Source organism: Curtobacterium sp. MCSS17_011 (genome assembly GCF_003224275.1).
GTDB lineage: Bacteria > Actinomycetota > Actinomycetes > Actinomycetales > Microbacteriaceae > Curtobacterium.
The window spans coordinates 1-85,645 of the sequence record NZ_QKLE01000013.1; the positions used below are offsets into that span (position 1 = coordinate 1).

Sequence of the window (85,645 nt, forward strand, 5' to 3'; positions counted from 1 at the left end):
AGATGTGTATAAGAGACAGGCCGACCCCCCTACGGCCGAGCGTCGCCGGTCTGGGGGAGGGGTGATGGGGGTCGGATTAGGTCGGATCAGGCCGGATCAGGCCGGATCAGGCCGTGAAGGTCCAGGTCATCGGGACCGAGGCGGCGAGGCCCTGGTAGGTGTTGCCGGCCGAGGAGTCGAGGGTCACCGCGAAGTTGAAGGGGACGCTCGCGCCGGCGGCCGGAGCCTGCGGCATCGTGAAGGCCGACGCCGCCGCACCCTTGAAGCTGGCGAGGGTGCCGCTGAACACGGTGGTCGAGCCGGAGGTGATGACGAGGTTCATCTTGGCGCACAGGTCGGTCGCGGTGCCGTTGGCCGAACCGTTCGCCGACTGGGTGCAGGTGGCGCCCGGGTTGAGCGTGAAGGTGCTGGCGTTCGCGGTGCCCGTGTTCTTGATCGAGATCGCGGTGTTGACCGTGTTGCCCGGGGTCATCGTCGTGCTGCCGCCGAACTTGTTGATCGTCGAGCAGGTCGCCGAGTTCGTCGAGACCGATCCGCCGTCCGTGCTGAGGCAGGTGACGGTCGCGCCGGCGTTCTGCTCCTGCATGATCAGCGTGCCGCTGGCGGCGGTGTTGCTGCTGTTGGTGATGCTCGCCGCGAACCCGGAGAGGGTGCCGGTGAGCGAGAGGGAGAGCAGGACAGCGGCGAAGATACCCGCGAGGAGCGCCACGGGGGCGAAGCGGACCCGCTTCAGTGCGGAGGTGCGGAGCTTGGTGGACACGGGGTACCTCTTCGTTCGGTGGTGGTTTCAGGAAGTTGGGGGAAGCAAGACCTTCGGGCTGTTTTGCTTCAATGGTTAAGATAGTCACTGGTTCACCAAGCTGACCACTCGTATACTTACCCCAGTGCGGGGGACGGCTCTTGTCCCCCCGGTACCCGACACGGAAGCAGGCCCTCGTGGCAGCAGTACGAAGCGACGACGAAGCGGCTGACCTCATGGCCGCGTTCACCGCCGTCGTGCGCGCGAACGCGAGTCTGGTGAGTCAGCTGAGCGCTCGTGCCGGCGTGCACGAGAACGCCCTCCGCGCCCTGGTGCTCATCAGCGACACCGGGTACTCCACGCCGACCGAGGTCGCCGGGTATCTGGGGCTGACCTCGGGCGCGGTGACGAACATGATCGACCGGATGAGCACCGCCGGCCTGCTCGAGCGCGCGCCGAACCCGGCCGATCGCCGAGGCTCACTGCTCCGCCTGCTGCCCCCGGGCGATGTCGTCGTGTCGGACTACCGGGAGCGGTACGCCGCGATGCTCCGGGCCGTCGACGGGGCGCACAACGGGGAGCTGCACGAGGTGCTCAACGACCTGGCGACGAGTCTGTACGAGCAGGCTGCCGCTGCGTCCTGATCTCGCTCGTGGGGACCGTGCGTCTACCTGGTGTGGATCGCCCGTTCCTCCGTCGAGGTGAGGCCGGCACGGCGTTGGCGATCCGTCCCGCGGGCACGCTCGTCCTCGAGCACCCGCACGACGGTCTCCCGGAGGGGTCGGGTCACCCCGCCGGCGTCCGTGAACGCCACCGCGGAGCGCTGCGCGAACCCGGCCTCCGACACCGGGATCCACAGGGGGAGCGATCGCGGTCCAGCCCAGTAGGCCACGTCGTGCGCGAGCAGGACGTCGTCGTCGACCACGACCAGCTCGTCGTCGAACCCGGTGACCTCCGCCACGCACCGGAAGAAGTCCTGCATCGGCACCGGAGCACCGACGGCGTTGACCGTGCCGACGAACCCGTCGCGCCCGGCCCGGACGAGCCAGACGGCGAGGTCCACGACGTCGATCACCTGGACGAACCGCTCCGCCGTCGTCGGCACCAGCACCGGCCCACCGCGATCGAAGCGTGCCGGCCAGTACCCGAACCGGTCACTCGGGTCGCAGGGCCCGACGATCAACCCCGGGCGTGCGATGAGCAGCCGTGACCCGAGCCGGAGCCGCGTCATGCGCTCGGCGAGGACCTTCGCGTCGGCGTACGCGGACGGGTCCTTCGGCTCCACCAGCCGGGCGGACTCGTCGGCGCTCGGTTCGTCGTTGTCCGCGTACACCGAGACCGTCGACACCAGGGTCCAGTGCGCGGCCCGGTCGGCGAGGGCGTCGAGCGCCGGGGCGACGAGTTCGGGGGCATGGGCGAGCTCGATGACCTCGTCCCAGTCGCCGGCGGCCTGTTCGTAGGCGCCGGGCAGAGTCCGATCCGCCTGCACGAGGCGTGCTCCCTCGGGGACATTGCCGGTGGTGCCCCGGGCGAGGCAGGTGACGTCGGCGCCCTCGGCCAACAGCTCGTCGACGATCGTCCGTCCGAGCCAGCCGGTTCCACCGAGTACCAGGACGCGTCGCACGGGCTGCGTCATCAGACGGGCTGGAGCGGTCGTCGTTCGCCGTCGGGGAGCTCGACCCGGATGCGATCGCCCGGCCGGACCGTGCCACCGGTGAGCACGACGCTCATCACGCCGCCCTTGCGTTCGACCGTGCCGTCCTCGGCGCGCCCCAGCACGGCTCGCAGGAGTCCCGGCTCGAAGCCGTTGATCTGCTGGCACGGGTTGCGCAACCCGGTGACCCGGACGGAGGCATCATCACCGAGGTGCAGCACCGTTCCCTCCGGCAACCCGAGCAGGTCGATGCCGCTGGTTGTGACGTTCTCGCCCATCTGGCCGGGCGCGACCGTGAAACCGGCCTCGGCGACCTCGTCGAACAGCTCGGCGTGCAGCAGGTGGACCTGGCGCAGGTTCGGCTGCGAGGGGTCACGGGCGACCCGGGAGCGGTGCTGCACGGTCGTGCCGGCGTGGGCATCACCCTCGATGCCCCACCCCGCCACGAGCGTCACCGCGTCGACCAGCGGCTTGCTGAACCGGTGCTCGCCGTCCTTGCTCACCGCGGTCACGCGCGGCTGGTCCATGTCGTCCCCACTCATGGGGCCGATTCTGCCCCATGGTCGCGGCGGCGCGAGTGCGGCCTCGTTCAGAGGCGGTTGCGCGGCGTTGCTCAGCGGCGCTTGCGCAGTGCGTTGGTCGCCCACAGGGAGACGGCGATGAGCACGGGCTGGAACAGCAGGCGGACGAAGCGCTTGGTGTCGGTGTCCAGGCCGAACCCGTCGCGGTGGTGCATCCACTGCGCGATGTTGCCGGGGAAGACCGCCAGGAAGAACACCGCGACGACCCACCCGACGGTCACCTGACGCCGTGCCAGGAGCATCAGCGCAGCGCCGAGCGAGATCTCCACCACGCCGGAGGCGATCACCGTGACGTCCGTCGGCAGCGGCACGAACTTCGGCACCTGCGCCTGGAACTCCTCGCGCGCAACCGTCAGGTGACTGATGCCTGCCCAGGTGAGCATCGCGCCGAACAGGATGCGGACGACGGTCCGGGGGCGGGTGGAGCGGACTGCGGGGGTGCGGGTTGCCATCGGGTGGTGCCTTTCACGGTCGGCGTGGGGTTCGGTGGAGTGGGGAGCCGAGGTCAGTGGCTGCGGCTGCAGAGGACTCGGCGGCGGCGGGCGGCCTCGAACGTGATCGCGGCAGCGGCGGCACCGAGCGCGAGCACCCGGGCGACCGGACGACCGCGGGTCGACGTGAGCAGCCGCAGCACGCCGGCGAGTGTGAGTGCGGCAGCACCGCCGGTCGTGTTCGTCACCGAGCCGTCTTCGAGATCGATCACGAGCCGCGTTCCACCGAGCGCCGTCGCCGCGATGGCGGAGCCGATGCCGATCAGGTTGCTCCCGTGTGCACGGCGGACCGCTGCAGTGGCGAGTCCGAGTCCGGACACGACTTGCAGGGCAGGGATGCCGAGTGCGTGCGGGACGCCCGGCTCGAAGCCCCGGCGCTGCATCTGCTGGGCTCGTGCGCGCAGCGGGGTGCGGCGAACCGTGGTGATGCCGTGCCCGGCGAGCAGGCCACCGGTGACGAGGTCGATCCAGCTGAGCAGGTTCACGTTGCGCTCCATTAGGTTGTGCACAACTTAACACGCCGAAGTGTCCCGCGGCCGAGAGGCGAGAGCCCTACCGCCGACGACGACGCCGCAGGACGATCACGACGAAGACCACGAGCACCGCGACGATGACGGCCGATGCGAGCCCCGCCGCCGACAGCAGGTCAGTGGATGCGCTCATCGTGTCGTTGCATTCCGGAACTGACTCGACACACGACGCTGTTGCTTCGACGAGACCCATGAGCGCAGTGAACCCGAGAAGCCGGACGACGACAAGACTGGTGTGGTGATTCCTCAGTTCCTGACCGCACCCGCGGTCCTCACTCTGGCCGCAGTCGCGCTCGTCGGTTGTGCCCAGCACGATCGGGACGACGACTTCCTGACGCTCTCCGCGGGGGAAGCCACGTTGTCGCCGTGCGCCACTGCAGTGCCGGTCTCGGTCGAGCAGTTGGACACGACGCGCCTGCCGACTTGTGACCCGGTGGGTCAGGTGCTGGTCTTCCCCGACGGTGAGCAGCTGCAGCTTCCGGAGCAGCAAGGTGGCGGCGGCGCATCCTCGAGCTCGAATTCCGACGCCTGGTACGCGTGGCAGAGCGTCGGCAACTGGGGCCTCGTGGCCGCGCGGTCGTCGGCCGACTGCTCAGAGGTCGACGAGTGGGGGAACCCCGAAGCACTCCGGCGAGTGCACGAAGCCTTCGGAACCGATTGGGCGTGCCGCTGACCAGCAGCGCCACGACACAGCTGCTCATGCGCCGGCACCGCTGCCGAACAACGCGTCCATGTCGGTATTTCAGACCCGTTGAGTGTCAGTCGGACAAGTCAGCTGGCGGACGACAGCAAGAACGCCTACTGCGGCATGTCAACGAACCGCGAGAACATCCCGTGGAACGCCACGGTGATGGTGTCCGTCGGTCCGTTACGGTGCTTCGCCACGATCAGGTCCGCCTCACCCTGACGCGGGTTGTCCTTCTCGTACGCCGACTCGCGGTGCAGCAGGATGACCATGTCGGCGTCCTGCTCGATGGAGCCGGACTCACGCAGGTCGGAGATCGCCGGCTTCTTGTCGGCACGCTGCTCGGGCCCACGGTTGAGCTGCGACAGTGCGATGACGGGGACCTGGAGCTCCTTGGCCATCAGCTTCAGGGCACGCGAGAACTCGGAGACCTCTTGCTGGCGGCTCTCGACCTTCTTGCCCGAGGTCATCAGCTGCAGGTAGTCGATGACCACGAGCTTCAGGTTGTGCTGCTGCTTGAGCCGACGGCACTTGGCGCGGATCTCGACGAGCGTCATGTTGGGGGAGTCGTCGATGAAGAACGGGGCGTCGTTGATGCGGCCGCGGGTCTGCGCGATGGTGGTCCAGTCGCGGGAGTCCACGGTGCCCTTGCGCATGTTCTGCAGCGGCACGCTGGTCTCGGCGGAGAGCAGACGCATCGCGATCTCGGCGCGACCCATCTCGAGCGAGAAGAAGGCGGCGGTCTGGTCGTGCTTGATGGCGGCGGCGCGACACAGGTCGAGCGCCAGCGTCGACTTGCCCAGGGCGGGGCGGGCGGCGACGATGATGAGCTGTCCGGGGTGGAACCCGTTCGTCAGGCCGTCGAGCTGCGCGAACCCGGTCGGCACGCCGGTCATCTGGCCGTCGCGGCCCTTGGCGGCCTCGATCTCGTCGAGCGCGGCGGAGATGGCGTCGGTCAGCGGGACGTAGTCCTCGGTCTGCACACCACCGGCGACGTTGTAGACCTCGGCCTGCGCGCTGTTGACGAGGTCGGTGACCTCACCCTCTGACGCGTAACCCATCTGCACGATGCGGGTGCCGGCGTCGACCAGGCGCCGCAGCACGGCCTTCTCGGCGACGATGCCGGCGTAGTAGCCGGCGTTCGCGGCGGTCGGCACCATGCTCGTGACGCTGTGCAGGTACTCGGCGCCGCCGGCGCGGGACAGCAGACCGGTCTTGGTCAGCTCGTCGGTGACGGCGATGACGTCGGTGGGTTCACCGTGCGAGTAGAGCGACAGGATCGCGTCGAAGATGACCTCGTGCTTGGGGACGTAGAAGTCCACACCGCGGGCGGTCTCGATGACGTCGGCGACGGCGTCCTTCGACAGGAGCATGCCACCGATGGTCGACTGCTCCGCGAGCATGTCGTGCGGCGGGGTGCGTTCCATGCCGCGCTCCGCGTAGTCCTGCGGTGCGGGCTCAAGATGTGCGATCGACACACGCTCTCCTCTGTTGACGACACGGACCTGAACCGGCGGGACAGCACCCACCGGCGGGAACCCGCACCCCTGTTTCTACCCCCGGCGACCGACATCCCCGAGTCGCTGGGCCAACGTATGGCCCCAGAGTTATCCCCAACAAACGGCCCTGTGGATAACTCTGTGGAGAGCCTGCGGAACACGCCGGAGTGCTGTGTGGAGAACTGTGGAGGGGCCTGTGGAAAAAAAGGTGTACGAACACACTTTCGATCACTTGACCTGGGCTTTTCTGTTGCACACTGTGTGTGGAAAAGTGGGGTTCAAGTACCCCTTGAAGGTTCCGATTTGACACGTTTCCACTGTGTAAAACGACTTGACAAGCACCCCTCCTGTGGGAAGAGTTCTCGGCCTGTTCCCAGCCAGCGCGACCCCGTCTGAACCGTAACCAGCCAGCACGAGTCGAGCTGCGCCTCCAGGCCCGTGACCATGTCGGCGACAGCCGTAGGACAAGCCTCGCGACCGCCCCCGGAACGCAACGACGGGCGGGCCTCCCGGAGGAGACCCGCCCGTCGTGGAGCGGAACGTCAGTGCTACTTGGCAGCGACGACCTTGAGCGAGATCACGGCAGTGATGTCCTCGCGCAGGCGCACGGTGGCCTCGTGGTCACCGACGGTCTTGATGGTCGCGGGGACCTCGACCTTGCGCTTGTCGAGCGAGCCGACGCCCTGCGCCTGGACGGCGTCAGCGACGTCGCCCGGACGGACGGAACCGAACAGACGACCGTCCTTGCCGGCCTTGACCGACAGGGTGATGGTTGCGTTCTCGAGCTTCATCTTGAGGTCCTGTGCCTCTTCGATGGTGGCGAGCTCGCGCGCGGTACGCGCGGCACGGATCGACTCGACCTGCTTCTCGCCGCCCTTGGACCACGCGACAGCGAAGCCCTGGGGGATGAGGTAGTTGCGGGCGTAGCCGTTCTTGACGTCGACGACGTCACCAGCGGAACCGAGGCCGGAGACCTCGTGGGTGAGGATGAGCTTCGACATGTGTCGACCTCCGATCAGCGGCCGGAGCCGGCGTAGGGGAGGAGCGCCATCTCACGGGCGTTCTTCACGGCACGGGCGATGAGGCGCTGCTCCTGGACGGAGACGCCGGTGATGCGACGGGCGCGGATCTTTCCACGCTCCGAGATGAACTTGCGAAGGGTCGCAACGTCCTTGTAGTCGATGACGCCGACCTTGATCGACTTCGCGGGAGCAGCGTTCTTGCCGCCCTTGCCGCGAGGCTTCCGGCGGTCGCCGGTGCTCTTTCCAGCCATAGTGATTTGTCCTTAGAAGAAAAGTTGTGTGTCCGTCGGAACCGGGAGGATCAGTCCGGAACCCGCAGTTGCCGCTGTCAGGCGGCGCTGCGTGCTCCGATCAGAACGGGGTCTCGTCGTCGAAGTTGCCGCCGGGGGTGCTCCACACGTCGTTCGACTGTGCGTTGCCGCCACCCTGCTGGCCGCCCTGGGGAGACCAGGGCGCGTCCGACTGACCGCCGCCGTTGTTGTTCCAGTTGCCGCCGCCGTTGCCCGCGGGGGCGTTGCCGCCGCCGCCGACCTGGCCACGACCGCCGCCACTGCCACCCGCTGCGCGGGTGATCTGTGCGGTCGCGTAGCGGAGCGACGGGCCGATCTCGTCGACCTCGAGCTCGATGCTCGTGCGCTGCTGGCCCTCACGGTCCTGGTAGGAACGCTGACGCAGACGACCCTGCGCGATGACGCGCGAGCCCTTCGTCAGCGACCCCGCCACGTGCTCGGCGAACTCGCGCCACACACTCGCGCGGAGGAACAGCGCATCGCCGTCCTTCCACTCGTTCGCCTGACGGTCGAACGTGCGAGGGGTCGACGCGATGGTGAAGTTCGCCACGGCGAGCCCGTTCTGCGTGTAACGCAGCTCGGGGTCCGCGGTGAGGTTGCCCACCACCGTGATGACGGTTTCGCCGGCCACGGGTTACTCGGCGCTCGCGGTCGCGGTTGCGGAGGCGTTGGCGGCCTTGCGGGCCGCGCGGGCCTCGTCACGCTGCTTCTGGGCGGCGACCTGCGCGATGCCCTCTTCAGCGCGGAGGACCTTCGTGCGGAGCACGGCCTCGGAGAGACCGAGCTGACGGTCGAGCTCCTTGGCGGCCTCGGGCGACGACGTGAAGTCGACGACGGCGTAGATGCCCTCGGACTTCTTCGCGATCTCGTAAGCGAGCCGGCGACGGCCCCAGACGTCCACGTTGTCGACGGTGCCACCCGCGTTGCGGATCACGGCCAGGAACTTGTCCAGGCTGGGAGCGACGGTGCGCTCATCGATCTCGGGGTCGAGGATCGCCATCAGTTCGTACTGGTGCATGCGGAACCCACCTCCTCTGGTCTCAGCGGCCCCGGGCGGTTCCCGGGGCAGGAGGGTTGATGCATGTGCCCCAGACCACGCAGGTGCGCGAGGGGCAACCTGGGTAGCCTACCGGACTGCCTGGAGGCGCGCCACCGGCCTGTGGACAGCGGTCCCGCCCGTCAGGCGGTCGCGTCTCAGGCGCCGGTGCCTCAGGCGCCGGTGTCGCCTCGGGCGCCCCACCACTCGCGCAGGCGCTCCTCGGCCGTCTCGGGCCCGAGGGGTCCTTCGTCCATCCGGGCCTCGAGCAGGAACCGGTAGGCCTCGCCCACGGCACGCCCCGGCGGGATGTCGAGGATCCGCATGATGTCGTCGCCGGTCAGGTCAGGACGGATCGACTCGAGCTCCTCCTGCTTGGACAGGACCTCGATGCGGTCCTCGAGGTCGTCGTAGGCGAACGCCAGCCGGTCGGCCTTGCGGCGGTTGCGGGTGGTGACGTCCGACCGGGTGAGCTCGTGCAGCCGTTCGAGCTGGGGTCCGGCGTCACGGACGTAGCGACGGACGGCGGAGTCGGTCCAGGCGCCCTCGGTGTACCCGAAGAAGCGCAGGTGCAGCTCGATCAGGCGGGACACCGCGGCGATGGTGTCGTTGTCGAAGCGGAGCGCACGGAGTCGCTTCTTCGCCATCTTCGACCCGACCAGGTCGTGGTGGTGGAAGCTCACGGCGCCGCCGGGCTCGAGCTTGCGCGTGGCGGGCTTGCCGATGTCGTGCAACAGCGCCGCGAGCCGGAGCACGGTGTCCGGGGGGTCTCCGGCGTGCCGCTCGGCCTCGTACCCGATGGCCTGCTCGAGCACGGTGAGCGAGTGCTCGTAGACGTCCTTGTGGTGGTGGTGCTCGTCGACCTCGAGCCGCATCTCGGGCAGCTCCGGCAGGAACCGCTCGGCGAGGCCGGTGTCGACGAGCAGCCGGAGGCCGGGGACCGGGTCGTCCGTGTTGAGCAGCTTGACGAGCTCGTCGCGGACCCGCTCGGCGGACACGATGTCGATCGACGCGACGAGTTCCTGCATCGCGGCCCGCACGTCGTCGTCGACGGTGAAGCCGAGCTGCGATGTGAACCGCGCCGCACGCATCATCCGCAGGGGGTCGTCGCGGAACGAGACGACCGCGGTCTGGGGCGTCCGGAGCCGTGCGGCGAGCAGGTCCTCGACGCCGCCGTGCACGTCGACGAGCTCGCGGTCCGGCAGCCGCAGGGCCATCGCGTTGACGGTGAAGTCGCGACGGAGCAGGTCGTCCTCGATGGTGTCGCCGAACGCGACCTCGGGCTTGCGGGTCTCGCCGTCGTAGACGTCGCTGCGGTACGTGGTGATCTCGACCTGCTCGCCGGCGACCCGTGCGGCGATGGTGCCGAACTGGCGACCGACGTCCCAGGTGGCGCTCGCGATGGGCTCCACGATGCGCAGGATGTCGTCCGGCCGGGCGTCGGTGGTGAAGTCGAGATCGGTCACCGGACGGCCGAGGAACGCGTCGCGGACGGGCCCGCCGACGAGGGCGAGTTCGTGGCCGGCGTCGGCGAAGGCCCGAGCGAGGAGGTCGACGGGCTCGGTGGTGGCGAGTGCGTCGAGTCGTTCGACGGCCTGGGCAACGGACTGCATGACGGTGCTCATCCTCCCAGATCGAGGCCCCGAGTTCTCCACAAGCCGCGCGCGCACGGGACCTGTTCATGGTCGCGCCTCATACACTCGTGCTCGGCCCGAACCGACCCCGTGGCCCGCTCCCCGTATGCAGATGCTCCGCACCACGCTCGCCGCAGTCGCGTCGACCCTCGTCGCGCTCGGCCTGGTCGTCGCGCCCGTCACCACCGATCACGCCTCGGCCGCGACGATGTCCGCGGCCAAGAGCCACGTCGCCGACCCGGCAACGGCCGACGCAGGGAAGGCGACCATCTCGATCGCCCCCGCGAACCGCGGGATCGTCCAGCGCGACCAGGACCTCACCCTCTCGGTGACCGTCACGAACGACACCGACGCGGCCCTGCCAGCCGGCACCGCCGAGTTCGACATCTTCCGCTCGGTGAGCACGCGCGACGTCCTGGCGAGCTGGCTCGATGACACCACCACGACCGGTTACCTCGGCGCGCCGATGGACTCCGTGGACATCCCGGCGATCCCGGCGCACCGTTCGGTCACCATCGACTCGGTTCACATCGTCTCCGGCAACGTGGCGCTCGGCGGGTACTCCTCATTCGGTGCTCGGCGCATCGCGGCCGAGTACACCGCGGGTGACGCCTTCGCCGTCGACCGCTCCGCGATCACCTGGTACCCGGACTTCGAACAGGCCCCGGTCAGCGTCTCCGTCGCGATGCCGGTCACCGTGCCGAAGTCGACCGACGGCATCCTCACCGCACCCGTGCTGGCCGCCGCGACCTCGGTGGACGGCACGCTCACGCAGCAGCTCGACGCGGCCGAGGACCACAACGTCGCCGTGGCCGTCGACCCGCGGATCATCGCCTCGATCCGGATCCTCGGCGACAACGCGCCGTCGAGCGCGGTCACCTGGCTGCAGCGTCTCCAGTCACTGCGCAACGAGACCTTCGCACTGCCCTACGCCGACGCCGACGTCACCGGCCTGCGCCAGGCCGGGTCCGACGGCATCCTGTCGCCGATCTCCCTCGACCAGTCCGTCAAGTCCGAGAACTTCCCCGGCGCCGAGACCCCGGCACCGACACCGACGGCCACGCCGGGGCAGACCTCGTCGCCGGCCCCCACCGAGGCCTCGAGCGACAGCGCGACGACCGGCGACGGTACCGACCAGGCGCAGCAGACCCTGCCGACCACGGAGTCCCTGCTCGACTTCCCGTACTCGATGGACTCGATCGCATGGCCGACCGAGGGAACGGTGTCCTCCGCCGACCTGCCCGCCCTCGAGCGTGCCGGAACGAAGACCACCATCGTCTCGAGCGGCAACACCTCGGCTGGCGCGGACACCACCATCACCGCGTCCGAGAAGATCGGCGACGACCACGTGCTCGTCTCCGACCAGTCGATGTCGTCGATGCTCCGCCGAGCCGCCACCGCCACCGACCGGCAGAGCTGGTCGTCGACGATGTCCGAGCTCACCGCGACGCTGGCCACCTCGGCCCGTGCCGCCACCGCCACGGGGCCGATCCTGCTGACCCTCGGGCGCGAGTGGCCGTCCGACTCCGCCCGGCTCAGCCAGGCGCTCGACGCCCTCGAGAGCACCGCCTGGGTCGCTCCGGCCGACCTCTCCACCGCCTCGAAGGCCGTCGCCGGGTCGCTCACGCTCGCCAGCGCGTCCACCGGCGAGGCCCGCATCGACCAGCTCCGGCGACTCGTGCGCGGAGAACAGGGGCTCTCCGCGTTCGCGACGATCCTCGGAGACCCGAACCAGCTGACCGCCCCGGCTCGGCTCCGTCTGCTCGCACTCGCCTCGAACGCGTGGCGTGACGACGACCAGGGGCTCGCCGCCGCGGTCGACGCGCGCACGGCAGCCTGGGCGAAGAGCACCACCGAGGTCGGGATCGTCGACTCGAGCAGCCTCACCCTGCTCGGCGACCGGTCATCGCTGCCGGTGTCCATCCGCAACAGCTCGGACTACCCGGTCACGGTGCACCTGTCCGTGCAGCCGTCCAACTCCGCGCTGCGCGTCGTCCGCAACGACATCGTCGTCGAGATCCAGCCCGACTCGTCCACGCGCGCCACCGTCCCCGTGCAGTCGGTCGCGAACGGCAGGGTCGAGCTGACGATGTCGCTCTCGAGCCCGACGGGCGTCGCCGTGGCCCAGCCCGCGACCGTCGAGCTGAACGTGCAGGCCCAGTGGGAGACGGTCATCACCGCGGTCGCCGCGATCGCCCTGATCGGCATCTTCGGCTTCGGCATCTTCCGCAGCATCCGCAAGCGCATCCGCCGCCGCAACGGCGAGCTCGACGATGAGGACGACGACGACCCGAACCGCCCCCTGGCGGTCCAGCCGACGGTCGGGGGCGCGCAGGCACCCGTGACGCGGCCTGGAGGCACGGATCACCGCTCCGGAGCGGCTCCCGCACCCAGCGGGGCCGCGTCCACCGCCGGGGCGGCGACCGCAGCGCCGGGTGCAGCGGCGAACGCGGCGGTGGACCACGGCCCCCTGCACGACGCCATCGCGCGCGCCGGAGCCGAACCGGGCCTCCCGTCCGACGCCGCACGCAGCACCGTCGCCGACGACCGCGACCCCGAGGAGCCGACCATCAGCGCCAGCCAGCCCCAGCCCGACGTCGACGCCGAGCCGGTCGCTGAGCGCAGCCTCGGCCGGGCGAGCGCCATGCTCGCCGCGGGGACGATGCTGTCGCGCATCCTCGGCTTCGCGAAGACCTTCGTGCTGGCGTACGCGATCGGTCAGACGCAATCGCCGGCGGCGGATGCATTCGCGGTCTCCAACCAGCTCCCGAACAACATCTACGCGCTGATCGCGGGTGGCCTGTTGTCCGCCGTCCTCATCCCGCAGATCGTGCGTGCGATGAAGCAGCACACCGACGGTGGCACGGCCTACGTCAACAAGATCGTGACGCTCGGCGGTTCCCTGTTCATCGTCATCGCCATCGTCGCGACCCTCATCGCCCCGCTGCTCGTGCAGGTGTACGCGCAGACCGCGTCGGACGACGGCAAGGGGTTCACGCCCGGTCAGATCGACCTCGCGGTGGCGTTCGCGTTCTGGTGCCTGCCGCAGATCCTCTTCTACGCGATGTACTCCCTGCTCGGCGAAGTCCTCAACGCGAAACAGGTGTTCGGCCCGTTCACGTGGGCGCCGCTCATCAACAACGTCATCTCGATCGCCGGGCTCGTCGTCTTCATCGCCATGTTCGGCGGCAGGGCCGCGAACTCCGGCGTCGACGACTGGACTCCGCTCAAGATCGCCGTCCTCGCCGGTAGTGCGACCCTGGGCGTGCTCGCTCAGGCCGCCTTCCTGCCGTTCTTCTGGCGCCGGGCGGGCCTGAGCTTCCGCCCTGACTTCCGCTGGCGTGGCGTCGGCCTGAAGTCGACGGGCACGGCGGCCGGGTGGCTCTTCGCCATGATCCTCGTCACCCAGCTGGCGGGCATCGTGCAGTCGCGCGTCGCATCGCTGGGTTCCGGTGCCGCGGGCAATGCGGTGCTGCAGAACGCCTGGCTGCTCTTCATGCTGCCGCACTCGATCATCACGGTCTCCATCGCGACGGCGTACTTCACACGGATGAGCCACGACGCGGAACGAGGCGACCTCGGCGCCGTACGGAAGAACCTGTCGCTCTCGCTGCGGATCGTGGGACTGTTCACGGTCTTCGCAGCGATCGCGCTGATGGTCGTCGCCGTTCCGTTCGGGCGCATGTTCTCCAACACCTTCGACGGGGCACTGTCGATCGGCGCGGTCCTGCTGGCCTACATGCCGGGGCTCGTGCTCTTCAGCATGTTGTTCATCATCCAGCGCGTCTTCTGGGCGATGCACGACCACCGGACGCCGTTCCTCATGCAGTGCGTCCAGTCGGTGCTGTTCGTGATCGGCGCCCTCGCGGTCACCACGCTCCCGAACGAGGCGATCGGTGTCGCGATCGCAGCGTGCACCACACTCGCGGGCACCGCGCAGACGATCGTCGCCCTGGTGCTCGTCCGCAAGCGGCTCGGTGGCATCGAAGGACCGGTGGTCACCCGTTCGCACGTGCAGTTCGTCATCGCCGCGCTCATCGCGGGCGTCGCGGGACTCCTCGTCGTGAACTTCTTCGGGGCGTTCTCGGCGAGCGGCTTCGCGATGGCCGACTTCACCGGAGCGCTCATCACCCTCGTCCTCGCCGGCGCGGTGATGGCGGCCGTGTACTTCGGAGCCCTCGTCGTCGCGAAGAACGGTGAGATCGGCAACGCCGTCCGGATGCTCCGCAGCAAGCTCGGCCGCTGATCCCTGCCGAGCACCACACGCTCACGGGCCGTGTGGAATGCCTCGCCGGTACGATGGGTTGACCCCGTCAGACGCAACGGAAGGGCAATCAGGCATGCGCCAGCTCATCATCATCGGTTCCGGCCCGGCCGGGTTCACCGCCGGCATCTACGCAGCGCGCGCAGAGCTCAAGCCGCTCATCGTCGCCTCCAGTGTCGAGACGGGCGGTGAACTCACCAAGACGACCGAGGTCGAGAACTTCCCCGGCTTCCCCGAGGGCATCCAGGGCCCGGACCTCATGATCAAGATGCAGGAACAGGCCGAGAAGTTCGGCGCCGAGGTCCTGTACGACGACGCCGTCTCCGTCGACCTCACCGGCAAGGTCAAGAAGGTCACGGTCGGCTCCGGCGAGACGTACGAGGCCCTCGCCGTCATCTACGCCACCGGCTCCGCGTACCGTCACCTCGGTCTCGCCGACGAAGAGCGTCTCTCCGGCCACGGAGTCTCGTGGTGCGCGACCTGCGACGGCTTCTTCTTCCGCCAGAAGAACATCGCCGTCGTCGGCGGTGGCGACTCCGCCATGGAAGAGGCGACGTTCCTCACCCGCTTCGCCGACAAGGTGACGGTCATCCACCGCAAGGACTCCCTGCGTGCGTCGAAGATCATGCAGGACCGCGCGATGAACGACCCGAAGATCGAGTTCGCCTGGAACAAGGAGGTCACCGGCATCACGGGTGACTCCGCGGTCGAGGGCGTCACGCTCAAGGACACCGTGACGGGCGAGGAGTCCGAGCTCGCGCTGGACGGCCTGTTCATCGCGATCGGCAACGACCCGCGCACGCACCTGATCCACGGCCAGATCGACATCGCGCCCGAGGGCACGATCGCCGTCCAGGGCCGCTCGTCGAAGACCAACCTGCCGGGTGTCTTCGCCGCCGGTGACGTCATCGACCCGACCTACCGCCAGGCCATCACGGCTGCGGGTTCCGGCACGGTCGCCGCGCTCGACGCCGAGAACTACCTCGCCGAGCTCGACGACGCACTGACGGACGAGGCCGAGGGCGTCGGTCCGACCGAGCCCGCCATGGTCGACGTCATCGCCGCACGGGCCTGACCCGCCTCGGAATACCACGACGGCATCGCCGTTGTACCCCCTGAACGACTTCTCGAAGGAGCACACATGTCCAACGCCAAGGCTGTCACCGACGCCACCTTCTCGGACGAAGTCCTGAAGTCCGACAAGACGATCCTCGTCGACTTCTGGGCCGAGTGGTGTGGGCCGTGTCGCGCGGTCTCGCCGATCCTCGACCAGATCGCCGAAGAGCACGCCGGCAAGATCGAGATCGTGAAGCTCAACGTGGACGACAACCCCCAGTCGGCCATGAACTACCAGATCACGTCGATCCCGGCGATGAAGGTCTTCAAGGGTGGCGAGGTCGTCAAGACCGTCATCGGCGCCAAGCCGAAGCCCGCACTCGAGGCCGACCTCGCCGAGTTCCTCGCGTAGGTCGCCCCACACGAACGGCCCCGCTCTCCCCGGAGAGCGGGGCCGTTCTCGTCCGGAGCCACGGGATGACGATCGGCCCCGACCCGGAACCCGGGTTCCCCGGGCCGATGTCGTAGTGTGGCGGGAATGTCCTACTGAACGGAGCACTCGATGACGAACGGCAACAGCCTCGACCCCTGGTACGACTCCTACGCCCAGCGCACCGCCGGGCTGAGCGCCTCCGAGGTCCGAGCACTGTTCGCCGTCGCCTCGCGCCCCGAAGTGGTCTCGCTGGCCGGCGGAATGCCGTTCGTCTCCGCGCTCCCCAGAGAGCTCGTCACGGGCTCCCTGGACCGTGTCATGAACGAGGACGCCGCCATGGCGCTCCAGTACGGCGGGGGTCAGGGCCTGCGGTCCCTCCGTGAGCACATCGTGGACGTCATGAGCCTCGAGGGCATCCGTGCCAGCGCCGAGGACGTCGTGGTCACCACCGGCTCGCAGCACGCCCTCGACCTCGTCACACGGCTGTTCATCGATCCGGGCGACGTCGTGCTCGCCGAGTCGCCGTCCTACGTCGGCGCGATCGGTGTCTTCCGGTCGTACCAGGCCGAGACGGTGCACGTGACGACGGACGAGCTCGGTCTCGTCCCCGAAGCGCTGCGCGAGGCGATCGCGAACCTCCGCACCCGGGGCAAGCGGATCAAGTTCCTCTACACGATCCCGAACTTCCACAACCCGGCCGGCGTCACGATGAGCCGCGAGCGCCGCATCGAGGTGCTCGACATCTGCCGGTCGAACAACATCCTGGTGCTCGAGGACAACCCGTACGGGCTCCTGTGGTTCGACGAGCCGGCACCACAGGCGATCCGGTCGATCGACGAAGAGGGCGTGGTGTACCTCGGCTCCTTCTCGAAGACCCTCGCACCAGGGTTCCGCGTCGGCTGGGCACTCGCGCCGCACGCCATCCGCGAGAAGCTCGTGCTCGCCAACGAATCAGCCGTCCTCGCGCCGAACTCCTTCGGGCAGTACGTCGTCAACGCGTACCTCGACGCCGCCGACTGGAAGGGTCAGGTCGACACCTTCCGGGGCATCTACGCCGAGCGTCGTGACGCCATGCTGTCCGCGCTGGGGGAGTTCCTGCCGGACCTGTCCTGGACGAAGCCGAACGGTGGCTTCTTCGTGTGGCTGACCCTGCCCGAGTCCCTCGACTCCAAGGGCATGCTGCCGCGCGCGGTCAAGGAGCTCGTGGCCTACACGCCCGGCACCGCGTTCTACGCCGACGGACGCGGGGGCGGACACATCCGTCTGTCGTTCTGCTACCCCACGCCGGAGCAGATCCGGGTGGGGGTCAAGCGTCTGGCCAACGTCGTCAACGACGAGCTCGAACTCATCGAGACGTTCGGCCCGACAACCCGCCCCAACAACGTGGTCCGTGAGACCTCGTCCGTCAGCGCACCGCCGCCGAACATCTCCTGATCAGCGCTTTTCCTCAGTGCTGATCGCACAGCACCGCAGTTCCACACCGGAGGACCCCGCATGGCCGAGCTCACCCGTCGTCACGTCGTCGTCGTAGCCGGAGGCATCTCGCACGAGCGCGACGTCTCCCTCCGCTCCGGTCGTCGGGTCGCCGACTCACTGACCGGCTACGGCTGGCAGGTCGACCTGCGCGACGCTGACGCAATGCTCCTGCCGGCTCTCACCGAATCACGCCCGGACGTCGTGTGGCCGGCACTGCACGGCGCCTCCGGAGAGGACGGGGCCCTGCGGGGCATCCTGGAGGCCGTGGACATCCCGTTCGTCGGCTCACGTTCGACGTCGGCCCGCTTGGCATGGGACAAACCGACTGCGTCAGCGCTGGTCGCCCGCGCCGGCGTCCGCACCCCTCGTTCGGTGACGCTCTCCCACGACGTCTTCCGCGAGCTCGGTGCCGTCGGAGTCCTCGAGGCCATCGCGACCGAGCACCCGGTGCCGCTCGCCGTGAAGCCGGCTCGAGGCGGGAGCGCACAGGGCGTGACCCTGGTCGACAACGTCACGGACCTGCCCCGGGCCATGGTCACGGCCTACACCTACTGCGACGACGTGGTCGTCGAGCAGCTCATCCGCGGGACCGAGGTGGCGGTGGGCATCATCGACACCGGGGACGGTCCGGTCGCCCTTTCCGCCGTGGAGATCGTGCCCCGCAACGGCATCTACGGCTTCGAGGCGCGCTACAACGCGGGGGAGACGACCTTCTACACGCCGGCGCGACTCTCCGAGGAGTTCGCCGCTGGGGCCGCACAGGCAGCAGTCGCCGCGCACGCAGCACTGGGACTCCGGCACCTGTCACGCGTCGACCTGATCATCGACGGGGCCGGGACGCCCTGGTTCCTCGAGGCCAACGTGCTCCCCGGGCTCACCGAGACGTCATTGCTCCCGCAGGCGCTGTCCGCGTCCGGTTTCGACCTCGGCTGGACCTACGCCGAGCTCGCCGAGCAGGCCATCCGGGACCACCGCGCCTGATCAGCCAGCGCCGATGTTCCACGTGGAACGCGGACGGGGAACCGGCCGCAGACCGGGCAACGACCACTGAGTCGACGCCCGGGGAGGCAGTGTGCCAGCCGGAGGAATTGTCGTGCCGGTCTCGCTAGGGCGAGCGAGATGTTCCACGTGGAACGTTGCGAACTCCTGAAGTACCGCTCTCCACGCGACGTACAGGCCGCGCTACTGGGCGACGAGCGGGGTTCGACGCGGACGACGATCGGCGCATCATCCACGTTCCACCGAAACAGCACCGAGGGCCAAACGTCCCCGCTGCATCGCGCGAGCGACGATGCCGGAGGAGCTGCCTCGAAGTGCTGGCGTGAAGGGCGAGCCGATGCATGTCACGACTTCACCCTCACCTGAGGGCGAGTGTGGCAACTGCTGTCGCACCTTGACCGACTCGGCCTGGATGATCGCAGGAGCCTCCGGAAGGTCCCACCGGTGTCTCCACCCCCGTGAACGCACCACAGGCGCTCACAGCCACGCTCAACGGCGCTGACGGGGTGTCTCAGTCGCCGATGTCCCGCACGCCGAGCTCGGCGAGGATCCGGTTGAGGTCGTCGCCGTTCGCGAAGTCGATCGTGACGGAACTCTTGCGAGCACCGACCGCGATCTTCACCCGCGTGTTCAGGCGGTCACCGAGCCGCTCAGCGAGGTCGTTGAAGTGCGCCTGACGCTTTGATGGCTCAGCCTTTGGCTTCGCCGGGGGCGTCTTCGCGGAAAGCTGCTGCGCGATCGCCTCAGCCGCACGCACTGACAGGTCCTCGTTCACGATCTTCTCGGCGAGGTACTCCATCGCCTCCGCGTCCGGTGCGGCGAGGATGGCCCGAGCGTGTCCAGCGGAGAGCACGCCTGCCGCAACACGCCGCTGCACGGGGGAGGGAAGCCGCAGCAGTCGGATGGTGTTCGTAATCTGCGGACGTGATCGACCGATGCGCTGGCCGAGCTGCTCCTGGGTGATCCCGAAGTCGGCGAGCAGCTGCTGGTACGCCGAAGCCTCTTCCAGGGGATTCAGCTGGGCCCGGTGGAGGTTCTCCAGCAGCGCGTCCCGCAGCATTGCGTCGTCGGGAGTGTCCTTCACGATCGCCGGGATCGTGCTCAGACCGAGTTCCTTCGTGGCACGGAGACGGCGCTCACCCATGATGAGCTCGTACTGGGGCTCGGTACCCGTCGCGCCGGGAATCGGCCGAACGACGATGGGCTGCAGAACACCGATCTCACGGATCGAGTGGACGAGCTCCTGGAGCTCCTCTTCGCGGAACTCCTTCCGCGGCTGCTGGGCGTTCGGGATGACGTCGAGCGGGTTCAGGTTCGCAAGTCGCGCTCCCGGCACGGCGACCAACTCGTCGGCCGTCGGGGCAGATGCGGGCGAGCCACCCGTCGGGAAGAACACGTCGACGGGTCGGTCCTGCTGATCGGTTGCCGTCGGGATCAGGGCGCCGATGCCTCGGCCGAGTCCGGTTCGCTTCGGTGCCATCAGTGCTTCGCTCCTCGTGCTGCGATCTCGGCGGCCGCTTCCAGGTAGGACAGCGACCCGGTGGAGTTCACGTCGTAGGCGACGACACTCTGGCCGTAGCTCGGTGCTTCGCTCACGCGGACCGATCGGGGGATCATCGCCTTGAGCACCTGATCGCCGAAGTGCTCACGGACGTCGTTCGCCACCTGGTTCGACAGGTTCGTACGGCTGTCGTACATCGTCAGCAGGATCGTGGAGACCCGGAGGTTCGGGTTGAGGTGCCGCTCGATCAGTTCGATGTTCCGAAGCAGCTGGCTCAGGCCCTCGAGTGCGTAGTACTCGCACTGGATCGGGATGAGGACCTCCTGTGCGGCAACGAACGCGTTGATCGTCAGCAGGCCCAACGACGGCGGGCAGTCGATGAACACGTAGTGGTACGGCTCATCGAGCGACTGCAGATACATGTCGAGCGCAGTCCGGAGACGCTGTTCGCGCGCCACCAGTGACACCAGCTCGATCTCCGCGCCGGCGAGGTGGATCGTCGCTGGCACGCACCAGAGCGTGTCGGACTCAGGGGAGGCCTGCACGGTGTCGGCCATCGGGGCCTCGTCGACGATCACGTCGTAGATGCTCGCGACCTCCGCCTGGTGGTCGACGCCGAGCGCCGTCGAGGCGTTGCCCTGCGGGTCCAGGTCGATGACCAGTACGCGAGCACCACCGTGCGCGAGCCCTGCAGCGAGGTTCACGGTCGTCGTCGTCTTGCCGACGCCGCCCTTCTGGTTCGACACGGTGATGATCCGCGTTTCAGAAGGAAGTGGGAACTGCTGTGTGGCGATCGCGCGCCGTCGACGGTTCAGGTCGGCGATCTCGCGAGCGAGCGGTGTCGACGCGTCGTAGTCGGTCGATGAACTCAACGAGTGCCTCTTCCCCGGTTCAATGTTTCACGTGGAACGCGGAGCCACTGGCGGCCGGATGACCCGGCCCGAGCCGCAGCGTCAGTCAACTGTAGCCCGGAAGACGCGGGTGGTCTCGTCGACCACACCCTCTCCGAGCTCGAGCACCTCGACGTCGGAGAGGTGATTCCGGAGGATCACCTTCCGGGCCTTCTCGATCTCTTCGTCGACGCGCGCACCCTTCATGAGGATGAGCTCGCCGCCGGAGCGGACCAGGGGCACGGTGAGGGGGATGAGCTTCGACAGTGCACTGACGGCCCGCGCGGTGACCTGATCGACGACCACGTCGTCAGCCACGTCCTCTGCACGACCGCGAAGCACCGTGACGTTCTGCAGCGCGAGCCGGTCGGACTCGCTGCGGAGCCAATCGGTCCGACGCTCCATCGGCTCGATGAGGACGAACTCGACGTCCGGACGGGCGATCGCGAGCACGAGACCCGGCAACCCTGCCCCCGAGCCGACGTCGGCAACGCGACCACGGGCCTCCAGGAGGGGCGCGAGCAGTGCGGAATTGAGGATGTGTCGCGTCCACAGGCGGGGAAGCTCGAGCGGGCCGATCAGGCCCAGCTCCTCACCCCGCCGCGCGAGCTCGTTCGTGAACGATCGCGCAACCTCAACCTGGTCACCGAAGAGTGCCGCAGCCGCGGCAGGCTCCGCCTCCAGCACCGGCGCATCCTCGGCCGGGACGGGTACGTCCGTCATCGGGTGACGACCGTGTGGCGGTCCCGACCCTCACCCTCAGACTCCGAGTGGAAGCCCTTCTCGGCGACCAGGTCGTGGACGAGCTTGCGCTCGTAGGACGACATCGGGGGGAGCGCGGCCGACGACGAACCTGCTTCGATGCGCTCGACCGCGGTGTCGACGAGTCGCTGCAGCTCGTCAGCACGGGCGTCCCGCGAACCACCGACGTCGAGGATGAGCCGGCTGAACTCGCCGGTCTCCGCTTGCACGGCGATTCGGGTCAGTTCCTGCAGCGCCGTCACGGTGTCGGGCTTCGACAGCACGCGGAGCGCCTCACCATCATCGGTGACGGACAAGTACACGCGACCCGCGCGTTCTTCGATCTCGATGTCGCCGTCGAGGTCGCAGATGTCGAGGAGTTCCTCGATGTAGTCCGCCGCGATGTCCGCTTCGTCGCGGGCGTCCTCGGTTTCGGTGTCCGTCGCCTGCACGGCGGCTGCGGTGTCCTGCTCGGTCACTTACTTCTTCCCGTTCTTCTTCTGGCGCTGCTTGCCGACCGGCTGCTGACGCTGGGTGGTGACGCGCACCGGCTCGATCTCCGTCGCGCCGGCGCCGGCACCCGCCTCGGCGAGGACCGGGCTGGCCGCACCGCGACGCTGTGCCTTCTTGGCCAGGCGGGCTTCACGAGCAAGTGCGGCTTCGGAGCCGGGGGTCGGCATGCTGCGGATGACGAAGTACTGCTGCGCCATCGTCCAGAGGTTCGAGGCGAGCCAGTAGAACATGACGCCGAGGGGGAAGCTGAGGCCCGAGATCACGAAGACCAGCGGGAGGATGTACAGCATCATCTTCTGCTGGCGGTACATCGGAGACTCCTTGGTCTCCGGGGACATGTTCTTGGCGACGAGCTGCAGCTGGGTGATGAACTGCGACGCGGTCATCACGACGATCATGAAGCCGGCGATCGCACGCACCTCCCACCCGGAGGCGTTCGTGAACGTCTCGTGCAATGGAGCGCCGAACAGAGCTGCGTTGCCGAACGACGCCGCCAGGTCGTTCGTCAGCAGGCCGATGCCGGTCTTGTTGATCTGGGCCTCGTGCAGCACGGAGTACAGCGAGAAGAAGATCGGCATCTGCAGCAGCAGCGGCAGGCAGGAGCTGAGCGGGTTGGTCCCGGTCTCCTTGTAGAGCGCCATCGTCTCGCGGCTCATGGCCTCGCGCGAGAACTGGTCCTTCTTGCCCTTGTACTTGTCCTGGATCTTCTTCAGCTGCGGCGCGACCTCGAGCATGCGGCGCTGCGACTTGATCTGCCGGACGAAGATCGGGATCAACGCTGCGCGGACGACGAACGTCAGGAAGATGATCGAGAGCACCCACGTGATGCCCTCGTTCGGGTCCATGCCGATGCTCTCGAAGATCCAGTGGAAGCCGACGAGGATGGCCGAGACCACCCATTTGAGCGGCCAGAGGATCGTTCCGATGATGTCCATGGGGACGGCTACGCCTTTCGAGTGCGCTGGGGGAGCAGGACCGGCCGAACCGTTCCGACCGCGGGGTGCGGCTGCTGCGGGATCGGCGCGAGGACGAACCCGAACCGGTTGACGACGAACGGGTGACGACGTTCCTTGACGTCGTCGATACCGCCAGCAGCCCAGGGGTTGCAACGGGCGATGCGCCAGGCGCCCATGGCGGATCCGCGCACGACGCCGTACTGCTGGATCGCTTCGAGCGCGTACCGGGAGCACGACGGGTGGTAGCGGCAGACGTTGCCGTACAGCGGGGAGATCACCGCACGGTAGGCCCGGAGCACGACGACGCACGCGTTGCGTGGGAGCAACGCGATGACCCAGGCAAGCCGGGTCCACAGAGTGCGGTTCATGCTGCCTTCTCCACCCCGCGCGCGAAGGAGCGCGTGACGTCTTCGAGCAGGGTAGGCCATCCGGCCTGCGATGCGGCTGGCAGTACACGGACCACCACGTCGAAGCCCTGAGGGCACTCCCCGAGCAGGTCGTGCGCGATCGCCTTGAGCCGCCGCCTCATCAGGTTCCGGGTCACGGCGTTCCCCACCGTCTTCGCGACGATGAAACCGAACCGCGTCGGTCCGTTACGGTCGACCGGCTGACGGACCACGGACACGACGACGTGCGCCGTGGCGCTCTTGCGACCACGACGCACGACGTTCCGGTAGTCTTCCCCGCGCACGATGCGGTTGGCGCTGGCCAACACTGCGACGCCGGGGTCAGACCGAGGACCGGATCAGGCGATGAGCCTGATCAGGCCGAGAGCTCGGTACGGCCCTTGGCGCGACGCGCCGACAGGATGGCGCGGCCGGCACGCGTCCGCATGCGGAGACGGAAGCCGTGCTTCTTGGCGCGGCGGCGGTTGTTCGGCTGGAAGGTGCGCTTGCTCATGATGTTCTCCACACGGCTGCTCGCGGCGAGCCGTCACGTATGTGTAGCCGTCCGGGTGTCGAACGACGCAGATGGGCGCGACCAAAGGGCCGCAGTCAACTGGTTAACGGTACGTGACAGCGGCGAGCAGGTCAAACCCCGCCCGGACCGGTCGCGCCGCCGAGGTCGGGTCTGCCGTCGATCGAGCCCATTCTCCACATTGGGGACAACTTCCGTTCGGTGGGACTCGGTCCGGTCCTTTACAGTGGGGTGATCGATCCCCCCGATGGCCGGTACGACAGGGAAGTACTCCTGTCGGACAGCTCGAGGTGGTCGTGGACAACACTGTGGACAACCCTGTGGGAACCTCCGCGGCAACGAGGCGTCGACGAAGCCCCCGGAGCCACCGACGATCCGCCGGCGACGACCTGGTCCCGAGTGCGGTCGCCGAGGACGCCACGGCATGTCCGACCCCGCAGGACGCACCCTCGTCCGGCAGCGAACGCACGACACGACCCCTGGAGACGAGCGCGACATGACGATGCCGGCCGACCCCGTCGAGGACCTCTGGTCATCCGTACTCGGACTCCTCGCCGAGGACCCCCGCATCACGCCGCAGCTCCACGGGTTCCTGAACCTGGTCGAGCCGAAGGGCGTGCTCGCCGGCACCCTGTACCTCGAGGTGCCGAACGACCTGACCCGGGGCATGCTCGAACAGCGCATCCGCATCCCGATCACCGAGGCGGTCGCGCGCATCGGTGACGACTCGGTCGCGAACTTCGCGATCACGGTCAACCCCGATATGGCATCGGAGCCGCGGGTGGACCCAAACGTCCCCGAGTACGCCGAGCCCGTGCAGGAAGCCGTCGAGCAGAGTGCCGCGCCGCGCCAGTACATCGAGGCGCCGTTCGTGCCGAGCCAGATCGACTCGCCCGGCACCAGCGGGCGCCCGGAGTCGCGGCTCAACCCGAAGTACAACTTCGACAACTTCGTCATCGGATCGTCCAACCGGTTCGCCCACGCCGCAGCGGTCGCCGTCGCCGAGGCACCGGCCAAGGCCTACAACCCGCTTTTCATCTACGGGGACTCCGGGCTGGGGAAGACCCACCTGCTCCACGCCATCGGGCACTACGCCGAGAGCCTCTACCCGGGGATCCGCGTCCGCTACGTGTCGAGCGAGGAGTTCACCAACGACTTCATCAACTCGATCGCGAACAACCGCTCGAACCAGTTCCAGCAGCGGTACCGCGACATCGACATCCTGCTGATCGACGACATCCAGTTCCTGCAGGGGAAGGACTCCACGCAGGAGGCCTTCTTCCACACGTTCAACACGCTGCACGACCACAACAAGCAGGTCGTCATCACGTCGGACGTCGCGCCGAAGCACCTGACCGGGTTCGAGGACCGGATGCGATCGCGCTTCGAGTGGGGCCTGATCACCGACGTGCAGGCGCCCGAGCTCGAGACGCGCATCGCGATCCTCCGCAAGAAGGCACAGTCCGACCACCTCCAGGTGCCGGACGACATCCTCGAGTTCATGGCGTCGAAGGTGTCGAGCAACATCCGCGAGCTCGAGGGCACCCTGATCCGGGTCACCGCATTCGCGAGCCTGAACCGCACGGCCGTGGACATGGCCCTCGTGCAGACGGTCCTCAAGGACCTGATCACCCTCGACGAGGACAACGTCGTCGCGCCGACGGACATCATCAACCACACCGCGGAGTACTTCAAGCTCTCCGTCGACGACCTGTACGGGTCGTCCCGCTCCCAGGCGATCGCCACGGCACGACAGATCGCGATGTACCTGTGCCGTGAGCTGACGAGCCTGTCCCTGCCCAAGATCGGGCAGCTGTTCGGCAACCGTGACCACACCACGGTGATGTACGCGAACAAGAAGATCACCGAGCTGATGAAGGAGCGTCGGTCGATCTACAACCAGGTCACCGAGCTCACCAGCCGTATCAAGCAGGACCGCCGCTACCGCTGAGATCGGCCCATCTCCGGCCCCATCCACCATCTGAGACGGTTCCATGGGCCGGAGTTCTCACAGTGTGGATAGCCTGTGGATAACTGTGGAGGACACGCCGCCCGGTTGTACACAGGTGGGGGGTCGCCTGTGGAGACTGGGGATGGAAGTGGATAGATGAGATTCATTCATCCCGTTAACGCTCACACACCGCTCACAAGTCACAACTGTGTAGTTCCCTACTGCGGAGCGGGATGCACAGGGTTATCCACAGTGTGCACAGGCGTTAACACCATTACTCCTGGTTAACGATCAATCTCTGCGGGACAACCTTGTGGACGGCGGGATGACAAGAAATCCGGCCCCCGTCCGCCTGTGCCAGAATGGGGCGGCCGGACAGTCCAAGCCGATCGACAGGGGTTCCAGCTGTGAAGTTCGAGGTCAACCGGGACGTCTTCTCCGAAGCCGTCTCCTTCGCAGTGAAGCTCCTCCCGCAGCGCACGACCCTCCCGATCCTGTCGGGCGTCCTGATCCACGCCGACGGAGATCGTCTGACGCTCTCGTCGTTCGACTACGAGGTGTCAGCGCAGACGTCCATCTCGGCCCAGATCGACGAGCCGGGCACGGTCCTGGTCTCCGGTCGGCTGCTGAACGACATCGCGAGCCGGCTGCCGAACGCCCCCGTGTCGTTCACCACCGAGGACGCCAAGATCTCCGTCTCCTGCGGGTCGGCGCACTTCACGCTGCTGTCCATGCCGGTCGAGGAGTACCCGACGCTGCCGGAGATCGGTCCGCAGACCGGGGTGATCCCCGGCGACGCGTTCTCCGAAGCGGTGTCCCAGGTCGCCGTCGCCGCCAGTCGCGACGACGTCACCCCGGTGATCACCGGTGTCCAGCTCGAGGTCGGCGACAACGACCTCTCCCTCATCGCGACGGACCGCTACCGCGTCGCCGTCCGCACCATCGCGTGGGACTCCGGCCGAGTCGGCTCGGACCCCCTGCACGCGCTGGTCCCGGCCCGCACCCTGCAGGAGGTCGGCCGCACGTTCGGTTCGGCGTCCACGGTGTCGGTGTCGATCAGCGGCAACTCCGACCGCGAGCTCATCGCGTTCCACGCCGACGACAAGACCGTGACGTCGTTGCTCATCAAGGGCAACTACCCGCCGGTCCGCCGGCTCTTCCCCGAGACCGTCAACGACCACGCGGTGATCAACACCGCGGAGCTCGTCGAGGCGGTCCGACGGGTCTCCCTCGTCCTGGAGCGCGAAGCGGCGCTCCGGTTCTCCTTCACGGTCGACGGGCTCACGCTCGAGGCGATCGGATCCGAACAAGCGCAGGCGTCAGAGTCGATCAGTGCGTTGTTGACCGGCGAGGAAACGGTGGTCTCGTTGAAGCCCGCCTTCCTCCTGGACGGACTGAACGCGGTGCACTCCGAGTTCGTCCGCATCTCCTTCACCAAGACGGAGAACCCCAACAAGCCGGGCCCGGTGCTGATCACCGGCCAGACTTCGCAAGAGGCCGCAGCCACCGATGGATACCGGTACCTGCTGCAGCCGAACCTGCTGCTGCGATAGGCGCAACAGGCAACCTGCGCTGGCGCACACCACCGGCAGCATCAGCGCGACGACGAACAGAAGAGGAAATCATGCACATCGGTCTTGTCGGCCTTGGTCGCATGGGCAACAACATGCGTGCCCGTCTCCGCAACGCAGGTATCGAGGTCACCGGGTACGACGCGAACCCCGCCGTCTCGGACGTCGCCGACCTCGGCGCACTCGCCGCCGCCCTCCCCGAGGGCAAGCGTCTGGTCTGGGTGATGGTCCCGCACGGCAAGATCACCGACGACGTGATCACCGACCTGGCAGGCGTCCTCGGCGAGGGCGACCTGGTCATCGACGGTGGCAACTCCAAGTGGCTGGACGACACCAAGCACGCCGAGCAGCTCGGTGCGCGTGGCATCCGCTACATGGACGCCGGCGTCTCCGGTGGCGTCTGGGGCAAGGACAACGGCTACGGCCTGATGGTCGGCGGTGACGCCGCGGACGTCGAGTTCGCGATGCCGGTGTTCGACGCCCTGCGCCCCGAGGGTCCCCGCGAAGAGGGCTTCTCGCACGCCGGCCCGATCGGCGCCGGCCACTACGCGAAGATGGTCCACAACGGCATCGAGTACGCGATCATGCAGGCGTACGGCGAGGGCTACGAGCTCCTCGAGGCCAAGGACCTGATCACCGACGTCCCCGCCGTGTTCGCCGGGTGGCAGCGCGGAACGGTCGTCCGTTCCTGGCTGCTCGACCTGATGGTGCTCGCGCTGAACGAGGACCCGAAGCTCGACGAGCTCGAGGGCTACGTCGAGGACTCGGGCGAGGGACGCTGGACGCTCGAAGAGGGCATCGAGCTCGCCGTGCCGATGCCGGCGCTGTCGGCGTCGATCTTCGCGCGCTTCGTCTCGCGTCAGGGCAGCGCCTCGCCGACGATGAAGGCCGTCGCGGCACTCCGCAACCAGTTCGGCGGTCACGCCGTCAAGAAGTCCTAGGACTTCCCGGGGGAACCCGGCCTCGGCCCGCGTGCACGTCGACCATCTCCAACTGACCGACTTCCGGAACTACCGGGAGGCGGACGTCGTCCTCGCACGCGGGCCGAACCTGTTCGTCGGGCGCAACGGACAGGGCAAGACCAACCTGGTCGAGGCGATCGGGTACCTCTCGACCCTCGGCTCGCACCGCGTCCCCACCGATGCAGCCCTCGTCCGTCAGGGATGCGACGCCGCGATCGTCCGGGCACGGCTCGCGCACGAGGAACGCAGCATCCTCGCCGAGGTGCAGATCAACCGCACCGGTGCGAACCGTGCGCAGGTCAACCGCTCGGCGATCAAGCCGCGCGAGCTGCCGCGGTACTGCACGAGCGTGCTCTTCGCTCCGGAGGACCTCGCGCTCGTCCGCGGTGAGCCGGCCGGGCGGCGCCGGATGCTCGACGAGCTGCTCGGCCAGATCGCACCGCGGATGCAGGGCGTGCTCGCCGACTACGACCGCACGCTCCGGCAGCGGAACACCCTGCTGAAGTCGGCCCGGGCCACGGGTGCGAAGGCGAACGCGCTGTCGACGCTCGACGTCTGGGACGACCGGCTCATCGGGCTCGGCGCCGAGATCGTCGCGGCGCGTGACCACCTGACCCGGCGGCTCGCACCCTTCGTGGCCGAGGCCTACGCGACCGTCGCCGGCGAGCACCACGACGCCTCGATCACCGGCGTCCTGTCGATCCGCGGTGGCGACCCCGAGTCCGCGGCGGCCACCGATCCCGTCCTCGGGACCCCGGACGAGCCCGTCACGGTCGCGTCGGCTGCCGAAGCGTTCGCGGCTGCCCTCGAGCGTCGTCGCCGGGACGAACTCGACCGCGGGCTCACCCTCGTAGGGCCGCACCGGGACGACGTATTGTTCCGGCTCAACGGGTTACCAGCCCGTGGGTACGCGAGTCACGGCGAATCCTGGTCCTTCGCGCTGGCCATCCAGCTCGCGAGCGCCTCGATCCTGCGTGCGGAGTCGAACCTGGGCGACCCGATCATCATCCTCGACGACGTCTTCGCCGAGCTCGACGAATCGCGCCGGGAACGGCTGGCGAACGCGGTCGCCGACTACGAGCAGGTGCTCATCACCGCCGCGGTGTTCGGTGACGTCCCCCCGAAGCTGGCGGCGCACACCGTGCGGATCGAGGCGGGCACGATCGTGACCGACGAGGCGGACGCGATCCGGGCCTCCAGTCCGGCGACGGATGCCACGGACGTTGACGGCAAGGCGGACCCGACCGACGCCCCCGACCCCGCCCCCGCCGAAGCCGACGTCTGATGCCGAAGCCCCGCAAGCCCACCGAACCCTCGCAGGTGTACCGCCACCTCCGCGCGGTGTTCGGCGACCCGTCCAAGCGCGGCACCGATGCCCGCCGACGACGTGCTCGCGAGTTCGACGCCGACACCGTGCCGTACGGGCGCGGTCGTGAGCCGAAGGGGCTCGCCGACATCGTCGGTTCCCTCGCTCAGGAGCTCGGCTGGACGGAACCCCTCGCGCGCTCCGAGCTCTTCGTGGACTGGCCGAGCGTCGTCGGCGAGGAGCTCGCGAAGCACTCCCGACCGGTCACCATCGACGACGGTGCACTCGTCATCCGGTGCGACTCGACGGCTTGGGCGACCCAGCTCCGACTGATGCGCGCGACCGTCACGACGACCATCGCGGAACGGCACCCGGAAGCCGGGGTCGAGTCGATCAGGGTTTCCGGCCCTGACGCCCCCACGTGGAAACGCGGCCCCAGGACGGTCCAGGGGCGCGGTCCTCGCGACACCTACGGTTGAGGCGACGAAATCATCCTGGAGTGCCAGAAAAGCCCGTCTGTGGGGCAGATGAGCCCTCGAAAGAGGGGCCTCTGCGGTAGACTGGGAGGTGCAGTGCGCGGGCGTTCCGCGCGCAGGCAGGAGCACGCTCGACATGGCATCAGAATCTGACGACGACCGACAGAACCCGCTCGGTGCGGAGACCCCGCAGAGCGAACCGTCCTACGGCGCAGACCAGATTCAGGTGCTCGAGGGACTCGAAGCCGTCCGCAAGCGTCCCGGTATGTACATCGGTTCGACCGGCCCCCGCGGCCTGCACCACCTGGTCCAGGAGATCGTCGACAACTCCGTTGACGAAGCCCTCGCCGGGTACTGCGACACCATCGACGTGAGCATCCGTGAAGACGGCGGCGTCCGGGTGGTCGACAACGGCCGTGGCATCCCGGTCGACGTCCACGCGGCCGAAGGGGTCTCCACCCTGCAGGTCGTCCTCACCGTCCTGCACGCCGGCGGCAAGTTCGGCGGTGGCGGCTACGCCGTCTCCGGTGGTCTGCACGGCGTCGGTTCGTCCGTCGTGAACGCGCTGAGCTCCGAGCTCGACGTCGAGGTCCGTCGGCAGGGCCACGTCTGGCGCCAGAGCTACACCGACGGTGTCCCGGTCGCCCCCGTCTCCAAGGACGAACCGACCGACGAGACCGGCACGACGATCACGTTCTGGCCGAACGCCGAGATCTTCGAGTCCGTCGTCTTCGACTACGAGACCCTGCGCACGCGCTTCCAGCAGATGGCCTTCCTGAACAAGGGCCTGCGGATCAACCTGCGCGACGAGCGAGCCCCCGAAGAAGGGGAAGAGGCCCGCAACGACTCCTTCATGTACGAGCGCGGTCTCGCCGACTACGTCGAGTACATCAACGCGCAGAAGAAGGCCGACCTCGTCCACCCCGACGTCATCGGCTTCGAGTCCGAGGACCCGGAGCGCAAGATCGCGCTCGAGGTCGCGATGCAGTGGAACACCTCGTACCAGGAGAGCGTCCACACCTTCGCGAACACGATCAACACGCACGAGGGCGGGACCCACGAAGAGGGCTTCCGCGCCGCGCTCACGACGCTGGTCAACCGCTACGCGCGCGAGACGAAGATCATCAAGGAGAAGGACGACAACCTCACGGGCGACGACATCCGCGAAGGGCTCACCGCCGTCATCTCCGTCAAGCTCGGTGAGCCGCAGTTCGAGGGGCAGACGAAGACCAAGCTCGGCAACACCGAGGCGAAGTCGTTCGTGCAGCGCGTCGTCGGCACCGAGCTGACCCACTGGTTCGAGAGCAACCCGACGCAGGCGCGCGACGTCGTCCGCAAGGCGATCCAGGCGTCGCAGGCACGGCTCGCTGCCCGCAAGGCCCGTGAGACCACCCGCCGCAAGGGGCTGCTCGAGTCGGGCGGCATGCCCGGCAAGCTCAAGGACTGCCAGTCGAAGGACCCGACGGTGTCGGAGATCTTCATGGTCGAGGGTGACTCCGCCGGCGGTTCCGCCGTGCAGGGGCGCAACCCGATGACCCAGGCGATCCTGCCCCTGCGCGGCAAGATCCTGAACGTCGAGAAGGCCCGGCTCGACCGCGCCCTCGCCAACCAGGAGATCCAGTCGATGATCACGGCGTTCGGCGCCGGCATCGGCGAGGACTTCGACCCGGACAAGGCCCGGTACCACAAGATCGTGCTGATGGCCGATGCCGACGTCGACGGCCAGCACATCACGACGCTGCTGCTCACGCTGCTGTTCCGCTACATGCGTCCGCTCATCGAGCACGGCTACGTGTACCTCGCGCAGCCGCCGCTGTACCGCCTGAAGTGGTCGAACTCCGCGCACGAGTACGTGTTCAGCGACCGGGAGCGCGACGCCCTGATGCAGGCTGGCCTCGCGGCCGGCAAGCGCATCCCGAAGGACAACGGGATCCAGCGCTACAAGGGCCTCGGCGAGATGGACTACAAGGAGCTCTGGGACACCACGATGAACCCGGACACCCGCACGCTCCTGCAGGTCACGTTGGAGGACGCGGCCGCGGTGGACAGCACCTTCTCGACGCTGATGGGTGAGGACGTCGACGCACGTCGCCAGTTCATCCAGCAGAACGCCAAGGACGTCCGCTTCCTCGACATCTAACGGCCAGGAGGCGCGGCGTGAGCCGCGTCGACCAGTCCTGACCACCTGTGGTCGCGCCCGGCGCGACCAACGGAACCACAGCCTCCAGGCTGTCCAGAAAGGGAACGAAGCCACATGGCTGACGACAACGAGAACGGCGCCGACGAGCAGCCCGAGATCGTCCACGGCGACAGCGGGGACATCGTCGTCTCCGGTGATCGCATCTCGCAGGTCGACCTGCAGCTCGAGATGCAGCGCTCGTACCTCGACTACGCGATGTCGGTCATCGTCGGTCGTGCCCTGCCGGAGGTCCGCGACGGCCTCAAGCCGGTGCACCGCCGTGTGATCTACGCGATGTTCGACGGCGGCTACCGCCCGGACCGTGCGTTCTCGAAGTGCTCCCGCGTCGTCGGTGACGTCATGGGTCAGTTCCACCCGCACGGTGACTCGGCGATCTACGACGCTCTTGTCCGCCTGGTGCAGCCGTGGTCGCTCCGGTACCCGCTCGCGCTCGGCCAGGGCAACTTCGGTTCGCCGGGCAACGACGGTGCCGCCGCCCCGCGGTACACCGAGACGAAGATGGCGCCGCTCGCGCTCGAGATGGTCCGCGACATCGACGAGGACACCGTCGACTTCCAGGACAACTACGACGGCCGCACCCAGGAGCCGGCGATCCTGCCGGCCCGGTTCCCGAACCTGCTCGTCAACGGCTCGGTCGGCATCGCGGTCGGCATGGCCACGAACATCCCGCCGCACAACCTGCGCGAGGTCGCCGAGGGTGCCAAGTGGGCGCTCGACAACCCCGACGCCACCCGCGAAGAGCTGCTCGCCGCGCTCATGCAGCGCATCAAGGGCCCGGACTTCCCGACCGGTGCGCAGGTGCTCGGCACCAAGGGCATCCAGGACGCCTACCGCACCGGCCGTGGCTCGATCACGATGCGTGCCGTCGTCTCGGTCGAAGAGATCCAGGGCCGCACCTGCCTCGTCGTCACCGAGCTGCCGTACCAGGTCAACCCGGACAACCTGGCGATCAAGATCGCCGAGCTCGTCAAGGACGGCAAGCTCGCCGGTGTCGCCGACATCCGCGACGAGACCTCCGGCCGCACCGGGCAGCGCCTGGTCATCGTGCTGAAGCGTGACGCCGTCGCCAAGGTCGTGCTGAACAACCTGTACAAGCACACCCAGCTGCAGGAGAACTTCGGCGCGAACATGCTCGCGATCGTCGACGGGGTGCCCCGCACCCTGCCGCTCGACGGGTTCATCTCGGCGTGGGTCGCCCACCAGGTCGACGTCATCGTCCGCCGCACGCAGTTCCGTCTGCGCGAGGCCGAGAAGCGCGCCCACATCCTGCGCGGCTACCTGGCCGCGCTCGACGCCCTCGACGAGGTCATCGCGCTCATCCGTCGCTCGCCCGACGTCGAGGAAGCCCGCACCGGCCTGATGGACCTGCTGTCCGTCGACGAGATCCAGGCGCGCGCGATCCTCGAGCTGCAGCTCCGACGTCTCGCCGCCCTCGAGCGCCAGAAGATCCACGACGAGGCCGAAGAGCTCGAGCGCAAGATCGCCGACTTCCAGGACATCCTCGGGTCGGAGAGCCGCCAGCGGTCGATCATCCGCGACGAGCTGAGCGAGATCGTCGACCGCTTCGGTGACGACCGCCGTACCGAGATCATGTTTGGCTACGACGGCGACATGTCGATGGAAGACCTGATCCCCGAAGAGGAGATGGTCGTCACCATCACCCGCGGCGGCTACGTCAAGCGCACGCGCAGCGACCAGTACCGCTCGCAGCACCGTGGCGGCCGAGGTGTCCGCGGGGCCCAGCTCCGCGCTGACGACATCGTCGAGCACTTCTTCGTCACGACGACGCACCACTGGCTCCTGTTCCTCACCGACCAGGGCCGGGTCTACCGCGCCAAGGCGTACGAGCTGCAGGAGGCCGGCCGCGACGCCAAGGGCCAGCACGTCGCGAACCTGCTCGCGATGCAGCCCGACGAGCAGATCCAGCAGGTGCTCGACATCCGCGACTACGAGGTCGCGCAGTACCTCGTCCTCGCGACCGAGCACGGTCTGGTGAAGAAGACCGCGCTCACGGAGTACGACACGAACCGCACCGGCGGCATCATCGCGATCAACCTGCGCGACGGTGACAAGCTCCGTCAGGCGCTCCTCGTCGACGAGCACGACGACCTGCTCCTGGTGTCACGCCAGGGCATGTCACTCCGGTTCACCGCGACGAACGACACCCTGCGTCCGATGGGTCGGTCGACCTCGGGCGTGAAGGGCATGTCGTTCCGCGACGGCGACTCGCTGCTCGCAGCACGGGTCGTGTCCGACGACGGCTTCGTCTGGGTGATGACCGAGGGCGGCTACGCCAAGCGCACCGCGGTCGACCAGTACCGGGTGCAGGGCCGTGGTGGTCTGGGCATCAAGGTGGCCAAGTTGGCGGTCGACCGAGGCGATCTCGTGGGCGCTCTCATCGTCGGTGAGGACGACGAGGTGCTCGTCGTGCTGCAATCAGGCAAGGTGGTAAGGTCTGCCGTGGCCGAGGTCCCTGCCAAGGGCCGTGACACGATGGGCGTCGTCTTCGCGAGGTTCGCGGAGAACGACCGGATCATCGCGGTGGCCCGGAACACCGAGCGGAACCTGGACGACCAGGACGACGCCGAGATCGAGCCCGCGGGCCCGGTGGAGACGGTCAGCCCTGCCGAAGCGGCCCCGGATTCCACTGATCCCATCGACACCGAGCCCGTCGCAGACGAGGCCGGAGAGGACCAGTCAAGCAATGAGTAGTGTCGCCGAGAAGCTCCAGAAGAAGGCGAAGCGACCCGTCGGCACCCGCCAGGTGCGGTTGCGACTGGTCTACGTCGACTTCTGGTCGATGGTGAAGCTCAGCTTCCTCATCGCCCTGGCCGGCAGCATCGTGATCGTGGTCGCCACGGCACTGGTGTGGGTCATCCTGAACCAGACGGGTGTGTTCACCCAGGTCGACGCCCTGTTGAAGGACGTCACCGGCCAGAACAGTTACTCGATCATGGACCAGTTCTCGCTGGGCCAGGTCCTCGGGTTCTCCATCGTCGTGGGCATCCTCAACGTGGTCGTCGGCACCGTGCTCGGCGCCATCGTGAGCGTGCTCTACAACCTCAGTGTGCGGATCACGGGCGGTCTGCTCGTGGGCTTCACGAACAACTGACACACCCGGGCCGGATGGGCCCATCGCTCGATTTCGTTCCGACGGGATCGTACGGTAGGCTTTCATCCGGTCTGAGGGGCTATAGCTCAGGCGGTTAGAGCGCTTCGCTGATAACGAAGAGGTCCAAGGTTCAAGTCCTTGTAGCCCCACCAGTTCTTCGGAACACCACGACAATTCCATCCCGTCGCCGATCACCTCGGTGGCACTCGGGGCCTTAGCTCAGTTGGTAGAGCGCCTGCTTTGCAAGCAGGATGTCGGGAGTTCGATTCTCCCAGGCTCCACTCGCATCAGCCCCTGGTTGCCGACTCCGTCGTCTGCCCAGGGGCTTCGTTCTGTGCCCGTGCGCGCCGCCGCCCCTGCGGCGCGACCGTCGCGGGCGGCTCGGTCGTCGTGTCTGTCTGCGCGCCTTCGGCGACGCGCCGCTCCGCGATGGGCGGGTCCGCCATGCGGTGTCGTCTTCGTCGAGTGTCACGACATGCCGCATGCGCGATGGCCGGGTTCGCCATGCGCTGCCGTCTTCGTTGAGTGGTCACGACGTGCCGCGTGCGTGGTGGCGTGGTGGCACGAAGTGTCGTCTGCGGGCCGCCTGGGCGACAGGTTGCGACCGCACAGCGTTGCCTCCGCGCGTTGCGCGATCAGTACCGGACGGGAGGCGCGGGGCCAGGCCGGCGCGGGCCTCCAGACCGGTGGATGGGCGCGTTCAGGGCACGCGGCGCGGGTGTACGCATGCCATGCCCGGGAACGACGAAGGGCCCCGGCGACAGCCGGGGCCCTTCGTACGAACCGGGAGGTCAGGCGGCAGGCTTCTCCGCCGTGTCGGCGTCGTCGGCGACCCAGAGGTCGTCGTCGGCGCGGAGCGTCTGGTAGGCGGCGTACGCAGCACCGGCGACGGCCACGACGCCGACGATGATGAGTGCGACTCCGCCGAAGCCGAGACCCTTCTTCTGCTGCGACGGGACGTACTTCGCAGCAGCCTTCTTCGCGCTCTTGCTCTTCTTCTGCGCGTTCTTCACGATCTTCTTGACCCGGGGGTCCTTCGCGAGATCGGTCACGCTCAGCACCGAACCAGCGGTCGAGACGAGTCCGGGGACCACCTCGGACTGGAACTTGTGCGAAGCGCTCTGCGCTGCCGAGGTGGCAGCGTGCACGCCGGTGGCGAACGCAGGACGGATCCCGTTGTCGATCGCGTTCTGCACGCGGGGTGCGATGTCCTTGCGAGCTGCGTCCGCGGCGTTCGACCGGGCCTCGGCCAGGATCGCGTTCGCGTGCTCGAGGACCTTGCGCTGCTCGCCGAGGAGCGAGGCGGTCTGGCCCTTGAGCTTCTTGATCTGCTTCCGACGCTTTCGCGGGATCTCGATCGTCGTCATCTGGTACCTCCATCGGATCGGCGTCACCCCATCCTGCCACCACAGTGCCTGACAGGTCACGGAACCGCAGCTGTGGGATCCGTCCACGGTCAGGAGTACATGCGAGAATCGGAACATGTCTCTGCACACCGCTGTCGCAACGATCCACACCAACAAGGGCGACATCCGCGTCAACCTGTTCGGCAACCACGCACCGAAGACCGTCAAGAACTTCGTCGACCTCGCCACGGGCCAGCAGGAGTGGACCCACCCCGGCACGGGCAAGGTCTCGACCGACAAGCTCTACGACGGTGTGATCTTCCACCGCATCATCAAGGACTTCATGATCCAGGGCGGCGACCCGCTCGGCCAGGGCATCGGTGGCCCCGGGTACCGCTTCGACGACGAGATCTCCCCGGAGCTCACGTTCCAGAACCCCTACATCTTCGCCATGGCGAACGCCGGCATCCAGGGGGGCCGCGGCACCAACGGCTCGCAGTTCTTCATCACCACGGTGGCGACGCCGTGGCTGCAGGGCAAGCACACCATCTTCGGCGAGGTCGCCGACGACGAGTCCCGCGCGGTCGTCGACGCGATCGAGGGCGTGGCGACCGACGGTCGTGACAAGCCCGTCGAGGACGTCGTCATCCAGAGCATCGACGTCGAAGGCGTCTGACCCGCACGTGACCGACCAGGCGTACAACCCGAACAACACCTGCTACCGGCATCCGGACCGGCAGAGCTTCGTCCTCTGCCAGCGCTGTGGGCGGACGATCTGCCCGGAGTGCCAGACGCCGGCGGCGGTCGGGGTGCACTGCCCGGAGTGCGTGCGTGAACAGCGCGCACAGTTCGCAGCGAACCGTCGAGCGTCCGGAGCCCCCAGTGGATTCACGGTCGCTCGGCGGCGCTTCGCCATGCTCGACCAGAAGGCCACGGTCGTCATCGTGGCCGTCACGGTCGCCATCTGGTTGCTCGACCAGGTGAGCGGGGGGTTCTTCACGAGCCTGTTCGCCTACAACTCGCTGTTGCTCCCCACGCAGCCGTGGCGCGTGGTGACCGTACTGTTCGTGCACTCGGGCATCTTCCACATCCTGTTCAACATGTGGGCGCTGTGGATCTTCGGTCGGATGCTCGAGAACATGCTCGGCGCGTGGCGGTTCCTCGCGCTGTACTTCATCACCGGGATCTTCGGGTCGATGCTCGTGACCGTCCTCGCTCCGGGGACCTGGGTGGTCGGAGCGTCCGGCGCCATCTTCGGTCTCTTCGCCGCGTTCTTCGTCCTGCAGCGCAGTTTGGGGAACAACGCCGTGCAACTCCTCGTGATCATCGGGCTGAACCTGGTGATCGGGTTCCTGCCCGGGACCAACATCTCGTGGCAGGCGCACGTCGGCGGGATCATCGGCGGGTTCTTGATGGGCTTCGTCTTCGCGCAGACGCGGAACATCCGGAAGCGCCCACTGCAGATCGCGTTGATCATCGCGGCGGCGGTGCTCGGCGTCGCCCTCACCGCAGTCGGGTACGCCGTCACAGTCGGCTGAAGCAGCCGCAGCATCACCCTCGAACGCCCCGTCGCACTGCGGCGGGGCGTTCGTCGTTCCCGGGGTGCCCAGCTCGTCCGGATCTCCAGCGGTCCACGGCTGTCTGCAGCTGTCCACAGTGTCGCCAGGACTTATCCACAGGTGTGGAGAAGTCCGTGAGTTACACCAGTGTGATTATCCCCACTGTGGACTCAGCTGTGGATAACTCCGGGGCGGTGTTGTGGATTGTCGTGTGGAGAGTGGGGAAAAGTGTGGAGAACAGTCGGATCATCGAGGATGTGCGGTTCGGCGGTGCTCCGGCTTGTGGAGAACGACGAAGCCCGCCGCACCTTTCGGTGCGACGGGCGTCGGAAGAGCAGGGGGCCGGGGTCAGCGCCACCGAGTGGTCATGAGGAAGCCGACGAACATGATGCCGAAGCCGATCACGATGTTCCACGAGCCGAGGCTCGGAACCGGCAGCGTGGCGTTCGAGATGTAGAAGACGATCACCCACACCAGGCCGATGAGCATGAAGCCGAACATGACCGGCTTGAACCACACCGGGTTCGGGGCGTCCCCCGCGGTGTCGACCGAGTCGGCTCGGGTCGTCCGGGCGGGCTTGGTGCGGTCCTTGTCCTTGGCCATGGCCGGTATCCTACCGTGACCACGTGTGCACATCGGCCCGCGGACCGCCGCACACATCCCCCACGAGTACGGTGAACCGCCATGACCAGGATCCTCGTCGTCGACAACTACGACAGCTTCGTCTACACGCTCAACGGGTACGTACAGCAGCTCGGCGCCGAGACCGACGTCGTGCGCAACGATGCCTTCCCCGAGTCCGAGATCGCCGACCGCATCGCCGAGTACGACGGCGTGCTCCTGTCCCCGGGCCCGGGCACACCGGCGGCTGCGGGCGTCTCGATCCCCACCGTGCACGCGGCCATCGCTGCTGAGACCCCGCTGCTGGGCGTGTGCCTGGGCCACCAGGCCATCGCGGAGGCACTCGGTGCCACGGTCACGCACGCCGAGGAACTCATGCACGGCAAGACCTCCGAGGTCGACCATGACGACAGCCCGCTCTTCGCCGGCGTCCCGCACCCCTTCACGGCCACGCGGTACCACTCGCTCGCGATCGTCGACGGCACCGTCCCCGACGAGCTCACCGTGACCGCGCGCACCGGGGGCGGGGTCATCATGGGCGTCCAGCACCGTGAGCACCCGGTGTTCGGCGTCCAGTTCCACCCGGAGTCGGTCCTGACCGAGGGCGGTTACCGCATGGTCGGCAACTGGCTCGAGACCACCGGCCTGTCCGGAGCCGCGGAGCGCGCCGCCGACCTCGGCCCGCTCATCGCGACCCATCGCGCCTGACGAACGCGCCCGGCGGCAGACGCCGTCGTGTCATCGAGACGCCGCCGGATCCGGTGGCGTCTCGTGCGTTCCGGGGCGTCGTGCCGACAGGACGGCGTCTCCCGGGCACTGGGCCGGACCGCCTGCATGACGCGCGGGCGGTTGCGGTCGTGTGCCGGGCCTCCAGGCCGTCGCGACCAGCCTGAGGGCGGAGGCGACGAACAGACGTGCCTGTGGGCCCGGCGAACTGACTGGAGGCCCGTCACCCGTCCCTCGGGACGGTCACATCACGAGACGGTCGGCTCAGCGGCCGTCGTCGCCGTCGTCGCCACCGCGATCGTCGTTCCCGCTCTTGCCACCGTTGTCGTTGTTCGAGGTCGGGGCCTTCGGCGGCGCGGCGGAGCGTGCGCAGTAGGTGAGCGTGACCGCACTGCCCTGGGCGACGTCACCGGCAGGGGTGTCCTGCTGGGTGACGAGCCCGCCGGTGCACGAGTAGGACGGCGCCGGGTTCACGGTGAGCCCGAGCTGCTCGACGGTGGCCTTCGCCGCCGAGTACTGCTGCTGCGTGACGTCGGGCAGCTGAACCTTGCCGTTGGAGACCGTGAGGTTGATCACGATGCCCTTGGTGTGCAGGGAACCGGACTCGGGGTCGGAGTTCAGCACCGTGCCCTCGGGGACGTCAGCCGAGTAGTCGCTCGAGATCGCGCCGAGACGGAAGCCGGCGTCGTCGAGGGCCTGTTGCGCTGCCGCTTGCGACTGCCCGTTCAGCTCGGGTACGGGGACGCGTTCCGGGCCGAGCGAGACCACGACGTTGACGTTCTGGTTGCGCCCGACGTTCACCCCGGAGCCCGGGTCCGTCCGGATGACCGTGCCCTTGTCGACGCTGTCGGAGTTCTCCTCGACCTTGACGGGCGTGAGGTCCTTCTTGTCCAGGGCGCTGGCCGCTGCACTGTAGGTCGAGCCCGCGACGTTCGGCACGCTCACCGAGGACGACACCGGCGGCTTGCCCGGTTGCAGGTTCGCCACGAAGAACACGACGGCGACGATGACGGCGACGGTGAGGAGGATCCCGACCCAGATCCACGCGACCGGAGGGCGGTTCTGCTTGCGCTGCGGACGGTGCTCGGCGGTGTCGTCGTCGAGTTCGCGGAACGCCGAAGCCGCGTTGGTCGTCGTGCGGGGATCGACCCCGAACAGCACGGTCGAGGCGTCGTTCGCCGCGTTCTGCTGCTGCTTCTTGGTCGACGCGGGCACCCGGCCCGCCGCGGCCTGCTGCAGGTCCGAGCGGAACTCGGCCGCGTTCTGGAACCGGCGCGTGCGGTCCTTGACCAGGGCGTGGAGGGTCACGGCGTCGAGGGCCGGCGACACGTCGGGCGAGATGGTCGACGGTGCGACCGGCTGTTCGCTGACGTGCTGGTACGCGACTGCCACGGGGGTGTCCCCGAGGAACGGCGCGCGACCGGTGAGGAGCTCGAAGAGCACGACGCCGGTGGAGTAGAGGTCGGTGCGAGCGTCGACGGTCTCGCCGCGGGCCTGCTCCGGCGAGAAGTACGAGGCGGTGCCGAGGATCGACGTGGTCTGCGCGACCGTCGCCGAGGTGTCGGTGATCGCCCGCGCGATGCCGAAGTCCATGACCTTGACCTGGCCGCTGTGCGTGACCATGACGTTCGCGGGCTTGATGTCACGGTGGACGACGCCGGCGCGGTGCGAGTACTCGAGCGCGGTGAGGATGCCCTCGGTGATGCGGACGGCCTCATCCGGGGCGACGGCGCCCTCAGCGATGATGTCGGAGAGCGGACGACCCTCGACGTACTCCATCACGATGAAGGGGACCTGCACCTCGGCGCCCGACGGCTCGGACACCGTCTCTTCGCCGGCGTCGTAGACGCGGACGACGGTGGGGTGCGCCATGCGTGCAGCGGCCTGGGCTTCCTGCCGGAAGCGTGTGCGGAAGGCCGGGTCGTTGGCGAGGCTCGGCTTGAGGAGCTTCACCGCGACCTTGCGGCCGAGGCGGGTGTCGTTGCCGAGGTGCACGGTCGCCATGCCGCCCCGACCGATGACGTCACCGATCTCGTAGCGATTGGCGAGGAGCGTGATCCCCGCGGTCACACCTTCTGGCACGTACTCCTCCGTCTGTTCGTCCGGGCTAGTGTACGGCAGCACCACCTGGTGAGACGCTGGTCACGGAGGGGGCGACCGAACCGTTACCGAACGGTGTCGACAGTCCCCGTCCGGGGGGCGTTCACAGACCGTCCTGCGGGGTCTCGGTGGGGTTGATCCCCTCGTCCGGGTTGGTCGTCTCCTCGTCCGTGGGCTCGGTCCACTCGACCTGGGCGCCCGGCGAGGACGCGGAGACGACCGAGGCGTCGGACTGCGGCGACTTGCACGTCACCTTGTACGACAGCGTCACCTTGCCGTACTGGGCACCGGCGACGGTCACCGCCGTGCCCGAGGTGGAGCCGGAGCTGCTGCCGTTCGAGGTGACGGTGCCGTTGTCGATCGTGTACGTGTAGCTGACGTCCGAGTAGCCGGCGGGGCAGCTCGTGTAGGCCGGCCAGCTGAAGGTCACGCGACCGGACTCACTGACGGTCCCACCGGTGGCACGCTCGGGTGCCGGTGCGGTCAGCACGTCGCCGAACGCCTTGACGGTCACGAGGGTGCCGGGGGCCAGGCTGCCCTCGGGGCTGAGCGACTCGACGGTGCCGACCTGGTCGGACGACGTGGCGTTCGACCCGGCGACGACCTCGGCCTGCAGACCCTGGGCGCGGAGCTGGTTCGCGACCTGCTCGGCGTTCTGCCCCTGGAAGTCGGCCGCCGACACCGTGACGCGGGTCTCGGTCGGCTCGGGCGAAGGCGTCTGCGTGGGCGTGCGGCTGGGCTTCGGCGTGCTCGACGACTTCGTGGGCTCGGGCTCCGGAGCGTTGTTGGCGTTCAGCGCGTACGCGGTGCCGGCGGCGATCGCGAGCACGACGATGATGCCGACGACCCACCAGATCCAGGCGCGCTTCTTCTTCGGCTCCTCGGACTCGTCGGAGACGGGCGAGCGGGGGGTGCCCGGGCCACCGGCCACTGCGCCGGCCTGGGTGCCGAGCAGCGCGGTCGCGGCGTCGTTCCCCTGGCCCTGCGGCGGGTTGAACGCAACGGTGCCGTTCTGCGCGATCGCGGGGACCGCCACGGTGGCCGCGGCGACGTCACCACGACGCAGCGCCTGTGCGGCACGGGCGAGGTTGGCGGCCGTCGCGGGACGGTCGGCGGGCTTCTTCGCGATGCACGAGATGACCAGCGCCGAGACGGGCTCCGGGATGTCCCCGGGAAGCGCCGGCGGCTGCTCGTTGATGTGCGCCATCGCGATCGCGACCTGCGACTCACCGGTGAACGGACGACGACCCGCCAGGGCCTCGTACGCGACGATGCCGAGCGAGTAGATGTCGGTCGACGGCGAGGCGGGATGACCGCTCGCCTGCTCGGGCGACAGGTACTGCACCGTGCCCATCACCTGACCGGTCGCGGTGAGCGGGACCTGGTCGGCGATGCGGGCGATGCCGAAGTCGGTGATCTTGACGCGACCATCGGGCGTGATGAGCAGGTTGCCGGGCTTGATGTCGCGGTGCACCAGGCCGACCGCGTGGGCGGCCTGCAGGGCGTTCGCGGTCTGCGCGACGATGTCGAGCACCTTGTCGACCGGGAGCGTGTGCTCGCGCTCGATCATGGTCGACAGGGCCTCGCCGGGGACGAGCTCCATCACGAGGTAGGCGCTGCCGTCCTCTTCGCCGTAGTCGAAGACGTTGGCGATGCCCTCGTGGTTGACGAGGGCAGCGTGCCGGGCCTCGGCGCGGAAGCGCTCGAGGAAGCCGGGGTCACCGAGGTACTCGTCCTTGAGGATCTTGAGTGCGACGGTTCGGCCGATGACGAGGTCGGTCGCCTGCCACACCTCGCCCATGCCGCCGATGGCGACCCGGGAGGAGAGCTGGTACCGCCCACCGAAGGTGAGTCCGCTGGTGGGTCTCATTTGTTCAGCACCGCCTCCATGACTTTCTTCGCGACCGGGGCCGCGACCGTGTTGCCGACTCCGGACTGCCCGAGCCCGCCGCCGTTGCCGACGACGACCGCCACGGCGACCTCCGGGTCCTTGGCAGGGGCGAACCCCGTGAACCAGAGCGTGTAGGGATCGCCGGTGCCGCCTTCGGCCGTACCGGTCTTGCCGGCGACGTCGACACCGTCGATCTTGGCATTGGTCCCGGTCCCCGCGCTCACGACGCTCTGCATGGCCTCGGTGAGGTCAGCGGACTCGGAGGACGACAGCGGATCACTGTACTGCCTCGGGGAGAAGGACTCGACCGTCTTCAGGTCGCTCGTGGTGATCGAGTCGACGAGCGAGGGCTGCATGACCTTGCCGCCGTTCGCGATGCCGGCCGACACCATCGCCATCTGCAGCGGAGAGACCCGGACGCTGGCCTGGCCGAAGGCGCTCAGCATGAGCTGGGCCGTCGAGTCGACGTCGGGGTACTGGCTGGCGGTCGCCGCCATCGGGATCTCGATCGCGTCGCCGAAGCCGTACTTGTCGGCCATGCTCTTGATCGCGTCGTACCCGAGCTTCTGGCCGAGTTCGGCGAAGGGGATGTTGCACGAGTACTGGATGGCCGTGCGCAGCTTGACCTTGTCGCCGCCGCCGCAGGTCCCGCCCTCGGCGTTGTTGATGTACGAGCTCGTCCCGGGCAGCTGCAGTCGGGACGGGTTCGGGAACGTGGAGTCGAGGTTGTACTTGCCACCCTCGAGTGCCGCCGACGCCACCACGAGCTTGAACACCGATCCGGGGGTGTACAGATCCCCGCCGATGGCACGGTTCTGCAGCGGGGCGGTGTCGGCCCCGAGCAGCGCGTCGTACTGCCGCTTGACCTCGGCCGTGTCGTGCGAGGTGAGCGAGTTCGGGTCGTAGCTGGGCTTCGACACCATCGCGAGGATCTTGCCGGTCTTCGGCTGGATCGCGACGACGGCACCGCTGTTGGTGCCGAGCGCGTCGTACGCGGCCTGCTGCACGTCCGGGTCGATGGTCAGGTTGACGTTGTCGCCCTGGACGTCCTGGCCGGTGAGGATCGAGTTGAGGTTCTGGAAGAACGAGGCGTCCGAGTTGCCCGAGAGCACGGTGTTCTCTGCGCTCTCGATGCCGGTGTTGCCCTGTCCGATCGTGAAGTACCCAGTCACCGCCGAGTACAGGTCGCCGTTCGTGTACTTCCGCTGGTACTGGTACTGGTCGTCCACCGGGGTCGACTCGGCGATGGGGCTGCCGTCGACGAGGATCGCGCCACGCTTGGTCGAGTAACTGTCCAAGATGGTTCGGGAGTTCCGGGAGTCGGCGCGCAACGAGTCGGCCGCGAAGAACTGGATCGACGTCGTCGACACGAAGAGTGCGACGAACATGAGCACGATGACGGTCGAGACACCGCGGAGCTGTCGGTTCATCGACGACGCTCCTTCCTGGTCCGCCCGCTCGCGGCGGGGAGCGCGCCCTGCTGGACACGCTGTTCGGCGGGGATCGAGTCGGTCAGGCGCAGCAGCATCGCGGCGATGATCCAGTTGGCGATGAGCGAGGAACCACCGGCTGCCATGAACGGCGTGGTCAGGCCCGTCACCGGGATGATCCGGGTGATGCCGCCGACGACCACGAACACCTGCAGGGCGATGATGAAGCCGAAGCCGACACCGAGCAGCTTGCCGAAGTCGTCCTGCGCCATGAAGCCCACACGGATGCCGCGCGATGCGAACACGATGAAGAGGGCGAGGATCGCGAAGACGCCGATCAGGCCGAGCTCTTCGCCGAGCGACGCGACGATGTAGTCGGCGTTGGCGACCGGCGTGATGTACGGCCGGCCCTGCCCGAGCCCCGTGCCGGTGATACCGCCGTTCGCGAAGCCGAACAGGCCCTGCACGAGCTGGTAGCTCGCCTGGGTGTCGCGGCTGAAGACCTCTTGGTTGAACGGGTCGAGCCACTGTTCAAAGCGGCCGCGCACGTACTCCAGGACACTCTGTGCGACGAGGGCGCCACCGACGAACATCGTGAGACCGATCGCCACCCAGCTGATCCGTGCCGTCGCCACGTAGATCATCACGAGGAACAGGCCGAAGTAGAGCAGGGCGGTGCCGAGGTCGCGCTGGAACACGAGCACGGCCATCGCAGCGCCCCACATCACCAGGATCGGGCCGAGGTCGCGGGCGCGCGGGAACGTCATGCCGAGGAACTTCTTGCCGACGATCGACAGCGAGTCGCGGGCGGTGACCAGGTACCCGGCGAAGAACAGCGCCATGGTGATCTTCGCGAGTTCACCGGGCTGGAACGAGAACGGGCCAATCTTGATCCAGACCCGTGCACCGCCGATGTTCGTGCCGATGCCGGGCAGCATCGGCAGGAGCAGCAGGACGATCGTCAGCGCCATGAAGATGTACCGGTACCGCTGCAGGAACCGGTGGTTCCGGACGGCGACGAGCGTGATGATCGCCAGGACCATCGCGAGCATCGTCCAGACGATCTGCTTCACGCCGATGGCGTCCCAGCCGGACAGGCCGTTGTGGACGTCGATGCGGTAGATCTCGGCGATGCCGATGCCGTTCAGGACGAGCGCGATCGGCAGGATGAAAGGGTCGGCGTTCTTGGCCACGACCCGCAGCACCACGTGCATGACCAGCGCGAGGCCGAGGATGCCGCCGCCGACCCAGAGCACCGACTGGTCGAACAGCCGGCCCTTGGTGCCCAGCTGCACGAGCACCATCGCTCCCGCGCAGATGCCGCACGCGATGACGAGCAGGAACAGCTCGAGGTTCCGCGCGCGAGCGGGCTCCCGGAGCTTGATCGTGATCGCCTGCGTGAAGGACTGGGCGGCCGTGGCGTTGCTCATCGCGGGCTCCGCGTCGGGCTCGGTGACGGCGAACGGGTGGGCGAGGGCGACGGTGACGAGCTCGCGTCGCCGTCCCCACCGGTACCGGCCTGGTCCTCGCCGGTCGCCGCGGCCTTGCGCAGGCGGTCGACGATGTCACGGGCGTCGGTGAGCGACTGCGCGTTGATCGTCGAGCGGACGTTCTCGCGGGTGTAGTCCGGCAGGGACGAGACCGTGATGTCGGTGTCCTCGTAGACGTCGGACAGCGCCAACGGCCCGATCGACTGCTGCACGCCCTTGTAGATCGCGACGGTGCCGCGGTCGGTGCCGACGTAGTAGTGGTCCTGGGTGATCCGCCAGCCGACGAACACCGCGCCGACGAGCACGGCGACGGCGACCACGAGCGCCACGGTCCAGGACACTCGACGACGGATGCGGCGTCGGCGGTCCTCGGCGATGAGCTCGGCGAAGAACTGGTCGGACTCGGGTTCGAAGTGCGAGTCCTCGGGCGCCGTGGTGACCTTGAGCGGGTGCAGCAGGATCGTGGGGAGGCGGATCGGCTTGCGGCCGGTCGACGCCTCGAACGTGAGCGGTGCCGCGGCGGAGCCGACGGTGGTGGCCGCGTCGTCGTCGTCTTCGGGTTCGGTGTCCGTGACGTCCATCACCACGACGGTGACGTTGTCGGGGGCGCCGTGGTCGAGCGTCTCCTTCACCAGGCGCTGCGTGACCTGGTTGGCGTCCATGTTCGACGCCAGGGCGTGACGGATGCGCTCTTCGGCCAGGTACGACGACAGGCCGTCGGAGCAGAGCAGCCAGCGGTCGCCCGGCTGGATGTCCATGATCGCCGTGTCGACCTCGGGTGCGGCGTCGACGTCGCCGAGCACGCGCATGAGCACGGAGCGACGCGGGTGGACCGCGGCTTCCTCCGGCGTGATCCGGCCGCTGTCGACGAGCCGCTGGACGAAGGTGTGGTCCGACGTGATCTGCTGCAACTCGCCGTCACGGTGACGGTAGATGCGGGAGTCCCCGATGTGCGCGATCGCGATCTGCTCGCCGACGCGGATCATCGCGGACACCGTGGTGCCCATGCCGGTGAGCTCCTGGTGCTCGAACACGGTCTCGGTGATCAGCTGGTTCGCCGCGATGAGTGCCGACTGCAGCGCGAACTCGGCGTCGTGCGCCGAGGGGAACTCACGGTCGACCTCGCGGATGCGCCGGATCGCGATCGCCGAGGCGACGTCACCGCCGGCGTGGCCGCCCATGCCGTCCGCCACCGCGAACAGGTGGGCTCCGGCGTAGCCGGAGTCCTGGTTGTTCGCGCGGATGCGCCCCACGTGGGACACAGCAGCGCTCAGCGTGCGAGCGGTCATGCCGGGTTACCGCCGCAGCTCGAACGTCGTCGTCCCGATCGTGATCGGCGTGCCCTCTGCCACGAGGACGGGAGCGCTCACCTTCTGACCGTTGACGAAGGTGCCGTTCGTGGACTCGAGGTCGGTGAGGAGCCAGCCGTCAGCGCGCAGGTCGAGGCGGGCGTGGTTGGTCGAGGTGTAGTCGTCACGGATCACGACGTTCGACTCGCTCGAACGCCCGATCGTGATCGGGCCGCCGCCGAGGGGCATCTCCATGCCCTCGCGCGCGCCCTCGGTGATGACGAGGCGGGCCGCGACCGGCGAGGCGGACTGCTGCGAGCCTCCGGGCCGTTCGATGAGGTCGGTGAACGCGCCGCTCGAGACGGGGCCGGGGGCCGCTGCCGCAGGGACGGCGGGGGTGCTCGGCCCCGACGGGGCCGACTTCGGATCGGTCGGGATCGTCCGGACGCGCTGACCGAAGAGGTCGCTGCGCAGCGCGAACACGATCACGAAGACGAACAGCCAGAGCACCGCGAGGAACGCGAAGCGCAGGACGAGCAGGGTCAGCCCTGTGGTCATCGAGCACCTCCTTCGTTCTCCGGGATCACCCGGAACACCATACGGGTACGACCGATCTCGATGGTGGAGTCCGGCTCGACGATCGCCTGCTGGAAGTGCTGACCGTTCAACTTCGAGCCGTTCGTGGAGCCGAGATCGGTGGCCTGGGCGTGCTTGCCGTCCCACAGCACCTCGACGTGCTTCCGGCTCGTCCCGGTGTCCGCGATGGTGATGTCGGCGTCGCTGCCGCGCCCGACCACCGTGCGCCCGCGGTGCAGTCGGTGTCGCTGCGAGCCGATGTCGAGCACCGGGATCCAGGCGACGTCGCGCTGCACGGTGGTGGAGTCGACCTGCAGGATGCCCGTCGAGAGCGTGCCGTCCTGCTGGAGCCGGATGGTGACCGGGCCGGAGAACGAGTAGTTCTGCGCGACGGCGTGTTGGTGCACCATCTGGGTCAGTTCGTCGATGAGCGGGCGACCGACGTCGTTCATGCGCGTGAAGTCCGGCGGCGCCAGGCGCACGGTGAACTCGTTCGGCACGAGGATGCGTTCACGGGAGACCACTGCGGCCTTCGTGTCGAGCTCGCGCCGCAGGGCGCTCGAGATCTCGACGGGCTGCACCCCGGAGCGGAAGGTCTTCGCGAACGCGCCGTTGACGGCGCGTTCCAACCCTCGCTCGAAGTTGTCCAGCAGGCCCATGCGTCTCCCGTGTCGTCGGTCGTCAACCACTGCATGGTAGTGGTTGGCGTTGACACCCGTCTGTGCGTGGTAGTGTTTCGGGGCTGGCGCGAGTGGCGGAATTGGTAGACGCGCACGGTTCAGGTCCGTGTGCTGGAAACGGCGTGGGGGTTCAAGTCCCCCCTCGCGCACCAGGCGAGAACAGGAAAGGCCCCGGAGGAATCCGGGGCCTTTCCTGTTTCTCCGGAGTCTTTTCTCGGAGTCGTCCGCGGTTCCCGGCTGTCAGGCCCGGTCGGCGTCCGTCGTGTGGTCGGCATCCGGCCTGGAGGCACGGCTCGGCCCCGACACGCCGGTTCCGTCGAACCCGTGGTCGGCTCTCCGGGCCTGCTGCGAGGCGAAGAACGGGCGCGCGCCGGGCAGGAAGAGCAGGACGGCGGCGACGACCGACAGTGCGATCGTCAGGACCGCGAGTTCGCCGCCGGTGAGGCTCAGGAGCGCGCGGAAGGCCGCGACGACGACGAGCACGATGCGCGCGACGCGGGACCCCGCGGCCATCCGGAACACCGCCCACGTCACCAGCGCCCAGAGCACCAGGGCGACGATCCCGGCGAGGACCGGCTCCTGGCCGACCGCCGCGTCCGTCGCGAAGAACTGGAGCACGGTGGCGGCGACGCAGGCTGCCACCCACACCAACCACAGCACGAAGGACACGGTGACCACCTGCGGTCGGTCCGGTCGTCGGAGGATGAACGTCCTGGTCATGCTGCACCGTCCTCTGCCGCTCCCTGGTGCGGCACGTCGAGCGTACCGAGCGGACGGAGTCCTGCCGAGGTGCCCCGCTACGGTGACCGGGTGACCGACGAACGCACGACCGTCCCCCGTCCCGGTGTCGACGTCCCCGACGACCGTGGTCGCACGGGCCTCGATGCCGTGGGCCGTGCTCTCGACCGCAACCCCGACGTCGTCGTGCGGGACGTCGAGGTGGTGTCGAACGGTTGGCACGTGCTCCGCCGCACGACCCTCGACGTCCGGCGCCGCGACGGTCGGTGGGACCGGCAGCAGCGCGAGACCTACGACCGCGGCAACGGCGCGACGGTGCTGCCGTACGACGCCGAGCGCGGCACCGTTCTGCTCACGCGGCAGTTCCGGTGGCCGGCGTACGTCAACGGGCACCCGGACGGCATGCTGATCGAGGCCGCGGCGGGACTGCTCGACGAGGACGACCCCGAGACCGCCGTCCGGCGCGAAGCCGCCGAGGAGCTCGGCATCCGGCTCGGTGTGCTCGAGCACCTGGGTGACGTGTTCATGAGCCCCGGTTCGGTCACCGAGCGGGTCCACTTCTACGTCGGCGCCTACACCCCGGCTGACCGGGTCGAGGCCGGAGGCGGCGTGGAGGACGAGGGTGAGGACATCGAGGTGCTCGAGGTGCAGCTCGACGAGGCGCTCGCGATGGTGGCGGACGGTCGGATCGCCGACGGCAAGACGATCATGCTGCTGCAGTGGGTGGCGCTGCGGCGGATGTCACCCCGACAGGGCTGACCCGTCCAGGCCCACCGCACGCGCGATCGTCGTGCGGACCAGCCCCTCGCGGGTCGAGCGGTCGAGGTAGTCGACCAGGGCGTACCCGTTGGTGGCGTCGACGAGTGCGAAGAGCAGGCGTCCGACGCCGTCCGGGTCGTCGGTGCGCAGCACGCCCGCGCGCACGCCGTCGACGACGACCGTGGTCGCGAGGAGCTGCCAGTCGTCCATGACGTCCCGTGCGGCGGTCGCCAGTGCCGCGTTCGTGCGGCCGATGCTCCACGCGTCGGCCCACAGGGTGGCGACGTCGTCGCGCGCAGGGTCGGCGATGCAGCCGAGCAGGGTGCGGAGGCCGGAGACGGGGTCGGGCGCAGCGGCGACGATCGCGCGGACCTCGGCGACCTCGGCGTCCGCGACGGTGCGGAACGTCTCGCCGACCAGGTCCTCCATGCTCGGGCGGTAGTGGGCGACGAGCGAGGGCGCGACCCCGATCACGGCGGCGACCCCGCGGAGCGTCACCGCCGCGAGACCCTCGGCACGCGCCAGGTCGACGGCGGCCGCCGTGATCTGGGATCCGCGTTCGGCCGGACTCAGGCGCCGGCGGGCCGGTGTCGACGCCATCGCCCCACCGTAGCCGCGCGTCACGCGCCCTCGACCACGAACGCTGCCCAGAGGTCGGCCCGGGTCGAGAAGACGGAGAGGTCACGGTCGAGGAGCCTTCCGGCGTGCTCCACCCGGGCGCGGGCGGTGTGCCGGTGGATGCCGAGGACCCGTGCGGCGCGGTCGTACTCGCAGTTCTCCTGCAGCCAGGTCCGGACGGTGCCCGTGAGCTCGGTGCCGGCCGTGCGGTCGTGGTCGAGCAGCGGGGCGAGGAACGCGCGGGCGACGGCACCGGCGTCCACGTCGACGTGGGCGAGGTGGGCGAGGACGCCCTCTCGCGCGAGGTCGCCGAACTCGGTGGTGCCCGGGCGTCCTTCACGGCGTCGGTCGAGTGCCTGCACTGCCTCGGTGCGGGCGCGTCCGAACGACCGGTACGCAGTGCCGTCGGACAGGCCGGCGCGCAGGTCGAAGCGGTCGACGAGTTCAGCGACGATCCCGGTGTCGTCCGCGTTCACGCAGAGGAACAGGGCGTCGTCGACCGCGAAGAACAGGTGCCCCGGCCGGTCCTGCACCCACAGTTCGAGCAGGTCGACCACGGTGTCGAGGTCGTGGTCGGGGACGTCGACAGCGGCGATCCGGACGGGTTCGGCGGGCAGTGGCCCCCACACCTCGCGTGACGTGGCCTGCACCACCTCGGGTTCGCCGACGGACAGCATCGTGAGGAGTCCGGTGCGCAGGAGCCCCCGGGCGCGGGCGAGCTCGCGGTTCTGCTGCAGGGCGAGGCCGGCCAGGGCGATGACGGCCGTGACGACCTCGCGACCGGCGCGGTCGAGTGCACCGCCCTTCGCGATCGCGAGCACGCCGCTCAGGTGCCCGCCGCTGCCGAGCGTCTGCAGGGTGTACCCGACGCCCCGCTGCGTGGCGACCGGCAGGCTCGCCCGCTGCCCGGAGCGCAGCAGCCGCAGCGCCTCGGTCCGCAGGAGGTCGAGGTCGGCAGCGGGCAGACCGTCGGCGGGGTGTCCGCGGTCGAGCCGCCCGGAGACGTCGAACAGGCCGACCCACCCGTCGAGCTGCCGGGACAGCTCGGCGATGGTCGCGCCGAGTCCGTCCGGTCGCATCGCGGCGAGCGAGATGGCCCGCTGCGCGGCGAGGGCCCAGGCACCGCGTGCGTTGGCGTCCCGCGCGACCGCTTCGGCGTTGGCCTGCGCGACCGCGATGAAGGAGGTCTCGTAGGGCACCTCGAACAGCGGCAGTCCGTGTCGGGTGCAGGCGGCGACCAGGGCGTCGGGGGTGCCGGCGCGCACGACCTCGGTCCCGAAGCCGAGCGCCACGACACCACCGTCCACGAGCCGCCGGACGTAGGCCTCGGCGACCTCGTCGAGCACCTCGGCCTCGGCCCCGAACTGCGTGCCGGTCGTGAGCAGTCCCTGTCCCTCGGCGAGGAACGGGGTCGGGTCCTCGAGGTCCGAGCTGTGCAGCCAGGACAGCGGGGCGTCGAGGGCGTGCTCGCCCGCGTCGGTGAGCGGGCGCAGGTGGAGTTCACCACGGTGCAGCAGGGAGCGCAGCGTTGCGGGCATGCGGTCACCTTATCCACCGGGTCGGTCGACCACCGGCGCGATGTACACCGTGGACAGCGGGGATGGCCGACGGTGGCTCCTACCATCGCCGCATGTCCTCCACCGCAGCGCCCTCGACCAGTGCGACCACGGGCGGCCCGTCGCTGCCCCAGGAGCGGCGACTCGTCACCGCCGTCCCCGGCCCACGGTCGCAGGAGCTGCTCGCCCGGAAGGTCGGTGCCGTCGCTGCCGGGGTCGGAGTCGCCGTGCCCATCGCGGTCGTCGCGGCCGGTGGCGGCGTCGTGGTGGACGCCGACGGCAACTCGTTCGTCGACCTCGGTTCCGGGATCGCCGTGACGTCGGTCGGCAACGCCCACCCCGGGGTCGTGGCCGCGGTCACCGAGCAGGTCGCGGCCTTCACGCACACGTGCTTCACCATCGCCGCCTACGACGGGTACGTCGCCGTCGCCGAGGCGCTCAACCGCCTGACCCCCGGCGACCACGAGAAGCGGACGGCCCTGTTCAACTCCGGGGCCGAGGCTGTCGAGAACGCCGTCAAGATCGCCCGGAAGCACACCGGTCGACAGGCCGTCGTCGTGTTCGACCACGCCTACCACGGCCGTACGAACCTGACGATGGCGCTGACCGCGAAGAACCAGCCCTACAAGAACGGTTTCGGTCCGTTCGCCCCCGAGGTGTACCGGGTCCCGATGTCGTACCCGTTCCACGACGGTCTGTCGGGGCCCGAGGCGGCGAAGCGTGCGATCAGCCAGATCGAGAAGCAGGTCGGGGCCGAGAACACCGCCGCGGTCCTGATCGAACCGATCCAGGGCGAGGGTGGCTTCGTCGTCCCGGCGGCAGGCTTCCTCGGCGCCCTGTCCGAGTGGACCACCGCCAACGGCGTCGTGTTCATCGCCGACGAGGTGCAGACCGGCTTCGCCCGCACGGGCGCGATGTTCGCCAGCGAACACGAGGGGATCGTGCCCGACGTCGTCACCACGGCGAAGGGCATGGCCGGCGGGCTGCCGCTGTCCGGCGTGACCGGGCGAGCCGAGATCATGGACTCCGCCCACGTCGGCGGCCTCGGCGGGACGTACGGCGGCAACCCGATCGCCTGCGCCGCAGCCCTCGCCGCGATCGACGCCTTCGAGCACGACGGACTGGTCGAGCGGGCCCGTGGGATCGGGGACGTGCTGCTCGGACGGCTCCGATCCGCGCAGACGACCGACACGCGCATCGGCGACGTCCGCGGCCGAGGTGCGATGGTCGCGATGGAACTGGTGGACCCGGCCACGGGGGACCCGGATCCCGGGCTCACCGGCAGGGTGGTCCGGTACGCCTTCGAACAGGGCGTGATCGCGCTGACCGCCGGCACCTACGGCAACGTCGTCCGGTTCCTCCCCCCGCTGTCGATCGACGACGCGCTGCTCCACGACGGTCTCACCGTCGTCCTCGACGGGCTGGCCGCGTCGTGAGCGCGACGGTCCCCGCGACGGCTTGGCCCACCGTCCCCGACGCCACCGGACCAGCCGCCGAACAGGCGGTGCTCGACCGCGTCCCCACGGGCCTCCTGGTCGATGGCGTCTGGCAGCCGGCGGCCGACGGCAGGACCTTCGCCGTCGTCGACCCGGCCACCGGCGAGACGCTCCTGACCATCGCGGACGCCACCCCCGCCGACGGCCTCCGTGCCCTCGACGCGGCGGATGCCGCACGGCACGGCTGGGCGACCACGGCCCCGCGGCAGCGCGCCGAGGTGCTGCGCCGCGCGTTCGACCTGCTGCAGCAGCGCCGCGAGGAGTTCGCGCTCCTGATGACGCTGGAGATGGGCAAGCCCCTGGCCGAGGCCCGCGGCGAGGTCGCCTACGGCGGCGAGTTCCTGCGCTGGTTCTCCGAGGAGGCCGTGCGGATCGGCGGTTCGTACGGCACCAATCCCGAGGGGACCGGCCGCGCCACCGTTTCGCACAAGCCCGTCGGCCCCGCGTTCCTGATCACCCCGTGGAACTTCCCGCTGGCGATGGCGACCCGCAAGATCGCGCCGGCGCTCGCCGCCGGCTGCACCGTCGTCGTGAAGCCCGCCGAATTGACGCCGCTCACCACCCTGTTGTTCGCCGACCTGCTGGTCGAGGCCGGCCTGCCCGCCGGTGTCGTCAACGTGATCCCGACCACGAGCGCAGCCGACGTCTCCACGCCCGTCATCGCCGACCGCCGCCTGCGGAAGCTGTCGTTCACCGGTTCCACGCCGGTCGGACGCACCCTGCTCGGCCAGGCGGCGCAGAACGTGCTCCGGACGAGCATGGAGCTCGGCGGCAACGCCCCGTTCCTGGTGTTCGCCGATGCCGATCTCGACCTGGCCGTCGAGGGGGCGCTCGCCGCGAAGTTCCGGAACACCGGGCAGGCCTGCACCGCCGCGAACCGGTTCCTGGTGCACGCGGACGTCGTGGACGAGTTCACCCGGCGGATCACCGAGCGCGTCGAGGCCATGCGGGTCGGTCGGGGCACCGAGGACGGCGTCGCGATCGGACCGCTCATCGACGCCCGTGCCGTCGACAAGGCCCATCGACTGGTGACCGACGCGGTCGAGCGCGGGGCGACGCTCCGCACCGGCGGGCACGCCGTCGACGGACCCGGCACCTTCTACGAGCCCACCGTCCTGACCGACGTGCAGCCCGGCAGCGCGATCCTCGACGACGAGATCTTCGGACCGGTGCTCGCGATCCGCGCCTTCCGCACCGAGGACGAGGCCGTGGCCGCCGCGAACGACACCGAGTACGGTCTGGTCGGCTACGCGTTCACCGAGGACCCGGCCCGTGGGCAGCGCCTGATGGAGCGGCTCGAGACCGGCATGCTCGGGCTGAACACCGGGATCGTGTCGAACACCTCGGCACCGTTCGGCGGCGTGAAGCAGTCCGGCCTCGGTCGCGAGGGCGGCGGCGAGGGCATCGCCGAGTACCTCGAGACCATGTACACGCTGACCCCGGACCCGTTCCGGCACACCGACAGCACCACGACCGCACAAGGAGCAGCTCGATGATCGAGAAGGACGTCGTCGTGATCGGAGCCGGTGTCGCCGGTCTCACCGCCGCGAACCGCCTGCGGGCCGCCGGCCTGCGGGTCGCCGTGCTCGAGGCCCGCGACCGCGTGGGGGGCCGCACCTGGACGAACGACATCGACGGGGTCACCCTCGAGATCGGCGGGCAGTGGGTCTCGCCGGACCAGACCGCGCTGCTCGAGACCCTCGACGAGCTCGGGCTGCAGACGTACGACCGGTACCGCGAGGGCTCGAGCGTCTACATCGACGCCGACGGCACCCGGACCGAGTACACCGGCGACATCTTCCCCCTGCCCGAGGCCACTGCGAACGAGATCGAACGGCTCGTCGCCGTCGTCGACGAGTACGTCGCGAAGGTCGACCCGGCGCGCGCCTGGGAGACCCCGGACGCTGCCGCCCTCGACGAGGTCTCGTTCCGCGCCTGGTTGCACGGACTCAGCACCGACCTGGTCGCGACCGACAACGTCGAGCTGTTCATCGCCGGCGCGATGCTCACGAAGCCCGCGCACGCGTTCTCGGCACTGCAGGCCCTGCTGATGGCGGCGTCCGCCGGCAGCTTCACGAACCTGGTCGACGCCGACTTCATCCTGGACAAGCGGGTCGTCGGCGGCATGCAGCAGGTGTCGGAGCGGCTCGCCGAGCGCCTCGGCGACGACGTGCACCTGAACGCCCCGGTCCGGACGCTGCGATGGGGTGACGACGGTGTCGTCGCCCTCGCCGAGGGCGGCATCGAGGTCCGTGCCCGGCAGGCCCTGGTCGCCGTACCGCCACCCCTGTACTCGCGGATCTCGTACGAGCCGCCGCTGCCCCGTCGGCAGCACCAGCTGCACCAGCACCTGTCGATGGGCTTCGTCATCAAGGTGCACGCCGTGTACGACCGTCCCTTCTGGCGGGACGCCGGCCTGTCCGGCACGGCCTTCAGCCCGTACGAGGTCGTGCACGAGGCGTACGACAACACCTCGCACGGTTCCGAGCAAGGGACCCTGGTCGGGTTCGTCTCCGACCAGCACGCCGACGACCTGTTCGCGCTGTCGACCGAGGAACGCCGGGCCCGGGTGCTCGCCTCGCTGGCGCACTACTACGGCGACGAGGCCCTGCGACCGGTCGTCTACTACGAGAGCGACTGGGGCACCGAGGAGTGGACGCGCGGTGCCTACGCGGCGAGCTTCGACCTGGGCGGGCTCGTCCGCTACGGCGCAGACCAGCGTGCCGCGGTCGGTCCGATCCGGTTCGCTTCGAGCGACCTGGCCGGGCAGGGGTACCAGCACGTCGACGGCGCCGTGCGCATCGGTCGCGAGGTCGCCGAGGAGATCCTGGCGGTCGTTCCGCAGGCAGCTTCGACGCCGTGACCGTCTCGACAGGTCACGGATGCGTGCCGCGTCCAGCCGCTGAGGGGTCCAGGCGCTGACGTGTCCAGGCGCTGACGCGTACCGTCCGGGCCATGAGTGACGCAGCGAACGGGTCGAGCGACCCCACGAAGGACCAGGAGCAGTACACCGAGGACCTGCCGGACGGTTCGCCCACGGGCGACGCCACGAAGGACCCGCAGCAGGACAGCGACACGGACTCCGGCGGCGAGCCCGCCGACCCACAGCAGTAGCGGCGCCGCGGCGGCGTGAGACGCCGGCGTGTTCGCTCGACGCCTCCACGCCATCGAGACGCCGCCGGATCCGGCGGCGTCTCGCGCGTTCCGCGGCGTCGAAGCGTGACGACGGCGTCTTCCGGCGGCGAGGTGGGAGCGGCGACCGACGGACGGACGGGAGGCGCGGTGCCAGCTGGCACCGCGCCTCCCGTCCGTCGTGGGCCCGGCGGCAACACACCGGCGTCTTGGTCAGGCGCCGTCACGTCATCGAGACGCCGTCTGATTCGGCGGCGTCTCGCGAAGACGCCGGCGTCTTCGCGTCGGTCAGCCGATGCGGATCAGCTTCTTGTTGACGAACTCGTCGGCCCCCAGGGGGCCGAGCTCGCGGCCGAAGCCGCTGCCCTTGACGCCACCGAACGGCAGTTCGGGGCTGTCCGCGCCGACGATGTTCACGTAGACCATGCCGGCCTCGATCCGATCGGCGACCCGGAGTGCCTGGTCCGCGTCGGTGGTGAACAGGTACGAACCGAGGCCGTACGGGGTGTCGTTCGCCAGGGCGATCGCCTCGTCCTCGTCGGCGACGCGGTACACGGTGGCGACGGGGCCGAAGAACTCCTCGCGGTAGGCGTCGTTGTCCGGCGTGACGTCGGTCAGGATCGTCGGCGGGAAGGCGTTGCCCCGCCGGTCGCCGCCCGTGACGACGGTCGCACCCTGCTCGACGGCGGACGCGAGTTGCTCCTGCAGCCGGTCGGCCGCGGCCGGGGACGACAACGGACCGAGTTCGGCACCGGGCACGCTCGGGTCCGTCGGTTCGACCGCCGACATCGCCGCGGTGAACCGCGCCAGGAAGTCGTCGTACAGGCCGTCGACCACCAGGAACCGCTTCGGGGCGTTGCAGACCTGACCGTTGCCCTCGAGCCGGGTGGTGACGGCGGACTCGACCACGGCGTCCAGGTCGTCGGTGGACAGCACGATGAAGGGGTCGGAGCCACCGAGCTCGAGCACCACCTTCGTCAGGTTCCGGCCGGCGATCTCGGCGACCGCGGCACCGGCGCGCGCCGAACCGGTGAGCGAGACGCCCTGCACGCGCGCGTCGGCGATGACGTCGGCGACCTGGTCGTTCGTCGCGAACACGTTCGTGTAGGCACCGTCCGGGAAGCCGGCATCGTGGAAGATCCGCTCGATGGCCAGGGCGGACTCCGGGCACTGCGGTGCGTGCTTGAGCAGCACGGTGTTGCCGATGACCAGGTTCGGGCCGGCGAACCGGGCGATCTGGTAGGCGGGGAAGTTCCACGGCATGATGCCGAGCACGACGCCGATGGAGGCCTTGCGGATGAACGCGGACCCCTCGGACCCGTCCGCCAGGGTGATCGGCTGGTCGGCCAGGAACGCCTCGGCGTGGTCCGCGTAGTAGTCGTAGATGTCGGCGCAGAAGTCGACCTCGCCCTCGGCCTGGTCGATCGGCTTCGCCATCTCGCGCACGATCGTGGCGGCGAGCTCGGCGTGCCGCTCCCGGTACAGGTCCGCGACCCGGTGGAGCAGTGCCGCGCGGTCGGCGACCGTCGTCGTCCGCGACCACTCGGTGTGCGTGCGGTCGGCGGCTGCGACGGCGTCGTGCAGCTCGGCGTCCGTGATGGTCGGGTAGGTCTCGAGGGTCGTGCCCGTGGAGGGGTCGGTGACGGCGTACATGGCGTCCTCTCGTGGTGGCGGTCAGGCCTGGTCGGTCAGCTGCTTGTTCACACCGGTGACGGGCTGGTTCTCGTCGAAGCCCTTCGGTGCGACCCGGAAGCCCTTCGTGATGACGAGCAGGTAGACGAACCCGATCGCCGCCCACACTCCTCCTGCGATCAGTGCGTCGGCATGGAGCTGCGACCAGAGCACCCCGGTCAGGAGCATCGCGACCCCCGGCAGCACGATGTAGCGCCAGCGGTCGCCCGCCGTGTGACGGCGCCCGTTCCGGATCGCGAAGTGCACGATCACGGTGGCGTTGACGAAGGTGAACGCGATGAGTGCGCCGAAGTTGATGTAGGCCGCGATCGTGTCGAGCGAGAAGCTCATCGCGAGCAGGGTGACCGCACCGACGAAGACGACGTTGAACACCGGGGTGTGCGTGCGGGGGTGCACGTAGCCGAAGACCCGCTTCGGCAGCACGTTGTTCCGGCCCATCACCATGAGCATGCGGGCGACGCTGGCGTGCGAGGCGAGACCCGAGGCGAGCGCGGCGACGAAGCCGGCCGACACGAGGACCGCCTGGAAGACCGGGCCGCCGACGAGCAGGCCGATCTGGGGGAGCGGGTCGTCGGTGAACTCGCCGAAGGGTGCGTTGGTGGGGAAGCGGAGCTGGGCGAAGTAGGCGGAGACCAGGAAGATCGCGCCGCCGAGGAGGACGGTCAGCATGATCGCCTTCGGCATGATGCGGATCGACTTCGCCTCTTCCGTGTACATCGTCACGGCGTCGAAGCCGATGAACGAGAAGCACACCACCGTCGCCCCGGTGAGCAGCGCCGACATCGTCACGCCGTCGTGCACGAAGGGTTCGGCGCTGACGATCGTGCCCGCACCGGCGCCCTGGGAGAGCTCGATGACGGTGAAGACCACGAACGCGATCATCGCCAGGACCGCACCGACGAGCAGCACCATGTTGAGGTTCGACGTGCCGCGCATAGACAGGCAGATCACCGTCGTCACGAAGACCGAGTAGACGACGACGGTCACCCACGGCGGCAGCCCCGGGAACACCTGCTCCAGGTAGAGCCGGATGATCAGGGCGTTCACCATCGGCAGCAGCAGGTAGTCGAGCAGCGACGTCCAGCCGACCATGAAGCCGAGGTTCGGGTGCATCGACTCCCGGACGTACGTGTACGCCGAACCGGCGGCGGGGTAGACGCGCACCATCTTCCCGTAGCTGATCGCGGTGAGCGCCATGATGACCAGGGCGATGAGGTACGCACTCGGCACCGCACCGTCGGTCTGGTCCGAGACGATGCCGAAGGTGTCGAACACGACCGTCGGGGTCATGTAGCCGAGACCGAGTCCGACGATCGCCCAGAGCCCGAGGCTCCGCTTCAGCGACCCGCCGCGCACCGGTGCTGCCGGCGCGGTGACCGCGATCGGTGATGCCATGTGACTTCCCTGCTCTTCGGGGCCGGGCAGCGTCGCCCGATCAGTTCGGAGCACCATACCGACGGGTCGGCAGCGGGCGGACCGGCCGCGGTGTACAGGTCATCGGCACCCGCTGTACACCGCGGCAGTGGTTCGGGCCGCCGGTTGCTGCTGCGTGATGCAGTGCAGCCCACCACCCCGCGCGAACACCTGTCGCGCGTCGACCGAGCGGACCCGTCGGCCCGGGTACGCCTCGGCGAGGATGCCCCTGGCGCGGTCGTCAGCGACCGGATCGCCGAACGCGCAGGCGATCACGGCGTCGTTCACCACGACGTGGTTCACGTAGTTCCAGTCCACCGGTCCACCGTCGTCGGACAGCGTCGACGGGGCCGGCAGCTCGATGATCGTCGCGTCGGTCACCCGCTCGAGCGCTCGCCGGATCTGGGGCATGACCAGGTGGTCCGGGTGGCCGGCGTCCGGCTGGGCGTGCAGCAGGACCGTTCCCGGGTCGGCGAACGTCGCCACCATGTCGACGTGGCCCCGGGTGCCGAAGCCGTCGTAGTCGCGCGTCAGACCGCGGGGCAGCCAGATCACCCGTGTGGCGCCGATCGTGCGCGTCAGCTCGAGCTCGACTCGCTCGCGGTCGGCGTACGGGTTCCGTCGTGGGTCGAGCTGCACCGTCTCCGTCACGAGCACCGTGCCGGTGCCGTCGACGTGGATCGCCCCGCCCTCGTTCACGAGCAACGAGGGGATCCGCTGTGCACCGGCGGCGACCGCGACCATGGCGGCGACCGCGGCGTCACGGGTCCACGTCGACCAGGAGTTCGCGCCCCAGCCGTTGAAGACCCAGTCCACGGCGCCGAGCTCGCCGGTCACGTCGTCGACGACGAACGTCGGGCCGGTGTCGCGCATCCAGAAGTCGTCGAGCGGCGCCTCGAGCACGTCCACGCCGGACGACAGCAGGCGACGGGCATCGGACCGTGCGACCGGGTCCACGACGACGGTCACCGGCTGGTGCTCACTGATCGTGTTGGCCGTGGTCGCCCACGCCAGGCGCGCGGCCTCGGCGCTCGCCGCGTCGTCACCGAGCGTCAGGCCGGGGCGCGGGAACGCCATCCAGGTGCGTTCCTGCGGAGCCGTCTCGGGAGGCATCACCCACGTCATGCGCGCACCTCGCGCCCGGTGGTGGCCGGTTCCACGGCCAGGGCCGCGTCGATCGCGTCACGTGCGCCGTACGCGTGGCGTTCCTCGTCGACGGGTTCGACGAGTCGCGCGTACAGGTCGGGGCGCCGGGTCAGGTAGAAGGGGAACAGCCGGAGCCACTCCGTCCGGGCGTCGAGGTCGAGGTCGGCGACGAGCACCACGCTCGCGTCACGGGGAGCCTCGACGAGCACGCGGCCGAACGGGTCCGAGATGAACGACGAGCCGTAGAACGTGATGTCGCCCTCGTCGCCCCACCGGTTCGGCACGACCATGAACTGCCCGGCGGTGATGCCGTTCGCCACGATCACCCGCTGCCAGATCGACGCGGTGTCGAAGTCGGGGAACGTCGGTTCGGAGCCGATCGCCGTCGGGTACACGAGCACCTCGGACCCGGCGAGCCCGTAGGCGCGGGCGACCTCGGGGAACCACTCGTCCCAGCACGTCGGCAGCCCGAGGCGCGCGCCGAGGCCGGCCGGTTCGTACACCGGGAAGGCATCGTCGGCCGTCCCCGGGCGGAAGTACGTGTCCTCGTGGTAGCCGGCGCTGATCGGGATGTGGGTCTTCCGGGTCCGGCCGACCAGGGTGCCGTCGGGGACGACGAGGACGGCGGTGTTGTAGCCGCGCAGGTCGTCGGGCTGGTCGTCGTCGTCCGGCCGCTCGTACAGCGAAGCGTGCACGAACACCCCGTGCTCGATTGCCTGGGCACGCGCGAAGGTGACGGTCGGACCGTCCTGCAGCGACTCGGCGAGGTCCTTCGGGGTCCCGCTCGCCGGGGTGTCGCCCGGGTAGCGGCGCAGCGTCAGTTCGGGCAGGAACACCGCGGTGGCACCGTTCGCTGCGGCGGTCGCGATGCCGTCGGCGAGCTGGGCCAGGTGCTCGTCCGGGTCGGGGAGCCACCGCATCTGCACGAGGGCGACGCGGAGGGACCGTCGGGGTGCGCCGGTGTCGGCGTGCAGCGGCGACGGGAGCGAGGGGGCGATGACGAGGTCCATGTCGCCATTGTTGATCAGGCGATCAACTATCGCAAGATCTCTGCGGTTCGCCATCCGCCCGCGGGTCCTCCTTGATGAGCCGCCGTGACGGACTGCCGGCGGCCGCGAGCGGGGGGGCCAGATCGAGACCGGCACGCACCGGGATGGCGCTCAGGGCGTGGACAGCGGGTCGGCGAGGGAGAGCGGCTCGACCTCGGTGCCGAGCAACCGCCCGGCCGACCGCAGCCCGGACAGCAGCGCGCCGTGCACCGTCGCCGGGTCGTCGCTCCAGGTGGCCTCGCCTGCGAGCTGCACCCGGCCGGACGGGGTGCCGAGCAGGTCGTGGTCGTCGGGTGACGCCCCGACGTGCAGGTACGAGTACGACCCCCGCGAGAACGGGTCCTCGGCCCACCGGGTGATCCGGCACGCCTCGGGCTGGGGGACGGACGGGCCGAACATGCGCCGCAGCGCCGTCACGCCCTCGTCGACGACCATCGCATCGGGCAGGGTCTCGAGCCGACGGGCTCCGGCTCCGCCGACCAGGGCGGCGAGGACCGGCGCACCGGTCACCCGTGACAGGTCGTACCAGGAGTGCCAGTCCAGCCCGGCCGGCCCCTGCTGCCGGACGACCCACGAGTCACCCCAGAACCGTGACGGGAACCGCAGGAAGACCTTGTCGTACGCGCCCATCCCGAGTCGGTCGAGCGCTCCGGTCACGGGTGCGGACAGGGGCGGGTCGAAGACCACGTCGCCGGCCTGCAGTACCCCGAGTGGCACTGTGACGACGACCTGGCGGGCGACCACGGTGGTGCCGTCGGCGAGCCCCACGGTCACCGAGTCGTCCGTCTGCGTCACCGACCGCACGACCGATGACAGCCGGACGTCGAGGCCCGCGGCCAGTGCCCGTGCGTACTGGGCGTAGCCGCCGGGGAACACCACCTCGTCACCGGGGACGTGCTCCTCGTCGAGCCCGTGCGCATCGAGGACGGTCACGGGAGCACCGCAGAGGTCCTCGGAGCGGTGGGCCGCGAACTCACGGACCCGTGCGGCCCGGTCGCCCTGCCACCGCAGCGAGCGGAGCACGGTGTCGACCGCGGCGGCGTAGGTCGAGGGCGGTGGGGCCGCGGCGACGACGTCCTGCAGTGCGGCGTCCACCGTGTGCAGGTCGGCGACGAACGCCGACGCGTCCGCCGGGGACAACCGGACGCCGGACGGGTCGTGCCAGGCGATCGGTCGGCCGTCGAACTGGAAGCTGCCGACCGTGAACTCGACGGTGTCGATGCCGAACGACGACGCCAGGGCCCAGAGCGGGTTGCCGTCGACGCCGTGGATCCACGAGGCGCCGAGGTCGACCGGCACTCCGAGCGACGAGTCGGTCCAGGTGCGTCCGCCGATCCGGTCGCGGGCCTCGAGCACGACGACCCGCTGCCCGCCGAGTGCGAGCGCCCGGGCGGCGGCGAGCCCGGCGACCCCCGCCCCGACGACCACGACGTCGGCGTCGTGACCGGGAGCACCAGGACCGGCGGCAGCCATCAGTGCCCTCCGGTCAGTGGTGCCATCAGCCGAGCGGCCACACTCGGCCGCCCGGTCAGCGCTTCTTCGCGGTCGGCCAGGTCGGTCGCGACGAGTCCCGCGTTCGCCCCGAGGAACCGCAGCGGCTCGGGCTCCCAGTCGGGCGATCGGTGGTTCACCCACGGCAGTGCGGTCAGTGCCGTCGACTCCCCGCGCACGAGGTCGGCGAGGGTCCGTCCGGCCAGGTTCGTCGTCGACAGGCCGTCACCGACGTACCCGCCGGCGCTGCCGACGTGGCCGTCCCAGGTCACCGAGGCGCACCAGTCACGCGGGACCCCGAGCGGTCCGCCCCACGCGTGGGTGACCGGGGCGTCCGCGACGACGGGGAACAGGTCGACCAGGGCCCTCCGCAGGTGCTCGAACACCCGCGGCACCCGGTCGTACCCCGGCGTGATCGCGGAACCCCAGTGGTAGCGGGCTCCGCGGCCACCGAACGCCAGCCGGTCGTCGGCCGTGCGCTGCCCGTACACGAGCAGGTGCCGGTAGTCGGAGAACGTCTGCCCGTGCTCCAGGCCGATGCGTTCCCACGCGGACGCCGGCAGCGGGGCCGTCGCGATCATCAGCGAGTACAGCGGCAGGATCCGCCGCTTCGTCTGCTCCAGTTGGGCGCCGTACCCCTCGACCGCGATCACCACGGCGCCGGCGCTCACGGTGCCGCGCGAGGTGACCACACGCCCGCGATCCCAGGACGAGACGGGCGTGTGCTCCGCGATCCGGACGCCACGGGCCTCCAGGGCGGCCGCGAGGCCACGCACCAACGCGGCGGGCTGCACGCGCGCGCAGTCCGGGGTCCACGCGACACCCGCCGATCCGGCGGCGTCGCCCGCTCGCGCGGGCCGCCACGTCATGTCGTCGCCCCAGGCGGCGGACGACGCGACCTCGTCGTGGGCGGCGCGTTCCTGCACGGCGGACCGTGCGTAGAGGACGGTCCCGCCCTTCACGTAGTCGCAGTCGACCCCGGCTTCGGCCGCGGCGCGGCCGACCTCGTCGACGGTGTCGCGCATGGCGGCCCGCAGCGCGAGCGCGGCGTCGCGCCCGTGCTCCTCGGCGATCGCGGAGGCGGACCGTGGGAACAGTGCCGAGCACCAGCCGCCGTTCCGACCGGACGCGCCGAAACCGGCGATCTCGCGTTCCAGGACGACGATCCGGAGGCCCGGGTCGGCCCGGTGCAGGTACCACGCGGTCCAGAGACCCGTCAGTCCACCGCCCACGATCACGACGTCGGCCGTCGTGTCGCCGTCGAGCGGCGGCCGGGGCGTCAGGTCGTCGCGTCCGGTGGACGCGAGCTGGTCGAGCCAGAACGAGACGCCCCGGTAGCCGCCCACGGTCAGATCTTCGTCCAGGCCTCGGACAGGACGCTCCGCAGGATCGACGTCATCTCGCGGAACTCCGGCTGCCCGATCGTCAGCGGCGGTGCGAGCTGCACGACGGGGTCACCGCGGTCGTCGGCCCGGCAGTACAGCCCCGCGTCGAACAGCGCCTTCGACAGGAACCCGCGCAGCAGCCGCTCGGACTCGTCGTCGTCGAAGGTCGTCTTGGTGGCCTTGTCCTTGACGAGCTCGATGCCGTAGAAGTAGCCGTCACCGCGGACGTCCCCGACGATCGGCAGGTCGAGCAGGGTGTCGAGCTCGGCGCGGAAGAGCGGGGCGTTCTGCTGCACGTTGGCGAGCAGCCCCTCTTCTTCGAAGATGTCGAGGTTCTCCATCGCGACGGCGGCCGACACCGGGTGCCCGCCGAACGTGTAGCCGTGGTAGAAGGTCGTGTCCCCCTTGGAGAACGGCTCGAACAGCCGGTCGCTGATGATCGTCGCGCCGATCGGGGAGTACCCGGAGGTCATCGCCTTGGCGCACGTGATCATGTCCGGCACGAAGCCGTAGGTGTCGCAGGCGAACATCGTGCCGATCCGGCCGAAGGCGCAGATGACCTCGTCCGAGACGAGCAGGACGTCGTACTCGTCGCAGATCTCGCGCACCCGCTGGAAGTACCCGGGCGGCGGGGTGAAGCAGCCGCCGGAGTTCTGCACCGGCTCGAGGAACACCGCGGCGACGGTGTCGGGGCCCTCGAACTCGATCATCTCGCGGATCCGCTCCGCCGCCCAGAAGCCGAACTGCTCCTCGGTGCCACCCGGGAAGCCCATCTCCTCGGCGCGGTACGAGTTCGTGTTCGGCACCCGGAAGCCACCGGGGGTGAGGGGCTCGAACATCTCCTTCATCGCCGGGATGCCGGTGATCGCCAGGGCGCCCTGCGGGGTGCCGTGGTAGGCGACCGCGCGGGAGATCACCTTGTGCTTCATCGGCTTGCCCTGGAGCTTCCAGTAGTACTTCGCGAGCTTGAAGGCGGTCTCCACCGCCTCGCCACCGCCGGTGGAGTAGAAGACCTTGTTGAGGTCACCGGGGGCGTGCTCGGCCAGCCGGTCGGCGAGCTCGATCGCGGCGGGGTGCGCGTACGACCAGATCGGGAAGAAGCTCAGTGTCTCCGCCTGCTTCGCGGCCATCTCGGCCAGGCGCTTCCGCCCGTGCCCGGCGGCGACGACGAACAGGCCGGACAGCCCGTCGATGTACTCCTTGCCGTGGCTGTCGTAGACGTGGTGGCCCTCGCCGCGCACCATGATCGGCACGTCGGCACCGGCCTGGTTCGCGCCGTGCCGGGCGAAGTGCATCCACAGGTGGTCCCGGGACTTCCGCTGCAGGTCGGCGTCGTCGACCGGTGCGAACGGGTCGTAGGAGCCGAGGCGGGTGGGCTGTTCGATGGTCATCGCGTTCCCCAGTCGTAGAGCTGTTTGCGGAGTTGCAGGTAGACGAAGGTCTCGGTGCCGGCGACGCCCGGGATGGCCCGGATGGTGCCGTTGAGCAGTTCGATCAGGTCGTCGTCGTCCTCGCACACGACCTCGACCATCAGGTCGAAGCTGCCGGCGGTCATCACGAGGTAGTCGACCGCCGGCAGCTGTTCCAGGGCGTCGGCGACGGTTCGGGTGTCGCCGCTGACCCGGATGCCGATCATCGCCTGCCGGTGGAAGCCGAGCTGCAGGGGGTCGGTGACCGCGACGATCTGCATGACGCCGGTCTCGGTCAGCTTCTGCACCCGCTGCCGGACCGCCGCTTCACTGAGACCGACGGCCTTGCCGATCTCGCCGTACGGGCGGCGCCCGTCCGCTTGGAGTTGTTCGATGATCCGCTTCGAGGTGTCGTCGATCGGTCCCGGACGTCGTGGTGCTGCCGCCATGCCGGACAGCATGGCAGCGAGGTCCCGGCTGCGCAAGGGATTCCGTTGTGAACACCGTGTTTCGCGACGATTTCCGTTGTTACGGTTCTCCACAACCTCCGGATCCTTCTTCCGCGCCGCCGGAATCCGTGTCAGTATCACCGCCATGCTGGACGCACAGAGCACGGCGACGGAGGACACCGACACCCGGGTCCTGCGGAACTTCGTCGGGGGCGCATGGGTCGAGTCGACCGCCGACACCACGTTCGACCTGGTCGACCCGACCGACGAACACGTCTACGGCACGTCCCCGGTGTCCACCCCCGCCGACGTCGACGCCGCCTTCGGTGCGGCGGCGACCGCGTTCGAGACCTGGCGCCGCACCACCCCCGGCGAACGGCAGCTCGCCCTGTTCCGGATCGCCGACGCGATGGAGCAGCGGGCGTCGGAGTTCGCCGACCTCGAGTCGCTGGACACCGGGAAGCCCCGGGCCACCCTGGTCGAGGACGAGATCCTGCTGTCCGTCGACCAGATCCGTTTCTTCGCCGGGGCCGCCCGGAACCTCGAGGGCCGGAGCGCGGGCGAGTACCTGGCCGACCACACGTCGTTCGTCCGGCGTGAACCCATCGGTGTCGTCGCCCAGGTCACCCCGTGGAACTACCCGCTCAACATGGCGGTGTGGAAGTTCGCGCCGGCGCTCGCCGCGGGGAACACCACGGTGCTCAAGCCGAGCGACACGACACCCCTGTCGACCCTGCTGCTCGCCGAGGTCGCCGCCGAGTTCCTGCCGCCGGGGGTCCTGAACGTCGTCGTAGGGGACCGCACCACCGGCGCCGCGATGATCGACCACCCCACCCCGCAGCTCGTGTCCATCACCGGGTCCGTGCGCGCCGGCACGGAGGTTGCCCGCGCCGCTGCCGGTGACCTGAAGCGGACCCACCTGGAGCTCGGTGGCAAGGCACCCGTGATCGTGTTCGACGACGCCGACATCCCCTCGGCGGTGGCCGGGATCGTCGCCGCCGGGTTCTGCAACGCCGGACAGGACTGCACCGCCGCCACCCGGCTGCTCGTGCAACAGGGCATCCACGACGAGTTCGTCGCGGCGCTCACCGAAGAAGCACGGCACAACGCAAAAACCGGATCCGACGGTTACTTCGGGCCCGTCAACAACGCGAACCAGCTCGCGCACGTGCGGTCGTTCCTGGACACGCTGCCCGACCACGCGACGATCGAGCTCGGCGGCGCACGACAGGGCGACCGCGGGTACTTCCACGAGGCCACGATCGTCGCCGGCCTGCGGCAGGACGACCGTGCCGTGCAGCAGGAGATCTTCGGTCCGGTGCAGACCGTGCAGCGGTTCTCGACGGAACAGCAGGCGTTGACGTGGGCGAACGGCGTCGAGTACGGCCTGGCGAGTTCGGTGTGGACGACCGACCACGCGCGGGCGATGCGCTTCGCCCGCGACCTGGACTCCGGCTGCGTGTGGATCAACACGCACATCCCGATCGTCGCCGAGATGCCGCACGGTGGGTTCAAGCACAGCGGGTACGGCAAGGACCTGTCCCAGTACGGCTTCGACGACTACACCCGCATCAAGCACGTCATGTCCTACATCGGCTGAGGCCGACCACCCCCTGGAGGCACCATGGCAATGACCGGAACGTTCGCCGAATCGGGAGCCGATCTCCGGCTCGACCAGATCACGAAGTCCTTCCCCGGCCACACCGCGGTGGACAGCCTCGACCTGACGGTGCCCGCCGGCTCGTTCTTCGCGTTGCTCGGCCCGTCGGGCTGCGGCAAGACGACGACCCTGCGGCTCGTCGCCGGGCTCGAGGAACCCACGAGCGGCACCATCACCATCGGCGGCCAGGACGTCACCGACACGAAGCCGTACCAGCGGCCGGTCAACACGGTGTTCCAGAACTACGCGCTGTTCCCGCACATGAGCGTGCTCGACAACGTCGCGTTCGGGCTGAAGCGGCGCCGGATCCCGGACCCGATGACGAAGGCGACGGAAGCGCTGCGGCTCGTCGAGCTCGAGGGGTCGGCGTCGAAGCGTCCCGCCCAGCTCTCCGGAGGCATGCAGCAGCGCGTCGCCCTGGCCCGAGCGATCGTGAACCGGCCGGCCCTGCTGCTGCTCGACGAACCCCTCGGCGCCCTGGACCTGAAGCTCCGCCACCAGATGCAGCTCGAGCTGAAGACGATCCAGGCCGAGGTCGGACTCACCTTCCTGCACGTCACCCACGACCAGGAAGAGGCGATGACGATGGCCGACACGGTCGCCGTCATGAACGGCGGTCGGATCGAGCAGATGGGCAGCCCGGAGGACCTGTACGAGCTGCCGCGCACGGCGTTCGTCGCGAACTTCCTGGGCCAGTCGAACCTGCTCGAGGGCGATGTCCGTGGCGCCGACGCCGGCCTGCTCGTCGTCGCCACCGCGGCCGGCTCGATCGCCGTGCCGGCCGACCGAGCCGTCGCCACGACCGGTCGCGTCGTCGTCGGCGTCCGGCCCGAGAAGCTCAAGATCCGCACCGCCGAACCGACCCCCGAGGCCGGACGGAACATCCTCGGGCCCGGTCGGGTCGTGGACGTCTCGTTCTCCGGTGTCAGCACCCAGTACCTGGTCGACGTGCCGGGCGCCGGCCGCGTCTCGGTGTTCGCGCAGAACTCGAAGGGCGGGCCGCGGGTCGCGACCGGCACCGAGGTCTGGCTCACGTGGGGCGTCGACCACGGTTTCGGTCTGGAGGCCCACCCCGCGTCCGACCGGGCCGTCACCACCCAGGACGACCCGGGCCTCCAGGCCGTCCCCGCAACGGCAGGATCACTCGCGTGACCGGCGCGGTACCCGGTCCGGACCTGCTACGCGGGCTGACGTCGGCCCGCGTGAGCCGACGCGGCCTGCTCGCAGGCGGCGGGGCCTCCGCGCTGGCCGCCCTGCTCACCGGTTGCAGCATCAAGGGCTCCGCCGCCGCCGGTGCCGAGGACACCGTCGACTGGGCGGCGTTCTGGAAGGACGCGAAGGCAACCGGCACCCTGAACTTCGCGAACTGGCCGCTGTACATCGACTCCGACCACGGCAAGTCCGAGTCCCTGGCGCTGTTCAAGGAGGAGACCGGGATCGCGGTCGACTACCAGGCGGTGATCCAGGACAACGCGACCTTCTACGCGACCGTCTCACCGATCCTGCGGGCGCACGGTGCGACCGGCTACGACCTCGTCGTCATGACGAACGGGTTCGAGCTGACCCAGATGATCAAGAACGGGTTCGTGTGCGAGCTCGACCACTCGCGGCTGCCGAACTTCGCCGCGAACGCCTCGGACTCCGTCAAGGACCCCATCTACGACCCGGGCAACAAGCACTCCGTGGTGTGGCAGACCGGGTTCACCGGGCTCGCCTACAACCCGAAGTACACCGGGCGGAAGATCACCTCGCTCAAGGACCTGCACGACCCGGCCTTCAGGGGCCGCATCGGGCTGATGAGCGACAACACCGAACTCGGGTCGCTCGGACTGCTCGCCCTCGGCATCGACCCGGAGACCTCGACGCCCGCCGACTGGCGGAAGGCCCAGGCGTGGCTGCGCGAACTGCGGCCGAGCGTCACCGGCTTCTACGACCAGAGCTACATCAACCGGCTGGAGAACGGCGACACCTGGATCACCCAGGCGTGGTCCGGTGACGTGTTCCAGGCGCAGCAGTCCGGGTTCCCCGACCTGGAGTTCGTCACGCCGGAAGAGGGGCAGATGACCTGGCACGACAACATGCTCATCCCACGGCAGGCCGCGAACCCGGTGTCGGCGCTCGAGTGGATGAACTTCTACTACACGCCGAAGGTCGCCGGGATCGTCGAGGACTGGGTCAACTACGTCTGCCCGGTGCCCGCGGCCGAGGACTACGTACGGGACGAACTCGACGACGCCACCGTGGCGGACAGTCCGCTCGTGTTCCCCTCTGCTGACGTGCTGGAGCAGTCGCACGAGTTCCGGGTGTTCGAGAACTACGACGAGTACTCGGAGTGGAACGGCATCTTCAACGCGGTGGTGCAGTCGTGAGCGCGGTCGGGGTGGCGCCGGGGCTCGCTCACGGTGGTCCAGGTGGTTCCGCCGGCCCCGCGCCGGTGCGGCGGGGACGCCGTCGGAGCACACCGTTCTTCCTGGCGCTCGTCGGCACCGCGTACCTCTGCGTGTTCTTCGTCATCCCGCTGGTGTCCGGGCTGATCGTCTCGCTCATGACCGGCAACCCGGACGACGGCTACACGTTCACCTGGAACTTCGGGATCTACGGCTCGCTGTTCATCGACCCGCAGGTGCCCTACCTGACGTTCCTGCTCCGGTCGCTCTGGTACGGCGCCGCCGCCACGATCGCCTGCATCGTCGTCGGGTACCCGGTGGCGTACTTCATCGCGTTCCGGGTGTCCCCGCGGTGGAAGAACCCGCTGCTCATGCTCGTGTTCATCAGCTTCCTGGTGTCGTTCATCATCCGGACCGACATGTGGGCGTTCGTGCTCGCGTCGCAGGGCCCGGTCGTCACGACGCTGCAGGCGCTCGGACTGGCCGGCAAGGACTTCCACATCCTCGGCACCGGCGGCGCGGTGATCTTCGGCGACGCCTACAACGACCTGGCCTTCATGGTGCTGCCGATCTACGCCGCCCTCGAGCGCATCGACCCACGACTCGGCGAGGCCGCGAACGACCTGTACGCCGGCAAGTTCCGGGCCTTCTGGCACACCACGCTCCCGCTGTCCCGCTCGGGCATCTTCGCCGGGGTCCTGCTCGTCTTCATCGACAGCGTCGGCGACCCGGTGAACTCGGCCCTGCTCGGCGGCACGAACACGTACACGATCGGTCAGGCGATCCAGGACGCCTACTCCGGCAACCAGCAGTACAACGTCGCCGCAGCCCTGTCCACCGTGCTCATGGTCGTGCTCGGCATCATCCTGTTCATCTACGCCCGCGTCTCCGGCACCGACGACCTCGAGGACCTCGTATGACCGCCGTCGCACCGTCCCGCTCGTCCGCCGCTCCGGCCTCGCCCGTGACCGGTTCCGTCGCCGGTCGCCCGCGACGTCACGGGGTGAACCGTCGTGGGCCCTGGCTCGCCATCGTGTACTGGGTGACGATCGCGATCACCCTGGTGCCGATCGTCTACATGATCGTGTACTCGTTCAACGACGCCCCCACCAACCGGCTGTCGTTCGCCTGGAACGGTTTCACGACCTACTGGTACGCGAACCTGGTGAACGTGTCCGGGCTCGGGGCGGCGTTCGTCACCTCGGTGCTCGTCGCGTTCCTCGCCGCGATCATCTCCGTCGCGATCGGGCTGCCCCTCGCACTGGCGCTGGAGCGGTACCGGTTCCCGGGTCGCGGTGTCGTGAACACCGTCGTGTTCGCCGACATCGCGGCGCCGTCGATCGTCGTGGGTTCCGCGTCGCTCTCCTTCTTCCTGTCGGTGGGGCTCGGCACCGGGTTCCTGACCGTGCTCATCACGCACGTGGCGTTCGACGTCGCCTACGTCGTCGTCGTGCTGCGGGCCCGGATCGCGGGGACCTCGCGCGCACTCGAGGAAGCCGCCGGTGACCTCGGGGCGACACCGTTCCAGGCCTTCCGGCTCGTCACCCTGCCGCTGTTGGCGCCGGGCATGCTCGCCGCGGGGCTGCTCGCGCTCGCGATGTCGATCGACGACTACGTGATCACCTCGTTCGTCGCCGGACCCGCGGTCACCTTCCCGCTGTTCGTCTACGGGGCGGCGAAGGCCGGGATGCCGCCGCAGGTGCTGTGCTTCGGGACGCTCGTGTTCGCGGTGGGGCTGCTCGTCGCGCTGCTGAACGGGGCGCTCAACCGGCGGTTGGCGCGCACGCGGGGGTAGGGCTTCGCGCGCTGGTGCGCCGGCCCGCTGGTGCTCTGGTGCGAGGTTCCGTACTCGGTGCGAGCCCGCGCGCCTCGCACCGAGCACGCAACCTCGCACGGGGCCACGAGGTGCTCCACCAGCGGAGGTGACGACCGGTGGACGGGAGTGTTACGGGCACGAGTCGGGCGGTGTGCCGCGGTGCGCGCCACAGCCGCCGCGCGTAGGTTCCAGCCATGAGTGCAGAGCTGACGCTCGGCGCCGAGGAAGAGCTGCACCTCATCGACCTCGAGTCCGGCCGACTTTCCGCGAAGGCCCCGCGCCTTCTGCCCAAACTGCCCACGGATCGCTTCGGCGCGGAACTGCAGCGCACGACGATCGAGACGAACACCCCGGTGGTGCGGACCCTCGACGACCTGCGGCGGGTGATCGTCGACCTGCGCAGTGAACTCAGCGCCGCGATCGCCCCGGCCGGCGTCACCATCGCCGCCGTCGGCACCGCGCCGAGGTCGGAGTACGCCGACTTCGAGCTGAGCGCCGGCGGTCGGTACGGCCGGATGCAGGAGCAGTACCGGATGCTCGTCGACGAACAACTCATCTGCGGCCTGCAGGTGCACGTCGGCGTGAGCGACCGCGACCTGGCGGTGCTGATCGCCCAGCGGGTGGCGCCGGTGCTCCCCGTGCTGCTGGCCCTGAGCGCGTCGAGTCCGTTCTGGAACGGGCAGGACACCGGGTACGCCTCGTTCCGGAGCATCATCTGGCAGCGGTGGCCGTCGGCCGGCAGCTTCGGTCCGGTCGCGGACGCCGCCGAGTACGACCGGGTGCTCGACGACCTGATCGCCTCGGGGGTTATCGCCGACAAGAAGATGGCCTACTTCGACGTGCGACCGTCGTCACACGCGCCGACCCTCGAACTGCGGGTCTGCGACGCGACCCCGGTGGTGGACGACGCCGTGCTCATCGCCGGACTCTTCCGCGCCGCAGTGCGCAAGGCCGAGAAGTCGGTCGTGTCCGGCGCCGAGTGGCACCCGCGCAGCGAGCCCCTGCACCGAGCTGCGATGTGGCAGGCCGCTCGCTCCGGGTTGAGCGGCGAGCTGGTCGGCCTCGGGCAGCACCCCGAGCGCCTGCCCGCCGAGGTCGCGGTGCGCCAGCTCGTGTCCCGCCTGCGCCCGGAGCTCGAGGAGCTCGGCGACTGGGGCACGGTGACGGAGCTGCTCGACGCGACCCTGGCCCGCGGCAACTCCACCGACCGGCAGCGCACCGCGTACGCCGAGCGTGGGGAGATGGACGACGTCGTCGCCCTGGTGGTGGAGGACACCGCGGGGCTCCCGTCCGGACGCGACGAGGACCCGGTGGTCCCGATCCCCGGGTACCGGGTCCGCGCCGGCGACGAGGCGGTCGGCCCGGGGGCACGCCCCCGTCCGGCGTTCCGTGACCTGGCGGCCTTCTTCAGCGGCTGGGACGCCCAGACCGCGATCGAGCGGTGCACGGCGCGCGACGTCTGGACCCGTGAGCACCACGTCGGCTTCGTGGTGGACGGCGGCGCGCAGGAGTTCGGCTGCGACCTGGTGCCCCGGACGATCAGCGCGTACGAGTGGTCCCAGCTCGAGCGTGGCCTGGGGCAGCGGGCCCGCGCGATCGAACTGTTCCTGCGTGACGCGTACGGCGACCGGCGGATCGTGGCCGACGGCGTGCTGGACGCGGACCACTTCGTCGGCGCGAAGGGCTGGGACCCGGACGCCACCAGGCTCCCGACGTCCGCGGTCCGAGCGCCGGTGCTCGGGTTCGACCTGGTGCGCAACGAGTTCGGCGGCTGGCGGGTGCTCGAGGACAACGTCCGCTCGCCCTCGGGCGTCGCGTACGGCATCGCCCTGCGCGAGCTGATGGACGACGTCGTGCCGGACGCCCCGCGGCCGGCGCACCTGCGGGACCCGCACGGCGTGACCGACCGGTTGCGCCGGACCCTCTGCGCGAACACCACCGCGGTGACGGGCGCGACCGACCCGGTGATCGCGCTGGTCAGCGACGGCCCTGCCGCCGGCGCGTGGTTCGAGCACCGCAGGCTGGCCGACGGGGCCGGGTTGCGCCTGGTGTCCGGATCCGACCTGGACGTCCGGGACGGACGCGTGGTCGACGCGACGACGGGTGACGTGCTCGACGGGCTGTACCTGCGGATCGACCGCGACGTCAGCGCGCTGACGGCTGAGCACGCACCCGACCTGGGTGCGCGGATCCTCGACGCGGTGGAGGCAGGACGCGTCTACCTGGCGAACGCGCCGGGCAACGCGCTGGTCGACGACAAGGCGATGTACGTCACCGTGCCGGACCTGATCTGGTACTACCTGGACGAGAAACCCCTGCTGGCATCGGTGCCGACGTACCGCACGAGCATCGAGGTCGAACGGCTGTCGGTCCTGGACCGCGTCGGGGAACTCGTCACGAAGCCGGTCGACGGCGAGGGCGGCCGCGGGGTCCTGATCGGACCGAGCGCGAGCGCCCCCGAGGTCGCCGAGCGACGGCGCGAGATCGCCGCGGACCCCGCCGGGTGGGTGGGGCAGGAGGTGGTGCAGCTGTCCTCGCACCCGACGATCGGACCCGCCGGGCTCGACCCGCGACACGTGGACCTGCGGGCCTTCGTCTACGCGACGGGGACCGGACCGGACGACGTGCACCTGGCCGACGTCGCCCTGACGCGCGTCGCGCCCGAGGGCAGCATGGTCGTCAACTCGTCGCAGGGCGGTGGCGCGAAGGACACGTGGATCGTGGGGAACGCCCGGGCGGACACCGAGGGAGAGCGCTGATGTGTGGACTCGCGGGCGAGATCCGGTTCGACGGCCGAGCGCCGGACGTCGGGGCGGTCGCCCGGATGACCGGCTGCATGACGCACCGCGGCCCGGACGGCGACGGCCTGTGGGCTCGCGGCCCGGTCGCCCTCGGGCACCGACGGCTGTCCATCGTCGACCTGTCCACCGCGGGCGCGCAGCCGATGGTGCTGGCCGAGGCCGGGCTGACGATCGCCTACAACGGGATGGTCTACAACTACCGGCAGCTCCGCGACGAGCTGCACGGCAAGGGGCACCGGTTTGCGTCGACGTCGGACACCGAGGTCATCGCGTTGGCGTACGCCGAGTGGGGCACCGCGTTCGTCGACCACCTGATCGGGATGTTCGCCATCGCCATCTGGGAGCACGGCGGCGGCCGACTGGTGCTGGCGCGGGACCGGCTCGGCATCAAGCCGCTCTACGTCGCCCCCGTCCCGGGCGGGCTCCGGTTCGCGAGCTCCCTGCCGGCGATCCTGGCCGGCGACGCCGGCAGCGGCCGCACGAGCGGCAGCGGCGGCACGAGCGCCAGCGGCACGAGCGCCAGCGGCACCAGCGCAGGCGGCGTCGACACGTCCATCGACCCCGTCGCCTTCGCCTCGTACATGAGCTTCCACTCGATCGTCCCCGCGCCCCGCACGATCCTGGCCGGCGTCGGCAAGCTCCCGCCCGCGACCGTCCGGGTGATCGAACCCGACGGCACCGCGCACGACACCGTCTACTGGGAGCCCCGTTTCGAGCGTGACCCCGCCAGGGCCGACTGGTCCGAGCGCGACTGGGAGCAGGCGTTCATCGGGTCGCTCCGCACCGCTGTCGAGCGCCGGATGGTCGCCGACGTCCCCGTCGGGGTGCTGCTCTCCGGCGGGATCGACTCCTCGCTCGTGGTCGGGCTGCTCGCCGAGGCCGGGCAGCAGGACCTCGCCACGTTCAGCATCGGGTTTGAAGCAGCCGGCGGTGAGTCCGGCGACGAGTTCGAGTACTCCGACCAGGTCGCCCGGCACTTCGGCACCGACCACCACCGCATCCACATCCCCTCGTCGCGCCTGCTCGACGGCATCGACGGTGCGGTCGCCGCCATGAGCGAGCCGATGGTCAGCCACGACTGCGTCGCCTTCTACCTGCTGTCGCAGGAGGTCTCGCAGCACGTCAAGGTGGTGCAGTCCGGCCAGGGTGCGGACGAGGTGCTCGCCGGGTACGACTGGTACCCGCCGCTCGCCGACGTCCCCCGCGACCAGGCCGCCGAGGCCTACCGTTCCGTGTTCATGGACCGCCGCTGGCCCGCGCTGCAGGGGCTGCTCGGGGAGCGGTGGAAGAGCGACGACGACACCCCGTCGTCGTTCGTGGACCGCCAGTTCGCACGGCCGGGAGCAGAGACCAGCGTCGACGCCGCGCTCCGCAGCGACACCACGATCATGCTCGTCGACGACCCGGTGAAGCGCGTCGACAACATGACGATGGCGTGGGGCCTCGAGGCCCGCGTGCCGTTCCTGGACCACGAGTTCGTCGAGCTCGCCGCCGCGATCCCGCCGTCGATGAAACTCACCGACGGCGGGAAGGGCGTGATGAAGCGCGCCTCGCGCGGGATCGTGCCCGACGCCGTCATCGACCGCAGCAAGGGCTCGTTCCCGGTCCCCGCCATCCGGCAGCTCGAGGGCCCGTACCTGGAGCGCGTCCGCGACGCACTGCACGCACCCGAGGCGCGGGATCGCGGGCTCTTCGACCCCGCCACCGTCGAGCGGATGCTGCAGGACCCGAACAGCACCAGGACCGCGATCGGCGCGAACGCGCTCTGGCAGCTCGGCCTGATCGAGATGTGGCTGCAGCAGCAGGGGGTGCGGTGACCGTGGGTGCCGTCCGGACTGGAGGCGCGCAGGGCGTTGCGTCGTCGGCCACCGTCGAGCCGTCGGTCACCACCAGGGCCGCATCCGACCTGGGTGCGCGGCTCACCGCCGCCTGGGGGTCGTGGGGACCGACCATGACCCGGAACGCCCGGCGCGTGGCGTTCGTGAGCGACCGGCACGGCACCCCCGAGGTCTTCGTGCAGGACGTCGTCGTCGACGGTGAACTGCCGGAACCGGTGCGGATCGTGCTCTCCGACGACCCCGTGATCCGGGTGTCGTGGTCGTCCGACGGGGAGTGGCTCGCCGTCGCCATCGCGACCGACGGCGGCGTGAAGCAGCAGGTCTGGGTGGTGCGGCCGGACGGCTCCGACGCCGCGCAGATCGCCGGCTCGCGGTACCAGCACGCCGAACTCGGACCGTGGAGCCGCAGCGGCCACCGGGTCGTCATCACCCTGCCCTCGACCGAGCCCGAGCAGCCGGCCCGTGCGTACCTGGTCGACCCGGTCACCGGTGATCGCGACGACCTGGCCGTCGGGGAGCTCATCCACATCCTCGACCTGTCGGTGGAGGAACGGCTCGTCGTGCTGAGCGACGGGCAGCGTGGGCAGGAGTTCGTCGTGGTCGTCGACCGGCTGACCGACGAGAGCCACGCCCTGTTCGCCGACGACCCCGACGGGTCCGCCGAGATCGCGTTCCTGCGGCCCTCGCCCGCGAGCGAGACCAGCCCGCTCGTCGCCTACGTCGCCACCGAGGCCGGACTGCCCCGCCGCGGACTCGTCGCGCAGCCGGTCGGGCCGCACGGCTGGCGCGGCACGCCCCGGCGGATCGTCGAGCGCGACGACGCCGAGCTCGAGTACCTGGACGCCGACGACGCCGGCCGCACGCTGCTGCTCGTCTGGAATGTCGACGGTCGCAGTGAACTCGACCTCATCAACACGCACGACGCCTCGCGCACCCCGGTGCCGGACCTGCCCGGGTACGTCGTCACCGATCCCGTGCTCAGCCGTGACGGCCGGAGCGTCCTGCTCGCCGTCGAGGGACCGACCCGTCCGCGCGAACTGTGGCGACTCGACACGAACGCGCTGACCTGGAGCCGGGTCACCGACGTGCCGGTGCTGCCGGACGTGCAGCTGGTCGAGCCGACGCTCGAGCGGTTCGCCGCCCGCGACGGACTGGAGCTGACCGGGTGGCTGTACCGGGCCGTGGAGCCGACCGCGTCGACGGCGGACGCCGACCCTGGTGGTGGTGCCGTGCCTCCCGGCCGCGCAGCGCTCGTCCACCTGCACGGCGGACCGGAGTCGCAGGAACGACCCACGTTCTCGCCGCAGCACCAGGCGCTCGCCGCCGCCGGGGTGACCGTGTTCGCGCCGAACATCCGCGGGTCCTCCGGGTACGGTCACGAGTTCGTGCACGCCGACGACCTGGCGCTGCGGTGGAACGCGCTCGCCGACGTCGTCGACTCCGCGCGGTTCCTGGTGACCAACGGGTACGCCGATCGCTCCCGCGTCGCCGTCGAGGGGCGCTCGTACGGCGGGTACGCGACCCTCGCGTCGCTGGCGTTCACGCCCGACGTGTTCGCGGCCGGGGTCGCGGTGTGCGGGATGAGCGACTTCGCGACCTTCTACCGGGACACCGAACCGTGGATCGCGGCTGCTGCCGCCACGAAGTACGGCCACCCCGTCGAGGACGAAGCCCTGCTCGCGGCCCTGTCGCCGATGCGCGCGATCGACGACGTCACGGCGCCGCTGCTCGTCGTGCACGGCGAGCTCGACACGAACGTGCCGATCGGTGAGGCGCACCAGGTGGTCGCGGCGCTGCGGGAGCGGGCGCGCGATGTGGAGTACCTGGAGCTCGAGGGCGAGGGGCACGAGTACCGGCGGGCGGCGTCGCAGGCGCTGCTCGTGCGGCGGATGGTGGAGTTCGTGGCGGCGCGTTTGGCGTGAGGCGGCTCGCACGGGCCGTGAGCCCCCTCGCACCGTGCGAGCCGCGGCACGGCGTCACCGGGTGCAACGATGCGCCGGCGGCGCTCGCCGCGGGCAGAGAATGGTGGGATGACGACGACTGCGCCGACCTCGACCGCGCTGCCCCGACTCGGAGAGGTCCTCGTGACCTCGGCAGCGGAGGTCGAGCAGGTCGTCCACCGTGCCACGAACCAGTACGCCTCCGGTGTCGTCGCGGACACCGCCGGGTGGACGGACGGCGATCGTCGGCGGATCGAGGACCTCGGGTTCCGTGGTGGTGACTCCCGCGGTGAGGCGCTCCGGACGCTCGACCTGACCATCGCCGACGACGGCACGCCGACGCGGATGCTCGACGCCCCCGCGATGGCCGCACTGAACAGCCACCACGCACGGTTCGCCGAGCGGCGCGGCGACGTCGTCCGGTACCAGACCGACGTGTCGGTGTGGACGGGGATCCCCGAGCAGCCCACCGCGCAGGACTGGGAGGACGTCCGGGCGCTGCTCGGGTCGGGCGGGATGCTCGGCGTCGGTGCGGCTGCCGTCCTGCCCGAGGGGTGGGAGCTCGTCGACGGCGCCGGGGGTGTGCAGCTGACCGGTGAGGCGATCGAGGGTGCGCCGGACGACGAAGCCGTCGTGCTGACGCCCGACGACGTGCCGGAGATGACCGCCCTGGTGGAGCGGACGAAGCCGGGGCCGTTCCTGCCGCGGACGATCGAGCTCGGCACCTACCTGGGCATCCGGCGGGACGGACGGCTCGTCGCCATGGCGGGGGAGCGCCTGCACCCGCCGGGGTGGACCGAGATCAGCGCGGTGTGCACGGACGAGGCGTACCGCGGGCAGGGGTTCGGGCGGCGGCTCGTGCTCGCCGTCGCGCACGGGATCCGGGAGCGGGGCGAGACCCCGCTGATGCACGCAGCCGCCGGGAACACCGGGGCGATCGGGCTGTACCAGCACCTGGGGTTCCGATTGCGGGACCGCGGGGCGCCGCGGTTCGTGCGGGTGCCGTGAGCGGCGTCCGGGCCTGAGGGGTCAGAACGCGGCGAGGGCGCTGCGGAGCATGTCGTGGCCCTGGGCCTCGAAGCCCTCGTCGCCGACCGCGTAGGCCCAGGTCGCCGTCCCCACTGCTTCGCGGAGTTGCAGCCAGCGCCACGCGTCCGGAGTGCGCGGATCGTCGCCGTACCCGTCGAAGAACGCCGCTTCGAGGGCTGCATCGTGCTGCCAGTGGAGCACCGCGAGGCGGGTGAGGTCGAAGGACGCTGGCCGCCAGCCGAAGCGGCCGTAGTCGATGACGCGGAGCCGTCCGTCGTCCACGATCCAGTTGCGCGGGTGGAAGTCGCCGTGGGTCGCAACGAGGGACTGCGTCGTGCTGTCGGTCGGGAGCTCGCCCAGCGCCGCTCGTGCACGGGCGACGACTCCCGCGGGGATTCGGTGCGGGGTGTCGAGCGCGGCCAGTGCCTTCGCCTGCTCGTGCTGCACGAACGTCGGATCGTGGCGGGTCTCCTGGTCGTGCAGCCATCGGAGCAGTGCTCCGGCCTGTCGGAGGACGTCGGTGTCGTGCTCGTCCGGGGTCCCGAGGGCGAGGTGCCCGGGGACGCGTTCGAGCACGAGGACGCGGTGCTCCTCGTTCGCGGCGACGAGGGCACCGGTGTCCCCGCTGGCTCGGAGTGCGGCGGTGGCGGTGCGGTGTGCTTCGAGCTCGCGGGGGAAGTGGGTGTTGGTCGGGCCGGAGGCCTTCACGGTGAAGCGGTCGTCGCCAGCGCGGACGTGCAGGACCCTTGTGTCGAGGAGCCCCCACGACTCATCAGCCACGACGACGGCATCGGGGAGTGTTTGCTGCACGAACGCGATCTGGTCGTCGTCGAGTCCGGTGTCCCCCCAGTGCATGGCGGCACGTTACCGTCCTGCTCCGACCACTGGAACCCCTCGACAACGTCTCGGCCGCCGATCCGCTGCCACCGCATGTCGACGTTCCGCGTGCCGGTTCGTCCTACGCTGGCGGTGTGGACGAGTGGTGGGATCTTTGTTGACGCGGCCAGGGTGCCGATGGGTGGGACGTTCCGGCGCGGTGACGCGGGTTGGCCGGGCGGGGCGTTCCATCTGGTGGTCACGGTGTGCGTCTACCGAGCCGACGGAACCGTCCTGCTCACGCAGCGAGCTCCGATGAAGGAATTCGCCTTCGGGTGGGAGTTCCCCGGTGGGAGCGCGTTCGCAGGCGAGACTGGTCTTGCAGCTGCGTGCCGAGAGCTGCTCGAGGAGACCAACGTCACAGTCGAGCCCGAGGCTCTGCGCCGCGTCGGCCGCTTCATCGAGGAGACGGCGCTCGTGGACCTCTTCGTCGTGCAGGAGCCGAGTGGGTCCGCGGTGCGAGCGGATCCGACCGAGGTGATGGGTTCGCGCTGGGTCTCCCTGTCGGAGGTCACCGCGCTTCGTCAGAATGGGGTGATGGCAGAACCATGGGGGCCGCGGCTGGATGCGCTGTGGCCAGCGGCGATGGCATCGATCCTCGCTGCCCGCATGGCACTCTGATGACGTCCGAGAGACGGACCAGAACAGGAGCCCGATGGCGTCCCGCATCCAACGCGCACCGCTCGGCGACCGCGGCGCGCTGTGGAACCTCGCCCTCATCTGGGTCGTCATCGTCGTCGGGCTGCTGGCCGCGATCGGCTGCGTCGGCTACATCCTGAACGAGAGCCTCATCTCGTACAGCACTTGTGGCGCCCGCACCGTTTCCTGCGGTGATGCCGGCTGGTACAGCAGCATGGGCCTCACCTTCTTCGGCGGCTTCGCTGCAGTCATCACCGGCGGTGCGTTCGGCATCCGCCGCCACCACCGCGCCAGCGGCGTCTGGTACCCGCTCGCCGGCCTCGGCGGCGCCCTCCTGCTGACCGCGGCCGCCGTCGTCATCCTCAAGGCGGCGACGAACACGTAGATCGCCGCACCTTGCCGTCGCGGCAGTCGGGGTCGGACGGCCGTAGTCCCCGTTTCAGTGAGCCATCGGCACTGCTATCCGATGGTGACCTGCCTGCTGTACGACGGCATGCCCTTGCCTGCTGCGTTCACCGGGGTGACGGAGACCATGTTGCTCCCGGCGGACAACCCTGTGAGCGTCAGAGGGCTCGACGTTCCAGTCACACTGTCTCGGTAATCGGAGAGGATGTAGCTCGTGATGGGCAGGCCCCCATCACTTGCTGGCGCGTCGAACGACACGGTGACGGAACCGGGCCCGGTCGTCGTGCCGGTGATGGTGGGACGCCCTGGAGCCATCACGGTCATCGGCGCGGTCCCGAAGGACGTCGTTCCCGCCTTGCTGACGTTTCCCGTTGCGTCTACGGCGAACACCGCGATGGTGTACCGCTGGCCGGTCGGGAGCCGCGGCACCGCCGCGGAAGCGCCGGTGACCACCAGCGGCACACCGCTCTGGACGGTCGCGCCAGCACCGTCGCCCTGCACGAGACGAGCGACGACCGACGTTGCGTCCTTCGATGTGGACGACGTCCACTTCACCTTCGTCGGTGTTGCTGAACCGACCCGGATCCCGGTCGGGGCTGCCGGTGCCGTGACGTCGGACCGTGCTTGCCACTGCAGCGTGCCGTGCTGTGCGATCTTGTCGACGCAGTACTGCGTGAACGACATGTCGACCGTGTCCGGCAACCCGCTGACGGGGTCGAGCTTGAACTGCTTCACCGTCATCGTGCCGTTGGTGTCGCATCCGTACCCATCGACGGTTGTGACGATCGAGTACTTCCCACTGATCGTCGTCTTCGTCGTACCGAGGGGAAACACCTTGCCGTAGGGGCCTTCGAGGCGGACGCTGACGATGCCGCCGCTGCCGTCGAGGTCATCCGCCTTGAACCACCAAGCGAGTGCGCTGTACGAGATCGACATCGCCGTTGAGCCGGAGGTTGCCTTCGTCGTCTTGCCCTTGTTGACCATGTCCTTCCCGGAGGAGGTGATCATCGTCTTCCCGAGGAACGCCGAACCGGTCAACGCCACCGTCTGCGTTGCTCCGCCGACCGGCACGTTCACCACAGCGGTGGCGGGACCAGCGGTCCTCGGTCGGAAGTTGATGTTGAACGTGCAGGTCGCGTCGGCTGCGAGGGTGGCTTCGCAGGTGCTGTTGCTGACCGAGAACGACCTCGCGTTCACCCCCGTGACAGCCGGCTTCCCCATCGTGACCGGTGCTGTGCCGGTGTTGTGCACAGTCTCGACCTGGGTTGTCTTCGGCAACCCGATGAACGTCTTCGTGAACACGACGTTCCGTGCGCCCAGGATCACAGAGCCGGCAGCGTCCTCGCCGAACCGGAATTCGCCGACGCCCGGGACGACTGCGTCGAACCTGGTGATCTGACCGTTCGTCGGGTCGGACGCGAGGTCGAGGATCGAGAACTCGCCGTAGATGTACGTTCCGTCGATCTCGAGCGTCGGCTGCTTCTCGCTGTGCGGGTGGTTGCCGTCGAGCCAGTAGACCCCCGTCGTCAGTGGCTTCCCTTCTGGAGGGCTCAGCGTGAACGAACCGCGACCCGTGCCGGTCGTGCGAGCGTTGATACCTCGAGTGGTGTCGGCGTCGGTCAGGACGACGCTGTTCCCGTCAGCGAACTCGGGGACGCCCTTCGTCTGGTACCACGGGGACAAGATCTGCAAGACGCCCCCGCTCGCCGTGGCAGCGTTCGCCTCCGACGTGCCGACGCTGGTGAAGAGTCCTGCGGTGAGAAGTGCAACAGCACTGATGGCTGCTGAGCGGGCGATGCGCCGCATTGCGTAGTCCGTTCTGTCCCGGAGCACGCTCCCGGGTAGAGCGGCAAATGAACATTACTCCGCACTCAGGCAGGTACGCGCCGTGGGGCGACGGCATACCGCCTCCCCCTACCGCCAGCTTTCCGCCGCGCTGCTCGACCTGCACTTGTGCGCGCTGCTTCGACGTTCAACCGGGCGGTTCGGCATCGAGTTGAGCGCGGGGCTGAGTCGGCGCCGCCGGACCTTTTGCCACAGTTCGACGCTGGCACGTCCTCGTCCGGAAGGGTCGTCCCTCGCAGACAGGGCACCTCGCGCCCCTGCTCCACGCAGCCGAGCGTCCGGTAGCCGATCTTGGGTTCAGCTGGTCGTTGCAACACCACCGTGATTTGGAGTGTTGCAGATGGGATCGAGGCTGGAACAGCGTGCCCGAGAGGCGCGATTCTGGGAGCTACTCGGACAGGGCATGAGCAGGCCAACTGCTTGCGATGCTGTCGGCGTGCATCCACGTCAGGGCTACCGATGGTTCAAAGCCGCTCGCGGGAAGAACCCGTTCGAGCGCGCACCCCGTTCTGGCCGGTTCTTGAGCGAGGAGGAACGACTCCGGATCGCTGACCTCCGTCTGACTGGTGCCGGGGTTCGCCGGATTGCAGCGGAGCTCGGGCGGGCTCCTTCGACGATCAGTCGAGAGCTGGCCCGGAACAGCTCCCGCAATGGCGATTACCGGCCATACGCGGCCGAGAAGCGGTGCCGCGTCCGAGCGCGCCGGCCTAAGCCGCGGAAGCTGGACCGGGTCGAGCTCGCCCTGCAGGTCGAGTTGCGGTTGGTGCGGAACTGGTCCCCAGAGCAGATCCGTGATGACCTGATTCGGTCCTTCCCGAACCGGCCGGAGATGCACGTGTCGCACGAGACGATCTACCAGTCCCTGTTCGTCCAGGGCCGCGG

Annotated in this window: 76 protein-coding genes and 3 tRNA genes; 38 read left to right on the forward strand and 41 right to left on the reverse strand. The window is 69.4% G+C overall.

The features are described from left to right. Positions 1 to 106: 106 nt before the first annotated feature. Positions 107 to 760, reverse strand: a complete 654-nt coding sequence (locus DEJ17_RS10315; RefSeq protein WP_110893625.1) for a hypothetical protein — start codon at positions 758 to 760, stop codon at positions 107 to 109. A gap of 176 nt (positions 761 to 936) precedes the next feature. Between DEJ17_RS10315 and DEJ17_RS10320 the strand changes: the two genes are divergently transcribed. Beyond that, positions 937 to 1,383 carry a MarR family winged helix-turn-helix transcriptional regulator gene (locus tag DEJ17_RS10320; RefSeq protein ID WP_146239688.1) on the forward strand — a complete coding sequence of 149 codons (447 nt, stop codon included), beginning with the start codon at positions 937 to 939 and terminating at the stop codon, positions 1,381 to 1,383. Between the two features lie 23 nt (positions 1,384 to 1,406). Here DEJ17_RS10320 and DEJ17_RS10325 read toward each other — a convergent pair whose 3' ends face one another. The 4 genes from DEJ17_RS10325 to DEJ17_RS10340 all read right to left on the reverse strand — a co-directional run bounded on the left by DEJ17_RS10325 (position 1,407) and on the right by DEJ17_RS10340 (position 3,950). Further along, positions 1,407 to 2,375 (reverse strand): NAD-dependent epimerase/dehydratase family protein, encoded by a 969-nt coding sequence (locus tag DEJ17_RS10325; RefSeq protein ID WP_110893629.1) that lies wholly within the window; start codon positions 2,373 to 2,375, stop codon positions 1,407 to 1,409. Beyond that, positions 2,375 to 2,935 (reverse strand): MOSC domain-containing protein, encoded by a 561-nt coding sequence (locus DEJ17_RS10330; protein ID WP_110893631.1) that lies wholly within the window; start codon positions 2,933 to 2,935, stop codon positions 2,375 to 2,377. Before DEJ17_RS10330 ends, DEJ17_RS10325 begins: the two co-directional genes overlap by 1 nt. Before the next feature lie 71 nt (positions 2,936 to 3,006). Then, positions 3,007 to 3,426, reverse strand: a complete 420-nt coding sequence (locus DEJ17_RS10335) for a MauE/DoxX family redox-associated membrane protein (RefSeq protein WP_110893632.1) — start codon at positions 3,424 to 3,426, stop codon at positions 3,007 to 3,009. A 53-nt stretch (positions 3,427 to 3,479) separates the two neighbouring features. Then, positions 3,480 to 3,950, reverse strand: coding sequence for a hypothetical protein (locus DEJ17_RS10340; protein ID WP_146239689.1), 471 nt, complete (start codon positions 3,948 to 3,950; stop codon positions 3,480 to 3,482). Between the two features lie 283 nt (positions 3,951 to 4,233). On the opposite strand from DEJ17_RS10340, the gene DEJ17_RS10345 reads away from it, so the two are divergent. Then, positions 4,234 to 4,668, forward strand: coding sequence for a hypothetical protein (locus DEJ17_RS10345; RefSeq protein ID WP_146239690.1), 435 nt, complete (start codon positions 4,234 to 4,236; stop codon positions 4,666 to 4,668). A gap of 125 nt (positions 4,669 to 4,793) precedes the next feature. Here DEJ17_RS10345 and dnaB read toward each other — a convergent pair whose 3' ends face one another. The 6 genes from dnaB to DEJ17_RS10375 form a co-directional block, all read right to left on the reverse strand. Continuing rightward, positions 4,794 to 6,158: a replicative DNA helicase gene (dnaB, locus tag DEJ17_RS10350; protein WP_031260130.1), complete on the reverse strand. Its 1,365-nt coding sequence runs from the start codon at positions 6,156 to 6,158 to the stop codon at positions 4,794 to 4,796. 569 nt (positions 6,159 to 6,727) lie between these two features. Beyond that, entirely contained in the window at positions 6,728 to 7,180 is a 453-nt protein-coding gene (rplI, locus tag DEJ17_RS10355; RefSeq protein WP_027466901.1) for a 50S ribosomal protein L9, read from the reverse strand. Between the two features lie 14 nt (positions 7,181 to 7,194). Further along, positions 7,195 to 7,452: a 30S ribosomal protein S18 gene (gene rpsR / locus DEJ17_RS10360; protein WP_017887834.1), complete on the reverse strand. Its 258-nt coding sequence runs from the start codon at positions 7,450 to 7,452 to the stop codon at positions 7,195 to 7,197. Positions 7,453 to 7,552: 100 nt separating this feature from the next. Beyond that, entirely contained in the window at positions 7,553 to 8,122 is a 570-nt protein-coding gene (locus tag DEJ17_RS10365; RefSeq protein WP_110862690.1) for a single-stranded DNA-binding protein, read from the reverse strand. A 3-nt stretch (positions 8,123 to 8,125) separates the two neighbouring features. After that, complete coding sequence (gene rpsF, locus DEJ17_RS10370) at positions 8,126 to 8,509, reverse strand: 30S ribosomal protein S6 (protein ID WP_027466903.1); 384 nt, start codon at positions 8,507 to 8,509, stop codon at positions 8,126 to 8,128. A 191-nt stretch (positions 8,510 to 8,700) separates the two neighbouring features. Further along, on the reverse strand, positions 8,701 to 10,140 hold the full coding sequence (locus DEJ17_RS10375; RefSeq protein WP_110893720.1) for a CCA tRNA nucleotidyltransferase: 1,440 nt from the start codon (positions 10,138 to 10,140) through the stop codon (positions 8,701 to 8,703). A 127-nt stretch (positions 10,141 to 10,267) separates the two neighbouring features. Here DEJ17_RS10375 and DEJ17_RS17960 point away from each other — a divergent pair, with 127 nt between their 5' ends. From DEJ17_RS17960 to DEJ17_RS10400, 5 genes are all read left to right on the forward strand, one after another. Further along, positions 10,268 to 14,407, forward strand: a complete 4,140-nt coding sequence (locus DEJ17_RS17960) for a DUF6049 family protein (protein ID WP_220033633.1) — start codon at positions 10,268 to 10,270, stop codon at positions 14,405 to 14,407. A 94-nt stretch (positions 14,408 to 14,501) separates the two neighbouring features. Then, a complete protein-coding gene (gene trxB / locus DEJ17_RS10385; protein WP_110893638.1) occupies positions 14,502 to 15,500 on the forward strand; it encodes a thioredoxin-disulfide reductase in 999 nt (332 codons plus the stop codon). Positions 15,501 to 15,566: 66 nt separating this feature from the next. Further along, on the forward strand, positions 15,567 to 15,893 hold the full coding sequence (gene trxA / locus DEJ17_RS10390) for a thioredoxin (protein WP_017887828.1): 327 nt from the start codon (positions 15,567 to 15,569) through the stop codon (positions 15,891 to 15,893). 150 nt (positions 15,894 to 16,043) lie between these two features. After that, positions 16,044 to 17,348 (forward strand): PLP-dependent aminotransferase family protein, encoded by a 1,305-nt coding sequence (locus tag DEJ17_RS10395; protein ID WP_110893640.1) that lies wholly within the window; start codon positions 16,044 to 16,046, stop codon positions 17,346 to 17,348. 60 nt (positions 17,349 to 17,408) lie between these two features. Then, on the forward strand, positions 17,409 to 18,371 hold the full coding sequence (locus DEJ17_RS10400) for a D-alanine--D-alanine ligase (RefSeq protein ID WP_110893642.1): 963 nt from the start codon (positions 17,409 to 17,411) through the stop codon (positions 18,369 to 18,371). A gap of 529 nt (positions 18,372 to 18,900) precedes the next feature. Here DEJ17_RS10400 and DEJ17_RS10405 read toward each other — a convergent pair. The 8 genes from DEJ17_RS10405 to rpmH all read right to left on the reverse strand — a co-directional run bounded on the left by DEJ17_RS10405 (position 18,901) and on the right by rpmH (position 23,890). Next, complete coding sequence (locus DEJ17_RS10405; RefSeq protein WP_110893644.1) at positions 18,901 to 19,869, reverse strand: ParB/RepB/Spo0J family partition protein; 969 nt, start codon at positions 19,867 to 19,869, stop codon at positions 18,901 to 18,903. Then, on the reverse strand, positions 19,869 to 20,762 hold the full coding sequence (locus tag DEJ17_RS10410) for a ParA family protein (protein ID WP_027466910.1): 894 nt from the start codon (positions 20,760 to 20,762) through the stop codon (positions 19,869 to 19,871). The genes DEJ17_RS10405 and DEJ17_RS10410 overlap by 1 nt, the downstream gene beginning before the upstream one ends. Before the next feature lie 81 nt (positions 20,763 to 20,843). Next, positions 20,844 to 21,503, reverse strand: coding sequence for a 16S rRNA (guanine(527)-N(7))-methyltransferase RsmG (gene rsmG, locus DEJ17_RS10415; RefSeq protein ID WP_110893646.1), 660 nt, complete (start codon positions 21,501 to 21,503; stop codon positions 20,844 to 20,846). After that, positions 21,500 to 22,000, reverse strand: a complete 501-nt coding sequence (locus tag DEJ17_RS10420) for a R3H domain-containing nucleic acid-binding protein (protein WP_110893648.1) — start codon at positions 21,998 to 22,000, stop codon at positions 21,500 to 21,502. The genes rsmG and DEJ17_RS10420 overlap by 4 nt, the downstream gene beginning before the upstream one ends. Continuing rightward, entirely contained in the window at positions 22,001 to 22,969 is a 969-nt protein-coding gene (gene yidC / locus DEJ17_RS10425) for a membrane protein insertase YidC (RefSeq protein ID WP_110893650.1), read from the reverse strand. Between the two features lie 8 nt (positions 22,970 to 22,977). Beyond that, positions 22,978 to 23,358: a membrane protein insertion efficiency factor YidD gene (yidD, locus tag DEJ17_RS10430; protein WP_071248636.1), complete on the reverse strand. Its 381-nt coding sequence runs from the start codon at positions 23,356 to 23,358 to the stop codon at positions 22,978 to 22,980. Further along, complete coding sequence (gene rnpA / locus DEJ17_RS10435; protein ID WP_110893652.1) at positions 23,355 to 23,705, reverse strand: ribonuclease P protein component; 351 nt, start codon at positions 23,703 to 23,705, stop codon at positions 23,355 to 23,357. The genes yidD and rnpA overlap by 4 nt, the downstream gene beginning before the upstream one ends. Before the next feature lie 47 nt (positions 23,706 to 23,752). Continuing rightward, the gene (rpmH, locus tag DEJ17_RS10440) at positions 23,753 to 23,890 is read right to left on the reverse strand and encodes a 50S ribosomal protein L34 (RefSeq protein ID WP_022889115.1); all 138 of its coding nucleotides are present in this window, start codon (positions 23,888 to 23,890) and stop codon (positions 23,753 to 23,755) included. Positions 23,891 to 24,404: 514 nt separating this feature from the next. Here rpmH and dnaA point away from each other — a divergent pair. The 10 genes from dnaA (at position 24,405) to DEJ17_RS10490 (ending at position 35,767) form a co-directional block, all read left to right on the forward strand. Then, the gene (dnaA, locus tag DEJ17_RS10445) at positions 24,405 to 25,859 is read left to right on the forward strand and encodes a chromosomal replication initiator protein DnaA (protein ID WP_027466915.1); all 1,455 of its coding nucleotides are present in this window, start codon (positions 24,405 to 24,407) and stop codon (positions 25,857 to 25,859) included. Between the two features lie 407 nt (positions 25,860 to 26,266). Beyond that, complete coding sequence (gene dnaN, locus DEJ17_RS10450; RefSeq protein WP_027466916.1) at positions 26,267 to 27,412, forward strand: DNA polymerase III subunit beta; 1,146 nt, start codon at positions 26,267 to 26,269, stop codon at positions 27,410 to 27,412. Between the two features lie 71 nt (positions 27,413 to 27,483). After that, the gene (gnd, locus tag DEJ17_RS10455; protein WP_017887814.1) at positions 27,484 to 28,371 is read left to right on the forward strand and encodes a phosphogluconate dehydrogenase (NAD(+)-dependent, decarboxylating); all 888 of its coding nucleotides are present in this window, start codon (positions 27,484 to 27,486) and stop codon (positions 28,369 to 28,371) included. Between the two features lie 31 nt (positions 28,372 to 28,402). Then, positions 28,403 to 29,677, forward strand: a complete 1,275-nt coding sequence (recF, locus tag DEJ17_RS10460) for a DNA replication/repair protein RecF (RefSeq protein ID WP_110893654.1) — start codon at positions 28,403 to 28,405, stop codon at positions 29,675 to 29,677. Further along, positions 29,677 to 30,177 carry a DUF721 domain-containing protein gene (locus DEJ17_RS10465; protein WP_110893657.1) on the forward strand — a complete coding sequence of 167 codons (501 nt, stop codon included), beginning with the start codon at positions 29,677 to 29,679 and terminating at the stop codon, positions 30,175 to 30,177. The genes recF and DEJ17_RS10465 overlap by 1 nt, the downstream gene beginning before the upstream one ends. Positions 30,178 to 30,310: 133 nt before the next feature. Further along, positions 30,311 to 32,314 (forward strand): DNA topoisomerase (ATP-hydrolyzing) subunit B, encoded by a 2,004-nt coding sequence (gene gyrB, locus DEJ17_RS10470; RefSeq protein WP_110893659.1) that lies wholly within the window; start codon positions 30,311 to 30,313, stop codon positions 32,312 to 32,314. Between the two features lie 114 nt (positions 32,315 to 32,428). Continuing rightward, positions 32,429 to 35,086 (forward strand): DNA gyrase subunit A, encoded by a 2,658-nt coding sequence (gene gyrA / locus DEJ17_RS10475; protein WP_110893661.1) that lies wholly within the window; start codon positions 32,429 to 32,431, stop codon positions 35,084 to 35,086. After that, a complete protein-coding gene (locus DEJ17_RS10480; protein WP_027466922.1) occupies positions 35,079 to 35,486 on the forward strand; it encodes a DUF3566 domain-containing protein in 408 nt (135 codons plus the stop codon). The genes gyrA and DEJ17_RS10480 overlap by 8 nt, the downstream gene beginning before the upstream one ends. Before the next feature lie 75 nt (positions 35,487 to 35,561). Continuing rightward, positions 35,562 to 35,638: transfer RNA gene (locus DEJ17_RS10485), tRNA-Ile, on the forward strand. 56 nt (positions 35,639 to 35,694) lie between these two features. Next, a tRNA-Ala gene (locus DEJ17_RS10490) sits at positions 35,695 to 35,767 on the forward strand. 510 nt (positions 35,768 to 36,277) lie between these two features. On the opposite strand, the gene DEJ17_RS10495 is transcribed toward DEJ17_RS10490, so the two are convergent. Beyond that, positions 36,278 to 36,853: a hypothetical protein gene (locus tag DEJ17_RS10495; protein WP_051597033.1), complete on the reverse strand. Its 576-nt coding sequence runs from the start codon at positions 36,851 to 36,853 to the stop codon at positions 36,278 to 36,280. A gap of 115 nt (positions 36,854 to 36,968) precedes the next feature. On the opposite strand from DEJ17_RS10495, the gene DEJ17_RS10500 reads away from it, so the two are divergent. Together DEJ17_RS10500 and DEJ17_RS10505 are read left to right on the forward strand one after the other, a co-directional pair. Further along, positions 36,969 to 37,508 carry a peptidylprolyl isomerase gene (locus DEJ17_RS10500; RefSeq protein WP_110893662.1) on the forward strand — a complete coding sequence of 180 codons (540 nt, stop codon included), beginning with the start codon at positions 36,969 to 36,971 and terminating at the stop codon, positions 37,506 to 37,508. A 238-nt stretch (positions 37,509 to 37,746) separates the two neighbouring features. Further along, positions 37,747 to 38,370 carry a rhomboid family intramembrane serine protease gene (locus tag DEJ17_RS10505; protein ID WP_309146741.1) on the forward strand — a complete coding sequence of 208 codons (624 nt, stop codon included), beginning with the start codon at positions 37,747 to 37,749 and terminating at the stop codon, positions 38,368 to 38,370. A 369-nt stretch (positions 38,371 to 38,739) separates the two neighbouring features. Here the strand turns inward: DEJ17_RS10505 and DEJ17_RS10510 are convergent, their stop codons facing one another. Continuing rightward, positions 38,740 to 38,994, reverse strand: a complete 255-nt coding sequence (locus DEJ17_RS10510) for a cell division protein CrgA (protein WP_027466926.1) — start codon at positions 38,992 to 38,994, stop codon at positions 38,740 to 38,742. A gap of 81 nt (positions 38,995 to 39,075) precedes the next feature. Between DEJ17_RS10510 and DEJ17_RS10515 the strand changes: the two genes are divergently transcribed. After that, the gene (locus DEJ17_RS10515; RefSeq protein ID WP_110893665.1) at positions 39,076 to 39,720 is read left to right on the forward strand and encodes an aminodeoxychorismate/anthranilate synthase component II; all 645 of its coding nucleotides are present in this window, start codon (positions 39,076 to 39,078) and stop codon (positions 39,718 to 39,720) included. A 282-nt stretch (positions 39,721 to 40,002) separates the two neighbouring features. Here DEJ17_RS10515 and pknB read toward each other — a convergent pair whose 3' ends face one another. From pknB to DEJ17_RS10550, 7 genes are all read right to left on the reverse strand, one after another. After that, on the reverse strand, positions 40,003 to 41,820 hold the full coding sequence (gene pknB / locus DEJ17_RS10520) for a Stk1 family PASTA domain-containing Ser/Thr kinase (protein ID WP_258366755.1): 1,818 nt from the start codon (positions 41,818 to 41,820) through the stop codon (positions 40,003 to 40,005). 121 nt (positions 41,821 to 41,941) lie between these two features. Then, entirely contained in the window at positions 41,942 to 43,708 is a 1,767-nt protein-coding gene (locus DEJ17_RS10525) for a protein kinase (RefSeq protein WP_110893669.1), read from the reverse strand. Next, positions 43,705 to 45,159, reverse strand: coding sequence for a penicillin-binding protein 2 (locus DEJ17_RS10530; RefSeq protein WP_110893671.1), 1,455 nt, complete (start codon positions 45,157 to 45,159; stop codon positions 43,705 to 43,707). Before DEJ17_RS10530 ends, DEJ17_RS10525 begins: the two co-directional genes overlap by 4 nt. Continuing rightward, positions 45,156 to 46,589: an FtsW/RodA/SpoVE family cell cycle protein gene (locus tag DEJ17_RS10535; RefSeq protein WP_110893673.1), complete on the reverse strand. Its 1,434-nt coding sequence runs from the start codon at positions 46,587 to 46,589 to the stop codon at positions 45,156 to 45,158. Before DEJ17_RS10535 ends, DEJ17_RS10530 begins: the two co-directional genes overlap by 4 nt. Next, complete coding sequence (locus DEJ17_RS10540; protein WP_071248673.1) at positions 46,586 to 47,938, reverse strand: Stp1/IreP family PP2C-type Ser/Thr phosphatase; 1,353 nt, start codon at positions 47,936 to 47,938, stop codon at positions 46,586 to 46,588. The genes DEJ17_RS10535 and DEJ17_RS10540 overlap by 4 nt, the downstream gene beginning before the upstream one ends. 6 nt (positions 47,939 to 47,944) lie before the next feature. Beyond that, on the reverse strand, positions 47,945 to 48,496 hold the full coding sequence (locus tag DEJ17_RS10545) for an FHA domain-containing protein (RefSeq protein ID WP_110893675.1): 552 nt from the start codon (positions 48,494 to 48,496) through the stop codon (positions 47,945 to 47,947). After that, on the reverse strand, positions 48,493 to 49,173 hold the full coding sequence (locus DEJ17_RS10550; protein WP_110893677.1) for a DUF3662 and FHA domain-containing protein: 681 nt from the start codon (positions 49,171 to 49,173) through the stop codon (positions 48,493 to 48,495). Before DEJ17_RS10550 ends, DEJ17_RS10545 begins: the two co-directional genes overlap by 4 nt. 86 nt (positions 49,174 to 49,259) lie before the next feature. On the opposite strand from DEJ17_RS10550, the gene DEJ17_RS10555 reads away from it, so the two are divergent. Further along, positions 49,260 to 49,346 (forward strand) — tRNA-Leu (locus DEJ17_RS10555). 88 nt (positions 49,347 to 49,434) lie between these two features. Here the strand turns inward: DEJ17_RS10555 and DEJ17_RS10560 are convergent. Beyond that, complete coding sequence (locus tag DEJ17_RS10560; protein ID WP_110893678.1) at positions 49,435 to 49,914, reverse strand: hypothetical protein; 480 nt, start codon at positions 49,912 to 49,914, stop codon at positions 49,435 to 49,437. Between the two features lie 90 nt (positions 49,915 to 50,004). Between DEJ17_RS10560 and DEJ17_RS10565 the strand changes: the two genes are divergently transcribed. Then, positions 50,005 to 50,691: an NUDIX domain-containing protein gene (locus tag DEJ17_RS10565; RefSeq protein WP_110893724.1), complete on the forward strand. Its 687-nt coding sequence runs from the start codon at positions 50,005 to 50,007 to the stop codon at positions 50,689 to 50,691. Here DEJ17_RS10565 and DEJ17_RS10570 read toward each other — a convergent pair. Next, a complete protein-coding gene (locus tag DEJ17_RS10570) occupies positions 50,674 to 51,291 on the reverse strand; it encodes a TetR/AcrR family transcriptional regulator (protein ID WP_146239691.1) in 618 nt (205 codons plus the stop codon). The genes DEJ17_RS10565 and DEJ17_RS10570 overlap by 18 nt on opposite strands. A 20-nt stretch (positions 51,292 to 51,311) precedes the next feature. Beyond that, a complete protein-coding gene (locus DEJ17_RS10575) occupies positions 51,312 to 52,847 on the reverse strand; it encodes a PucR family transcriptional regulator (RefSeq protein ID WP_110893682.1) in 1,536 nt (511 codons plus the stop codon). Between the two features lie 92 nt (positions 52,848 to 52,939). Here DEJ17_RS10575 and gabT point away from each other — a divergent pair, with 92 nt between their 5' ends. From gabT to DEJ17_RS17790, 4 genes are all read left to right on the forward strand, one after another. Beyond that, on the forward strand, positions 52,940 to 54,301 hold the full coding sequence (gene gabT / locus DEJ17_RS10580) for a 4-aminobutyrate--2-oxoglutarate transaminase (RefSeq protein ID WP_110893726.1): 1,362 nt from the start codon (positions 52,940 to 52,942) through the stop codon (positions 54,299 to 54,301). Between the two features lie 68 nt (positions 54,302 to 54,369). Beyond that, on the forward strand, positions 54,370 to 55,857 hold the full coding sequence (locus DEJ17_RS10585; RefSeq protein ID WP_110893728.1) for an NAD-dependent succinate-semialdehyde dehydrogenase: 1,488 nt from the start codon (positions 54,370 to 54,372) through the stop codon (positions 55,855 to 55,857). Then, on the forward strand, positions 55,854 to 57,224 hold the full coding sequence (locus DEJ17_RS10590; RefSeq protein ID WP_110893684.1) for an NAD(P)/FAD-dependent oxidoreductase: 1,371 nt from the start codon (positions 55,854 to 55,856) through the stop codon (positions 57,222 to 57,224). Before DEJ17_RS10585 ends, DEJ17_RS10590 begins: the two co-directional genes overlap by 4 nt. 92 nt (positions 57,225 to 57,316) lie before the next feature. After that, complete coding sequence (locus tag DEJ17_RS17790) at positions 57,317 to 57,475, forward strand: hypothetical protein (RefSeq protein WP_181421135.1); 159 nt, start codon at positions 57,317 to 57,319, stop codon at positions 57,473 to 57,475. Between the two features lie 306 nt (positions 57,476 to 57,781). On the opposite strand, the gene DEJ17_RS10595 is transcribed toward DEJ17_RS17790, so the two are convergent. The 8 genes from DEJ17_RS10595 to DEJ17_RS10630 all read right to left on the reverse strand — a co-directional run bounded on the left by DEJ17_RS10595 (position 57,782) and on the right by DEJ17_RS10630 (position 67,539). Continuing rightward, complete coding sequence (locus DEJ17_RS10595) at positions 57,782 to 59,146, reverse strand: NAD-dependent succinate-semialdehyde dehydrogenase (RefSeq protein ID WP_110893686.1); 1,365 nt, start codon at positions 59,144 to 59,146, stop codon at positions 57,782 to 57,784. A gap of 21 nt (positions 59,147 to 59,167) precedes the next feature. After that, on the reverse strand, positions 59,168 to 60,580 hold the full coding sequence (locus tag DEJ17_RS10600; RefSeq protein ID WP_110893688.1) for an APC family permease: 1,413 nt from the start codon (positions 60,578 to 60,580) through the stop codon (positions 59,168 to 59,170). 99 nt (positions 60,581 to 60,679) lie between these two features. Further along, a complete protein-coding gene (locus tag DEJ17_RS10605) occupies positions 60,680 to 61,723 on the reverse strand; it encodes an agmatine/peptidylarginine deiminase (RefSeq protein ID WP_110893690.1) in 1,044 nt (347 codons plus the stop codon). After that, on the reverse strand, positions 61,720 to 62,754 hold the full coding sequence (locus DEJ17_RS10610) for a nitrilase-related carbon-nitrogen hydrolase (RefSeq protein ID WP_110893692.1): 1,035 nt from the start codon (positions 62,752 to 62,754) through the stop codon (positions 61,720 to 61,722). The genes DEJ17_RS10605 and DEJ17_RS10610 overlap by 4 nt, the downstream gene beginning before the upstream one ends. A gap of 150 nt (positions 62,755 to 62,904) precedes the next feature. Then, on the reverse strand, positions 62,905 to 64,266 hold the full coding sequence (locus tag DEJ17_RS10615) for an NAD(P)/FAD-dependent oxidoreductase (protein ID WP_110893694.1): 1,362 nt from the start codon (positions 64,264 to 64,266) through the stop codon (positions 62,905 to 62,907). After that, the gene (locus tag DEJ17_RS10620) at positions 64,266 to 65,630 is read right to left on the reverse strand and encodes an FAD-binding oxidoreductase (protein ID WP_110893696.1); all 1,365 of its coding nucleotides are present in this window, start codon (positions 65,628 to 65,630) and stop codon (positions 64,266 to 64,268) included. The genes DEJ17_RS10615 and DEJ17_RS10620 overlap by 1 nt, the downstream gene beginning before the upstream one ends. A gap of 2 nt (positions 65,631 to 65,632) precedes the next feature. Beyond that, positions 65,633 to 67,060, reverse strand: a complete 1,428-nt coding sequence (locus DEJ17_RS10625; protein WP_110893698.1) for an aspartate aminotransferase family protein — start codon at positions 67,058 to 67,060, stop codon at positions 65,633 to 65,635. Next, on the reverse strand, positions 67,057 to 67,539 hold the full coding sequence (locus DEJ17_RS10630; RefSeq protein ID WP_375342569.1) for an Lrp/AsnC family transcriptional regulator: 483 nt from the start codon (positions 67,537 to 67,539) through the stop codon (positions 67,057 to 67,059). The genes DEJ17_RS10625 and DEJ17_RS10630 overlap by 4 nt, the downstream gene beginning before the upstream one ends. 133 nt (positions 67,540 to 67,672) lie before the next feature. Here DEJ17_RS10630 and DEJ17_RS10635 point away from each other — a divergent pair, with 133 nt between their 5' ends. From DEJ17_RS10635 to DEJ17_RS10675, 9 genes are all read left to right on the forward strand, one after another. Beyond that, positions 67,673 to 69,127, forward strand: a complete 1,455-nt coding sequence (locus DEJ17_RS10635) for an aminobutyraldehyde dehydrogenase (RefSeq protein ID WP_110893700.1) — start codon at positions 67,673 to 67,675, stop codon at positions 69,125 to 69,127. 24 nt (positions 69,128 to 69,151) lie between these two features. After that, on the forward strand, positions 69,152 to 70,339 hold the full coding sequence (locus DEJ17_RS10640; protein WP_110893702.1) for an ABC transporter ATP-binding protein: 1,188 nt from the start codon (positions 69,152 to 69,154) through the stop codon (positions 70,337 to 70,339). Next, entirely contained in the window at positions 70,336 to 71,556 is a 1,221-nt protein-coding gene (locus tag DEJ17_RS10645) for a PotD/PotF family extracellular solute-binding protein (protein ID WP_220033634.1), read from the forward strand. Before DEJ17_RS10640 ends, DEJ17_RS10645 begins: the two co-directional genes overlap by 4 nt. Beyond that, a complete protein-coding gene (locus DEJ17_RS10650) occupies positions 71,553 to 72,494 on the forward strand; it encodes an ABC transporter permease (RefSeq protein ID WP_146239692.1) in 942 nt (313 codons plus the stop codon). The genes DEJ17_RS10645 and DEJ17_RS10650 overlap by 4 nt, the downstream gene beginning before the upstream one ends. Then, the gene (locus DEJ17_RS10655) at positions 72,491 to 73,369 is read left to right on the forward strand and encodes an ABC transporter permease (protein WP_110863659.1); all 879 of its coding nucleotides are present in this window, start codon (positions 72,491 to 72,493) and stop codon (positions 73,367 to 73,369) included. Before DEJ17_RS10650 ends, DEJ17_RS10655 begins: the two co-directional genes overlap by 4 nt. 215 nt (positions 73,370 to 73,584) lie before the next feature. Further along, positions 73,585 to 76,149 carry a carboxylate--amine ligase/circularly permuted type 2 ATP-grasp protein gene (locus DEJ17_RS10660; RefSeq protein ID WP_110893706.1) on the forward strand — a complete coding sequence of 855 codons (2,565 nt, stop codon included), beginning with the start codon at positions 73,585 to 73,587 and terminating at the stop codon, positions 76,147 to 76,149. Further along, positions 76,149 to 78,008: an N-acetylglutaminylglutamine amidotransferase gene (locus tag DEJ17_RS10665; RefSeq protein WP_110893708.1), complete on the forward strand. Its 1,860-nt coding sequence runs from the start codon at positions 76,149 to 76,151 to the stop codon at positions 78,006 to 78,008. The genes DEJ17_RS10660 and DEJ17_RS10665 overlap by 1 nt, the downstream gene beginning before the upstream one ends. Continuing rightward, complete coding sequence (locus DEJ17_RS10670; RefSeq protein WP_258366758.1) at positions 77,981 to 79,951, forward strand: S9 family peptidase; 1,971 nt, start codon at positions 77,981 to 77,983, stop codon at positions 79,949 to 79,951. The genes DEJ17_RS10665 and DEJ17_RS10670 overlap by 28 nt, the downstream gene beginning before the upstream one ends. Positions 79,952 to 80,059: 108 nt before the next feature. After that, positions 80,060 to 80,977: a GNAT family N-acetyltransferase gene (locus tag DEJ17_RS10675; RefSeq protein WP_220033635.1), complete on the forward strand. Its 918-nt coding sequence runs from the start codon at positions 80,060 to 80,062 to the stop codon at positions 80,975 to 80,977. A 21-nt stretch (positions 80,978 to 80,998) separates the two neighbouring features. Here the strand turns inward: DEJ17_RS10675 and DEJ17_RS10680 are convergent, their stop codons facing one another. Next, positions 80,999 to 81,853: an aminoglycoside phosphotransferase family protein gene (locus tag DEJ17_RS10680; RefSeq protein WP_110893712.1), complete on the reverse strand. Its 855-nt coding sequence runs from the start codon at positions 81,851 to 81,853 to the stop codon at positions 80,999 to 81,001. A gap of 75 nt (positions 81,854 to 81,928) precedes the next feature. Between DEJ17_RS10680 and DEJ17_RS10685 the strand changes: the two genes are divergently transcribed. Both DEJ17_RS10685 and DEJ17_RS10690 read left to right on the forward strand, forming a co-directional pair. Then, positions 81,929 to 82,495 (forward strand): NUDIX domain-containing protein, encoded by a 567-nt coding sequence (locus tag DEJ17_RS10685; protein ID WP_110893714.1) that lies wholly within the window; start codon positions 81,929 to 81,931, stop codon positions 82,493 to 82,495. Between the two features lie 34 nt (positions 82,496 to 82,529). After that, positions 82,530 to 82,898 (forward strand): hypothetical protein, encoded by a 369-nt coding sequence (locus DEJ17_RS10690; RefSeq protein WP_110893716.1) that lies wholly within the window; start codon positions 82,530 to 82,532, stop codon positions 82,896 to 82,898. Between the two features lie 74 nt (positions 82,899 to 82,972). On the opposite strand, the gene DEJ17_RS10695 is transcribed toward DEJ17_RS10690, so the two are convergent. Beyond that, positions 82,973 to 84,610 carry a choice-of-anchor D domain-containing protein gene (locus DEJ17_RS10695; protein WP_181421136.1) on the reverse strand — a complete coding sequence of 546 codons (1,638 nt, stop codon included), beginning with the start codon at positions 84,608 to 84,610 and terminating at the stop codon, positions 82,973 to 82,975. A gap of 589 nt (positions 84,611 to 85,199) precedes the next feature. On the opposite strand from DEJ17_RS10695, the gene DEJ17_RS10700 reads away from it, so the two are divergent. Continuing rightward, the coding region (locus tag DEJ17_RS10700; protein WP_181421137.1) for a helix-turn-helix domain-containing protein at positions 85,200 to 85,645 on the forward strand (446 nt) is incomplete at its 3' end.

What these genes read in the sequence shown, in the direction of transcription:
- DEJ17_RS10325 (WP_110893629.1), bottom strand. Translation starts at nt 2,375, where the DNA reads ATGACGCAGCCCGTGCGACGCGTCCTGGTACTCGGTGGAACCGGCTGG.
- DEJ17_RS10330 (WP_110893631.1), bottom strand. Translation starts at nt 2,935, where the DNA reads ATGAGTGGGGACGACATGGACCAGCCGCGCGTGACCGCGGTGAGCAAG.
- DEJ17_RS10335 (WP_110893632.1), bottom strand. Translation starts at nt 3,426, where the DNA reads ATGGCAACCCGCACCCCCGCAGTCCGCTCCACCCGCCCCCGGACCGTC.
- rplI (WP_027466901.1), bottom strand. Translation starts at nt 7,180, where the DNA reads ATGTCGAAGCTCATCCTCACCCACGAGGTCTCCGGCCTCGGTTCCGCT.
- rpsR (WP_017887834.1), bottom strand. Translation starts at nt 7,452, where the DNA reads ATGGCTGGAAAGAGCACCGGCGACCGCCGGAAGCCTCGCGGCAAGGGC.
- rpsF (WP_027466903.1), bottom strand. Translation starts at nt 8,509, where the DNA reads ATGCACCAGTACGAACTGATGGCGATCCTCGACCCCGAGATCGATGAG.
- DEJ17_RS10375 (WP_110893720.1), bottom strand. Translation starts at nt 10,140, where the DNA reads ATGCAGTCCGTTGCCCAGGCCGTCGAACGACTCGACGCACTCGCCACC.
- DEJ17_RS17960 (WP_220033633.1), top strand. Translation starts at nt 10,268, where the DNA reads ATGCAGATGCTCCGCACCACGCTCGCCGCAGTCGCGTCGACCCTCGTC.
- trxB (WP_110893638.1), top strand. Translation starts at nt 14,502, where the DNA reads ATGCGCCAGCTCATCATCATCGGTTCCGGCCCGGCCGGGTTCACCGCC.
- trxA (WP_017887828.1), top strand. Translation starts at nt 15,567, where the DNA reads ATGTCCAACGCCAAGGCTGTCACCGACGCCACCTTCTCGGACGAAGTC.
- DEJ17_RS10395 (WP_110893640.1), top strand. Translation starts at nt 16,044, where the DNA reads ATGACGAACGGCAACAGCCTCGACCCCTGGTACGACTCCTACGCCCAG.
- DEJ17_RS10400 (WP_110893642.1), top strand. Translation starts at nt 17,409, where the DNA reads ATGGCCGAGCTCACCCGTCGTCACGTCGTCGTCGTAGCCGGAGGCATC.
- DEJ17_RS10405 (WP_110893644.1), bottom strand. Translation starts at nt 19,869, where the DNA reads ATGGCACCGAAGCGAACCGGACTCGGCCGAGGCATCGGCGCCCTGATC.
- rsmG (WP_110893646.1), bottom strand. Translation starts at nt 21,503, where the DNA reads ATGACGGACGTACCCGTCCCGGCCGAGGATGCGCCGGTGCTGGAGGCG.
- yidC (WP_110893650.1), bottom strand. Translation starts at nt 22,969, where the DNA reads ATGGACATCATCGGAACGATCCTCTGGCCGCTCAAATGGGTGGTCTCG.
- yidD (WP_071248636.1), bottom strand. Translation starts at nt 23,358, where the DNA reads ATGAACCGCACTCTGTGGACCCGGCTTGCCTGGGTCATCGCGTTGCTC.
- rpmH (WP_022889115.1), bottom strand. Translation starts at nt 23,890, where the DNA reads ATGAGCAAGCGCACCTTCCAGCCGAACAACCGCCGCCGCGCCAAGAAG.
- dnaA (WP_027466915.1), top strand. Translation starts at nt 24,405, where the DNA reads ATGACGATGCCGGCCGACCCCGTCGAGGACCTCTGGTCATCCGTACTC.
- gnd (WP_017887814.1), top strand. Translation starts at nt 27,484, where the DNA reads ATGCACATCGGTCTTGTCGGCCTTGGTCGCATGGGCAACAACATGCGT.
- DEJ17_RS10465 (WP_110893657.1), top strand. Translation starts at nt 29,677, where the DNA reads ATGCCGAAGCCCCGCAAGCCCACCGAACCCTCGCAGGTGTACCGCCAC.
- gyrB (WP_110893659.1), top strand. Translation starts at nt 30,311, where the DNA reads ATGGCATCAGAATCTGACGACGACCGACAGAACCCGCTCGGTGCGGAG.
- gyrA (WP_110893661.1), top strand. Translation starts at nt 32,429, where the DNA reads ATGGCTGACGACAACGAGAACGGCGCCGACGAGCAGCCCGAGATCGTC.
- DEJ17_RS10480 (WP_027466922.1), top strand. Translation starts at nt 35,079, where the DNA reads ATGAGTAGTGTCGCCGAGAAGCTCCAGAAGAAGGCGAAGCGACCCGTC.
- DEJ17_RS10495 (WP_051597033.1), bottom strand. Translation starts at nt 36,853, where the DNA reads ATGACGACGATCGAGATCCCGCGAAAGCGTCGGAAGCAGATCAAGAAG.
- DEJ17_RS10500 (WP_110893662.1), top strand. Translation starts at nt 36,969, where the DNA reads ATGTCTCTGCACACCGCTGTCGCAACGATCCACACCAACAAGGGCGAC.
- DEJ17_RS10505 (WP_309146741.1), top strand. Translation starts at nt 37,747, where the DNA reads ATGCTCGACCAGAAGGCCACGGTCGTCATCGTGGCCGTCACGGTCGCC.
- DEJ17_RS10510 (WP_027466926.1), bottom strand. Translation starts at nt 38,994, where the DNA reads ATGGCCAAGGACAAGGACCGCACCAAGCCCGCCCGGACGACCCGAGCC.
- DEJ17_RS10515 (WP_110893665.1), top strand. Translation starts at nt 39,076, where the DNA reads ATGACCAGGATCCTCGTCGTCGACAACTACGACAGCTTCGTCTACACG.
- DEJ17_RS10525 (WP_110893669.1), bottom strand. Translation starts at nt 43,708, where the DNA reads ATGAGACCCACCAGCGGACTCACCTTCGGTGGGCGGTACCAGCTCTCC.
- DEJ17_RS10530 (WP_110893671.1), bottom strand. Translation starts at nt 45,159, where the DNA reads ATGAACCGACAGCTCCGCGGTGTCTCGACCGTCATCGTGCTCATGTTC.
- DEJ17_RS10535 (WP_110893673.1), bottom strand. Translation starts at nt 46,589, where the DNA reads ATGAGCAACGCCACGGCCGCCCAGTCCTTCACGCAGGCGATCACGATC.
- DEJ17_RS10540 (WP_071248673.1), bottom strand. Translation starts at nt 47,938, where the DNA reads ATGACCGCTCGCACGCTGAGCGCTGCTGTGTCCCACGTGGGGCGCATC.
- DEJ17_RS10545 (WP_110893675.1), bottom strand. Translation starts at nt 48,496, where the DNA reads ATGACCACAGGGCTGACCCTGCTCGTCCTGCGCTTCGCGTTCCTCGCG.
- DEJ17_RS10550 (WP_110893677.1), bottom strand. Translation starts at nt 49,173, where the DNA reads ATGGGCCTGCTGGACAACTTCGAGCGAGGGTTGGAACGCGCCGTCAAC.
- DEJ17_RS10560 (WP_110893678.1), bottom strand. Translation starts at nt 49,914, where the DNA reads ATGACCAGGACGTTCATCCTCCGACGACCGGACCGACCGCAGGTGGTC.
- DEJ17_RS10570 (WP_146239691.1), bottom strand. Translation starts at nt 51,291, where the DNA reads ATGGCGTCGACACCGGCCCGCCGGCGCCTGAGTCCGGCCGAACGCGGA.
- DEJ17_RS10575 (WP_110893682.1), bottom strand. Translation starts at nt 52,847, where the DNA reads ATGCCCGCAACGCTGCGCTCCCTGCTGCACCGTGGTGAACTCCACCTG.
- gabT (WP_110893726.1), top strand. Translation starts at nt 52,940, where the DNA reads ATGTCCTCCACCGCAGCGCCCTCGACCAGTGCGACCACGGGCGGCCCG.
- DEJ17_RS10590 (WP_110893684.1), top strand. Translation starts at nt 55,854, where the DNA reads ATGATCGAGAAGGACGTCGTCGTGATCGGAGCCGGTGTCGCCGGTCTC.
- DEJ17_RS17790 (WP_181421135.1), top strand. Translation starts at nt 57,317, where the DNA reads ATGAGTGACGCAGCGAACGGGTCGAGCGACCCCACGAAGGACCAGGAG.
- DEJ17_RS10595 (WP_110893686.1), bottom strand. Translation starts at nt 59,146, where the DNA reads ATGTACGCCGTCACCGACCCCTCCACGGGCACGACCCTCGAGACCTAC.
- DEJ17_RS10600 (WP_110893688.1), bottom strand. Translation starts at nt 60,580, where the DNA reads ATGGCATCACCGATCGCGGTCACCGCGCCGGCAGCACCGGTGCGCGGC.
- DEJ17_RS10605 (WP_110893690.1), bottom strand. Translation starts at nt 61,723, where the DNA reads ATGACGTGGGTGATGCCTCCCGAGACGGCTCCGCAGGAACGCACCTGG.
- DEJ17_RS10610 (WP_110893692.1), bottom strand. Translation starts at nt 62,754, where the DNA reads ATGGACCTCGTCATCGCCCCCTCGCTCCCGTCGCCGCTGCACGCCGAC.
- DEJ17_RS10615 (WP_110893694.1), bottom strand. Translation starts at nt 64,266, where the DNA reads ATGGCTGCCGCCGGTCCTGGTGCTCCCGGTCACGACGCCGACGTCGTG.
- DEJ17_RS10625 (WP_110893698.1), bottom strand. Translation starts at nt 67,060, where the DNA reads ATGACCATCGAACAGCCCACCCGCCTCGGCTCCTACGACCCGTTCGCA.
- DEJ17_RS10630 (WP_375342569.1), bottom strand. Translation starts at nt 67,539, where the DNA reads ATGCTGTCCGGCATGGCGGCAGCACCACGACGTCCGGGACCGATCGAC.
- DEJ17_RS10635 (WP_110893700.1), top strand. Translation starts at nt 67,673, where the DNA reads ATGCTGGACGCACAGAGCACGGCGACGGAGGACACCGACACCCGGGTC.
- DEJ17_RS10640 (WP_110893702.1), top strand. Translation starts at nt 69,152, where the DNA reads ATGGCAATGACCGGAACGTTCGCCGAATCGGGAGCCGATCTCCGGCTC.
- DEJ17_RS10655 (WP_110863659.1), top strand. Translation starts at nt 72,491, where the DNA reads ATGACCGCCGTCGCACCGTCCCGCTCGTCCGCCGCTCCGGCCTCGCCC.
- DEJ17_RS10660 (WP_110893706.1), top strand. Translation starts at nt 73,585, where the DNA reads ATGAGTGCAGAGCTGACGCTCGGCGCCGAGGAAGAGCTGCACCTCATC.
- DEJ17_RS10665 (WP_110893708.1), top strand. Translation starts at nt 76,149, where the DNA reads ATGTGTGGACTCGCGGGCGAGATCCGGTTCGACGGCCGAGCGCCGGAC.
- DEJ17_RS10675 (WP_220033635.1), top strand. Translation starts at nt 80,060, where the DNA reads ATGACGACGACTGCGCCGACCTCGACCGCGCTGCCCCGACTCGGAGAG.
- DEJ17_RS10680 (WP_110893712.1), bottom strand. Translation starts at nt 81,853, where the DNA reads ATGCACTGGGGGGACACCGGACTCGACGACGACCAGATCGCGTTCGTG.
- DEJ17_RS10685 (WP_110893714.1), top strand. Translation starts at nt 81,929, where the DNA reads ATGTCGACGTTCCGCGTGCCGGTTCGTCCTACGCTGGCGGTGTGGACG.
- DEJ17_RS10690 (WP_110893716.1), top strand. Translation starts at nt 82,530, where the DNA reads ATGGCGTCCCGCATCCAACGCGCACCGCTCGGCGACCGCGGCGCGCTG.